This window comes from Gillisia hiemivivida (genome assembly GCF_007997295.1).
GTDB lineage: Bacteria > Bacteroidota > Bacteroidia > Flavobacteriales > Flavobacteriaceae > Gillisia > Gillisia hiemivivida.
On record NZ_VORY01000014.1, the window covers coordinates 1 to 81,855 of the forward strand.

General features: G+C 35.6%; 82 protein-coding genes and 1 pseudogene. 24 read left to right on the forward strand and 59 right to left on the reverse strand.

The genetic code is table 11. The features are described from left to right. Window positions 1–324: 324 nt before the first annotated feature. The 5 genes from secDF to asnB form a co-directional block, all read right to left on the reverse strand. Entirely contained in the window at window positions 325–3,309 is a 2,985-nt protein-coding gene (gene secDF, locus ES724_RS11400) for a protein translocase subunit SecDF (RefSeq protein ID WP_146933102.1), read from the reverse strand. A gap of 170 nt (window positions 3,310–3,479) precedes the next feature. Beyond that, window positions 3,480–4,406: a malate dehydrogenase gene (gene mdh, locus ES724_RS11405; RefSeq protein ID WP_146933104.1), complete on the reverse strand. Its 927-nt coding sequence runs from the start codon at window positions 4,404–4,406 to the stop codon at window positions 3,480–3,482. Between the two features lie 88 nt (window positions 4,407–4,494). Next, window positions 4,495–5,466, reverse strand: coding sequence for a DUF6588 family protein (locus ES724_RS11410; RefSeq protein ID WP_146933106.1), 972 nt, complete (start codon window positions 5,464–5,466; stop codon window positions 4,495–4,497). Window positions 5,467–5,570: 104 nt separating this feature from the next. Beyond that, window positions 5,571–7,511 carry a DNA topoisomerase (ATP-hydrolyzing) subunit B gene (gyrB, locus tag ES724_RS11415; RefSeq protein ID WP_146933108.1) on the reverse strand — a complete coding sequence of 647 codons (1,941 nt, stop codon included), beginning with the start codon at window positions 7,509–7,511 and terminating at the stop codon, window positions 5,571–5,573. Window positions 7,512–7,654: 143 nt separating this feature from the next. Then, on the reverse strand, window positions 7,655–9,265 hold the full coding sequence (asnB, locus tag ES724_RS11420; protein WP_146933110.1) for an asparagine synthase B: 1,611 nt from the start codon (window positions 9,263–9,265) through the stop codon (window positions 7,655–7,657). 246 nt (window positions 9,266–9,511) lie between these two features. Here asnB and ES724_RS11425 point away from each other — a divergent pair, with 246 nt between their 5' ends. Then, window positions 9,512–10,075 carry a DUF2911 domain-containing protein gene (locus ES724_RS11425; protein ID WP_146933112.1) on the forward strand — a complete coding sequence of 188 codons (564 nt, stop codon included), beginning with the start codon at window positions 9,512–9,514 and terminating at the stop codon, window positions 10,073–10,075. 319 nt (window positions 10,076–10,394) lie between these two features. On the opposite strand, the gene ES724_RS11430 is transcribed toward ES724_RS11425, so the two are convergent. After that, entirely contained in the window at window positions 10,395–11,027 is a 633-nt protein-coding gene (locus ES724_RS11430; protein ID WP_026839591.1) for a 7-carboxy-7-deazaguanine synthase QueE, read from the reverse strand. Window positions 11,028–11,359: 332 nt separating this feature from the next. Between ES724_RS11430 and ES724_RS11435 the strand changes: the two genes are divergently transcribed. The 10 genes from ES724_RS11435 (at window position 11,360) to ES724_RS11480 (ending at window position 19,442) form a co-directional block, all read left to right on the forward strand. After that, the gene (locus tag ES724_RS11435) at window positions 11,360–12,670 is read left to right on the forward strand and encodes a D-alanyl-D-alanine carboxypeptidase/D-alanyl-D-alanine-endopeptidase (protein WP_246136863.1); all 1,311 of its coding nucleotides are present in this window, start codon (window positions 11,360–11,362) and stop codon (window positions 12,668–12,670) included. 73 nt (window positions 12,671–12,743) lie between these two features. After that, window positions 12,744–13,805 (forward strand): S66 peptidase family protein, encoded by a 1,062-nt coding sequence (locus tag ES724_RS11440; RefSeq protein WP_146933114.1) that lies wholly within the window; start codon window positions 12,744–12,746, stop codon window positions 13,803–13,805. A gap of 62 nt (window positions 13,806–13,867) precedes the next feature. Then, window positions 13,868–15,394, forward strand: coding sequence for a helicase HerA-like domain-containing protein (locus tag ES724_RS11445; protein ID WP_146933116.1), 1,527 nt, complete (start codon window positions 13,868–13,870; stop codon window positions 15,392–15,394). A gap of 14 nt (window positions 15,395–15,408) precedes the next feature. Further along, window positions 15,409–15,963 (forward strand): hypothetical protein, encoded by a 555-nt coding sequence (locus tag ES724_RS11450; protein WP_026839595.1) that lies wholly within the window; start codon window positions 15,409–15,411, stop codon window positions 15,961–15,963. A gap of 144 nt (window positions 15,964–16,107) precedes the next feature. Further along, on the forward strand, window positions 16,108–16,314 hold the full coding sequence (locus ES724_RS11455) for a hypothetical protein (protein ID WP_026839596.1): 207 nt from the start codon (window positions 16,108–16,110) through the stop codon (window positions 16,312–16,314). Window positions 16,315–16,407: 93 nt separating this feature from the next. Beyond that, window positions 16,408–17,259 carry a 23S rRNA pseudouridine(2604) synthase RluF gene (gene rluF / locus ES724_RS11460; protein WP_146933118.1) on the forward strand — a complete coding sequence of 284 codons (852 nt, stop codon included), beginning with the start codon at window positions 16,408–16,410 and terminating at the stop codon, window positions 17,257–17,259. Between the two features lie 61 nt (window positions 17,260–17,320). After that, window positions 17,321–17,566: a DUF7218 family protein gene (locus ES724_RS11465; RefSeq protein ID WP_146933120.1), complete on the forward strand. Its 246-nt coding sequence runs from the start codon at window positions 17,321–17,323 to the stop codon at window positions 17,564–17,566. A gap of 3 nt (window positions 17,567–17,569) precedes the next feature. Beyond that, window positions 17,570–17,995 carry a VOC family protein gene (locus ES724_RS11470; RefSeq protein ID WP_146933122.1) on the forward strand — a complete coding sequence of 142 codons (426 nt, stop codon included), beginning with the start codon at window positions 17,570–17,572 and terminating at the stop codon, window positions 17,993–17,995. 9 nt (window positions 17,996–18,004) lie between these two features. Beyond that, window positions 18,005–19,024: an AI-2E family transporter gene (locus tag ES724_RS11475; RefSeq protein WP_146933124.1), complete on the forward strand. Its 1,020-nt coding sequence runs from the start codon at window positions 18,005–18,007 to the stop codon at window positions 19,022–19,024. Window positions 19,025–19,034: 10 nt separating this feature from the next. Next, complete coding sequence (locus tag ES724_RS11480) at window positions 19,035–19,442, forward strand: YkvA family protein (protein WP_146933126.1); 408 nt, start codon at window positions 19,035–19,037, stop codon at window positions 19,440–19,442. A gap of 156 nt (window positions 19,443–19,598) precedes the next feature. Here the strand turns inward: ES724_RS11480 and ES724_RS11485 are convergent, their stop codons facing one another. The 4 genes and pseudogenes from ES724_RS11485 to ES724_RS11500 form a co-directional block, all read right to left on the reverse strand. Further along, window positions 19,599–20,480, reverse strand: a complete 882-nt coding sequence (locus tag ES724_RS11485; protein ID WP_026839601.1) for a bifunctional 5,10-methylenetetrahydrofolate dehydrogenase/5,10-methenyltetrahydrofolate cyclohydrolase — start codon at window positions 20,478–20,480, stop codon at window positions 19,599–19,601. 39 nt (window positions 20,481–20,519) lie between these two features. Further along, window positions 20,520–20,894: pseudogene (locus ES724_RS11490) on the reverse strand (four helix bundle protein). A 45-nt stretch (window positions 20,895–20,939) separates the two neighbouring features. Further along, entirely contained in the window at window positions 20,940–22,268 is a 1,329-nt protein-coding gene (gene ffh, locus ES724_RS11495) for a signal recognition particle protein (RefSeq protein ID WP_146933128.1), read from the reverse strand. 273 nt (window positions 22,269–22,541) lie between these two features. Further along, entirely contained in the window at window positions 22,542–23,429 is an 888-nt protein-coding gene (locus ES724_RS11500; RefSeq protein WP_146933130.1) for a Brp/Blh family beta-carotene 15,15'-dioxygenase, read from the reverse strand. A gap of 100 nt (window positions 23,430–23,529) precedes the next feature. On the opposite strand from ES724_RS11500, the gene ES724_RS11505 reads away from it, so the two are divergent. Next, window positions 23,530–24,270, forward strand: a complete 741-nt coding sequence (locus tag ES724_RS11505; protein WP_211362764.1) for a bacteriorhodopsin-like — start codon at window positions 23,530–23,532, stop codon at window positions 24,268–24,270. A gap of 81 nt (window positions 24,271–24,351) precedes the next feature. On the opposite strand, the gene argS is transcribed toward ES724_RS11505, so the two are convergent. Then, complete coding sequence (argS, locus tag ES724_RS11510; protein WP_146933132.1) at window positions 24,352–26,133, reverse strand: arginine--tRNA ligase; 1,782 nt, start codon at window positions 26,131–26,133, stop codon at window positions 24,352–24,354. A 113-nt stretch (window positions 26,134–26,246) separates the two neighbouring features. Between argS and ES724_RS11515 the strand changes: the two genes are divergently transcribed. Beyond that, a complete protein-coding gene (locus ES724_RS11515) occupies window positions 26,247–26,675 on the forward strand; it encodes a hypothetical protein (RefSeq protein WP_146933134.1) in 429 nt (142 codons plus the stop codon). A gap of 106 nt (window positions 26,676–26,781) precedes the next feature. Further along, window positions 26,782–27,411 (forward strand): MarC family protein, encoded by a 630-nt coding sequence (locus ES724_RS11520; protein WP_146933136.1) that lies wholly within the window; start codon window positions 26,782–26,784, stop codon window positions 27,409–27,411. Window positions 27,412–27,414: 3 nt separating this feature from the next. Here the strand turns inward: ES724_RS11520 and ES724_RS11525 are convergent, their stop codons facing one another. Continuing rightward, the gene (locus ES724_RS11525) at window positions 27,415–27,618 is read right to left on the reverse strand and encodes a hypothetical protein (protein ID WP_026839609.1); all 204 of its coding nucleotides are present in this window, start codon (window positions 27,616–27,618) and stop codon (window positions 27,415–27,417) included. Window positions 27,619–27,690: 72 nt separating this feature from the next. Here ES724_RS11525 and ES724_RS11530 point away from each other — a divergent pair, with 72 nt between their 5' ends. Further along, window positions 27,691–29,115: an SDR family oxidoreductase gene (locus tag ES724_RS11530; protein ID WP_146933138.1), complete on the forward strand. Its 1,425-nt coding sequence runs from the start codon at window positions 27,691–27,693 to the stop codon at window positions 29,113–29,115. 20 nt (window positions 29,116–29,135) lie between these two features. Continuing rightward, window positions 29,136–30,626 (forward strand): BCCT family transporter, encoded by a 1,491-nt coding sequence (locus ES724_RS11535; protein ID WP_146933140.1) that lies wholly within the window; start codon window positions 29,136–29,138, stop codon window positions 30,624–30,626. 272 nt (window positions 30,627–30,898) lie between these two features. Here the strand turns inward: ES724_RS11535 and ctlX are convergent, their stop codons facing one another. From ctlX to rpsL, 38 genes are all read right to left on the reverse strand, one after another. Then, window positions 30,899–31,831, reverse strand: a complete 933-nt coding sequence (gene ctlX / locus ES724_RS11540) for a citrulline utilization hydrolase CtlX (RefSeq protein ID WP_146933142.1) — start codon at window positions 31,829–31,831, stop codon at window positions 30,899–30,901. Window positions 31,832–31,838: 7 nt separating this feature from the next. Beyond that, entirely contained in the window at window positions 31,839–32,753 is a 915-nt protein-coding gene (locus ES724_RS11545) for a dimethylarginine dimethylaminohydrolase family protein (protein ID WP_146933144.1), read from the reverse strand. 76 nt (window positions 32,754–32,829) lie between these two features. Next, window positions 32,830–34,113 carry a citrate synthase gene (locus ES724_RS11550; protein ID WP_146933146.1) on the reverse strand — a complete coding sequence of 428 codons (1,284 nt, stop codon included), beginning with the start codon at window positions 34,111–34,113 and terminating at the stop codon, window positions 32,830–32,832. A gap of 188 nt (window positions 34,114–34,301) precedes the next feature. After that, window positions 34,302–35,588: a phosphopyruvate hydratase gene (gene eno / locus ES724_RS11555; protein ID WP_026839615.1), complete on the reverse strand. Its 1,287-nt coding sequence runs from the start codon at window positions 35,586–35,588 to the stop codon at window positions 34,302–34,304. Between the two features lie 247 nt (window positions 35,589–35,835). Further along, the gene (locus tag ES724_RS11560; protein ID WP_146933148.1) at window positions 35,836–36,375 is read right to left on the reverse strand and encodes a hypothetical protein; all 540 of its coding nucleotides are present in this window, start codon (window positions 36,373–36,375) and stop codon (window positions 35,836–35,838) included. A gap of 309 nt (window positions 36,376–36,684) precedes the next feature. Then, window positions 36,685–37,797 (reverse strand): glutamine-hydrolyzing carbamoyl-phosphate synthase small subunit, encoded by a 1,113-nt coding sequence (gene carA / locus ES724_RS11565; protein WP_146933150.1) that lies wholly within the window; start codon window positions 37,795–37,797, stop codon window positions 36,685–36,687. A 159-nt stretch (window positions 37,798–37,956) separates the two neighbouring features. After that, the gene (rplQ, locus tag ES724_RS11570; RefSeq protein WP_026839618.1) at window positions 37,957–38,457 is read right to left on the reverse strand and encodes a 50S ribosomal protein L17; all 501 of its coding nucleotides are present in this window, start codon (window positions 38,455–38,457) and stop codon (window positions 37,957–37,959) included. Between the two features lie 42 nt (window positions 38,458–38,499). Continuing rightward, entirely contained in the window at window positions 38,500–39,492 is a 993-nt protein-coding gene (locus ES724_RS11575) for a DNA-directed RNA polymerase subunit alpha (protein WP_010230049.1), read from the reverse strand. A gap of 20 nt (window positions 39,493–39,512) precedes the next feature. After that, entirely contained in the window at window positions 39,513–40,118 is a 606-nt protein-coding gene (gene rpsD / locus ES724_RS11580; protein ID WP_026839619.1) for a 30S ribosomal protein S4, read from the reverse strand. Window positions 40,119–40,209: 91 nt separating this feature from the next. Continuing rightward, a complete protein-coding gene (rpsK, locus tag ES724_RS11585; protein WP_026839620.1) occupies window positions 40,210–40,602 on the reverse strand; it encodes a 30S ribosomal protein S11 in 393 nt (130 codons plus the stop codon). A gap of 8 nt (window positions 40,603–40,610) precedes the next feature. Continuing rightward, complete coding sequence (rpsM, locus tag ES724_RS11590) at window positions 40,611–40,985, reverse strand: 30S ribosomal protein S13 (RefSeq protein WP_026839621.1); 375 nt, start codon at window positions 40,983–40,985, stop codon at window positions 40,611–40,613. 3 nt (window positions 40,986–40,988) lie between these two features. Beyond that, a complete protein-coding gene (gene ykgO / locus ES724_RS11595; protein WP_009779203.1) occupies window positions 40,989–41,105 on the reverse strand; it encodes a type B 50S ribosomal protein L36 in 117 nt (38 codons plus the stop codon). 5 nt (window positions 41,106–41,110) lie between these two features. Beyond that, on the reverse strand, window positions 41,111–41,326 hold the full coding sequence (infA, locus tag ES724_RS11600) for a translation initiation factor IF-1 (protein ID WP_006988529.1): 216 nt from the start codon (window positions 41,324–41,326) through the stop codon (window positions 41,111–41,113). A gap of 2 nt (window positions 41,327–41,328) precedes the next feature. Then, window positions 41,329–42,666 (reverse strand): preprotein translocase subunit SecY, encoded by a 1,338-nt coding sequence (gene secY, locus ES724_RS11605; RefSeq protein ID WP_026839622.1) that lies wholly within the window; start codon window positions 42,664–42,666, stop codon window positions 41,329–41,331. Window positions 42,667–42,676: 10 nt separating this feature from the next. After that, the gene (gene rplO / locus ES724_RS11610; protein ID WP_034924413.1) at window positions 42,677–43,129 is read right to left on the reverse strand and encodes a 50S ribosomal protein L15; all 453 of its coding nucleotides are present in this window, start codon (window positions 43,127–43,129) and stop codon (window positions 42,677–42,679) included. A gap of 9 nt (window positions 43,130–43,138) precedes the next feature. Beyond that, window positions 43,139–43,321, reverse strand: a complete 183-nt coding sequence (gene rpmD, locus ES724_RS11615; RefSeq protein WP_026839624.1) for a 50S ribosomal protein L30 — start codon at window positions 43,319–43,321, stop codon at window positions 43,139–43,141. A gap of 12 nt (window positions 43,322–43,333) precedes the next feature. Next, complete coding sequence (rpsE, locus tag ES724_RS11620) at window positions 43,334–43,858, reverse strand: 30S ribosomal protein S5 (RefSeq protein ID WP_026839625.1); 525 nt, start codon at window positions 43,856–43,858, stop codon at window positions 43,334–43,336. A 6-nt stretch (window positions 43,859–43,864) separates the two neighbouring features. Continuing rightward, entirely contained in the window at window positions 43,865–44,221 is a 357-nt protein-coding gene (rplR, locus tag ES724_RS11625; RefSeq protein WP_026839626.1) for a 50S ribosomal protein L18, read from the reverse strand. Window positions 44,222–44,233: 12 nt separating this feature from the next. After that, window positions 44,234–44,776, reverse strand: coding sequence for a 50S ribosomal protein L6 (gene rplF, locus ES724_RS11630; RefSeq protein WP_026839627.1), 543 nt, complete (start codon window positions 44,774–44,776; stop codon window positions 44,234–44,236). Between the two features lie 18 nt (window positions 44,777–44,794). Further along, entirely contained in the window at window positions 44,795–45,193 is a 399-nt protein-coding gene (gene rpsH, locus ES724_RS11635) for a 30S ribosomal protein S8 (protein ID WP_026839628.1), read from the reverse strand. 71 nt (window positions 45,194–45,264) lie between these two features. Beyond that, the gene (gene rpsN, locus ES724_RS11640; protein ID WP_026839629.1) at window positions 45,265–45,534 is read right to left on the reverse strand and encodes a 30S ribosomal protein S14; all 270 of its coding nucleotides are present in this window, start codon (window positions 45,532–45,534) and stop codon (window positions 45,265–45,267) included. A gap of 3 nt (window positions 45,535–45,537) precedes the next feature. Then, window positions 45,538–46,089 (reverse strand): 50S ribosomal protein L5, encoded by a 552-nt coding sequence (rplE, locus tag ES724_RS11645; RefSeq protein ID WP_026839630.1) that lies wholly within the window; start codon window positions 46,087–46,089, stop codon window positions 45,538–45,540. Between the two features lie 2 nt (window positions 46,090–46,091). After that, window positions 46,092–46,403, reverse strand: coding sequence for a 50S ribosomal protein L24 (rplX, locus tag ES724_RS11650; RefSeq protein WP_026839631.1), 312 nt, complete (start codon window positions 46,401–46,403; stop codon window positions 46,092–46,094). Between the two features lie 12 nt (window positions 46,404–46,415). After that, on the reverse strand, window positions 46,416–46,784 hold the full coding sequence (gene rplN / locus ES724_RS11655; RefSeq protein ID WP_010230087.1) for a 50S ribosomal protein L14: 369 nt from the start codon (window positions 46,782–46,784) through the stop codon (window positions 46,416–46,418). A 1-nt stretch (window position 46,785) separates the two neighbouring features. Continuing rightward, on the reverse strand, window positions 46,786–47,043 hold the full coding sequence (rpsQ, locus tag ES724_RS11660; RefSeq protein ID WP_010230090.1) for a 30S ribosomal protein S17: 258 nt from the start codon (window positions 47,041–47,043) through the stop codon (window positions 46,786–46,788). A gap of 18 nt (window positions 47,044–47,061) precedes the next feature. Beyond that, window positions 47,062–47,256, reverse strand: a complete 195-nt coding sequence (rpmC, locus tag ES724_RS11665) for a 50S ribosomal protein L29 (protein WP_026839632.1) — start codon at window positions 47,254–47,256, stop codon at window positions 47,062–47,064. 12 nt (window positions 47,257–47,268) lie between these two features. Then, complete coding sequence (rplP, locus tag ES724_RS11670; RefSeq protein WP_026839633.1) at window positions 47,269–47,688, reverse strand: 50S ribosomal protein L16; 420 nt, start codon at window positions 47,686–47,688, stop codon at window positions 47,269–47,271. 18 nt (window positions 47,689–47,706) lie between these two features. After that, window positions 47,707–48,432, reverse strand: coding sequence for a 30S ribosomal protein S3 (gene rpsC / locus ES724_RS11675; protein WP_026839634.1), 726 nt, complete (start codon window positions 48,430–48,432; stop codon window positions 47,707–47,709). A 4-nt stretch (window positions 48,433–48,436) separates the two neighbouring features. Continuing rightward, a complete protein-coding gene (gene rplV, locus ES724_RS11680; RefSeq protein WP_026839635.1) occupies window positions 48,437–48,844 on the reverse strand; it encodes a 50S ribosomal protein L22 in 408 nt (135 codons plus the stop codon). An 8-nt stretch (window positions 48,845–48,852) separates the two neighbouring features. Then, complete coding sequence (rpsS, locus tag ES724_RS11685) at window positions 48,853–49,131, reverse strand: 30S ribosomal protein S19 (protein ID WP_026839636.1); 279 nt, start codon at window positions 49,129–49,131, stop codon at window positions 48,853–48,855. A 6-nt stretch (window positions 49,132–49,137) separates the two neighbouring features. Beyond that, window positions 49,138–49,965, reverse strand: a complete 828-nt coding sequence (gene rplB / locus ES724_RS11690; protein ID WP_026839637.1) for a 50S ribosomal protein L2 — start codon at window positions 49,963–49,965, stop codon at window positions 49,138–49,140. Window positions 49,966–49,974: 9 nt separating this feature from the next. After that, window positions 49,975–50,265, reverse strand: coding sequence for a 50S ribosomal protein L23 (gene rplW, locus ES724_RS11695; RefSeq protein WP_010230108.1), 291 nt, complete (start codon window positions 50,263–50,265; stop codon window positions 49,975–49,977). Between the two features lie 5 nt (window positions 50,266–50,270). Continuing rightward, window positions 50,271–50,900: a 50S ribosomal protein L4 gene (gene rplD / locus ES724_RS11700; RefSeq protein ID WP_026839638.1), complete on the reverse strand. Its 630-nt coding sequence runs from the start codon at window positions 50,898–50,900 to the stop codon at window positions 50,271–50,273. Next, window positions 50,900–51,511, reverse strand: a complete 612-nt coding sequence (gene rplC / locus ES724_RS11705) for a 50S ribosomal protein L3 (protein WP_146933152.1) — start codon at window positions 51,509–51,511, stop codon at window positions 50,900–50,902. The genes rplD and rplC overlap by 1 nt, the downstream gene beginning before the upstream one ends. 208 nt (window positions 51,512–51,719) lie before the next feature. Further along, the gene (rpsJ, locus tag ES724_RS11710) at window positions 51,720–52,025 is read right to left on the reverse strand and encodes a 30S ribosomal protein S10 (protein WP_010230113.1); all 306 of its coding nucleotides are present in this window, start codon (window positions 52,023–52,025) and stop codon (window positions 51,720–51,722) included. 10 nt (window positions 52,026–52,035) lie between these two features. Further along, window positions 52,036–54,144 carry an elongation factor G gene (fusA, locus tag ES724_RS11715; protein ID WP_146933154.1) on the reverse strand — a complete coding sequence of 703 codons (2,109 nt, stop codon included), beginning with the start codon at window positions 54,142–54,144 and terminating at the stop codon, window positions 52,036–52,038. Between the two features lie 4 nt (window positions 54,145–54,148). Beyond that, the gene (gene rpsG, locus ES724_RS11720; RefSeq protein ID WP_026839641.1) at window positions 54,149–54,625 is read right to left on the reverse strand and encodes a 30S ribosomal protein S7; all 477 of its coding nucleotides are present in this window, start codon (window positions 54,623–54,625) and stop codon (window positions 54,149–54,151) included. A gap of 23 nt (window positions 54,626–54,648) precedes the next feature. Next, on the reverse strand, window positions 54,649–55,023 hold the full coding sequence (gene rpsL / locus ES724_RS11725) for a 30S ribosomal protein S12 (RefSeq protein WP_010230128.1): 375 nt from the start codon (window positions 55,021–55,023) through the stop codon (window positions 54,649–54,651). Window positions 55,024–55,644: 621 nt separating this feature from the next. Here rpsL and ES724_RS11730 point away from each other — a divergent pair. From ES724_RS11730 to rlmB, 6 genes are all read left to right on the forward strand, one after another. Beyond that, a complete protein-coding gene (locus tag ES724_RS11730; protein WP_146933156.1) occupies window positions 55,645–58,860 on the forward strand; it encodes a SusC/RagA family TonB-linked outer membrane protein in 3,216 nt (1,071 codons plus the stop codon). A gap of 11 nt (window positions 58,861–58,871) precedes the next feature. Then, complete coding sequence (locus ES724_RS11735; RefSeq protein WP_146933158.1) at window positions 58,872–60,293, forward strand: SusD/RagB family nutrient-binding outer membrane lipoprotein; 1,422 nt, start codon at window positions 58,872–58,874, stop codon at window positions 60,291–60,293. Between the two features lie 37 nt (window positions 60,294–60,330). Next, the gene (locus ES724_RS11740) at window positions 60,331–61,455 is read left to right on the forward strand and encodes a hypothetical protein (RefSeq protein WP_146933160.1); all 1,125 of its coding nucleotides are present in this window, start codon (window positions 60,331–60,333) and stop codon (window positions 61,453–61,455) included. A 330-nt stretch (window positions 61,456–61,785) separates the two neighbouring features. Continuing rightward, entirely contained in the window at window positions 61,786–64,965 is a 3,180-nt protein-coding gene (locus ES724_RS11745; RefSeq protein WP_146933162.1) for a SusC/RagA family TonB-linked outer membrane protein, read from the forward strand. 11 nt (window positions 64,966–64,976) lie between these two features. Beyond that, window positions 64,977–66,353: a SusD/RagB family nutrient-binding outer membrane lipoprotein gene (locus ES724_RS11750; protein ID WP_146933164.1), complete on the forward strand. Its 1,377-nt coding sequence runs from the start codon at window positions 64,977–64,979 to the stop codon at window positions 66,351–66,353. 540 nt (window positions 66,354–66,893) lie between these two features. Beyond that, window positions 66,894–67,655, forward strand: a complete 762-nt coding sequence (gene rlmB, locus ES724_RS11755; RefSeq protein WP_146933166.1) for a 23S rRNA (guanosine(2251)-2'-O)-methyltransferase RlmB — start codon at window positions 66,894–66,896, stop codon at window positions 67,653–67,655. A gap of 273 nt (window positions 67,656–67,928) precedes the next feature. Here rlmB and ES724_RS11760 read toward each other — a convergent pair whose 3' ends face one another. Then, the gene (locus tag ES724_RS11760) at window positions 67,929–68,675 is read right to left on the reverse strand and encodes a rhomboid family intramembrane serine protease (RefSeq protein WP_146933180.1); all 747 of its coding nucleotides are present in this window, start codon (window positions 68,673–68,675) and stop codon (window positions 67,929–67,931) included. A 150-nt stretch (window positions 68,676–68,825) separates the two neighbouring features. Between ES724_RS11760 and ES724_RS11765 the strand changes: the two genes are divergently transcribed. Continuing rightward, the gene (locus ES724_RS11765; protein WP_026839649.1) at window positions 68,826–70,100 is read left to right on the forward strand and encodes a replication-associated recombination protein A; all 1,275 of its coding nucleotides are present in this window, start codon (window positions 68,826–68,828) and stop codon (window positions 70,098–70,100) included. On the opposite strand, the gene ES724_RS11770 is transcribed toward ES724_RS11765, so the two are convergent. The 8 genes from ES724_RS11770 to ES724_RS11805 all read right to left on the reverse strand — a co-directional run bounded on the left by ES724_RS11770 (window position 70,097) and on the right by ES724_RS11805 (window position 78,007). After that, window positions 70,097–70,948, reverse strand: coding sequence for a hypothetical protein (locus tag ES724_RS11770; RefSeq protein ID WP_146933168.1), 852 nt, complete (start codon window positions 70,946–70,948; stop codon window positions 70,097–70,099). The genes ES724_RS11765 and ES724_RS11770 overlap by 4 nt on opposite strands. Then, window positions 70,945–72,354, reverse strand: a complete 1,410-nt coding sequence (locus ES724_RS11775) for a DUF5723 family protein (RefSeq protein WP_246136864.1) — start codon at window positions 72,352–72,354, stop codon at window positions 70,945–70,947. Before ES724_RS11775 ends, ES724_RS11770 begins: the two co-directional genes overlap by 4 nt. Before the next feature lie 3 nt (window positions 72,355–72,357). Further along, window positions 72,358–72,909: a hypothetical protein gene (locus ES724_RS11780; RefSeq protein WP_146933170.1), complete on the reverse strand. Its 552-nt coding sequence runs from the start codon at window positions 72,907–72,909 to the stop codon at window positions 72,358–72,360. 46 nt (window positions 72,910–72,955) lie between these two features. Then, entirely contained in the window at window positions 72,956–73,645 is a 690-nt protein-coding gene (locus tag ES724_RS11785; RefSeq protein ID WP_026839652.1) for a YjjG family noncanonical pyrimidine nucleotidase, read from the reverse strand. Next, entirely contained in the window at window positions 73,632–74,921 is a 1,290-nt protein-coding gene (locus ES724_RS11790) for a polysaccharide deacetylase family protein (RefSeq protein ID WP_146933172.1), read from the reverse strand. The genes ES724_RS11785 and ES724_RS11790 overlap by 14 nt, the downstream gene beginning before the upstream one ends. Before the next feature lie 12 nt (window positions 74,922–74,933). Beyond that, window positions 74,934–75,632, reverse strand: a complete 699-nt coding sequence (radC, locus tag ES724_RS11795; RefSeq protein WP_026839654.1) for a RadC family protein — start codon at window positions 75,630–75,632, stop codon at window positions 74,934–74,936. 76 nt (window positions 75,633–75,708) lie between these two features. After that, window positions 75,709–77,064, reverse strand: coding sequence for a UDP-N-acetylmuramate--L-alanine ligase (locus tag ES724_RS11800; RefSeq protein ID WP_146933174.1), 1,356 nt, complete (start codon window positions 77,062–77,064; stop codon window positions 75,709–75,711). 61 nt (window positions 77,065–77,125) lie between these two features. After that, complete coding sequence (locus ES724_RS11805) at window positions 77,126–78,007, reverse strand: tetratricopeptide repeat protein (protein ID WP_246136865.1); 882 nt, start codon at window positions 78,005–78,007, stop codon at window positions 77,126–77,128. Window positions 78,008–78,217: 210 nt separating this feature from the next. Here ES724_RS11805 and ES724_RS16525 point away from each other — a divergent pair. Further along, on the forward strand, window positions 78,218–81,855 hold a 3,638-nt coding region (locus ES724_RS16525), incomplete at its 3' end, for a hypothetical protein (protein WP_170249889.1).

Genomic DNA, 81,855 nt, shown 5'->3' on the forward strand with positions numbered 1-81,855 from the left:
TATAAAAGGATAAGGTCCTATCTATCGGTCGATATATCTTATGATTATCTAGCCATCGGTTGACTCTTACCCCCTTTCACTTATATCTGTAAAACTAGAAATTTATTCCAAATGCAAACATAGGAGCTATCGGAACAGGGTGACGATACTATTTTAACTGCCGTCATGCTGAACTCGTTTCAGCATCTTTCATCCTCTATCCTACTATCTAATAAGATCTTAAAACGAGTTCTGTTTAAAGCTTTATGAGAAATATTTAAAACACAAAAAAAGCTGTTCATTACTGAACAGCTTTTTTATATTATTGAAATACTTGCGGATTAATTATGCAACTACTTCTTCTTTCTTTTTGTTATCTCTAATTGCCTTTTTATTTGCACTATCAAACATAACAGGCGTAGCAATAAATAGGGATGAATAAGTACCTACAATAATACCTATAATCATTGCAAACATAAATCCTCTAAGGCTTTCTCCACCAAATATAAAGATAGCTAACAACACTAAGATAGTGGTTAAAGAAGTATTCACTGTTCTACCAAGCGTACTATTTAAAGCACTGTTAATTATTTTACTTCTTTGCCAGGTGGTATGTTCATTCGCGTATTCACGAATTCTATCAAACACTACCACAGTATCATTCAAGGAGTAACCTATTACCGTTAAAATTGCTGCAATAAATGCTTGATTTATCTCCATACTAAATGGCATAATATTATATGCTAAAGAGAAGATACCTAATACTATTAATACATCATGGAATACTGCCGCAACAGCACCTAAACTATATTGCCATTTTCTAAATCTCAATAAGATATAAAGGAATACCACGATTAAAGATCCTAATACCGCCCAGAATGAATCATTTTTAATATCATCGGCAATTGTTGGGCCTACTTTCATAGATTTCATAATTCCAATTTCACGTTCGTTGGAACCTACTGTAAAGTCATCGAAAGAGACATCTGTTGGTAAATGCGGTTGTAAAGCATCGTACATCATTCTCTGAATTTCTGTATCTACAGCTTCTCCATCATCTTCAACTTTGTATTTTGTGGTAATCTTTAACTGATTATTTGGACCAAAGGTTTTTGCTTCAGCACTTTCAAATGTAGCGATAAGATCTTTTTCAACTTCCGAAGCATTTACATCATCTGCGAATCTCACAGTATAAGTTCTACCTCCAATAAAATCTACACCTTGATTCAATCCATTCATAAAGAAAGATCCAACACTTATTAAAATGAAAATTCCAGATATAGCATATGCTATTTTTCGTTTACTTAAGAAATCGATATTCATGTTGGTGAATAGATTCTTGGTAATTGAAGTGCTAAATGGCAACGATTTTCCATTTTTACCGTATCCATCAATGAATAATCTTGTGATAAATATTGCAGTAAACAATGAAGTTGCAATACCTATTAATAAAGTAGTGGCAAAACCTTTAATTGGCCCTGTTCCTAAGATCAATAATATTAAACCGGTAAGACCAGTAGTAATGTTAGCATCTAAAATAGAAGAAAGCGCATTGTTAAATCCGTCTTTAATAGCATCTTTTTGCGATTTTCCTTTTGCCAGTTCCTCTTTAATACGTTCAAAGATAAGTACGTTCGCATCTACCGACATACCAATAGTTAAAACGATACCCGCAATTCCAGGTAAAGTAAGCACCGCTCCAAGACCGGCTAAAATTCCGAAGATAAAGATGATGTTCACTACTAGAGCAACATCAGCAAAAAGACCAGCTTTTCCGTAATAGAAGATCATCCACAACAATACAATGGCTAAGGCAATAAGGAATGAATTCAGACCGCTACTTATAGCTTCTTGCCCAAGAGATGGACCTACGATCTCACTCTGAATAATATCTGCAGAAGCAGGTAATTTACCAGCTCTAAGTACATTTGCTAAATCCTGACCTTCAGTGATATCAAAATCTCCTGAAATCTCACTTCTACCTCCACTAATTGGCCCTGTAGAAACTCCTGGTGCAGAATACACTACGTTATCTAAAACTATCGCAATATTACTTTTTTCAGTATATGCCCTTCCAGTCATTTCTTCCCAGATCTTAGCACCTTTACCATCCATTTGCATAGATACTGCTACTCTACCTACCTGATCGAAAGTTTGTGTAGCATCTGTAATAACATCTCCCGTTAATGCAGGAATCATTTCACGATCTCCTTTTAAAGCATAAAGATCTGATACATTATCTTTGGATACTCCCCATACAAATTCTGTAAAACGTAGGTCTGCAGGCAAAAGAGATCTTATCTGAGATTTATTTAAATATTCTCTAACCTGTGCGGTATCTTTTGATGAAAAAGAAGCCAAAATAGGGCTTCCCTGGAAACCTGGAGAAACCATTAGATCCAATAAAGGATTGTTTGCTGTTTGCACTTCAGAAGTGTCCTCTGTGCTAGCAAGTAAAGCTTCAATCTCCTCATCTTCTTCAGAAGCTGAAAGCGTATCTTTTTTCTCTGCAGATTTATCTTCTTTCTTAACCATTTCTGCAAGTGTGTTATTTGCATTGATCAAGAAATTTCCGAAATCTGTATTCTTATGTACATACCAGAATTCTAACTGAGCCGTACTTTGAAGTAATTTTTTAACACGACTGATGTCCTTTGCTCCAGGAAGTTCTACCAATATTCTACCAGAATTCCCTAGACGCTGAATGTTTGGTTGTGCAACCCCAAACTTATCTATACGCTTACGCAATACTTCGAAAGCAGAAGTTATAGATTCGCTAACCTTTTCTCTAATAATAGGTTTAACAACATCATTGGTCATTTCAAAATTCACCTGATCGCTAAGAGTCTTATTGGCGAAAATATCTGGAGAAGCTAATTTAGCTCCTTCATTTTTTTCGAATGCTTCATAGAAAAGGTCTAAATAATTTTCCTGACTATCTTTTTGTGCAGCATCAGCTTCAGCTAAAGCCTTATTAAATGCAGGATCGCTACTATTGTTAGCCAATCCTTTTAAGATATCTTTTACAGAAATTTGAAGAATCACATTGATTCCTCCTTTAAGATCGAGCCCTTTATTAAGCTCCTTATCTTTTGCTGTGTTGTAAGTAATTCCAGCAACAATCTCGTTATTACCAATAGAATCTAAATAACTAGCTTCTTCAACATCTCGCAGTACAGAATATCCCTCTACGTTAGTACCTATTTTTTGCTTAGCAAATGCCTCTGCATCACTCTCTACTCCGCTGGCAATAAATGTAAATGATAGCTGGTAAATACATACCAGACCAAATAAAACCGCAAAAATCTTGATCAGTCCTTTATTCTGCATTATTCTTTATTATTTAATGTCAATTTTTAAAACGGACAAATATAGGATTTCATTATTCAAATGCCAATTATTTTTTTTTGAAAAATTTAACTTTTTGACAATAAAAAAGACCACTTAAAAAGTGGTCTTTTTTCAGATTCAGTTTTCACTGAAATATGATAGAAATACTGCTAAAAAGTCAACAAATCATTCGTTTTCTTTACACCTTCAGCACTTTCTTTAATCTTAGCTTTTTCAGCATCGGTTAATTCTATTTCAACGATTCTTTCCAATCCGCCTTTACCTAAAATTGCAGGTACACCAATACAAAGATCATTTAGTCCGTATTCTCCATCTAAAAGCGCAGAACATGGGAACATTTTTTTCTGATCGCAAGCAATTGCTTGAACCATTGCAGAAACTGCAGCTCCTGGCGCATACCATGCACTGGTTCCTAATAATTTAGTTAAGGTTGCTCCACCTACTTTAGTATCTTCAGAAACTTGATTTAATCTTTCTTCAGAAAGAAAAGCAGTTACAGGAATACTATTTCTTGTTGCCAATCTTGTTAAAGGCACCATTCCAGTATCACTATGCCCACCTATTACCATTCCATCAACATCAGATGGAGGACATTCTAAGGCTTCACTTAATCTAAATTTGAAACGTGCACTATCTAAAGCACCACCCATTCCAATAATTCTATTTTTAGCAAGACCTGTGGTTTTATGCACTAAATAAGTCATTGAATCCATTGGGTTACTCACCACAATTATGATAGCATCTGGAGAATGTTTAATTAGGTTTCCTGAAACTTCTTTTACAATTCCGGCATTGATACCAATTAATTCTTCTCTTGTCATTCCCGGTTTTCTAGGAATACCACTTGTAATAACTACAACATCACTACCAGCAGTTTTAGAATAATCGTTAGTAGAACCTACGATCTTAGAATCAAATCCGTTAAGAGTTGCAGTTTGCATTAGATCCATTGCTTTTCCTTCAGCAACACCCTCTTTAATATCTACTAAAACAATTTCTGAAGCAAAATTCTTTATGGCGATATATTCTGCACAACTTGCTCCAACAGCACCTGCTCCAACGATAGTAACTTTCATTTTATATGATTTAAATATTAATTATTGATTTTATACGAAAATACAAATTATGTAACAGTTAAGTAATAAGGAATGGTTAAATGTCCTTTTAATTCAAGCGGTAATGAAGTCCAACATTTGCATTAAATAATCCGCTGGCAGAAAACACCGTGCTAAATTTAAATTTATCAACGTAGTAATTAAATCCAATATTACCTTTAAATTTTCCTTCGCTATTTCCTAGAGCACCTAATTGATTATTTAGAGTAGGCAATGACCCTCCCGTACCTCCAAATGCATAATCGAATTTAGAATTAGTATAACCAAAACCACCCATTACTTCAAAAGTATCATAAAGCTTAGAACCTATTAGCTGAACATTATACATATTCGCATCTACATCTATTCTATCTAAATTTGCAATTTGTATATCTATAGGAGTGAATTTATAATCTGCTTTGAAATTACTGTAATTAGCTACCAATGCAAATTGAAAATCATCTTCTCTAAGTCTTTTATATATATACTGAGAGAAATTATGTTTCAGCCCAACTCCATAAGTGCTTATTCCCACATCATTTATAAAAATTTCAGGTAAATATCTTACCGCGATCTCTGTCATATATGGCAATCCAACTGTTACTTGTGGAAAAGCATGCAACACCACGCTTTTATCCAAGCCGTCTATAGCATCAAATTCAAAATCCTGTCCGAAAATTGACCCTTCATAAGCAGCATCTGTATCACCACCATAAACCGTTGGCAACAGTGCATTATTTGCCCCGACTATTGTTAAATTATTAAATTGATTATTATTAATTATTTTATCTTGTTGAGAACTTGGGACAAATAAGGCATTTCCATGAACCGAAACTTCCACTTGCCATTTTTCCAGAGTTGAAGCTGAAGAAAACCAGCCTGCACTAGATTGCAAAGTTGCTCCTTCTGCTCCAGGTTCAGCAAAATTTTCAGCTATTAGAAGCATGTCATTAATTAAAAGATTTACATCTTCTTGAGCCTTTGAAAATTGAGTCACTAAGAGTAGTGATAAAAACAAGATAGATTTTGGGAGGTTTCTCACAGTGTTAATTTTTTGTATTGGGGATAAAAATAATAAAATTCAGATTGTAAATTTAAACTTACTAGTAACAAAAAAAGCCCACTTAAAAAGTGGGCTTAAAATCTTTATATATCTACATTCGCATAGACAGCATTCTTTTCAATAAACTCTCTACGTGGCGGCACCTCATCTCCCATTAACATAGAGAAAATTCTATCGGCTTCACTACTGTTATCTATATTAACCTGACGAAGCGTTCTAAACTCAGGATTCATTGTGGTATCCCATAATTGCTCGGCATTCATCTCTCCCAAACCTTTATATCTCTGAATTTGAACACTTCCATTAAAGCTTTCAGCAATAACATCTCGTTCCTTATCACTCCAAGCATATTGCTTCTTCTGCCCTTTTTTAACTAAGTATAAAGGTGGCGTAGCAATATAAATATGTCCATTTTCTATTAGTTCCTTCATATATCTAAAGAAGAAAGTAAGAATTAAAGTTTCAATATGGCTACCATCTACATCGGCATCACACATTATTACTACTTTATGGTATCTCAACTTTGAAAGATTTAAGGCTTTACTATCCTCTTCAGTTCCAATAGTAACTCCTAAAGCTGTGTATATATTTTTGATTTCTTCATTGTCAAAAACACGATGTCTCATCGCTTTTTCCACATTCAATATTTTTCCTCGAAGTGGTAAAATAGCCTGAAAAGCTCTATCTCTTCCTTGTTTTGCAGTTCCACCTGCCGAATCTCCCTCTACAAGATACACTTCACATTTCGCAGGATCTTGCTCAGAACAATCAGATAATTTTCCAGGTAATCCACCTATACTCATTACCGTTTTACGCTGAACCATTTCACGCGCTTTTTTAGCAGCATGTCGGGCTTGAGCAGCAAGAATCACCTTCTCTACAATAATTTTAGCATCACTTGGATTTTCTTCCAAGTAATTCTCTAACATTTCTGAAACCGCTTGAGAAACTGCAGAAGTAACTTCTCTGTTTCCTAGTTTAGTTTTGGTTTGACCTTCGAATTGAGGCTCCCCTACCTTTACAGAAATAATAGCCGTTAATCCTTCACGGAAATCATCTCCTGCGATTTCAAACTTCAGTTTATCTAACATCCCAGAAGCATCTGCATACTTCTTAAGAGTTGTAGTTAAACCTCTTCTAAAACCAGCTAAGTGAGTACCCCCTTCATGAGTATTAATGTTATTCACATAAGAGTGCAAATTTTCATTAAATGAAGTATTGTAGATCATTGCAACCTCAACAGGAATATCATTCTTTTCACCTTCCATTGCGATCACATGAGAAATAATAGGATCTCTGTTTTGATCTAGGAATTTTATAAACTCTTTTAAGCCTTCTTCAGAAAGAAAGGTTTCAGAAAAAAAAGTTCCATCTTCATTTACTTGACGCTCGTCTGTTAATACGATTTTAAGACCTTTATTTAAAAAAGAAAGCTCACGCATTCTACTTGCAAGAGTATCATAATTGTAATCTGTAGTTTGCTGAAAGATGCTTGGATCTGGAGTAAATGTCACCACCGTTCCCCTAAGATCTGTCTCACCAATAGATTTTACAGGATACATTGGCTTACCTTTTTCATACTCCTGACGCCAGATAACGCCCTCTCTGTAAACCGTAGCAGTTAAATGATCAGATAGCGCATTCACACAACTCACACCAACTCCATGCAATCCACCAGATACTTTATAGGAATCTTTATCAAACTTCCCTCCGGCTCCAATTTTTGTCATTACTACCTCTAGGGCAGAAACTCCTTCTTTTTTATGTAAATCTATTGGAATACCACGCCCGTTATCTTCGGTAGTGATAGAGCCTTCCTTTGTAATAATTACTTTTATAGTATCACAATGGCCAGCCATTGCTTCATCTATAGAGTTATCCACAACCTCATACACCAAATGATGCAATCCCCTTACTCCAGTATCACCAATATACATGGAAGGACGCATGCGCACATGCTCCATCCCTTCAAGCGCCTGAATACTATCTGCCGAATAACTGTCTTTCTTAACTTCTTCGCTCATATATGATTCTGTTAAAGTTTGTCTTTTTATGTAACAGACAAATATAACAAAACCCCTACTCCTATTAGCTTGGAGCGCACCTCAATACCCTTAAGTTATTAACAATTTTTGTGAAAAACCCTGCTTTTTAGTTGATAAGGAACTCAAACTTTTGCTGCTTCTATGAAACTGGTTTGCGCAACGTGAGTTGAACTTGCTCTACCGCTTGGGTCTAAATCTTTTTGCCATTTTGGAATCCATTTCTTTACAGATTTCGCTGCAGATTCCTGTGGAAAATAACTGTTAAAGATCTCTCTATAAAAATATGCCTCTTTGGTTGAAGGGGTGTTAACTGGATATTTTGATGCAGCCATTTCCAATTCCAAATCGGTCACTTGGGACTTCGTGAATTCTATAAGACTATCTATCCAACTGTAACCAACCCCATCGCTAAACTGCTCTTTTTGTCTCCACAGTACTTCATCTGGAAGAAAAGCTTGCTCTGGAGTATCAAAAGCTTTTCTAAGAATATACTTTTCCACTCCTCCGTGTGTTGACGGCATTTTATGAATAGGTGCTATTTCAATCGCTGTTTGTAAAAAAGCCTTGTCTAAAAATGGCACTCTGGCTTCTAATCCATGAGCCATGGTAGATTTATCTGCTCGCAAACAATCTGCTGTAGACAATCTTTTAACTCTACTTATTGTTTCTTTCTGAAATTCTTCAGCAGAAGGTGCATTTTTAAAATACAGGTATCCACCAAAAATTTCGTCTGCGCCTTCCCCAGATAGCACCACTTTTATACCTTTTTCAGTAATTGCTTTTGAAAGGAAATACATAGGTGTACTGGCTCTTATAGAAGTTACATCATAAGTCTCTAAATGCCAGATCAATTTTTTGATAATTCCAATCCCTTCTTCAACCGTAAAATGAATTTCATGATGGTCGGTTCCAAGAAAATCTGCTACTTTTCTAGCAGCGATCAAATCTGGCGCATCTTCATTCAATCCAATAGAGAACGAATGTAATTTTTTCCCTTTTTCTTTAAGTATTCGTGCCGCTATAGATGAAGTCAAAGAAGAATCTAATCCTCCACTTAACAACACACCTAAAGGAACATCAGACATTAAACGTTTCTTGGTTGCAGCAATCAAAGAGTCTCTCAATCTTTTTAAGTCTGCTTCTTCCTGACAATCTTCTAAGGAATACCAATCTGGTTTGTAATATTGAACAAAACCAGTTGTTGGTGTGTAATAATATCCAGGAGGAAAAGCTTGAAACTCCACACATTGATCTGCCAAAACTTTCATTTCGCTCGCAAACCAAAGCGCGCCATCTGCATCTTCACCATAATAAAGCGGCTTTACTCCTATTGGATCTCTAGCTGCAATGAAGTCTTTTCCATCTACTACCACAAAAGAAAAATCCCCATCTAACTTGTTTAAGAAACCATACCCGTATTTTTCATATAAATGCACGATCACTTCTGAATCTCCTGTTGTACGAAACTCGTGATCTTTTAATTCATTTTCTTTAAGCGCCTGGTAGTTATATATTTCGCCGTTATGAATCATCCATGCTGAAGAAGTTCCTTGAATTGGTTGTTTTCCGGTTGTAACATCCATTATTGCCAATCTCTCATGACATAATATCGCTCCAGACTCAGTTACATGAACATCACTTTCATCTGGCCCACGGTGACTCATTCTTTTAGAAAGTTGAGAAACTAAGCCTTGATCTTCCTTTTTTCCTATTACAGCTAAAATACCACACATAATTTTAAGTTTTAATTCTAAACAAATTTGCAGTATTCATTTACGAATAAAAACCATTAAACAATAATTGGTTACATTTAATAACTAAAATTATTAAATAAGCATCTATATGAAAATATATGAGATTAAATTTATATCATAAACTGTCAAGTCAAAACTTTGGGGAATTAAAAAATATAAGACTTCATTAACAACCCCCGTTTTGTTGAAACAGTACCTTTATCTTATTAAATCAATTTAAAAATTATGAAAAAAATATTCTTATTAGTAGTAATAGCAATCTTTACGCTTCAAAGCAATCCAATAAATGCCCAAGAGACTACCAAAAAAGCTCCAAGTTTCAATAAAATGGATGTGAGTCCAATGGACTTGGTAGTTTACAAAAATGAAGCTGAGGAAGTATTGGCGAGGGTTATCTACAGTAGACCTCTAAAAAGAGACAGAGAAATCTTTGGTAAATTAGTGCCGTATAATGAAGTATGGAGAACTGGTGCTAACGAAGCTACAGAGCTTACTTTATATAAAGACATGAAAGTAGCCGATGCAGTTGTGGAAGCAGGAACTTATACACTTTACACTATTCCTGGAGAAAAAGAATGGACTGTGATACTTAACAACAGAACAAATACTTGGGGAGCTTATGAATACAGCGACCAAGAAGATAGAGTAAGAATTAAAGTTCCTGTGCGTAATGCACCTTCAACCATAGAATCTTTCTCTATGGCCTTTGTAACCCAAACTGATGGAGCCGATCTTTTAATGGGTTGGGACGATAAATACGTTGAAGTTCCATTTAAAGCAGTTCAATAAGCTTTAAAATCAAGAGCCTCGGGGCAAGCCCACGAGATATGTCCCGATGGTTCGGGAGGAAAATACTTTTAAAAATTCGAGGCATCCCGATAGTTCGGGACGGGGAATTAAACCCTCAATGAGGGATTAAAGTAAAAGCTAAAAATTAAAACGCTTTCTATCCTCACGAGTTGAAAGCGTTTTTTTATTGTAAATCCTTTGGACAAGACCACGAGATAAGTTCCGATATTTCGAAAGTAAAATAAGCTTGAAAACCAAATCCAGCCCATTTGAATGTTTTAGGTAAGCATAAATAATCAAACCCTCAATGAGGAAGGGATTACGGGATATTTAAATATTTATGCGTTTGCAATGAAACTTTCCATTTAGGGTTTTTCATTACATAATCTACAATTACAGGAATTACAGAATCGCGCTTACTCCATTCTGGCTGGAGATATAGAATACAATCCTTATTAACCAATGCAGCTTGCTCTTCTGCAAACTTCAAATCATGAAGATTATAAACAATCACTTTCAATTCGTTAGCAACTTCATAGATCTCTTCTGTAGGTAGCTTTATTTTTTTAGGAGATAAACATATCCAGTCCCATACCCCTGTTAGTTTATAAGCCCCAGAAGTTTCTATATGAATCTTACATCCCTGAGCTTTTAAAGTCTCTGTAAGAATCGTCATATCCCAAGTTAAAGGTTCTCCCCCGGTAATCACAACAGTATCACTATGAGAAACGGCATTTTCCACAATCTTCCCAACATGAGTTGGAGGATGCAAAGAGGCATCCCAACTTTCTTTAACATCACACCAGTGACAGCCAACATCGCAACCACCTATTCTAATGAAATAAGCAGCCGTTCCTTTATAAAATCCTTCACCCTGTATGGTATAAAATTCTTCCATTAACGGAAGCATTATACCCTTGTCCACCAGCACTTTTGTATCTTCTGTAATCATAGCCTGCAAAGATAACTATTCTTTAAGACCTAACATAGCTTAGTTTTAAATTGAATTAATCCTTGTTCTAGGTGATTTTATCAATAAATTCCTCAAGCATTAAGAGCACTTTTAGAAGGAAAAGTTATAATTTAACGGATTATCCGTTTGTCTGCCTGTAATAATTTTTAATCATATGTATTTAGGTTTTTCGTCATCCTAGTAAGACCTAATGAGACACAGAAACTCCCGATGATTCGGGACAGATTGACGAGGAAGGACGGCACCTAGTTTGGCTCCAAAAGAGTTGCCCCTTTTGAGGTTACTATTTTTCACCACCTAAAACACTTTTAGTGAGATCAAAAATTCTACATTCCTTTTCCATACTTCTAATAACTTCAATACTTTTTTCTTGCTCTAGCTCTCGTAAATTAAATAAAGAACTCTCTAGACAGCTTACTTCTGAAGTTTTTGACCAAAGTTTTACTGGCTTCGCTCTTTATGATCTGGACAAAAAGAAATTTGTTATAGAGCATAATTCCAATAAGTACTTTACTCCAGCCTCTAATATTAAGTTGCTTACATTTTATGCCTCACTAAAAGAATTAGGAGATTCTATCTCTGGAATGAGATATTACACCACTCCAGATTCTCTGGTCTTTTGGGGCACTGGCGACCCAAGTTTTTTAAATCCGAATTTACAGGGATCTAAAGTATTCAACTTTTTAAAGAACTCTTCTAAAGACCTATATTTCGCAAGCTCAGCAATCACTAACCGTCCCCTTGGTTCAGGTTGGGCTTGGGACGATTATAATGATGCCTATTCTGCAGAGCGCTCTCAATTCCCTATTTATGGGAATCTGGTGAGTTTTAAATGGAAATTCAACGAGCCGCTTCCATTAAGTTCTCCTTCTTATTTTTCTGATTTTTTAATCAAAGATCAGGAGCTTTCCAATTCTATTAGAAGAGATGTAGATGCTAATATTTTTAGATATAATCTTTCAAAAATTGAAGCCCTAGAAACCAACATCCCTTTTAAAACCTCATCAGAATTGACTGCTAAATTACTTAGTGACACATTAAATAAACCTGTGACGCTTATTTCTAAACCTTGGAAAATTCAGAATAAAAATATACAAACCATATATTCTATTGCAGCAGACAGTCTATATAAAGAAATGCTTCAAGAAAGTGATAATTTTATAGCAGAACAGTTGCTTTTGCTTATTTCTGAAAAGATAAGTGACAGCTTAAGAACAAATATTGCAATAGATCATATACAATCTATTTACTTTAATGATCTACAAGACCAAATTAAATGGGTGGATGGCTCGGGATTATCCCGCTATAACTTAATATCCCCCAGAACTTTGGTAACTATTCTTGATAGGATCTTAGAGGAACTACCAAGAGAGCAACTTTTTAAACTCCTTCCTGCAGGCGGAAAAGAAGGAACTCTAAAAAACTGGTACGCTTCAGACATACCTTATATCTTTGCGAAATCGGGCTCTCTACGAAATAATTATTCCCTAAGTGGTTATTTAAAAACCAAATCTGGCAACCTGATGATCTTCAGTTTTATGAACAACAATTATGTGGCTTCTTCTTCAGAAATTAAAAAAGTAATGGAAAAAATGTTTTTGGAAGTTAGAAATTCTTATTAAACCTCATAATTCTAGAGGAACCTACCGATAATTATTTATTTTAGAGCGAAATTATATCTAGCACAATACCAGAATGGAGAGAAGAAATTTTTTAAGGAATATAGGAACAGGTAGTCTAGCAGTAGGATTATCTTCATTTATTGCCCCTGTTGCATTTTCTTCGGAATTAAATACAACAACACTAAAAGAATTAATCCCGAATCATCTTTCTGAAGGAGATACTATCGGGATTATAAGTCCGGCCTCTAATAAATTTGAGTCTGAACCCTACGAAATTGCAGTTGAGACTTTTCAAGCTATGGGCTTAAAAGTGAAACTTGGTGAGCATGTTGACTCACATTACGGGCATCTTGCAGGTACCGATGAGGAGCGGGCAGCAGATTTAAACAACATGTTTAAAGATCCAGAAGTAGATGCTATTATCGCTTTGCGAGGAGGATCTGGTGCTGCGAGGATCTTGGATAAAATAGATTACGATGCTATAAAGAAAAATCCAAAAATATTTATTGGATATAGTGACATTACCGCTATCCATATGGCAATATATACCAAAACCGGACTAGTCACTTTTCACGGGCCAATGGCGATTTCTACATGGAATAGCTTCAGTTATAATATATTTAAAGAGATCCTTTTTAATAAGAACGCTTTCACTTTTGAAAACACAAAAGATACAGGAAATAATCTGGTTCAAGTAAATAACCGAATTCGAACCATTACTTCAGGAAAAGCGGAAGGGATTTTACTTGGAGGAAATCTATCAGTATTAACTGGGATTATGGGATCTTCTTTCCTGCCAAATTGGGAAAATAAGATCTTGTATCTAGAAGAAGTTGGAGAGAAGATTTATGCGATAGACAGGATGATGTCCCAACTTAAATTAGCTGGAGTTTTAGATAAGATTTCCGGGTTTGTATTTGGACAATGCACCGATTGTGATCCTGGAGGAAGCGGATACGGTTCTTTAACTTTAGAAGAAGTAATAGATCATTATATTAAACCTTTGGGCATTCCTGCCTATTCTGGGGCAATGTTTGGTCATGTAGATAACAATTCTACGATCCCAAATGGAATAAATGCAGCAATTGATGCAGATAAAGGGACAATAAGCATGTTATCTCCTGCCGTGTCGTAGAAATTAAATTTTCAGTATTTCATTAAACAGGAAACTGTTTAATTTTATAATAACTTAGAAGAATGAAAGATCCCAACAAGTTTATAGAGCACATTCAGCAAGGATATGCTCCAAAAGGAGATTTTATATATATGGGTGCTGCCATGTTGGACGGAAAAACTATTCCGGAAGCGCAAATTAAGATCCCCTTAAAAACTATGAATCGGCATGGACTTATTGCCGGAGCAACAGGAACCGGGAAAACCAAAACGCTACAGATTTTAGCAGAAAATCTTTCAGAAAAAGGGGTTCCTGTCCTAATGATGGATATTAAAGGAGATCTTAGCGGAATTGCAAAACCATCTCCCGGTCATGAAAAAATTGATGATCGCCATCAGCTTTTAAATTTTGAGTTTAAACCTCAAGCTTCTCCTGTGGAAATTTTAAGTCTTTCTGAACAACCCGGAGTACGTTTAAAAGCGACCGTAAGTGAATTTGGCCCTATTCTTTTATCGCGTATTTTGGACCTTTCTGATACTCAGACTGGGATTTTAGCCGTTGTTTTTAAATATTGTGACGACAATCAACTACCTCTTCTGGATCTAAAGGATCTTAAAAAGATCATTCACTATGCAACAGATGATGGAAAAGAGGAATTTGAAAAGGATTATGGTAGAATGTCTAAATCTTCAACTGGATCTATTTTAAGAAAGATCGTTGCTTTAGAGCAGCAAGATGCCGACCTCTTTTTCGGGGAGCCTTCTTTTGAGGTAGAGGATCTTATGAGAACAAATATCGACGGTCGCGGGATGATAAATATCATCCGGCTAGATGACATCCAGGATAAACCTAAATTGTTTTCTACGTTTATGCTGAGCTTGCTAGCCGAAATATATTCGACATTACCAGAAAAAGGTGATAGCGATAGACCAGAATTGGTTCTTTTTATAGATGAGGCACATTTAATTTTCAAGGAAGCATCTGATGCATTATTGGATCAAATTGAGAGTATTATAAAACTGATACGATCTAAAGGAGTTGGGATTTATTTTGTAACCCAAAATCCAACAGATGTACCAAAAGAAATATTGAGTCAGTTAGGTTTAAAGATTCAGCATTCCTTACGTGCATTTACTGCTAATGATAGAAAAGCGATCAAATTAACTGCTGAAAATTATCCCATTTCTGAATATTATGATACCAAAGAAGTTTTAACCTCGTTAGGTATTGGAGAAGCATTTATTTCTTCATTAGACGAAAAAGGGAGACCTTCTCCTTTAGCGGCTACAATGATGAGAGCTCCAATGAGCAGGATGGACGTTTTAACTTCAGAAGAATTAAAAGATTTGATAGGTTCTTCTAGGTTGATTTCTAAATATAATAAAGAGATTGACAGGGAAAGTGCCTATGAATTATTGAATCAAAAAATAGCTCGGGCAGATCAAGAAGAGGCAAAAGAGAAGGCAAAAGAAGAAAGAGAGAAAATTTCTCGAACAAGTTCAAGAACATCAAGAAGCTCCAGTAAAACTCAAAGTGCAGTGGTCAAAGTTTTAACAAGTGCTACTTTTATTAGAGGGGTTATGAGTATTTTGAACAAAGCATTTAAATAAAAGTCAAGAAGAATATGAGAAGATTAAGTTTAAGTTTATTAGCATGCATTACAATTAGTTTAATATCATGTGGTACTGATTCCGACCCATTTCTAATAGATACTACTAGAGTAGGCTCACTAACAAAAGAAATTAAGATCAATCAATTAGATTCTGTTTTCAGTGAAGATTCCATTGTTAGAAAAAATTCTGGAAGTGAATTTTTTAATTCTACCAGCGAAATAGAAATATTTGACAAAGAAGGAAAACCACTGCTAATCCTAGAGCCAATTCAGCAATTTGACTCTACAAGTACCGTTGGCTATATCCAGATCATGGATTCCAGATTTCAAACTGCAAAAGGACTTAACAATGCAAGCACTTTTGGAGATGTCGTTAAAAATTATGAGATCTCAAGAATTGAAAACACCTTGAATTCTGCTGTGGTTTTTATAGATGAACTAAATTTATATCTGACAATAGACAAAAAGGACCTTCCATCCAGCCTTCGCTACGATACAGATTCCAGAATTTCTGCCTCGCAAATTCCAGACGATGCCAAAATAAAATATTTAATGGTAAGTTGGTAAAAAACTACACAAAAAATTAAGATAATAGGTCGAATTTTTGAAAAAAATTATCCTTTTATAGGCTTTAAATCTTTAGAATATGTTAATAATATATCATTTTTCAATTCTTTAAGTACCTTTACCGCTTAACCAATATCTATTATTATGATCAAGATTATAGCCGTAATTATGTTAATTGGAGGCGCAATTTCCCTAGTAATGGGAGTTTTGGGAATATTTGGAAGCATTGCCCCACTTATGGATCCTTGGGCACTTGCAATATTAGGATTTGTATTTTTTATTGCAGGTATCTCTATGCTTAAATATCGCAAGGACACCGATGAAGTTGCGGTAGAAAATAGGAAAGCATAATAAATAATTTTAGGGTAGCACAGATTAATATTGAATTGAGCAACTTAATAATTGCTGAATCTTTATCTTTGCTACCCTAATCCTTTTTATACTATGCAACTTACCCGAATCAATAAATATTTAAGTGAAGCCGGGTTTTGTTCCCGCAGAGAAGCAGATAAATTAATTGATCAAGGTAGAGTCACTATTAATGGTGAAGTTCCAGAAATGGGGACAAAGGTAGCTCCGGGCGATATTGTTCGTGTAAACGGGAAAACGATTATCAATCAAGATGAAAAACCCGTTTATATTGCTTTTAATAAACCTGTAGGCATTGTTTGCACCACCGATTCTGGTGTAGAGAAGGACAATATTATAGACTTCATAAAGTATCCTAAACGTATTTTTCCAATTGGCAGGTTAGATAAGGGCAGTGAAGGACTTATTTTTCTGACCAATGACGGGGATATTGTGAATAAAATATTACGAGCCAGTAATAATCACGAAAAAGAATATGTGGTTACGGTTAACAAACCGATCTCCTCAACTTTTATAGATAGAATGGGAATGGGAATTTCCATTTTAGATACTGTTACTAAAAAATGTGAAGTAGAGCGATTAGGAAATTATGATTTTAGAATTGTTCTCACACAAGGTTTGAACAGGCAAATTAGAAGAATGTGTGAAGCATTGGATTACGAAGTTACAAGTCTTAAACGTGTAAGGATCATGAATGTTTTACTTGACATTCCTGTTGGGGAATGGAGAGATATTACTGAAAATGAATTAAATACCATTAATGAAATGGTAACTAATTCTATAAAGACTTATAAGGCGCCAGAACCAAAGAAAAGGAATCCGAAATACGACGAAGAGAAGGCAGAGAAATTTCATTCTAAGGACACTAAACCTAAAGAATCTCCTACATTTTCTGGTAAATCAAAATCTCGCAGGAATAAATCTTAACACATAATTAGCTGAAAGAAGGCTGATCGTTTAAATAGAACTTTCTATTTTTAGGATAAAAATGGGAACTTCAAACAGTCGAATCAAAAATGAGGCTCAATATGAAGCCTTGAGAGCGAAAGGATATAGTGAGGAGATGTCTGCACGAATCGCCAATACCCCTGATGCTGGAGAAAAAGGTGGTAAAGCGAAAGACTATGAAGACCGAACCAAATCTGAATTGTACAGCCAAGCCAAAAAAGTTGGTATTCCTGGGAGATCTAAAATGTCCAAATCTGAATTAATTAACACATTAAGAAATAATTAAACTATGGGAAAAATTCAACCTTTTCATTTAGCAATTCCAGTTACTACTCTAGAAGAAAACAGAGTTTTTTATAGGGAAGTCTTAGGTTGTGAAGAAGGCAGAAGCAGTGACCACTGGGTCGATTTCAACTTTTTTGGCCATCAATTAGTGATACATGTGCAAGAACCCCAACCCAAACCGATAGGAAAAGGTAATCCTGTAGATGGAAAAGATGTGCCAATCCCACATTTTGGTGTGGTACTAGAATGGGATGTTTTCCAAGATTTTTCTGAAAAACTAAAAAGAAATAAGATTCAATTTGTTATTGAACCTTATATTCGATTTGAAGGCAAAACAGGAGAACAAGCAACCATGTTCTTTAAAGATCCTTCAGGAAACGCATTGGAATTTAAAGCCTTTAAAAAAATAGATCAACTTTTTGCTAAATAAAAATTATACATGAAAAACTTAAGTTCCTCGCTAGTAAGACAGATTTTTGTTCTTTTACTTATTGCCTTTCTGGGAATCTTAATTTTCAAAGAGATAATTCCTTATTTATCTGGTGTTCTTGGCGCAGTTACTCTTTATGTGCTTCTGCGTAAATGGATGAAAAAGCTGGTTGATCGTGGCTGGAAAAAAGCTTATGCTGCAGCTTTACTAATGGTAGGATCGTTTATTGGAATCCTAATACCCATTTCACTAATAGTTATCATGCTAACTTCTAAAATTGGCAAAGCTGTTGCAAATTCAGAAAAGGTGGTAATTGCCTTCAAAGAGCAAATAAATAAAATTGAAGAGTCTATTGGCTACAAAATAAGCAGTAATATAGATAGTGATTCCATAACAAGTTGGGTTTCCACAAATCTTCAAAGTTTTGCTGGAGGCACTTTCAATGCATTTATAGCGATAGGGATCATGTATTTTATGCTTTACTACATGCTAATTAGTAGAGAAAAACTGAATGATATTCTTGGATCATATATTCCCTTGGCTTCAGACAATATCCATCTGATAGGAAAGGAAAGCGACCTTTCCGTAAGATCTAATGCTTTAGGAATACCTTTGGTGGCAATTATTCAAGGAATAATAGCATTAATAGGCTTTTTGATATTTGGAGTTCCAGATCCATTTTTCTGGTTTGTGATAACAGCAGTAGGTTCAATGATTCCATTTATAGGGACAGCAATTGGGATTCTCCCAGTTACCATCTTGTTATTCTCGCAAGGAATGGAATGGCAAGCAATTGCGATTCTTATTTATGGAGTAGTTGTAGTGGGATCTACAGATAATTTGGTAAGATTATATATTCTAGAAAAATTATCCAGTGTTCATCCCTTGATTACTTTATTTGGAGTGGTGGTAGGAGTGCCTCTCTTTGGATTTATCGGCCTAATTTTTGGCCCCTTACTTATCTCCTTATTTTTACTTATATTAAAGATATACAAAACCGAATACAGCAATATTAACGACAATTTATAAAAAACTTATTATGAAAAATATATTTAGCAAAAAAGTAGAAGAAATAGACGAAGAATACATGAATGAAGAGATCACAAAGATCGATGGAGATGATGTAGACGTGGTGATGGACAAACAGGAAGATATTTCCAAAAAAATCACTAGCTCTAATATGTTAGAGAAATATACAGAATTGGCTAAAGTGATGTTTGGAATGCTTAAAGATTACAGAAAAGGAATCTATACAAATGTACCATGGTTTACCATTGCCTCTATTGCCTTTGGATTTTTATATGTATTAAATCCGTTGGATATTATTCCAGATTTTATTCCTGGATTAGGATACATAGATGATCTGGCCGTATTGAGTTTTGGTTTAAGATTTATTGAAAGCGATCTTCATAATTATTTGGATTGGAAGTTGGAATCTGAAGAATAAAAAAACCATTTTATACAAAAAAAGAGCAATCCAAGGATTGCTCTTTTTTTATACAAACTAAAATAATTTAGTGATAATCTGCTCTTTTAATAAGCTGATAAAATTTGATATCTTATCAACACACTTCCATATTTGTTTTCGGGAGGCTATGCCTGTCTAACTCAACCTATGGTTTTCTCTTGCCAATAAAGTGTTTTTAAGCAACATAGCAATGGTCATTGGCCCTACACCTCCGGGAACTGGAGTTATAAAAGAGGCTTTTTTACTTACATTTTCAAAATCTACATCTCCTGTAATTCTATAACCTCTTGGTTTAGTTTCGTCAGGTACTCTTGTAATACCAACATCTATTATAACCACATCATCTTTTACCATTTCGGCCTTCAAGAATTCTGGATTACCTAAAGCTGTAATAATAATATCTGCTTGTGAAGTGATCTGGGTAATGTTCTTTGTATAGCTGTGCGTTACCGTAACCGTAGAGTTACCAGGGAATCCTTTTCTTCCCATTAAGATGCTCATTGGTCTACCTACAATATGGCTACGCCCAATCACTACTGTATGCTTTCCTTTAGTCTCTACATTATAGCGCTCAAGTAACTCAATAATTCCAAATGGAGTAGCAGGAATAAAACTACTCATATCCAATGCCATTTTTCCAAAATTTGTTGGATGAAATCCATCTACATCCTTATCTGGATTTACGCTGAGTAATACTTTTTGAGTGTCTATTTGTTCAGGAAGTGGTAATTGGACAATAAACCCATCGATATCTGGATTTTCATTTAGTTCTTTGATTTTCTTTAAAAGCTCGGTTTCACTAATTGTACTGGATAATTTCACTAAAGTAGATTCAAAACCTACTCGCTCACAAGCTTTCACCTTACTATTCACATAAGTTAAACTTGCACCGTCATTCCCTACAATTATTGCTGCAAGATGCGGTACTTTCTCTCCCCGATTCTTCATTTGCTGAACTTCTGCAGCAATTTCATCCTTTATTTCGTTGCTTACTTTTTTACCGTCGAGAATTGTCATATTTTCTAATTGCAGTTATCAGTTTGCAGTAGGCAAACTTTAAATAGTTTTGGAACACCCAAATTTTTCGGGATTATTAATCATATAATTTAGAAGTTTTCCTACCTCTTCACTTTTAGCATGTAATTTAGAATGATCATCATTAGATATATAGTTGCAAGCTAGAGCAAAATCGAACCATAATTGTGTTTCAGAATTTTCACTATCTGCATCCGTTAATTTACTTTTAAAATGCTTTACATAATCCCTCTTTCTATAAGCCTCAGCAATAGCTGAACAAACTCATCTAGAGGATCTTACGATTTGTGAGGTTAAAGCAAATTTCTCATCACTGGGAAACTTTTTTGAAATAGTAAAAACCTCCATTGCCAGATTAAAAGATTTCTGATAAGCTATCAAGGTTTTTAAACTCATACTTATTTATTAATGCCTGCTGCATACTTAAGACTGCAAACTAGACTATTTCATCCCCTTCATCATTTGCATCATTTTTTGGCCTCCGCCTCCTTGCATCATCTTCATCATTTTACCCATTTGGTTGAATTGCTTCAATAACTGATTTACTTGCTGAACAGAAGTTCCAGATCCACCAGCAATTCTTTTCTTTCTAACCGAATTGATAAGAGTTGGCGTACTTCTTTCCGCAGGGGTCATAGAATAGATAATCGCTTCTACATGTTTAAAAGCATCATCATCAATATCGATATCCTTCAACATTTTTCCTGCTCCCGGAATCATTCCCAACAAGTCCTTCATAGAACCCATTTTCTTGATCTGGTGCAATTGCTTTAAAAAATCATCAAATCCAAATTGATCCTTAGCTATCTTTTTCTGAAGTTTTCTAGCTTCTTCTTCATCATATTGCTCCTGAGCTCTTTCCACTAAGGAAACAACATCTCCCATTCCTAAGATCCTATCTGCCATACGAGAAGGATAGAATACATCTATCGCATCCATTTTCTCACCGGTACCAATAAACTTAATAGGCTTATTTACAACAGATTTGATCGAAATTGCCGCACCTCCACGTGTATCACCATCTAACTTGGTAAGGATTACCCCATCAAAATTCAAACGATCGTTAAAGGCTTTTGCTGTATTTACCGCATCCTGACCTGTCATAGAATCTACCACAAATAAGGTCTCTTCTGGTTTAACAGCAGTATGAATATTTTGAATTTCTGTCATCATCGCTTCATCTATAGCAAGACGACCGGCAGTATCTATAATAACAACATTAAACCCATTTTGCTTGGCATGTGCAATTGCAGCCTTAGAAATAGCAACAGGATCTTGATTCCCTACATCACTAAAAACCTCAACTCCTATTTGCTCTCCAACAATCTGCAATTGATTGATCGCTGCAGGACGGTAAATATCACAGGCCACTAAAAGTGGATTCTTATTTTTTTTTGTTTTTAAGAAATTAGCTAGTTTTCCAGAAAAAGTAGTCTTACCACTACCCTGTAAACCAGACATCAAGATTACAGAAGGATTTCCAGAAAGATCTATCTCTTCTACTTCACCACCCATTAATTGGGTAAGTTCATCCTTAACCAATTTCACCATAAGTTGTCCAGGCTTCAATGCAGTTAATACATCTTGTCCTAAAGCTTTTTCTTTTACAGTGCTTGTAAATTCTTTCGCTATCTTATAATTCACATCAGCTTCCACCAAGGCTCTACGTACCTCCTTTAAAGTCTCCGCAACGTTTACTTCTGTAATTTGCCCATGTCCTTTTAAAACATGTAAGGCATTATCTAACTTATCACTTAAATTATCAAACATATATTTTCCTTCAATCGTTATTCAAATAGACACCAAATGGGCTGTGCAAATTTAGCAATTAATGCGGTAATTAGGAAAGATTCTTGCAACCTATAACATTATTTACTTTCAGCAGTATACAGAGAGGCTTTATACATTTAGTCGAGCCACGGTATTATAAAGTTAATTCTGATTTTAATTAAACTTAGGACATGGATTTATACCCGAAATAGAAAGATAATTAATTTAAGTGCAATGATTTGTACTATTCCAACCCTAATGAATCTAGCGCTTCTAAGAGTATTCTTCAAACATTTTAGACATTACCAAAACGTGCGGGATGGTCAAAGCAGCAATAAATGGAAAAAATATACTAATGATCCAAGTTGTGTTTTCTTTGAAAAAGAAAATAGCAATCATAAGCCCCACAATAGATATTAACCAATAGAGAATTGAATGTTTCAAATACGCCAAAACCCCATTTCCTTTTCCTTTACCATATAATACCTTTATTTGAGAATATAAGGAAGGAATTGCATGCCACACAATAAAATAAAAAGCAAAGCTCCATATCAAGGTTGATATCTTAAAAATGACGCCCAGCATTAAAATCAGGAAAAACTCCTTAAAGAACTCGTTAAAATTGGGGAACAAAACAGATCTCAATAAATAAGTTAAAATTAAAAATATCAATGCTGAAATATAGAATACAATATTAAGTAATGAAGAACTTATTTCGATATGCGTAATATCTTTTAAGACCAAAATAGTTTCTGAACTATTGAACTTCAATATCATCGAAATAATTAAAAGTCCATAAGTAAAGGCAAAAAAACGTAAAATTCCGGAATTCTTAACTTGACCTTCTAACCAATGTTGTTCTCCAAAATGATAACAACTGAACAATAAAAAAATTATCAGAGCAGTTACCGGGAACAAATAAAATATGACAAAGGTAGAGAGTGCCATAAATACGTATAAACTAAGCTGCTTTTTTTTACTAAATCTATTGCTGCCATTTAACTTTCCAATTATCCTAAGATCATTCGCACCATGTATAAGTCCTACTGTTAGCACCAATGAAATACCAAGATAGTTTGCTTCAGCATGGTCAATAAAACCAATGAACCAAAAACTGAATAAGGTTATCACTAAAAGCACTCTATGCAGGCCTGACATCATAATAATGCAAAATTTGATAAATAAAATTATTTATTCCACAAAAATTATCCAATTTTTGTTTAATTTTATTTAAATTTACTTAAACAAAACAATAAAAGCTATGAAAACTTTGCTCTTTTTACCTTTGGTTTCTAAAATGGATCCTTCCGATTATGTAGGATTTACATTCTTTGTTGGGTGTATGGCTATGATGGCCGCTTCTGCGTTTTTCTTCTTATCAATTCGATCGGTTGACAAAAAATGGTCAACTTCTATTTTAGTTTCGGGACTAATCACATTTATTGCTGCAGTACATTATTTTTACATGAGAGACTACTGGGCTGAATTTGCAGAATCACCAACATTTTTTCGTTACATAGATTGGACGCTTACCGTTCCCTTAATGTGCGTTGAATTTTTCCTTATTCTGAAGGTAGCAGGTGCCAAAAAATCCCTGATGTGGAAGTTAATACTTTTTTCTGTAGTTATGCTTGTTACCGGATATATCGGGGAAGCAATAGACAGAGAAAATGCATGGTTATGGGGGCTTATTTCAGGGATTGCGTATTTCGCAATTGTATATGAAATATGGCTTGGTAAAGCTAAAAAAATCGCAGAAAATGCTGGAGGTGCGGTTCTATCAGCGCATAAAACACTATGCTGGTTTGTACTTGTTGGATGGGCAATTTATCCTATTGGATATATGGCGGGAACTCCGGGATGGTACGATGGTATCTTTGGTGGTCTAAACCTAGATGTAATTTACAACCTCGGTGATGCCGTTAATAAGATAGGTTTTGGTTTGGTTATATATAATCTAGCAGTAAAGTCTAGTGAAAAAACTCAAGTGCATAACGCCTAATCTTATAGATGAATTACTAAGTTAGATGCTTTATCAAAATAATAATTTATTAAGATCCGTTCTTTCGAACGGATCTTTTTTTTACATTCTTTCAGGAACCTGTATACCCAATAAACCAAATGCCGATTTAATAATATCACCAACAGATTTGGATAACTGTACTCTAAACTTCTTTTCTGCTTCATCTGGCGTTCCTAAAATAGTCACATTCTGATAAAATGAGTTGAATTCCTTTACCAGATCGTATGTGTAATTTGCAATTAAAGCAGGACTATGATTCTCTGCAGCCAATTGAATAGTATCTGGATAAGATTGTAATTGCTTTATTAATTCTTTTTCCTTTTCATGTAATACATAAGATTGTGGAAGTTCCATCCCATCAGTCTCCAGATTTGCCTTTCTCAAGATAGACTGAATCCTTGCATAGGTATATTGAATAAATGGACCTGTATTCCCTTGAAAATCCACAGATTCTTCAGGATTAAATAAGATTCGTTTTCTAGGATCTACCTTTAAAATATAATATTTCAAAGCACCTAACCCGATCATTTTATAAAGCTCCTCTTTTTCTTCTGAAGAATATTCTCCTAACTTCCCTAATTCTTCGGAAATGGATTTAGCGGTTTGAGTCATTTGAGCTATAAGATCATCTGCATCTACAACCGTTCCCTCTCTACTTTTCATTTTTCCCGTAGGAAGATCGACCATTCCATAACTTAAATGATATAAGTTATTTGCCCATTCGTAGCCTAATTTACTTAAGATTAAAAACAAGACTTTAAAATGATAATCCTGTTCGTTCCCAACAGTATAAACCATTCCATCTATAGCAAAATCTTTTACACGCTGGATTGCAGTACCTATATCTTGGGTCATATACACCGCAGTTCCATCACTTCTCAAAACAATCTTTTCATCTAGACCATCTTCAGTAAGATCTATCCACACACTACCATCATCTTTTCTGAAGAAAACTCCTTTTTCAATACCTTCAGCAACCACATCTTTACCTAATAAATAGGTGTTGCTTTCGTAATAATTCTTATCAAAATCTACTCCTAAGGTTTTATAAGTCTTTTCAAAACCATCATAGACCCATTGATTCATCTTTTCCCAAAGTGCTTTCACCTCTTCATCTCCAGCTTCCCATTTAATAAGCATTTCCTTTGCTGCAACTAAGACCGGAGCTTGTGCTTTTGCCTCTACCTCAGTCTTACCTTCAGAAATAAGTGAAGCTATTTCTTTTTTATGTTCTTGGTCGAATTTTACATAGTAGTTCCCTACCAGTTTATCACCCTTTAATCCTGTAGATTCTGGAGTTTCTCCATTACCCCATCGTTCCCAAGCTAACATGGATTTGCAAATATGGATCCCACGATCGTTTATGATCTGGGTTTTGTAGACTCTCCTACCGCTTGCTTTCAAGATTTCAGCAACAGAGAATCCTAATAAATTATTTCTAACATGACCTAAATGCAGTGGTTTATTTGTATTCGGTGAAGAATATTCCACCATAATAGTGTCAGAATATTCATTAACCTCAGCTTTCCCAAAATCGGAATTATTAGCGATAGCTTCAAAAGAGCTTAAATAAAATTTATTGCTCAGCACAATATTCAAAAAGCCTTGAACCACATTAAAGCTTACTATTTCCTCCACATTTTCAACTAAATATTCCCCAATTGCATTTCCAAGCTGAACAGGATTAGTCTTAATTTGGCGAAGCATAGGGAAAGTTACCACGGTAACATCTCCCTCAAAATCTTTACGAGTAGGTTGAAACTCTACTTGTGCCAGATCTACTTGATGCAGATGTGAAATTGCTTCCTTTACTTTTTGCTCAATTTTATTCTGAATATTCATTCTTCGTAAATTTTAATCTTTATGGCTAAAATACAAGCGGCAAAGATAATAGAAAATAGCCGCAAGCTCTAGAGCTTTGAGAGCAAATCACTATCTTTATAAAAAAGCGAAAAATGCTGTTGAATATTAGCTACAATAGGTCAGAGACTAAAGAAAAGATAAACAAAGAAGTTGGGACGCCATTTACACTTCTAGAGCGGATAAAACTAAATGGCTCCGGCTCTCCTAAATTACAGATCACTTCCACCAGTATAGAAATCCACAACTTATTGATATTAGACATCAATACTAATATTTGTAATATAGAACTAAGACCAAAAGGGATTATAGTAATGTTTAGATCTTTACTAGAAACTTATGCTTTGATAATTCCTTATTACAAACTAAATCTTTACAAGGGGAAATCTGAGGAATACTCCGTATATAAAGATCATTATTTTATAAAGATAAAAGCAGACAATCCAGCAATCCATAAATTCATGCTAAAAATATTAGATTATAAGGCAGATAATGCACTTCCGCAGATTGAAGATATCAGGTAACATTAGAGTTACAATTTTAAATATCCTAACATCTAAATTTAATGCAAGCATCATTTAGTGGTAACGCAAAAGCTTCAACTTCGGAGCAATTTTGCTGTAAAAACAAATGGAATTATTTATTTATGTCTTTGCTGCATTATTCTCTGTAATGAACCCTCTGGGAACTGTTCCGATTTTTGTAGGATTAACACTAGAAGACTCTCCTGCCGAGCGTTCTAAAACATCACTTCTTACCTCTATAAATATTCTGGTAATCCTTATAATTTCCTTTTTTACTGGAAAATATATCCTACAGTTTTTTGGGATAAGTATAGATTCATTGAGAATTGCGGGCGGACTTATAATTGTGAGTTCTGGTTTTGCTCTTTTAACTGGTTCATTTTCTAAACACAAGGGAATGGATAAACGAGTTAAGGATGATGCCTATCAAAGGGAAGGGGTCTCATTAACTCCATTAGCTATCCCTATGCTTGCAGGGCCAGGTTCAATTTCTTTATTAATAGGGATGCATCAGGAATATCAATTTTTAGAAGAAAGAGTTATCACTGTAACAGCAATCCTGGCTGCGTGTTTCGCCACTTTTGCTGTTTTAAAAGGCGCACATTATATCGTCAAAATCCTTGGCGCTTCAGGGATTAATGCAATATCAAGGATCATTGGTTTTATAGTGATTGCCATAGGTATAGAATACATAAGTTCCTCGGCGATCAACGTATTAAGACAAATCCTTGACTAATTTTTATCTTTTATTAAAGGCAATTCCGCCAATAAGTGACAAAATCCCTAAACCTATCATTGCATAAGATTGGGTATGATCTCCTTGTGCCTCAACTTTAAGTGGTCCGGCTTCAAAAGCAACTTCTGGAGTTACGAGAGTGTATAAGCCATAACCTACTAATACAACTCCAACAATTAATAGAACAATTTTAAGGGTGTTATTCATTTTATATTATTGTTTGTTTAAAGTGAAAGTAAACAATTAATTCCTAAATTATAACCTAATTCAAATATTGAAATGAGGATATTACTTACGGGCGCCAATGGTTATATAGGACTTAGATTATTACCCCAGCTTTTAGAGCTTGGCCACGAAGTGGTTTGCGCCGTTAGGGATAAAAAAAGGTTTTCCCAAAATAAGGACCTTTTGGATAAAATTGAAGTGGTAGAAATAGATTTTCTGCAACCTGCTAAGATTCCAGAGGCAATCAAAAATATTGATATTGCCTACTATCTTATTCATTCTATGTCTGGTTCTACCACAGACTTCGATAGTCAAGAAGCAAAAGCGGCAACAATTTTTAATGAGATAATGGCCGGCACTAGCGTCAATCAAGTTATTTATCTCAGTGGAATTATAAATACCGAAGAACTATCCAAACACTTAAAGTCTAGAAAAAAAGTTGAAGAAATCCTTTATACGGGAAACTTTAATACTAGCGTATTGAGAGCAGCAATTATAGTTGGTTCAGGGAGTTCATCTTTTGAAATAATTAGAGATCTCTGTGAAAAACTACCCTTGATGGTTACTCCTAGTTGGGTTAAAACGAAATGCCAGCCGATAGCCATTAGAGATGTGCTTCAATTCTTAACCGGGGTAATAGGCATGGAAAAAGCATATAATGAATCTTTTGATATTGGTGGACCAGACATTATTTCCTATAAACAAATGATGCAGCAGTACGCGGAGACACGAGGTCTAAATCTTTTTATATTTGACGTCCCCTTCCTATCACCAAAAATATCCTCTTATTGGCTTTATTTTGTTACTTCAACATCTTATAAACTTGCACAAAATCTTGTGGATAGTATGAAGGTAGAAGTAATAACCAATGATAAACGATTACAAGAAATTTTAAACATTGAGCCTATTTCTTATAAAGAGGCTATCAAGCTTGCTTTTTATAAAATAGAACAAAATCAGGTGATCTCTAGCTGGAAAGATTCTATGAGCAGCGGTAGATTTAAAAAAGATCTCAATAAATATATACAAGTCCCTACGTTTGGATGTTTAAAAGATGCCCAATCTATAAAAGTTGAAAATCCAGAAGAAGTATTACTGCGTATTTGGGCTATTGGTGGTAACACAGGTTGGTATTATGGAAATTGGCTATGGAAATTTCGAGGATATTTCGATAAACTTTTTGGTGGAGTTGGATTAAGACGCGGGAGAACTAACGCTTCTGAAATAGCTTCTGGAGATTCATTAGATTTTTGGCGGGTTTTGTTAGCCGATAAGGAGAAAAGAAGATTGTTATTATTTGCTGAAATGAAAGTGCCTGGAGAAGCCTGGTTAGAATTTGAAATCGATGAAGATAATATACTGCATCAAACTGCCACGTTTAGACCACGAGGAATATGGGGAAGGTTATACTGGTATACTATGTTGCCCTTTCATTACTTTATCTTTGAAGGAATGCTAAATAAAATCGCTAAAGGCTAATCAATATATAAAAACAATTATTGAAATCACTTTTATCACACCTCCGAAATAACCTGCTTCTAAGTGTCTCTGCTTTTCTATTACTTTTTATAGCTATCTATATTTTCTTGTTTACAGAAACATTTTATTTTCTCATAGAAAATGGAAGTTTATGGGTAAGAGAATGGTTTGGTAGCTTTTATCTCTGGCTCGGGTTGTTATGTGTTGTTTTCTTACTCATTTTAGCATTTACTAAAGTTGGCAAACAACGTTTGGGGGATGCCCCACCTGAATTTAATAGATGGTCTTGGATCGCGATGCTCTATAGTGCCGGAATGGGAGCTGGAATTTTATTAAGAGGCGTGCAAGAGCCAGTTTACATGTTCCTTAACCCGCCTATAAAAACTGGGCAATCCAATGAAATAATTGCTTTAGAGTATACTTTTTACCAGTGGGGTTTTACTGCGTGGGCTTTTTATGCCATGTTTGCTATTCTTGTAGGTCATTCCCTCTTTGTGAAAAATAGAAATATAAGGTTAGGCACTAGTTTACATCATTTTAAACGAATTAAATTTCTTCCCTCTGGGATAGACCTTTTAACCATTCTAACCACTGTGGCAGGTTTGGTTGCTGCTATTGGTTTAGGAACAACTCAAATTGAAGGAGGAATAGGTCACTTATTACATCAAGATGCCGGCAATTTGGTGCTCACTTTATTTCTTGTATTATTAATCTGTTCAGTAGCATTTTTATCAGCTTGGGTTGGAATAGACAAAGGGATCAAAAGGTTATCTAATTGGAATATTTATCTTACTATCGTTTTGCTGCTTTTTGTATTTCTTCAAGGCGATATAGTATTAATAGCAGAGAACTTTCTGTTAGCGACCTACCATTATATTATAGACTTTGTTCCCTTAAGTTTGGCTCTTGGAGATTACGATCCGGGAAAAGAATTCTTAACAGACTGGACTTATTACTATTGGGCGTTCTGGCTGGCTTGGGCTCCATTTACAGGAATATTCATTGCGAGAATTTCTAAAGGACGAACCATAAGAGAAATTATTTTAGGGGTATTACTAATTCCTTCTATAGGCACTTTTCTTTGGTTCAGTGTTTTTGGAACATCGGCCTTCAACTTAATAGAGCAATGGGGAACCTATCAAAATGAATTTGGAAATGTATTTACGTCTCTCTTTGTGTTCTTCTCCAATTACCCATTGGCTATTTTCACGAATGTTTTAACGGTTATATTACTTATTAGCTTTCTAGTAACTTCAGTAGATTCTGCCATTTATGTACTTAGCATGTTTACTTCTAAGGGAAGCGAAAATCCAAAAAGAAGATACCGATTGATCTGGGCTATTATAATCCTAATCTTTTCTGAAGCAATCATAGTTTTAGGGAATATTAAGCCAGACAGTAATGTGCTGACAGCGATGCAGAAATTTCTTATTATTGGATCTCTCCCATTTGCTTTCTTTACACTAATTGTAATGATCTTATTAACACGCACCCTTTTCAAAAAATCGTAAAAACTAGGATTATCTCAACTTGGTCCAATAGTTTATTTTCATCTTTTAACTTAGCTCTATTAGCCTCATACTGTTCCGACAATTATCGGAATGATTTCAGTATCAATTTTTTGAAGGAATTAGACCCTAAAACATCCCGATATCTCCGGCCAAGGTGACGAAACTTTTCAGAGGGAAACTAGGCAATTGGAAACAAAACAGGCAGTTAACAAAAATCCCTGAAATTTTTAAAAATTTCAGGGATTTTTCTATTTCGATAATTAATATAATATTTAGGCCTTAGGCAAGAACACTTCAGCCATCATGCAGCGGGCACTTCCCCCACCACAAGTTTCTATAGTATTAAGATCTGCACTTAATATCTCACAATGCTTTTCTATAGCTCTAATTTGAGAAGCTGTTAAGCTTTTATGAGCAGTATTACTCATGACCAAATACTTTTTATCTCCTTCTCCTTTTACCTGTAACATGTTCCCTGCAAACTGATGCATCTGAGCTTCAGTAATAGTAACTACTTCCTTACCATCTTGTTTTAGATGTTTCAAGACACTCTTACGTTCCTTAGCGTCGTCAATACAATCTGCACAAATTACTGCAAATTCTTCAGCAACACACATCATTACATTAGTATGATAAATTGGAAGTCTTTTACCTTCTACATCTTGAAAGGCATGGAATATAATTGGAGAATATTCGAATTCCTCACAAAATTCAATAAGCAATTCTTCATCAGCTCTTACAGAAAGTGCGCAGTATGCTTTCCTATTTATTCTATCCAGGATCAAAACTCCTGTTCCTTCTAAATATACTTTTTCAGCTTCAGCTTCAGTATAATCCACAACATCCGAAATTTTAAAACCTTGAGATTCTAAAACTTCAAAAAATTCCATTCTGCGTTCTCTCCGTCTGTTTTCAGCAAACATTGGATATACAGCAACTTTCCCATCTTGGTGAAAGGAAACCCAATTATTAGGAAAAATAGAATCTGGAGTATCTAATTCTTTTTTATCGTCTACCACAACAACATTTACTCCTACAGCCTTCAACTTATTTACAAAAGCATCAAATTCATTTTGAGCTTTTGTATTGATCTCCTCATTCTTTAACTGAAGTTCTTCTTGAAAATAATTATTAACCGCAGTTTCTTCATTCATTCTAAAGTTCACAGGGCGAACCATTAAAACGGTATTTGTTATTTGTTCCATGGAATTTTTATTCTCTTATTAATGGTAAGGTAGTACATCTTAGTAATCCTTCTTGCTTAGAAATTTCAGCATAAGGAACTTCTTCTACTGTAATTCCCTGTTCTCTCAACCATGCATTTAATCTGGTGAAATTCTTTTCAGAGATCACCACATCTTCAGAAATTGAAAATACATTCGAATTCATATTAAACATCTCATCACGAGTGATTTCAAAAATGTTTTCTTTTCCGAAGAGATTTACCAACCAATTATATTCTTCTTCAATTAAGAAACCATCTTTATATATAATCGCTTTATCCTTCCCAACGGGCTGAAAACAACAATCTAAATGCAATGCATTATCTCTTGCCTCTGTATTGGACTTTCTTAAACTAAAAGAAACTACTTTTCTATTTGGGAAAAGTTCCTGAAGAGCCTTTACACCTTTCATATTTGTTCTTGCTGTAATAAAGTCTTTATAATCTTCACCTTTGTAAGTGCCTACCAATAGGTAATCCTTATAAGGCATTACATCTCCACCTTCCATATGTGCCGATTCTGGCATGGTCAAGATCTTCTCTGGATCTATTTGACTTAGCACATGATTAATGGCTTCAATCTCTTCATCTCTATCTGGTAAGATATTTGCTTTCACAAACTTATCATCTATAACAAACGCAATATCTCTTGTAAAGATCTGGTTGTAATTCTCAATGATCTTCGGCCTAAATACTTTTACGTTATATTTTTCGAATACAGCAGCTACAGCTTCCATCTCCTTAACCATATCTTCTTCTATTGGATATGTACCTGCCTTGATATGTTCAGCCGACTTTGGATCGTAAGCGTCTTTATATTCGGGTGTACCTCCATTGCTTACAGCCGTACCTAATACCACCGCTTTTAAAGGGGAAGTTTCACTCTTAATATTCAGTTTTAGCATTTTGGGTTGTTTTGTGCAAATATAAAAAAAGCTTCATTGTGAAATGAAGCTTTTTAAATTTATGAATTTCAAAATATTATCTATTATCAATTTCCTTGAAACCTCTTAAACCTTCACCAATATAAACTTGACGTGGTCTTCCAATTGGTTCCTTTCCTAATCTCATTTCTCTCCATTGAGCGATCCATCCTGGCAATCTCCCTACAGCAAACATTACTGTAAACATTTCTGTTGGAATTCCCATTGCGCGGTAAATAATTCCTGAATAGAAATCTACGTTAGGATATAATTTACGCTCTACGAAATATTCATCTTCTAAAGCTGCTTTTTCAAGACTTTTAGCGATATCAAGAATTGGATCTTCAACTCCTAATTCTGCAAGCACTTCATCTGCTGCTTTTTTAATGATCTTAGCTCTTGGATCAAAATTCTTATACACTCTATGTCCAAAGCCCATTAATCTAAATGGATCTTCTTTATCTTTTGCTTTCGCTATGAATTTTGAAGTATCTCCACCATCAGCTTTTATCTCTTCTAACATTTCGATAACTGCTTGGTTAGCTCCACCATGAAGTGGTCCCCATAATGCAGAAACTCCTGCGGAAATTGATGCAAACAATCCTGCCTGAGAAGAACCTACTATTCTTACTGTTGAAGTAGAACAATTTTGCTCGTGATCTGCATGCAAGATCAACAACCTATCTAAGGCTGCTACTAATTTATCATTTAGTTTATATTCTTCACCTGGCTTTTGAAACATCATTTTCAATAAGCTCTCTACATAACCTAAGTTATTATCTCTGTTCTCTAGTGGTTGATCGTTTCTTCTTCTTAAAGTCCAAGCAGCAAGTGTTGGAAATTTAGCCAAGATCTTAACCATCGCCTTATACATATCTTCTTCAGAATCTACATTTACAGACTTTGGATTGAAAGCAATAAGAGCACTTGTTAAAGAAGAAAGCATTCCCATTGGATGTGCTGTAGAAGGAAAACCTTTAATCACCTTTTTCATATCAAGGTTCACTTCACTTTGAGCCTTGATGTCATCTTTGAATTTACCTAATTCATCTTTACTTGGTAATTCCCCGAAAATCAATAAAAATACCACTTCCAAAAAGTCAGCTTTTTCTGCTAATTCTTCTATAGAATATCCTCTGTATCTTAAGATTCCTTTTTCTCCATCTAAAAAAGTAATTGCACTTTCACAACTTCCTGTATTCTTAAATCCTGGATCTAAAGTGATCACACCAGCTTTTCCCCTTAAGGTTTTGATATCTATTGCAACCTCATTTTCTGTTCCTATAGTAATTGGGAATTCGTATTTCTTTCCATCTATCTCTAACGTAGCGACTTTCGACATATATTTTAAAACTTTTTCTGATTAATTTTTCGGAATGCTAAAATACAAAATATGCGCATAAAAGAACGTCTATTATAACGGGAATTTCTCACTTAAAAGATAATTTTGGCAGCTTTTTAAGAAAAAAGAGCCATAAAAAAACCCTTTCCATAATAGAAAGGGTTTTTATTAAATAATATATAAATCATTTAGATCTTAAATGCATTCATTTGAGGATAATAAGCTACACTTTCCAGCTCTTCTTCAATCCTTAATAATTGATTGTATTTTGCCATTCTATCACTTCTTGAAGCCGATCCTGTTTTAATCTGACCTGTATTTAATGCTACTGCAAGATCTGCAATAGTATTATCTTCAGTTTCTCCAGATCTATGTGACATCACGCAAGTATACCCAGCATTTTTAGCCATATTTACCGTTGCGATAGTTTCGGTTAAAGTTCCAATTTGGTTTACTTTAATTAAAATAGAATTTGCAATTCCTTCTTTGATCCCTCTTGATAACCGCTCTACGTTAGTCACAAAAAGATCATCTCCTACTAATTGAACTTTATCTCCACATTTCTCTGTTAAAGACTTCCATCCTTCCCAGTCGTTTTCATCCATTCCATCTTCGATAGAGATAATCGGATATTTCTCTGAAAGCTCAGTTAAATAAGACGCTTGTTCTTCACTTGTTCTAATTTTACCTTGCTCCCCTTCAAATTTCGTGTAGTCGTATTTACCATTCACGTAAAATTCGGCTGCAGCACAATCTAAGGCGATCATAACATCTTCTCCTCCTTTATAACCAGCATTTTTAATTGCAAGCAAAATAGTTTCTAAAGCATCTTCAGTTCCATCTAAAGTTGGCGCAAAACCACCTTCGTCCCCTACTGCAGTACTTAAGCCTCTGTCATGCAACACCTTTTTTAGATGATGGAAGATCTCTGATCCCATTTGCATGGCATGAGTAAAACTTTTTGCTTTCACAGGCATTACCATGAATTCCTGAAATGCAATTGGCGCATCACTATGGGAACCACCGTTAATGATATTCATCATAGGAACAGGAAGCGTATTTGCACTTACCCCTCCAATATATCTATATAAAGGCAAACCAAGTTCTTGAGCAGCTGCTTTTGCCACCGCCAATGAAACACCTAAAATTGCATTAGCTCCTAAATTTGATTTATTTGGAGTCCCATCAATTTCTATCATCACCTTATCTATAAGATTCTGATCGAAAATTGAAAATCCCAGAAGTTCTTCAGCAATAATTTTATTCACATTATCCACTGCTTTAGAAACACCTTTTCCCATATATGCTTTTCCTCCATCACGAAGCTCTACTGCTTCATGCTCGCCTGTTGATGCTCCAGATGGAACAGCGGCTCTACCAAGCATACCATTTTCAGTTAATACATCTACTTCTACAGTTGGGTTTCCACGTGAATCAAAAATTTGACGGGCGTGAATGTTTATTATTATACTCATAATTAAAATTTTATTTTTATAGAAATCAGATCACAATATACAAATACAAGACTCATTTTCAGTGGAATTATATCAGATTTAGTAGGATTTTTTACTATATCGTTTTCGGGAATAACTCCAAACGTGAAATTTAAATTTTACTAAATTAAGAAATAAAATATAAAATCTTGAGTAGCTATCCAAAGACGTTTAAAATCAAAATTCTATACTCTTCTCATCAATTATAGAATGCAGTCTGAAATATGCTTTATTTTTCTTTTCCTAGTTTGAAACCAAGTTGAATTCCTATATGGGTAGCAAAATAAGGATCTTCACGATCAGTAAATCCCATTCCAAGGCCAAGATTTAAATTCAGTTTGAAATTGCTATTATAAACACGTTGGAAACCCCAAACAGGTCCCAAAAAACCACTATAATCCTTGTTGAGTTGCATATCACCAATGATAGGTTCTCCACTTGAAATAGTAGCCGAAGCTGCAATATAATTACCACTGTTCTCTGAGATTTTTTTGTCTTTTTGAGCTCGCTTCTTCAAATTATAATAATGGCGATACTGTACCTGAAATTGTGGATAAACCCCATATTCAGGCTTATCGAGATAGGAAGCATCATGATAAACAAATCCTGCTCCAAGCATCAAATCAACCGTAGAGTTGGTAGAAGTGCTTACTTCATATTCTGCGGAAGGAATTAAAAAATTTAAGGAAAATTGGTCAGTTGTTTCTTGAGCTTGAATGTTGAAACTTAAAAATAAGAATGTAAATGTTGAGAGTAATATTTTATTCATAAATAGGTGGATTAATGAATTCATGATTATTTTGAAGAATTCTTAATTTTAATATCAAAAAAAAGGCCGAAAATTATATTTTTGGCCTTTTTTTTGAGCTTTAAAGAAAATTAATTGTATATCCGTTTAGAGTCCAGTGACCAAATTATCCTATCTGAAATGGTCGCGTCACCCAGTCCCGAACCATCGGGAGCTTCAGGGTCTTATACCACATATTTGAGATGCTGAAGCAAGTTCAGCATGACGGTAACAACCTGTAATTAATTAATAAAAAACTATTTACTGGAACAAAAGCGGACATACAGAAAATTAATTTTTAGAAGCTTTTATCCTATCTATAAATTCATCGAATAAATAGTTAGCATCGTGTGGTCCGGGACTAGCTTCGGGATGATATTGAACTGAAAAACAATTCTTATTTGTGATCTCCATTCCTCCGACTGTATTATCATTTATACACACATGTGTGATCTTTACATTTGGATGCGCTTCAGTCTCTGCTCTATCCACAGAAAAACCATGATTTTGTGAAGTGATCTCCCCTTTCCCGGTCTTCAAATTCAGAACCGGATGGTTAATACCCCTATGCCCATGATGCATCTTATAAGTAGAAATACCATTTGCTATGGCTATTACTTGATGTCCCAAACAAATTCCAAATAATGGATGATCCTTCTCTAAAATTGATTTGGTCAAATTGATAGCAGCACTAAGTGGTTGTGGGTCACCAGGACCATTAGAAAGAAAATATCCATCAGGATTCCAAGAACTCATTTCTTCATAAGTAGCATCAAATGGAAATACCTTTACATAAGCATCTCTTTCAGAAAGATTGCGAAGGATATTCTTTTTGATACCAATATCCAATGCTGCAATTTTGTAGGTAGCATTTTCATTTCCAAAAAAATAAGGTTCTTTAGTAGATACCTTTGAAGCCAATTCCAAACCATCCATATCTGGCACCGCTTTCAATTGCTCTTTAAGTCCTTCTAAATTATCTACATCTGTAGAAATAATTGCATTCATAGCTCCGTTTTCACGGATGTAAGCAACCAAAGCTCTGGTGTCTACATCTGAAATAGCAAAAAGGTCACTTCCATCTAAAAAACTAGACAAGGAACCATCTGCCGAGGGACGTGAATAATTATAGCTGAAATTCTTACAGATGAGTCCTGAGATTTTAGCCTTATCAGATTCATTTTCTTCCTCCTTTACTCCATAATTACCTATATGAGCATTGGTAGTAACCATTAACTGTCCGAAATACGAGGGATCTGTAAATATCTCCTGATACCCAGTCATTCCCGTATTAAAACATACTTCTCCTACTGCACTTCCATCTTTATCTCCAACAGATTTCCCATGAAAGATGGTACCGTCTGCCAAGAGAATGATCGCTTTTTTTCTTGTTTGGTATTTCATAATAATATTCCAGGTACTAATTAGTTTTTAACTTCGAGTGGCAAAATTAATTAAATGGTAGCAACCAAAAATATAATTCCCACTTTTATGTTTAAAAAAAAAGGGATAAACCTTAATGGCTTATCCCTTTTTATAATTTTGATTAGAAAAGAATCATTGTTAGTCTTCTTTTTCATCGTCTTTTTTGTCAGCTTTCTTTTCAGAAGTTTTAGTTTCAGCTGTTGCTGTAGTTTCTTCTGTAGCTTTCTTTTTACCTCTACGAGTAGATTTTTTCTTCTCTGGCTTCGTAAGATTGTAGATCTCGTTGTAATCAACTAATTCTATCATTGCCATATCCGCGTTATCACCAAGTCTATTACCTAGTTTGATAATTCTTGTATAACCACCCGGACGGTCACCTATCTTAGGAGCAACATCTCGGAACAATTCTGCTACGAAATCTTTCTGACGAAGTTTAGCGAAAACCAATCTTCTGTTGTGAGTTGTATCTTCCTTAGATTTTGTGATCAAAGGCTCTACAAACTGCTTTAAAGCTTTTGCTTTAGCTACAGTAGTATTTATACGTTTATGCTCAATTAGGGAACACGCCATGTTAGCCAACATAGACTTACGGTGTGCCGTTTTTCTTCCTAAATGATTTATTTTTTTTCCGTGTCTCATTACTATTCTCTTTTAGACTAAGATTTCCTGTGAAGGATCGTACTAGTCTTTATCCAATTTATATTTTGAAAGATCCATTCCAAAGTTTAAACCTTTATTATTCACAAGCTCTTCAAGCTCGGTTAAAGATTTCTTCCCGAAATTACGGAACTTCATCAAGTCATTTTTGTTGTAGGATACTAAATCACCCAAGGTATCAACTTCAGCAGCCTTTAAGCAGTTAAGTGCTCTAACAGAAAGATCCATATCTACCAATTTGGTTTTTAGCAACTGTCTCATGTGAAGGGATTCTTCATCATAAGTTTCAGTTTGTGCTATCTCATCTGCCTCTAGCGTTATACGCTCATCAGAGAACAACATGAAATGGTGGATCAAGGTTTTTGCAGCTTCTGTTAATGCATCCTTAGGATGTATAGAACCATCTGATATAATTTCAAAAACCAATTTTTCATAATCGGTTTTTTGCTCTACACGAAAGTTCTCTATGCTATATTTTACATTTTTGATTGGTGTGTAAACCGAATCTGTAAAGATAGTACCTAGAGGTGCATTTGCTTTTTTGTTTTCTTCTGCAGGAACATACCCACGACCTTTTTCCACCGAAAGTTCCATATTGAAACTCACTTTTTTATCAAGGTTACAAATCACTAAATCTGGATTTAGAATTTGAAAACCTGAAATAAATTTTTGGAAATGGCCAGCTGTAAGTTGTTCTTGTCCAGAAACAGAAATTGTAACGGCTTCATTGTCTATTTCATCAATTTGCCTTTTAAACCTTACTTGTTTTAGGTTTAATATAATTTCTGTAACATCTTCCACTACCCCAGGGATAGTAGAGAATTCGTGGTCAACTCCTTCAATGCGAACTGAAGTGATTGCGAATCCTTCTAAAGATGATAACAGTACTCTCCTTAAAGCGTTACCAACAGTTAATCCATATCCTGGTTCCAAAGGGCGAAACTCAAACTTCCCTTCGAATTCAGTGGAATCAATCATTATAACTTTATCGGGCTTCTGAAAATTTAGTATTGCCATATTACGACTTCTGTGAATTATTATTTCGAATATAATTCGACTATGAATTGTTCATTTATATTTTCTGGAATCTGTACTCTTGCAGGAACAGAAACAAAAGTTCCTTGCTTAGTCTCATTGTTCCAGGTCATCCACTCGTAAGTGGCACTTGAATTTGCTAACGAATTAGTTATCGCTTCTAAAGATTTAGATTTCTCTCTTACCGCAATTACATCTCCTGGCTTCACTTGGTAAGATGGGATGTTTAAAACATCACCGTTTACAGTAATATGTCTGTGAGAAACTAATTGTCTCGCACCACTTCTCGAAGGAGAAACTCCCATTCTGTAAACTACATTATCTAATCTAGATTCACATAATTGCAAAAGAACCTCACCAGTAATTCCTGTTGATCTGGTTGCTTTTTCAAACATGTTTCTGAACTGACGTTCTAATACACCATACGTGTATTTTGCCTTTTGCTTCTCCATTAACTGGATTGCATATTCAGATTTTTTACCTCTTCTACGGTTGTTACCATGTTGTCCCGGAGGGTAATTTCTTTTTTCGAAAGACTTGTCATCTCCGAATATAGCCTCGCCAAATTTACGAGCTATTTTAGTCTTTGGACCAGTATATCTTGCCATTGAAAATTGTTTTTTTTAAGAAAGCGATTATGAATTAAGGTCACTGTCCTTCGATAATCTCATTGCCTTCTCGTTTATACTTAATAATTAATTAAACTCTACGTCTTTTAGGAGGTCTACATCCATTGTGTGGCAAAGGAGTAACGTCGATAATTTCGGTTACTTCAATTCCTGAATTGTGTAAAGAACGCATTGCTGATTCTCTACCATTTCCTGGTCCCTTAACATATACTTTCACTTTTCTTAAACCAGCTTCATGTGCAACTTTCGATGCATCTTCAGCAGCTAATTGAGCAGCGTAAGGAGTGTTTTTCTTAGATCCTCGAAAACCCATTTTACCGGCAGATGACCAAGAGATTAAATCTCCTTTTTTATTTGTTAAAGAAATAATGATATTATTAAAAGAAGCAGTAATATGCGCTTCTCCATTAGACTCAACGATTACTTTACGTTTCTTTTGAGCAGTTTTTTGAGTTTTTGCCATCTTACTTATTATTTAGTTGCTTTCTTCTTATTAGCAACTGTTTTTCTTCTACCTTTTCTGGTTCTTGAATTGTTCTTAGTTCTTTGTCCTCTTAATGGAAGACCAGATCTATGACGCACACCACGGTAACATCCTATATCCATAAGACGCTTAATACTCATTTGTACTTCTGAACGTAATTCACCTTCAATTTTAAAAGTTCCAACAGCTTCACGAATTCTACCAATCTGGTCATCGTCCCAATCTGAAACTTTTATACTCTCATCTACATCAGCTTCCTTCAGGATTCTTTCAGCCCTACTTTTGCCAATTCCGAAGATATAGGTCAATGCTATAACTCCGCGTTTTTGTTTTGGTATATCAACACCTGCAATTCTAGCCATAACTTAACCTTGTCTTTGTTTAAATTTTGGATTCTTTTTGTTAATCACGTAAAGTCTACCTTTTCTGCGCACTATTTTGCAGTCGGCACTTCTTTTTTTAACTGATGCTCTTACTTTCATCTTAATTAGTATCTGTAAGTTATTCGAGCCTTAGATAAATCGTAAGGACTCATTTCTAATTTCACTTTATCACCGGGAAGTAATTTAATATAATGCATACGCATTTTTCCCGAAATATGAGCGGTCACTACGTGTCCGTTCTCAAGTTCCACACGAAACATAGCATTTGATAATGCTTCTATAATTGTTCCGTCTTGTTCTATTGCTGATTGCTTTGCCATAGTTATGCTACTGCTTTTCTATTTTTTCCGGTTTTCATCAAACCATCATAATGTCTATTTAACAAGTACGAATTAACTTGTTGCATAGTATCAATCGCAACCCCCACCATAATTAATAGAGAGGTACCTCCAAAGAACAATGCCCATCCCTGTTGTACACCCAACAGTTGATACACTATAGCAGGGAACACTGCTATAAGAGCGAGGAAAATTGAACCCGGAAGGGTTATCTGAGACATGATCCTATCTAAGTACTCTGCTGTGTCTCCACCTGGACGAATTCCAGGAATAAATCCACCGCTTCGCTTAAGATCATCTGCCATTTTATTAGTAGGTACTGTAATTGCCGTATAAAAGTATGTGAATACTATAATTAATAAGGCAAATACTAAGTTGTACCAAAAACCAAATATATCGCTAAACGCAGCTGCTACTCCTTGCGAAGTCTCTCCATCAGAAAGTCCCGCAACCGCAGCCGGTATAAACATTATTGCTTGAGCAAAGATAATAGGCATTACTCCAGAAGCATTTAATTTAAGTGGAATGTATTGTCTTGATCCAAATACATTCTTCTCATATCCTCCAGATGCCGTTCTTCGCGCATACTGTACCGCTATTTGCCGGACCGCCATCACTAACATGATACAGGCCATTATAATAGCGAACCAGATTACCAATTCTATAAGGATCATAACTAATCCACCATTAGACTCAAACACTCTGGAAGCGAATTCCTGAATAAAAGCCTGAGGCAATGTTGCTATAATACCAACCATAATTAATAAGGAAATACCATTCCCTATTCCTTTATCGGTAATTTTTTCACCCAACCACATTGCAAATATAGTTCCTGTAGTAAGAATTATTACTGAGGATGCAACGAAAGTTACAGTATTACCCAACAAAAAGGCACTTTGAGGTAAGGTAGCAAACAAGTTATAGATATAACCAGGACCTTGAACTAAGGTAATAGCTATAGTTAACCATCTGGTTATTTGGTTAATCCTTCTTCTTCCACTTTCTCCTTCTTTCTGAAGTTTCTGTAAATAAGGAACCGCAATACCCATTAACTGCACCACAATGGAAGCAGAAATGTAAGGCATAATCCCTAATGCAAAAACGGAAGCGTTAGAAAAAGCACCACCTGTAAACGCATTAAGTAGACCCAAAAGTCCACTTTCAGTTTGACTAGCTAGGTTAGATAACTGTGAAGCATCTATCCCAGGAAGTACAACCTGCGCACCAAAACGGTATACCAATAACAAACCAAGGGTCACTAAAATTCTATTTTTTAGCTCCTCAATTTTCCAAATATTTTTTATAGTATTGATAAATTTCATAGTATATCTATTATAAAGTAACTACTTCTCCTCCGGCAGCTTCGATAGCTTCCTTGGCTGAGGCAGTAAATTTATGAACAGATATTTTCAATGTTGCTTTTAATTCCCCTCTACCTAATATCTTTACTAATTCGTTTTTACGAGCCAGTCCGTTTTCTACTAAAACTTGCATATCAACGGTGTCTTTAATACGTCCGTTATCTACAAGTCCCTGAAGTGTATCAAGGTTAATCCCTTGATAATCTTTACGGTTAATGTTGGTAAAACCAAATTTAGGCACTCTTCGTTGGAGTGGCATTTGCCCTCCTTCAAAACCTATCTTTCTAGAGTAACCAGAACGAGATTTAGCCCCCTTATGTCCACGGGTGGCTGTTCCTCCTTTACCAGATCCTTCTCCTCTACCTACACGTTTACTGTTATTTTGAACTGAACCTTTTGCAGGTCTTAAGTTACTTAAATCCATGTGAGTTTATTATTTTGTTTCCGCTACAGAAACTAAGTGTTGAACTTTATTTACCATACCAAGGATGTTTGGTGTGTTCTCGTGCTCTACAACTTGGTTAAGTCTTCTTAAACCAAGTGCTTCTAAAGTACGTTTCTGGTTTGCAGTACGTTTAATCGCACTTTTAACCTGCTTTACATATATCTTTGCCATCTTGTCCTTGTATTATCCTTTAAAAACTTTGTCTAATGTAATACCACGTTGTTTTGCTACAGTTTGAGCACTACGCAATTGCAATAGGGCATCAAAAGTTGCTTTAACAACATTATGCGGGTTTGAAGATCCTTGGTTTTTTGAAAGTACATCATGTACACCAACAGCCTCCAATACGGCACGAATTGCACCACCAGCTATTACTCCGGTACCTGTTGCAGCAGGGATCAATAAAACCCTTGCTCCACCATATTTACCTTTTTGCTCATGAGGAATAGATCCTTTATAAATAGGAATTCTTACCAAATTCTTTTTGGCATCCTCTATAGATTTTGCGATTGCACTAGCAACGTCTTTAGATTTTCCTAAACCCTGACCCACTACTCCATTCTCATCACCTACAACTACAATAGCAGAAAAACCAAATGCTCTACCACCTTTTGTAACTTTTGTAACACGTTGCACACCAACCAAACGATCTTTTAATTCAAGACCTGCTGGTTTTACAAGTTCTACATTTTTATAATCTTGATACATATCTTATTAGAATTTTAGTCCTCCTTCACGAGCACCATCTGCCAATGATTTAACTCTTCCGTGATATAAATAACCACCTCTATCAAAAGAGATCGAATCTATTCCGGCCTTTAACGCTTTTTCTGCTATAGCTTTACCAACTAAGGCTGCTTTATCTAATTTATTACTGTCAGATGCAGTTACGTCTTTATCTCTAGAAGAAGCAGCAACCAAAGTTTTGCCTTTAACATCGTCTACTATTTGAGCATAAATTTCTTTATTACTTCTAAATATAGCCAGTCTTGGGCGACTTTCGGTTCCCGTAATATTTTTACGGATACTCTTCTTAATCTTTGTTCTTCTTGCTTGTTTTGAAAATGCCATATCTACACTTTATTAAGCTGATTTACCAGCTTTTCTTCTTAATTGTTCTCCTACAAACTTAATTCCTTTTCCTTTATACGGCTCTGGAGCACGGAAAGAACGGATTTTAGCTGCTATTTGACCAACCAATTGTTTATCATGAGAAGACAATTTCACGATTGGGTTTTTACCTTTATCTGAAACAGTCTCTACCTTCACCTCTGGTGCTAGTTCAAAAACAATATTATGAGAGAAACCAAGAGCTAGTTCTAATTTTTGTCCTTGGCTGGAAGCACGATAACCTACTCCTACCAATTCCAATTGTTTAGTATACCCTTTAGATACTCCTTCAATCATATTATTTACCAAAGCTCGGTAAAGTCCGTGCTTCGCTTTTTGGTCCTTCTTATCTGAAGAGCGCTCAAAAGTAATCAAATCATCTTCAATTTTCACATCGATGTCTTTAATTTCTTGAGTTAATTCTCCCAATTTTCCTTTTACCGTCACAAACCCTTCATTTAGGCTAACTGTAACGCCTTCTGGGATAGTGATTGGGTTTTTACCTATTCTTGACATTTCTTAAGTCTTTAAGTATTAGTAAACGTAGCATAAAACTTCACCACCAACTTTTTCAGCTTGGGCTTGTCTACCTGTCATTACTCCGTGAGAAGTAGAAACGATAGCAATACCAAGACCGTTTAAGATACGTGGCAATTCATTTGCTCCAGCGTATTTACGTAAACCGGGTTTACTTATTCGTTGAATGTTCTTAATTACCGGATCTTTAGTAAGCTTGTCGTACTTAAGAGCTATCTTGATAGAACCTTGAGCGGTAGTATCTTCAAACTTGTAACTAAGAATATATCCTTGATCGAATAATATTTTAGTGATCTCCTTTTTAAGATTAGATGCTGGTATCTCAACCACTCTGTGGTTTGCTGCTACCGCATTTCTAATTCTTGTTAAATAATCTGCAACTGGATCTGTAGTCATTTTTTCAATTTACGATAACGGTTTTCAGTCCACGATAGCTATCGGGATGAACCTTTCATCAATTTATAATATTACCAACTAGCTTTTCTTACTCCTGGAATTAATCCTTGGTTAGCCATTTCTCTAAACATAACTCGAGAAAGACCAAATTGTCTCATGTATCCTTTAGGTCTTCCTGTTAATTTACAACGGTTGTGTAAACGAACTGGAGAGGCATTTTTTGGAAGTTTTTGTAATCCTTCAAAATCACCAGCTTCTTTCAAAGCTTTGCGTTTTTCAGCATATTTCTTCACAATTGCTTGTCTCTTCACCTCACGGGCTTTCATTGATTCTTTAGCCATATCTTAATTCTTTTTAAAAGGTAAACCTAGTTCCGTTAGCAATGATTTTGCTTCCTTGTCTGTTGGCGCGGAAGTTACAAAAGTGATATCCATTCCTGAAATTTTATTCACTTTATCAATATCGATCTCCGGGAAAATGATTTGTTCAGTAATACCTAAATTGTAATTACCTCTTCCATCAAATCCTGTAGCTTTAATACCGCTAAAATCACGAACTCTTGGAAGAGCAGATGTGATAAAACGATCTAGGAATTCATACATTCTTTCGCCACGTAAGGTAACTTTTGCCCCAATTGGCATTCCTTTACGCAATTTAAAAGAAGCAACATCCTTTTTAGAAATGGTTGATACCGCTTTTTGACCAGTGATCATTGATAATTCATCAATTGCATGGTCAATAAGTTTCTTATCTGCAACAGCTGCTCCAACTCCACGGCTTAAAACTATCTTTTGTAGTTTTGGAACCTGCATGATGTTAGAGTAACTGAATTCTTCTGTAAGAGAAGACACTACTCTGTCTTTATACTCTTGTTTAAGTCTTGGTACGTATGCCATAACTAAATTACTTCATTTGATTTTTTGGAAAATCTAACCTTCTTACCATCTTCCATTCTATAACCAATACGGGTAGAATCTCCCTTTTTATCGATTAAAGATAAGTTGGATAAATGGATAGGTGCTTCCTTCTTAACTATCCCTCCTTGTGGGTTAGATGCACTTGGCTTCTCATGTTTTGAGACCATATTTACACCTTCCACAATTGCTTTATTTTTATCTCGAAGAATTTTCTGAACTTTTCCTTCTTGACCTTTATGGTCTCCGGCAATAAGTCTAACTGTATCTCCAGATTTTATTTTCAGCTTTGTCATTATTTCAATGTATTAAAGCACCTCTGGTGCTAATGATACAATCTTCATGAATTGTTTATCACGAAGTTCACGTGCTACTGGACCAAATACACGAGTACCGCGCATTTCGCCAGTTGGGTTTAGAAGAACACATGCGTTATCATCAAAACGGATATATGATCCATCTGGTCTACGCACTTCTTTCTTGGTACGAACAACTACTGCCGTTGAAACTGCACCCTTCTTAATGTTTCCATTAGGTGTAGCTTCCTTAACGCTGACAACTATTTTGTCTCCAACAGAAGCGTATCTTCTTTTTGTACCTCCTAATACTCTTATGGTCAAAACTTCTTTTGCCCCGGTATTATCTGCTACTCTTAATCTAGACTCTTGTTGTACCATTTTACTTAGCTCTTTCTATAATTTCTATTAATCTCCAACATTTAGATTTACTCAATGGACGAGTCTCCATTATTTTTACTGTATCTCCAATGTTGCAGTCATTTGTTTCGTCGTGAGCCACGTATTTTTTCGTTTTTAAAACGAATTTACCATACATGGGATGTTTTACCTTTTTAACTTCAGCAACCACAATGGATTTCTGCATTTTGTTACTGGTAACTACACCTATACGCTCTTTTCTTAAATTTCTTTTTTCCATCTTTCAGCAGAATAACACTTATTGTTGTTGTTCTCTTTTAGTTAACTCTGTAGCAATTCTCGCTATAGATTTTCTTACAACTCTTAGTTGTATTGGGTTCTCCAATGGCGAAACTGCGTGAGCCATTTTTAAATCTGAATATGCTTTTCTGGACTTACTAAGTTCTTCTTGTAAATCTACTACAGATGATTCTCTTACTTCTGATTGTTTCATAACTTCTCTTAATTAAGCTTGATAATCTCTAGCTACAATAAACTTAGTTTTCACAGGCAATTTCTGTGCTGCAAGACGCAATGCTTCTTTTGCAACATCATAAGGAACTCCTCCTATTTCAAATAAGATTCTTCCCGGTTTTACAACTGCTGCCCAATATTCTACAGCACCCTTACCTTTACCCATACGTACTTCAAGAGGTTTCTTTGTAATAGGCTTGTCTGGAAATATTTTAATCCATAACGAACCTTCTCTTTTCATAAAACGAGTAGCGGCAATACGAGCTGCTTCTATTTGACGTGCAGTAAGGAAACTTGAGTCCAATGATTTGATCCCGAATGTTCCGTTTGAAAGTCTATGCCCTCTTTGAGAGTTTCCTTTCATACGGCCCTTTTGCATCTTACGATATTTTGTTCTTTTAGGCTGTAACATTTTTGTTTCTTTAAAAATTTACTTTCTACGACGTGGCTTGTTGTTACCTCCTCGTGCTGGTCCGGATTTTCCTCCTGGCTTCTTGGTAGTCATACCAACAAGTGGGGAAAGTTCTCTTTTTCCGTAAACCTCACCTTTCATGATCCATACTTTAACACCAAGCCTACCATAAGTAGTATGTGCCTCAACTAAAGCATAATCAATATCGGCTCTAAAAGTCGACAAAGGAATTCTTCCATCTTTGTAATGTTCTGAACGAGCCATCTCTGCTCCGTTCAAACGACCTGAAATTTGAATTTTAATACCTTCAGCATTCATTCTCATAGCGGCTGCAATAGCCATTTTGATAGCACGACGGTAAGAAATACGATTCTCAATTTGTCTAGCAACACTAGAACCTACTAAGTGAGCATCTAATTCTGGTCTCTTGATTTCAAAGATGTTAATTTGAACGTCTTTGTCAGTAATTTTCTTAAGCTCTTCTTTCAACTTGTCTACCTCTTGTCCACCTTTCCCGATAATGATACCAGGTCTTGCAGTAGTGATAGTAACGGTTACAAGTTTAAGAGTACGCTCGATAATTACTCTGGATACACTCGCTTTTGATAAACGAGCATGGATATACTTTCTAATCTTATCGTCTTCGGCTAATTTATCGCCGTAGTCATTTCCTCCGTACCAGTTGGATTCCCATCCTCTAATGATACCAAGGCGATTCCCGATTGGATTTGTTTTCTGTCCCATACTCTTAGCTTTGTGTATTTTTATTGTCACCAATCACAATTGTAACGTGGTTGGAACGTTTTCTAATTCTGTGTGCGCGACCTTGTGGTGCAGGACGAAGTCTCTTCAACATACTCCCACCGTCTACGCGTATCTCTTTTACAAATAAATCTGCTTCCTCAATGTTAGCATCTTCATTTTTGGCTTGCCAGTTAGCAATAGCAGAAAGAAGTAATTTCTCCAATCTACGTGATGCTTCCTTAGAGCTAAATCTCAACACATGAAGCGCTCTTTCTACTTTTTCACCGCGTACTAAATCTGCAACTAATCGCATTTTTCTTGGCGAAGTAGGGCAGTTATTCAGTTTTGCAAAAGCTACTAGCTTTTTAGCCTCTTTTGTCTGATCTGCTTTTTCTCTTTTACGAACTCCCATAGCTTCAGTTATCTTTTACCTTTATTTTTCGCACCTACGTGACCTCTAAAAGATCTAGTTGGTGAAAATTCTCCTAATTTGTGTCCTACCATATTCTCTGTTACATATACAGGGACAAATTGTTTCCCGTTATGTACAGCGATAGTTTGCCCAACGAAATCTGGAGTTATCATTGAGGCTCTAGACCAAGTCTTGATTACCGTCTTTTTTCCAGCTTCTACATTGGTAGCAACTTTCTTTTCTAACTTATAGTGAACGTAAGGTCCTTTTTTTAATGAACGTGCCATATCTTATTATTTCTTTCTACGTTCTACAATATACTTATTACTCGCTTTTGTCTTAGATCGGGTTCTATAACCTTTAGCAGGTATACCTTTTCTAGAACGTGGGTGACCTCCAGAAGATTTTCCTTCACCACCACCCATTGGGTGATCCACAGGATTCATCACTACTGGTCTTGTTCTTGGTCTTCTTCCCAACCATCTGCTTCTACCTGCTTTACCAGATACAATTAACTGATGATCACTATTCGAGATAGCTCCGATAGTAGCCATACAAGTAACTAACACCCTTCTAATTTCTCCTGAAGGAAGTTTGATAGTTGCATACTTACCCTCTTTTGCCACTAACTGAGCAAAAGCACCTGCACTACGAGCCATCACAGCTCCTTGCCCAGGACGTAATTCTATACAAGAAATAACAGTTCCTAACGGCACTGCAGAAAGCGGCATTGCATTTCCAATATTTGGAGCAGCACTATCAGCGTCAGAAACAATGTTCTGATCTACCTGAAGACCATTTTGAGCAATTACATATCTTTTCTCACCATCTTGATAATTCAAAAGAGCGATAAAAGCCGTTCTGTTAGGATCATATTCTATAGACGCAACTGTAGCAGGAACTCCATGCTTGTCACGTTTAAAATCGATAATTCTGTAACGTCTTTTGTGACCACCACCTTTATAGCGCATGGTCATTTTTCCCTGACTGTTTCTACCACCTGACTTTTTAATCGGAGCTATTAAACTCTTCTCCGGCTTATCAGTAGTAATGGCGTCAAAACCATTAACTACTCTAAAACGCTGACCAGGGGTGATTGGTTTTAATTTTCTAACTGACATTCTTTAATCTTAAAGATTACTGTATAAATCAATAGTTTCACCTTCCGCCACCTGTACTAATGCTTTCTTATAAGCACTTGTTTTACCAGTGATCACTCCCGTTTTTGTAAAACGAGATTTACGATCTGGACGGACATTAATTGTGCGAACTTTAGTAACTGAAACTCCATAAGCAGACTCTATTGCGCCTTTAATTTCAATCTTGTTCGCCTTATTATTAACAACGAACGAATAACGGTTATTCAACTCGCTATCTGCTGTCGCTTTTTCTGTAATAATAGGTTTTATTAAGATACTCATATCGTTTATTTACTTAAATTCAACTCAATTCCTTCTAAAGACCCTTCTACAAACACAAGGTTATTTGCGTTTAGTATTTTGTAAGTACTTAATTCTGAACTACTTACAACTTCGGTGCCTTTTAAATTGCGTGACGACAAATATACATTTTTATTCGAGTCACCCAACACTATAAGAGATTTTTTCTTATCTACACCCAAACCTTTTAAAACATCTATGAAGTTTTTAGTTTTTGGAGTGTCAAATTGAAAATCTTCCACTATGATAATTGCTTTATCATTTGCCTTAATAGAAAGAGCAGATTTTCTTGCTAATCTCTTTAAGTTCTTGTTCAATTTAAAACCATAGTTTCTAGGGCGTGGTCCAAACATACGTCCTCCACCTCTAAAAATACCAGATTTTATACTACCAGCACGAGCTGTACCAGTACCTTTTTGTTTTTTAATCTTACGTGTACTTCCTGTAATTTCCGCACGCTCTTTAGCTTTGTGCGTTCCTTGACGTTGATTAGCCAAGTATTGTTTTACATCAAGATATACAGCATGATTGTTAGGCTCTATTCCGAAAACAGAATCTGAAAGGTTCACCTTTCTTCCTGTTTCTTTTCCTTTAATATCTACAACTGCTATTTCCATTACTTCTGAATGATTACATATGAGTTATTATGACCAGGAACACATCCTTTTACCACAAGTAGATTTTTATCTGCAACTACTTTTAAAACTCTTAAGTTTTCTAATTTAACTTTGTCACCACCCATACGGCCAGCCATACGCATTCCCTTAAATACTCTTGCAGGATATGACGCAGCACCAATCGATCCAGGGGCTCTTAAACGGTTATGTTGACCGTGAGTAGCTTGTCCTACTCCGGCAAATCCGTGTCTCTTTACTACACCTTGAAAACCTTTACCTTTGCTTGTTCCTGAAATATCCACGAACTCACCTTCAGTAAAATGTTCTACAGTGATACTATCACCTAATTTGTGATCCCCATCAAAACCTTTAAATTCAACGACTTTACGCATTGCTGCTACACCGGCTTTTTTAGCATGCCCAGTGGCAGCTTTGTTAGCGGTCTTTTTGTCATCGAAACCTAATTGAAGAGCTTCATACCCGTCAACTTCTTTGGTTCTGACTTGGGTAATTACGCAAGGACCAGCTTGTATAACGGTACAAGGAATATTCTTCCCGTTCTCGTCAAAAATGCTAGTCATGCCTATTTTTTTTCCTATTAACCCAGACATAATTAATTATTGATTAAATTAAAATTATTTATTTAAAAATATTCAGGACTGAAAATACTTCCAATCCTGAATGTATTTTTCCGTTTTTCCCTCGACAACTGCTCAGGACATGTAATTGAAAGTATTAACTTTCATAATATCCCGAATAAATTCGGGATGGATATTTCTAGCCTTTTGTTTCACTTAAGCTCACAAAAGCCAAGAATTATCACACTTTAATCTCTACTTCTACTCCGCTTGGTAATTCCAATTTCATTAAAGCATCAATAGTCTTAGATGATGAACTATATATGTCCAACAATCTTTTATAAGAGCTTAACTGAAACTGCTCACGCGCTTTTTTGTTAACGTGTGGAGAACGTAATACTGTAAAGATTTTTTTGTGTGTTGGTAATGGGATTGGTCCCGTTACTACAGCACCCGTAGTTTTTACGGTTTTTACGATTTTCTCTGCAGACTTATCCACTAAGTTATGATCGTAAGATTTAAGTTTTATTCTGATTTTTTGACTCATATCCCTATTATTAATCGTTTGTACCTTTAGCTGCTTTTATAACTGCTTCAGAAATATTTGCTGGAGTTTCAGCATAATGAGCAAATTCCATAGTAGAGGTTGCTCTACCTGAAGACAATGTTCTTAATGTTGTAACGTAACCAAACATTTCAGAAAGAGGCACTTCAGCTTTAATAACTTTTGCACCAGATCTATCTGACATATCGTTTACTTGACCTCTTCTTCTGTTAAGATCACCTACGATATCTCCCATGTTTTCTTCCGGAGTTACAACTTCTACTTTCATTATTGGTTCAAGAATAACAGCACCTGCTTTTTTAGCAGCCACTTTATAACCCATTCTTGCAGCCAATTCGAAAGAAAGTTGATCGGAATCTACAGGGTGAAAGGACCCATCTTTCAATATAACTTTTAAAGAATCCATTTTGAAACCCGCTAAAGGACCAGTCTTCATAGCTTCTCTAAATCCTTTTTCCACAGATGGAATAAATTCTTTAGGAATACGCCCACCTTTTACAGAGTCGATAAATTGTAGACCTGGACCTTTAAAATCCTCATCTGCAGGAGACATCTCAAATACGATATCACCAAATTTACCACGACCACCAGATTGCTTCTTATAAATTTCTCTATGATCTGCACTTTTCGTGATAGTCTCTTTATACTCAACTTGAGGCTGACCTTCGTTAACCTCTACCTTGAATTCTCTTTTTAATCTATCTACTAGAATCTCCAAGTGTAATTCTCCCATTCCTGAGATAATAGTTTGTCCTGAAACTTCATCTGTTTTAACCTGGAAAGTTGGATCTTCTTCAGCTAATTTAGCTAAAGCCATTCCCATCTTATCCACATCAGCCTTTGTCTTTGGCTCTACAGCGATACCAATTACCGGTGCAGGGAAATCCATAGATTCCAATGTAATAGGATTCTTCTCATCTGTAAGCGTATCTCCCGTTTTAATATCTTTAAAACCAACGGCCGCTCCAATATCTCCAGCTTCAATCCTATCTATAGGCTCTTGTTTATTAGAGTGCATCTGGTAAATACGTGAAATACGTTCTTTCTTACCAGAACGGTTATTCAATACGTAAGAACCTGCATCCAAAGCTCCGGAGTATACTCTAAAGAAAGCTAAACGTCCTACAAAAGGATCTGTAGCAATTTTAAATGCTAAAGCAGAGAAAGGCGAATCCACATTTGGTTTACGACTCTCTGGTTCTTCAGTATCAGGATTAACACCTATGATAGCTTCTACATCTACAGGAGAAGGCAAGTAGCGCATTACTCCATCCAACATTGCCTGAACACCTTTATTTTTAAAAGCAGAACCACACATCATTGGGATGATAGACATATCTATAGTTGCAGCTCTTAAAGCAGCGATAATCTCATCTTCAGTAATAGAATTTTCATCTTCAAAGAATTTCTCCATTAAAGCTTCATCGTAATCAGCAACTGCCTCTACTAATAAAGTTCTATACTTATTAACATCCTCCATCAATTCCTCTGGAATATCTATAATCTCATAGGTCATTCCATAATCATCTTGATTCCAAATAATTGCTTTTTTGGAAATCAAATCAACTACACCTCTAAAATCATCTTCTTCACCAATTGGAATCTGCAAAGGCACTGGGTTTCCGCCCAACATTGACCTTACCTGATCGCAAACATTAAAGAAGTCAGATCCCTGACGGTCCATTTTGTTTACAAAACCAATACGAGGAACTTTATATTTATCAGCTTGTCTCCATACAGTCTCAGATTGTGGCTCAACACCATCAACCGCACTGAATAAAGCAACCATACCATCCAATACACGTAAAGAACGCTCTACCTCTACGGTAAAATCTACGTGACCAGGAGTATCTATAATATTTACTGTAAATTCTTGATCTCTGTACATCCACTTACAATGGGTCGCAGCAGAAGTAATTGTAATACCTCTTTCTTGCTCTTGCTCCATCCAGTCCATTGTGGCAGCACCATCGTGCACTTCCCCAATTTTGTGACTTATCCCCGTATAATATAATATACGCTCAGTACAAGTGGTTTTACCAGCATCAATATGCGCAGCAATACCTATGTTTCTTGTGAATTTTAAATCTCTTTGTGCCATTTTTTTAGAATCTAAAGTGAGAGAATGCTTTATTAGCTTCAGCCATCTTATGGGTATCTGTTCTTTTCTTAACAGCAGCACCTTCTTCTTTAGAAGCAGCAATTACCTCTGCAGCTAATCTCTGAGCCATAGATTTCTCATTACGCTTTCTAGAATAAGAGATCAACCATTTCATTGCAGTTGAAACTTTACGATCTGGTCTAATTTGCATAGGGATCTGAAAAGTTGCACCTCCAACACGTCTACTTCTTACCTCCACGTGTGGCATTACATTAGAAAGAGCTTCTTTCCAAACCTCAAGGCCTGTTTTCTCTTCGTCTTGTTTTTTCTCCTCTACGATTGCTATTGCATCATAGAATACTTTGAAAGAAACTGATTTTTTACCATCCCACATCATCATGTTAACAAAACGAGTTACTAACTGATCATTAAATTTTGGATCTGGTAAAAGAGGCCTCTTCTTTGCCTGTCTTTTTCTCATGTCTTTACATTAAAAGTTTTTAATTACTTCTTAGGGCGTTTTGCACCGTACTTAGATCTTCTTTGCGTTCTACCTTCAACACCTGCGGTATCTAAGGCACCACGAACAATGTGATATCTAACTCCTGGTAAATCTTTTACCCTTCCGCCTCTAACCAATACTATCGAGTGCTCTTGTAGATTGTGTCCTTCACCAGGGATGTATGCGTTCACTTCTTTTCCATTAGTTAACCTTACCCTTGCAACTTTACGCATTGCGGAGTTAGGTTTCTTAGGAGTAGTTGTGTAAACACGCGTACAAACACCTCGTCTTTGAGGGCACGAATCTAAAGCAGCCGATTTACTCTTCTTGGTTATTTTGGCTCTTCCTTTTCGTACTAATTGTGAAATTGTTGGCATAATTTCTTTTACACTTATTATTGTTATAAAATTACCTTCCCTACTTTTTAGGGTCTGCAAAGGTATGAATAAAAACTAATTATTCAAATCTTAACTCATTAATTTTCAAGTAGAACTCAATTAAATTATTATTAACACGAAATAGATGATAATAATAATAAAAGAAACTAGCTATCCTTCAATGCAGTATTTAATATAAAAAAGGGAGGAATACAAAATACCTTGCAAGAAGCTCAAAGGAATTTATTCCAACTATTGCCTCAAAATATTCGCAAAAAAAATTTATAACATTAGTGATGTTTGACATTTTATAAGGCACCGGAACTTATCAAACGCAAAAGCTGTCAATTGGCTATTAAATTTATATTAAAAAAGTATAATAGGAAAGAAAAAATAATTTTTAAAAATCTACTTTACTAATTAGAACAAAACAGATCTATTTTTACACCTCAATAAAATTAACAAGATCCTAAGTTCAGTCACCAACCACTAATAGATAGACTATTAAATCATCTGAATATGAATTCCAAGATATATCGACCTATAATTTGGGAATATTTTTTTGGTTAATTAACATATTCTTACCACTTTCGCGGCTGGCTAATTCAAATTAATTAAACAATGAAAGCAAAATTCAGTAGTATTTTAACGCTATTACTAGCGTTCGTTGTGCAGATAACTTTTGCACAACAACAGTCCGTAACGGGTACCGTTACCGACGAAGATGGGTTACCTCTACCCGGGGTAAACATAATTATTAAAGGCACTTCAACAGGTGTTCAATCAGATTTCGATGGAAACTATGCAATTCAAGCATCACAAGGTGATGTGTTGGTGTTTTCATTTATAGGTCTTGAAAGAACTGAAAAAACAGTTGGAACTTCTAACACTGTTAGTGTTGTAATGAAGTCAGATGCGTCACAACTAGATGAAGTTGTAGTAACTGCTTTAGGTATTAAGAGAGAGAAAAAATCTTTAGGTTATGCTACTCAAGAGGTAGACGGAGCAGAAGTTTCTGATGTTCCAACAACTAACTTCATGAATTCACTTTCAGGGAAGGTAGCTGGTTTGAACATTAAATCTTCTGGAACTATTGGTGGATCTTCAAACGTGATTATTCGTGGTAGTGCTTCCTTAACCGGAAACAACCAGGCATTGTTTGTAGTTGATGGCACTCCTATAAGTAATGCTAACACGAATGGTTCAAGTCAGCAATCTGGTAGAGGTGGTTATGACTATGGTAATGCCGCTGCGGACATTAATCCAAACAACATTGCTTCCATAAACGTTTTAAAAGGTGCTGCAGCAACTGCACTTTATGGCTCAAGAGCTTCAAACGGAGTGGTAATTATCACCACTAAAAGAGGAAGTAAAGGAAAAGGACTTGGAGTTTCTGTAAGCTCGAGCTTGATGCTCTCCAATGCAGACTCGGAAACCTTGCCAAAATACCAAAACGAATACGGTGCTGGATATGGTGCTTATTATCAATCTGATGATGGTTACTTTAACTTAGATGACATAGACGGTGATGGGACATTAGATGAAACCACTCCATTTACGGAAGATGCTTCCTTTGGAGCAAGATTTGATCCAAACAGATCGATTTACCAATGGAATTCAATATACCCACAATTGGATACTTACCAACAAGCTACTCCATGGTTGCCGGGAGAACGTACTCCTAACGATCTTTGGGGAACAGGTTATACGGCTATCAACTCAGTTGCTTTAGATGGTGGATCTGAAACAGGATCTTTCAGATTATCGGCAAACAATACTTTGCAAGAAGGGAACCTTCCAAACTCTGAGATAAAAAGAAACACTATTTCCTTAAGTGGTACTCAGGATCTATCTGAAAAATTAACCGCATCCGCAAATGTTACTTTTACCAAAACAGACGGTAAAGGAAGATATGGAACAGGGTACGATTCAGGAAACCCAATGCAACAATTCAGACAATGGTATCAAATGAATGTTGATTTGTACGAACAAAGGGATGCATACTTTGCAACAGGTGAAAACATCACTTGGAACCCAAATGGTCCTAATAACTTAGCTCCTATCTATTCTGACAACCCATACTGGACAAGATATGAAAATTACGAAACAGATACTCGTAACAGGTATTTTGGAAATTTAGCTCTTGACTATAAACTAAACGATATTTTCAGCGTTGTAGGTAGATTCTCTTTTGATACATATGATGAATTACAGGAAGAAAGAATAAATGTTGGTAGTGCTGGTGTTGCAAGCTATTCACGTTTTAACAATCGTGTAGCCGAATATAACTACGACCTGATCCTTAACTTTAATAAGGATATTACCGAAGATCTAAACCTTGACGGTAACATTGGAGCCAACCTTAGAAGAAACTCACAAAACTCCATTCGCGCATCTACCAATGGTGGATTGAACGCTCCTGGTTTTTACGCTTTGAGTAACTCTGCTGGACCATTAAATCCTCCTGGAGAATATGATGCAACTTCTATGATTGATGGGGTTTATGCTAGAGCAGGTTTAGGGTATTTAGCTACTTACTACCTTGAAGGAACTATAAGAAGAGATAGATCTTCTACTTTACCAATAGCAAACAACACCTTCTACTATCCTTCTGTCTCTACAAGTATTATTCTTTCTAATATGATTGATGCACAATGGTTGAATTTCACCAAGTTAAGAGCAAACTATGCAGAAGTTGGTAGTGATACAAATGCTTATAATGTATTTAACACCTATTCTGTAACTGCTCCTTTTGGAAGTGCAGGATATGCCAGTAACAACGCTCAATTAAACAACGCTAACCTAAAACCAGAACGTTCTAAATCTTACGAGTTTGGTATAGAGTCTGATTTCCTTAACAGAAGAATAGGATTTGATGTTTCTTACTACAACACTCAAACTGAAGACCAAATTACTCCGGTACCAGTTTCTAATGCAACAGGTTTTGTTACCAAATTTTTAAATGCCGGTGTTGTTGAAAATAAAGGTTTTGAAGTATTGTTGAGATTAAACCCTATTAAAAGTGATGATTTCAACTGGAATATGACAGTTAACTGGGCTAAAAATGAAAGCACAGTTCTTGAGTTAACAGATGGTATAGACAATTTACAGTTAGCTTCTCTTCAGGGAGGAATATCTATTAATGCTTCCCCGGGTCAACCTTATGGAGCAATAAGAGGTACAGATTATATTTATGATGATGCAGGCAACCGTGTGGTTAATACTTCTGGCTACTACGAAAGAACGGCTACAAGTAACAATATCATCGGAAACGTTCAACCAGACTGGACAGGTGGTGTTCAAAATACCTTGAATTACAAAAACCTAAGTTTGAGCTTCCTTATTGATGTTCAAAAAGGTGGAGATATATTTTCGCTTGATACTTGGTATGGTTTTGCTACCGGTCTTTATGATCGTAGTGTTGGTTTAAATGACCTTGGAAATCCTAAAAGAAATACAATCGCCAATGGTGGTGGTGTTGTACTTCCAGGGGTAACCGCAGATGGCGCACCAAATACTGTTAGAGCAAGAACAGATTATTATGCTAACCCATATGGTTATGCCAGAGATGCAAATAAAGGCCACGTTTACGATGCGTCTTTCGTGAAATTAAGAGAGGCTAGTCTTACTTACAATTTCGGAGACAAAATGATTGACGCCTTGCCTATAAACAGTGCCTCACTTTCTTTGATAGGTAGAAACCTTTGGATTATTCATAAGAATATTCCTTATTCTGATCCTGAAGCTGGTTTGAGTTCTGGTAACGTTCAAGGTTACCAATCTGGTGCTTACCCTGCGATAAGAGAAATTGGAGCAAGTGTGAAAATTAACTTTTAATAAAAAATAAAATGAAAAAATATTTTCTAACAATTATTGCGCTCGCAACTTTATGGTCCTGCCAGACAGATGAGCGATATGAAAACCTGAACAGGGATCCTAAAAACCCAACACAGGTTAAAGCTGAATTTTTATTTACTGCTGCTACGAATAGCTTGTCAGATCAAATGACCAGTGCAAACGTGAACACGAACGTTTTCAGGTTCTTTGCTCAGTATTTAACAACCACTACGTATTTGGATGAACCAAACTATGTATTAAATCAGCGTAACATTCCCCAAAATCATTCTTCTGAACTTTACAGAGACGTGATTTTTGATCTACAGAATGCAAAAGCTGTGGTAGAAGCTGACACTGAAATAACTGAAGCTGAAAGAAGTGCCAGATTAGGGCAAATTGAAGTTTTGGAAGTGTATGCTTGGTCTGTTCAGGTAGATACTTTTGGAGATGTTCCTTATACTCAGGCTATAAACGCTGAAGAATTTCCTTCACCAGTTTATGATGATGCGGCTACAATATATGCAGACCTTATTTCAAGGTTGAATGCTGTTGGAGCAAATATTCAGGCCGGACAAGGATTCACCGGTGCAGACATTCTTTATAACGGAGACATGGAAAAGTGGAATAAATTTGCCAACTCCTTGCAACTGCGTTTAGGAATGAGATTATCTGATGTCAACCCAACATTATCTAAATCTACTGCTGAAGCTGCTATTGCAGCCGGTGTTTTCAAATCTAATGAAGATAATGCTCAACTTGTATATCAAAGCAATCCACCAAGAACGAACCCATTATGGGTAGATTTGGTACAAAGTGGAAGAGCAGATTATTTACCTTCAGCTACTATTGTAGATATAATGAATGATCTAGATGACCCAAGAAGAGCAACCTACTTTTTTAATGAAACTGTAGATGACTATATTGGCGGAGTATATGGAGGAAGTAATAACTATGGGTCATATTCTCATGTAGGGGAGGTTTTCTTAGACCCAACTTTACCAGGAATCCTTTTGGATTATGTTGAAGTAGAGTTTAATCTGACTAAAGCTGCAGATTTAGGCTATACAGGAGCAGGAGTTGCAAGTGCACATTACAATGCAGCAATTACCGCATCTATAGAATATTGGGGTGGTAATGCAGCGGATGCAACGGCATATTTAGCGCAACCATCAGTAGCCTATGATGGTTCTAACGAACAATTTGCTACTCAATTTTGGATAGCCATGTTTAACAATTCTTTCGAGGGATGGTCTGTTTGGAGAAAATATGATGCTCCGGCACTTGTGTTACCTGAAGATTCAGGAAGTCCTGTACCCTTGAGATATACATATCCTGTTAATGAGCAAAACCTGAACTTAGCTAACTATGAAGCTGCATCAGCCGCTATTGGTGGAGATGATCAGCAAACTCCTATTTTCTGGGATGTAAATTAAAAAATTAGCATTATAATTAAATATTAAAACACTGAAAATGAAAAAACATTTTAAATCTATAAGCTTATGTCTTCTTATTGCAGTTGGTTTTTCCTCCTGCACTACAGATGACAATAGTTTAGACCCTACCAATCTAGGCGGTTATGCACATTTGACAGATCGTAAAATAAGCGTTTTCGATACAAATACTGACCTAAATTTGAATTTACTCACCGCTTCAGGGGTTACTGTTGAAGCTGTTGAAATCATGCAGGATGGATCGGTCATAGCAAACGCTGTTGTTTCTGGTGAAACTGCTTCATTTAATACATCTACTTTAGGTGCATTAGAAACTGGTAGTATTTCTTTATTTATTTCATCTAGCCTTTCCAATGGAAAAAAAGCAGGAGATCCTGCTTCCATAAGAGTGGCAGATGCTATCTCTTTCGTTGACACAGATGACCAACCTCTACCTGAATCTGTGAAATTCATGGATACTACAACAACAATTTTAGCCTATAGCACATATACCCGCTCGGCAACAATTGATGATGTAACTTTATTCTGGAAGAAGAATGATGCTGGAACTTACGCAGAGTCGAACATGGTATTGGATGTTGATGGAGATGAAATCAATTTAGGTGACATTGACTATACTGAATACGACGCAAAAGTAAATGACACTCTTTATTATAAGTTTGTTGCTAACAGCGGAGCTTTAAGCCAGGAAATAGAAACAAAAATTGCAATTCTTCCACAAACTTTTGGAGCAGCAACTAATGCTACTTTATCTGCTGATGCAGATATGAAAGAATACAATCTAGGTTCTGGAGCGTATGCAGCTGCAGGCGAAACAGGTGAAATGAGCTTTGTAGACCCATCAGGTTTTGAATTAGTTGTTGACTTCGTAAAAGCAACTGTTCCTGCGGGAATGACCGCTGAGGAGTATTTCAACAATACAGACCTAATGGTAGCTGAAGCTGCATTTAATGCAGGTACTAAAACAACCTCTGTTAGTGATGTTAGTAATGGAGATGTATACATCTATGAAATTACAAGACAAAATGAAGATGAAGAAGACTTAGTTTACTACGGTATCATAAAAATTGGTAACACAATTGTTGTAAATGGAATCAACAGCTTTGAGTTTAAATATGCTGAAGGAACTATCATAAGAAAATAGTATTCTTTATTATCATTTAGTTTTATAATTAAAACCCACCTCTCGCGAGGTGGGTTTTTTTATTGGTTATTTTTTATATTCATATTACGACTTCACACCCTTCTTTTAACATTTTATTCTATTAAGGTAATAGGCCTACTGCACTTTTAGGATATGTCCATCCTTTATAAATTATCTTGTGTTATTAACAAATATTCACGTAATTGTACCTACGTATTAATACGAATGGCCATAAATTGTTGAAAGGCTATCAAATTATATTTAAAAATAATTTGCTTTATAAATAATCTTTTATCAAATTTGGCTTGGCTAATTAAAATAAACCAAAATATGAAATCAAATTTTACTCGATTTTTAACGCTATTCTTAGCGTTAATTGCGCAAATGACATTTGCGCAACAACAAACGGTTACAGGAACCGTTACAGACACGGATGGATTACCGCTTCCCGGCGTTAATGTTCTTGTAAAAGCAGGGACTACAGGTACCCAAACTGATTTTGATGGAAAATATTCTATCCAAGCATTTCAGGAAGATGTATTAGTATTTTCCTTTATAGGCTTGGTTAAAGCAGAATATCCGGTAGGAGATCGACGAACTATCAATGTAACTTTAAGTCCAGATGCCGCTACATTAGAGGAAGTGGTAGTAACGGCACTAGGGGTAAAAAGTACTCCACGCTCCGTTAGTTATGCAGTTGAAAATGTAAGTGCAGAAGACATTGAAAACACTGGAGAAACAAACCTTGTTAATTCCTTGGCCTCTAAGGCGGCAGGAGTTAGTGTGGTGAGTGCTTCAGGATCTGTTGGCGCCTCTGCCAATATTCGAATTAGAGGGAATACCTCTATTGGTAGATCGAATAGTCCTCTATTTATAGTTGATGGTGTTCCAATTGATAACTCTTCAACAGGAAACGCGACTGGAGGAACTGATAATTCCAACAGGGCAATTGATATAAATCAAAATGACATTGCTTCTATTGATGTATTAAAAGGTACTGCAGCACAAACTCTATATGGTTTAAGGGCTGCAAACGGAGTGATAATAATCACCACTAAAAAAGGGCAAACTGGCGCCCCAAGCGTTTCAGTTTCTTCTACATTACAATTTAGTGAAGTTAATCAACTTCCAGACCTACAAAAAGAATACGCTCAGGGAAGACCATTGGGCGGTGTACCTACTCACCGAGGACCTGAAACCTTTGAAGGTTTTAGCTGGGGTCCACGTATCTCTTCTTTAGAATACGATGGGGACACAAGTTATCCTTATAGCCGATTTGGGAGATTGGTACCAGAAGGAGAAGGTAATGGTATGGCTGCAAATGCCTACGATCATTCTGACTTCTTTGTAACAGGTGTTTTAGATGAGCAAAATGTTTCAGTTCGCGGAGGTTCAGAAAAAATAAAGTATTTCCTATCTGGAGGGAAACTGCATCAAACGGGGGTTGCACCTACCGAAGAGTTTGACAGGCGTTCGTTCAGAGCGGATGTTAGCGCTAAGCTGAGAGAAGATTTTGAGGTTTCTGCAAGTGGAACTTATGTTACTTCAGGTGGACGTAGAGTTCAAAGAGGTTCTAATGTTTCGGGAATTATGTTAGGTCTTTTGAGGACTACTCCATCATTCGATAATGGTAACGGCTTAACTGGTCGTTTAGCGGCATCCACTCCAGGTACTTATGAACTGCCAGATGGTAGTCAGAGGAGTTATCGTGCTGGGGTTTATGACAACCCATACTGGACCGTGGCTAAAAACCCTTCAACTGATGATGTTAAACGTTTTATAGGAAGATTATCATTCGATTACAAACCATTGGACTGGGCTACTTTAAGAGGAACCTTGGCTTACGATCAATATTCTGATGTTAGAAAAGCAGGGGTTGATATTAATTCTGCCGGTAATCCTCAAGGTCAGGTGTCAGATCTCACTATTTTCAGTGAAGACATCAATTCACAGCTTCTATTTTTAATAGATAAGAATATTTCAGACAACATTACATTTAATAGTGTAATAGGTTATGACGGTTTCACAACCCAAAGTTTAACCAGAGAGTCAATAGGTAACAGTCTTACTATACCAGGATTTTTCCATGTTTCTAACACTGCAAGCCAAGCTGTATTTGAGGGTGTGGGAAGAAAAAAATTAGATGCGCTTTTGGCTGATGCAAAGTTTGGTTTTAACAACACTTTCTTTTTGAATGGTGCCGTTAGAAATGACTGGTCCTCAACTTTACCAGAAGATAATAATGACTTCCTATCTTACAGTGCTGGAGGTGCAATTGTATTTTCAGAGTTTTTTGATAACTCAGGTTTCTTTAATTATGGTAAATTACGTGGATCCTACGGTAAAACTGGTAACGATGCTCCTATATTTGCTACGACCACTTATTATAATGCAGCCAATGCAGGAGGTGATGGTTTTATAGATGGTAACCAGTTCCCTATATTTTCCACTGTAGCTTTTGAGAGGTCTGCACAACTAGGTAACGCAGAGATTCAACCAGAAGTTACCAAAGAATTTGAAGTAGGTGCAGAACTTAGGTTCTGGGATTCAAGATTTAGAGTAGACGTTACTTATTATGATAAAGAAACCACAGACCAAATTATATCTGTAGATCAACCTGCAGTAACTGGATTCACCTCGCGTGTAATAAATGCCGGAATAATTTCCAATACAGGTTGGGAGGTTGTAGGTTATCTTAATCCAATTAGGACAGATGATTTTAATTGGAACATAGATGTTAACTGGACCACCTTCGAAAATAATGTGGAAGAATTAACAGAAAACGTTGAATCTATCTTCTTAGCAGGATTTACTTCCACTTCTTCCAGAGTAATTGCAGGTGAACCTTATGGTGTACTTTTTGGTTCGAGATTTGACAGAAATGATGAGGGTCAAGTTCTTATTGGAGACAATGGGTTTCCACTTGTAGATCCTGAAGATGGTGTGATTGGAGATCCAAATCCAGATTGGACGATGGGTATAAGAAACACATTTTCTTATAAAAACTTTTCATTATCTGCCTTATTAGATATTAGACAAGGTGGTGATGTATGGTGTGGTACATGTGGTATTATAGATTACTTTGGTACCTCTCAAAAAACTGCTGAACAAAGAGAAATTACTGATTTTGTTTTTGAAGGAGTAAATGCCGGAACTGGAGCTCAGAACACTACTGAAGTTGCTTTAGCTAATCCTGAAAATGGTTTAGGATCTTACAGATGGGTACGATATGGATTTGGTGGAGTTTCCGAAGATTATATTTTCGATTCTTCTTGGGTAAGATTGAGAGAAGCTTCTATTTCTTATAGTTTACCTGGTTCTTTATTGGATGCAACCTTTTTAACTTCAGGTTCAATTACCGCTTCAGGAAGGAACTTATTTTTAATTACCGACTATCCAGGTATAGATCCTGAAACAAATCTTACAGGTTCAAGTAATGGTATTGGTTTGGACTATTTTAACCAACCTAATACTAAGAGTTATGCTTTAACAGTAAAACTTAACTTTTAAAACAAAAAAAAATGAAAAGCAAAAACATATTTAAGATTTTACTCACGGCAATTTTCAGTTTTGCTGTTTTGATCTCCTGTGACTATGATGATGTCAATCAGGATCCTACAAGGCCAGGTGGAGAAAGTGTACCATTAGTTGCAGTTATGCCTGCCATGCAAACCCAAACGCACAGGAATATTGATGCCGTTCTTGGAAGGTATGCAGGTATAATAATGCAGCAATGGCAGGGCTTTGATGCGCAGCAATTACAGTATACTTCATATGTAATTGGAGAGAATGATACAGACAACCCTTGGGATTTTGGTTTGTATACTGGTTCTATGAGAGATGCTGCCGATATAATCGAAAGAGCAACTATCACAGAAGCATTAAATACCAGGGGGGTTGCTAAAATTTATATGGCTATCAATTTAGGTCTTGCTACTAATGTCTGGGGAGATGTTCCTTATTCGGAAGCTTTTTTGGGTAAAGAAAACCTTTCTCCTAAATATGACGATCAGGAAGAACTTTACGGTGTATTGCAGACTTTACTATCTGGTGCAATCGAAGATCTTAATGCAGAAGATCCAGCGGGTATCCAGGGAGACCTTCTTAACGGTTCTAACGACCAGTGGATAGCTGCAGCGCACTCTTTAAAAGCAAGATTTTATATTCAGCAAACAAGTGTGAATTCTAACGCAGCGCAATTAGCCTTAGACGAACTAGATCTGGCTATCTCTAGTAATGCGGAACAATTAAATTTTCAATTCGAAAACACACAAAACGGTGGACATCCTTTAGCTTTGTTTGGTTTCCAAAGACCGAACACTATGATTATTGATGGGTTTTTTGCCGATCTGATGATGGAAGATCCAAGAATGGACAAATACATGTTTGAAGAAGAAGGTAACTTTTTCTTCTTTGATTCAGGTAACCCGAATCTTTTCTGGGCGCAGTTAGACAGCCCTAATCCAGTAATCAGTTATTCAGAAACCAAGTTTATTGAAGCAGAAGCATTAGCACGTACTGGTGGAGATGGCACAGATGCTTTAGAAGAGGCAGTAAGAGCTAACATGTCTTATTTAGGTATTGCTTCTACCGAAATTGAGGATTATATCAGCAGCTTACCAGCTACTAGTATTCAAACCATCATCCTTGAAAAATACAAAGCCATGTATGGACAGTCACCTATGCAGGTATGGAATGATTATAGAAGAACAGGGTTTCCAGATATTACTGCAAACGAAAATGGGGCAAATGGAAACAATCCTTCAGGTATTGTGCCTAGAAGATTGCTTTATCCAATCTCCGAGCGACTATCAAATCCGGATGAATACCAGGCAGCAATTGATGCCCAAGGAGGTCACTTATTAGATGATGATATTTGGGTGTTTCCTTTAAATTAAAAAATCTTTTATATAATAACTTTATTTAAAAAAATGCCCGTGAAATTTCACGGGCATTTTTACATCTACAAAAATTCCTTTTTAATATTAAGAACCTATCTTAAATTCAATAAAAGGTTTTACTCATAATACATGCGTTCACTCAATTTAAATTTAAACCAACTAATCAGAAAGTTGAAAATTAAAGAAGGCTGATAATTCATACTTTTATTTTGAAAAAATAATTTTGATTCAATTTTAGGACGTTCTTAAAAATTCAAACAAGTCATACATTCACCAGATAATTGATTTATGCTGAATGGATCCTTTATAGATATTCCGGCAGACACTAATGAGGTTAAAGGATGGGCTTAATAGAAAGCACTAAAAGGCTACGGGAACAAAACTTGAAGTCTTTTTATCGAAAAAAATATTTAAAGCTATCCGTGGATCGTCCATCGACTTGGATTTCAAATTTGAACTTGCGGAGAAGAGTTTTTGAGAGCCTTTTTTATTTTTCTCTTTTAGTATTTTGTCTTAGCAAAGTATATCTTTGCGCTTATGGAAGATACTACTACAATTTTTGGGATTAGAACGGTGATGGAGGCGATTCAAAGTGAAAAGAATATAGATAAGATTTATATTCAGAAAGGACTTAATAATACGCTATTCCAAGAGCTGTTATCTTTAATTGGTAAAAAAGGATTTAATATTTCTTATGTTCCTGTAGAAAAACTTCAGAAACTTACCCAAGGAAACCACCAAGGGGTTGTAGCCAAAATATCTCCTATAGAATTTCCAGATATGGAGGAAGTTGTGCAACGAATATTAGAAGATACTAATGCAACTCCTCTATTCTTGCTTTTAGATCAGATTACCGATGCTAGAAACTTTGGAGCGATTATTAGAACTGCTGAATGTTGTGGTGTTCACGCGATCATCATCCAAGACAATGGAGGAGCACCTGTAAATGCAGATACGGTAAAGACTTCGGCTGGAGCAGTTTTTAATATCCCAATATGTAAAGTGAATCATATTAAAGATGCTATTTACTATTTACAAGGGTCTGGTGTGAATGTAGTGGCCGCAACAGAGAAAAGCGATCAATCTATTTACGAAACAGAATTAAACAAGCCTACAGCCTTAGTATTGGGTAGTGAAGGAAGAGGAATTAACCCTTCTGTTTTAAAGATCGTTAACGATAAAGCAAAATTGCCTATGTTTGGAACAATCGGTTCTTTAAATGTTTCTGTAGCTTGTGGTGCGTTTTTATATGAAATAGTTAGACAGAGAATCCCCCTAACCCCCAAAGGGGGAATGTAAACTCGAGAGCGCGGATTTGTAATCCGTGCCTGCAACTACTATCAAAACGAATCTATCCAATAGCGCGGATTTACAATCCGTGCTAACAGCAGTGCCTGCAATCACTATCATAACAAATCTAACAAAACAACTTCTAGATCATTCTCTAAATCAGCATAATTTCTTGCAGATTTTTCAATCTGTTTCTCTCTAAGAATTAAAAAAAGCAACTGCCATATTGGGGTTGCATTAAAAAAGTCATGTGCTTTTCAATAAGATGCAAGTATGTAACGCTTACTCCTCCTTAGATTTCTTGAAAAAATATCTATAAACTGTTTTATTTTCAGGTATTTCCTCCTCAGAAATTTCTGGCTCAGGCAAGCTTTCTATGAAATTTCCGTTTTCATCAAAATGGCTCATAAAAAGATCACTTTGAGGATCATAATCTTCTTTCTCCCATTCATATTTCGGCTTTATTGCTATATTTTGCTTGAATACGAAGGCTAAAAGCAATCCTACAACTAATCCAGACAAATGTCCTTCCCACGAGATCTTTGGGTCTACAGGAACTATAAACCATAACATCCCGCCATAAAGAAAAACCACAATTAAAGAAAGTGCGATTAATCTATAGTATTTTGAAAATATTCCTTTAAAGAATAAAAAAGAGGCTAATAAATAGATAACTCCACTTGCTCCTATATGGTTGGCTGGCCTACCTATAAGCCAGGTGAAAAATCCGGTTAAGAACAGTCCTACCAATAACACTTTCCAGCTAATGGTTCTGTAGAAAAAGAACAGTGCCATTGTTAAAATGAAAAGAGGAATGGTATTATGAAAAAGGTGTTTAATATCTGAATGAATAAAGGGTGAAAAAAGAATACCCCTTAGACCCTTTACCGTTCTTGGCTGAATACCGAAATAATTAAAATCGAATCCAAACCGGATCTCAAACCAAAATACTATCCATAAAATTAAAATGAACAAAATTGGATAGGCTATGACTCCTGTCGAAAAAGTAAAAGGCTCTCTTTGTTTCAACATAGGTCTAATTTATAATTTTATTATGAATAGCTAAGCTTTGGAACTCTATTCACAAGCAAAAGCTATGCACAATTATGTGTATTGCCATTTTGTCAACAGTATCTTAAATATGAGAATCAGTCATTCCTGATTTCCTACCTTTGTGAAATGAATGAACCTCTTGCAGAACGATTAAGACCCAAAAAACTTAGCGATTATTTGAGTCAGCAACATTTAATAGGAAAAAATGGAGCGCTTACGCAACAGTTAAAACAAGGAATGATTCCGTCTCTTATATTATGGGGTCCTCCTGGCGTTGGTAAAACCACCTTGGCCAACATAATAGCAACAGAGAGCAATAGACCCTTTTATACCTTAAGCGCAATAAATAGCGGTGTAAAAGACATAAGAGACGTAATAGATCGCGCAAAAAAAGGAGAAGGTCTTTTCACTACCAAAAATCCAATCTTATTTATAGATGAGATCCACAGATTTAGTAAATCTCAGCAAGATTCTTTACTGGGAGCGGTAGAGAAAGGATGGGTTACTTTAATTGGTGCTACTACAGAAAACCCAAGTTTTGAGGTGATCTCTGCCCTGCTTTCTAGATGCCAGGTCTATGTTTTAAAAGCTTTTGAAAAAGACGATCTTATTGCTTTATTGCATCGGGCGATTAAAGAAGATTCTGAAATAAAAAAGAAGAATATAACTCTTACTGAAACTGAAGCTTTACTAAGATTAAGCGGAGGTGACGCAAGAAAATTATTGAACATTTTTGAACTATTGGTGAATTCCGTAGAGGAATCAATAGAGATAACTAACGAGCTAGTTCTTGAGAAGGTTCAGCAAAACACTGTGCTCTATGACAAGACGGGAGAGCAGCATTACGACATTGTTTCAGCATTTATAAAATCTATACGAGGAAGCGATCCAAATGGAGCTGTTTATTGGCTAGCCAGAATGATAGAAGGCGGAGAAGACGTGAAGTTCATTGCAAGACGATTACTTATAGCTGCAAGTGAAGACATTGGAAATGCAAACCCTACAGCATTGATAATGGCAAATAACACTTTTCAAGCAGTCACAACTATTGGGTTTCCAGAATCTCGCATAATATTAAGCCAGTGTGCAATATACCTGGCAACTTCCCCAAAAAGCAATGCGTCTTATGCTGCAATTAATGCTGCACAAGGCATTGTGAAAGAAACAGGAAATTTATCGGTTCCATTGCCCATAAGAAATGCTCCAACCAAATTGATGAAAGATCTAGGTTATGGAGACAATTATAAATATGCTCACAATTATGAAAATAACTTTGCTGAAGAAGAATTTCTTCCAGAGGAGATTAAAAACACTATGTTCTACAAACCTGGAAAAAATCAAAGGGAGGATGCGCAACGAGAATTCTTAAAGAAACGTTGGAAAAATAAGTACGATTACTAATTCTTAATATTATAAGTTTTAATAGAAGTGGAATTATCTAGAGCATTTAAAATCTCCACATTCAAATTTCCATCCTTATCAAAATATGCAATGCCCTGGCCTTGGATCGTGGAATAAATAAAATGATTTTCACTCCCAGTTTTTACCAGTTTAGCAAATGGTTCTTCCATTTGACTTTGAAATAATTGATATCCAAAATCGGTATTCAGAATATAAAATTCAACGTTTCCTGAAACATATACTTTTTCATTCTTATTAGCAGATGCAGATTTCTCTATTGTTGAGGCTTCTTTAGAAACTTGAGGAATAGCAGTTAGTATTACTTCTGGCTTCGGCTTAGTGTTTTCTTGTACAGGTTTCTCGTTCTCTTTTTCCTCTTGCTTACTAGCAACAACCGATTCTCCCGTTACTGAATTCTGATCGTAACTATAATTAACAGTTTCAAATGAAGAAAAAGCATCTCGAAGGGCTTCTTGATAGGCTTTTTTATACTCTTTTTCTCTACTGCTACCTTCTTCGGAAAGGAAAATTTGCTTATTCTTACAGTCTTTTAAAGAAATTTGAAGACTAGTTTTAAACAGACCACTATTATCGATTAAATCTGCATACAGTATATTACAGTCTTGTTTAGAAAAATCCGAAGGCACTTCTTCGTTTTCTAAAATAGCAGTGAACCCATATTTTTCAAACAGGAACTTGGTAAGTTCATTCATTTGATATTCATTCGATTCCTTTAAAAAATCAAACTTTTCGGGCACAGAAACATACTTATAGGAATTTAAATTTTGTCCTACACTCGTAAAACAAAAACCTATTAACAGCGTAAAAATTAAATAAGTATTTCTCATTGTTTTTTAAATATAAATTGCATCCCAATTTGAAGGGAAGCACTTTGTGATTTTGCAAGGTTAAAATATCCCGCTAAATTATCTGCTGCAATATAAAAATTAAATTTCTTGATTTTTGTTGAAACTAGCAAACCAACATTATAATATGAAAAGTCATCTATTGTATAAGAAACTTTTGCTCGAAGATTATTAGAAAACTTCCTGTCATAATACGTAGTTAACGCGTAATTCATAGATCTAGGCCTCTTTACTCCAAATAAATGCATCCCGATAAGGTTATAATTGCGACGTTTATAAGTTTTCCTATAATCACAAACTTCAAACATTTCCTCGAAACCAAATTCTATAGCAGCATTAAATTTTACAGGTCTCCACGTGGTATAATCTTCATTTAGGGTCTCATCCTTTAAGTTCCTATCTACCTCATCTTCAAAAAGATCCCAATAAGGAATCGTGTTATCATTTGGAGCCACGTCTGGGAACAAAGGTTCTATCCCATCTGTTTCATAATCTCCATAGTACAAATAGTTCTCCACATCGTGCTGCTGAAACATAATACCAATATCCAAGATGGAACCTGTTATCCTAAAATTATCGGCTAAATTATAGGTGGCTCCAAGATCTATTCCTGCACCAATATTACCTCCAAAAAAAGAACGTTTTAATAAATCTGCTGTGGATTCCTGTACCGTCATTCCCGTATTATTCAAAGAAGCATACCCAGAGGTATTTACCCGAATATTTATGTTTTCAGCAAAATGTCTATAAAAATTAGGGGTGTCAGGATCATCTCGAGTTATAAATTTACCAGAATTGTTTGTGCTAGCAACATTAAATATTCCCGAATACAGTTTACCGCGGGCTCCAACCGTTAATTTTCTGTTTATTTTTTTATTGATTCCCAGATGATAAACGGTCATTATTTCTCCTGTAAAAGACACATCAGAAAAATCAAAAGGAACGTTTAAATAAGCGTTGTTACCTTCATTCACCAATAGCGCTGGATCTTTAGGGAAATAGGCAAACATATCCATTTCTTGATAAACCCCCGCCGAAAGATATTGCCCATTATCTAGTCTCCATCCAAAAGAAAGTATTTCCAATTGCTGATGGAGCGTAAAATAATCATTTCTGGTTAATCGTCTAATTGCAGCACTTACTTTCTGGTTAACATCTTGATTTGAATCATCAAAAATATCGAACAAATTGACACCTGAAGAACCTGTTGAAATATGGAATTTAGAGAATAGCGGAACTCCAATATGCCCATCGAAGTTTACATTTGCCCCAGGATTATTAAGCAAGGATTGCGGCAAGCCATTTACATTATAGAGTAACTGCTTATTCTGGGCCTGGCAAAAGAAAATTCCAAAAAATAAAATTGTGAAAGAAAGGTAGGGTCTCATGCGCTAAAATTCAAATGAGAAAAGTCCCTTCGACTCAAATTTCAGCTCTCCTTCAAAAATATTTTGATTTGGTAACACCTCGATCTCCACCACCATTTTAATGGAGTTCTTAATAACATCAATACGTTCATTCTCAATAAATTCTACCCAATCTGTTACTACAGGATTATTTTTATCACCTTGCGCTATATCAAATTGCAGAGAATGTTGGACTCTATTATTTTCAGAAAGAAAGGAGATTTTATTTCTAAATTGCTGCGGAAAGAAGTTGGTATATCTAAAGCTAAATTCTACGGTACTTAGATCATCTTGAATATAACTATCATCTAAAAATTCTAAACGTACCGTATCCCGAATTACTGCAGCAAATTCTCCAGTATCTTTTTCCTCAAAATCCGCACTGGTCACATCAAAAACCAATAAACTTACCTGAAGGTCTGGTGTAAGTGCAATTTCTTCTGTTTGATCTAGGTCTATATCTTTTACACAAGAAAGCATAACCACGCTAAAAAGCAATAGCAAAATGGGGGTTTGAAGTAGTTTTACAAAAGACATCTGGGGAACATTCTTTTAGTGAAACGAAGATATAAATTCTTTATTGCTATAAATACTTACGCAACTCATTTAACTTCTGAATTTGAGGCACTTGCCTACTTTCATTTTTACCATAATAATCAAAAAATACAGCTTGTAAGCCTGCATTTTTAGCCCCTTCTATATCAGCTTCATAACTATCACCAATCATAATAGAATTTTCGGGGGTTGCATTGGCTTTTTGAAGTGCTATATTAAATATTTGAAAATGCGGCTTTTTAACTCCAGCTTCTTCAGAAGTGGTAATGGTTTCAAAAAAGTCTGCTATCTTGGAATTTTGCATTTTGTTATGCTGAATTTCTTCAAAACCATTAGTGATAATATGCAGCTTGTATTGGGGCTTCAGGTAGTCTAAAATCTCTATTGTATCCTGGAGCAGATGATTAAAACCTGGTAAAACACTAATATATCTATTTGATAGATTGTCGATTACTTCATCTGAAACCTGAATTTTCATCGCCTTAAAACTATCATGAAGCCTGCCGACGCGCAATACTTCTTTGGAAACCAAGTTATTTCGGTATCGTGCCCAATAGTCTATATTAATAGGAATATAGGTGTCTAAAAAATCCTGAATTTCAAGACCTATATTTTCTTCTTTGAAAATCACATCGAAAGTTAATGCTGAATTTTTATCGAAATCCCACAAGGTGTGGTCCAGATCAAAATAAACGTGTTTTATGTTATTGAATTTCATGTATTTGCTTTAGTAATGAATAATGATAATTAAAATTGGCATATTCTGAGAAATCTCGATTCTTAAAGATAGTAAGCATATTCCCCTTTACTCTTTTAAGATCCTTCATGATCTTGAGAACAATTCCCTGAAGTTCATTAGCATCATAAACACGTGTTGCCTGAGAATGAAAAACATAAGGATGCACCTTTAATGGAGTGGTTATCTCTAAATTGATATCATAAAACAAAAAGGGCAAACTCGTTCCTGCTCTAAATCCAATTGTTTCGGGATAGCCCATAGAATAATCATTAGGGATCTCAAGTTCATTTAAAAAACCATAATGTTCCGGTAAGAGTAAATTATACTTTGTATTTACTACATTTTGTAAAGGCCCGTGAATGATATTTTCAAACCGTTTCTTTTCAACCTTTAAAACCTCAATATCCGGAATTGCAAAATAACCTAATCGCAATCCCACTTCAGAATAATCTGCTACATATTTAATGATCTCTCTATAGTTAAGTCTGTTATGATTTATATTTCTGTCGTACACATTGAAGTTACTTAACTGAAACATGAAATTTAAATTGACCTTGTGTTTTTTAACCAATAATATTAGATCATCAAAAACATTATAGGGATCTTTTTTAAGTCTAAGCAGAACCCTTAATCTATCGGTTATCCTGCTAAACTTTAATTGTGTTAGGTCCGAAATAATTCCAGAGAAACTTCTTAGCAAGCCTTTATTTTTGAAATTAAATACATGGCTCACTGAAATTAAAGAGGAGGATTGATATTTTCTTTTCGAAAAGGAAATTTCCGGAAACCTATTAATAAGTAAATTGGAGAAATTCTGTATCCAAATATCAATAACCGGAGAGTCTAAAAACCCCTCCTTGGATGCCAAACTTTCTAAAGCTGGAAATCTCCCAAAACTATCTTTTACATGAGGTAAATACTCTTCGTATCTGGAAAGTAAATAAAAGGTGGCAGCAAAAATATCGAATGGTAGATCGCTATTTTCTGAAACAGGGAATAAACACTTCGTATTATCCCATTTCTGCACCTTGACCTCTACATCGCTGAAACCTTGTTCTAGTAGTAAATCTACATTCTGAAAAAACATTTCATTTCCAAGTCTCTTTTTACCATAAGAGAACTTCATACTATCATACGCGATGAATTCTTCTATTTTTGAAGTGAATTTAATATCTATCCCTAATACGCGAGTGCAAATATGCTTAAATGCGTAAGTTATTCTGGGAGTTACTTTTTGAGTATAAATTAAAAGCATTGTAAATGGGAGTTACATCAATCCTTCGTCGGCAAAGCTAAAATAGGACTTTTCAGTAACAATAAGGTGATCTAGAATTTTAATATCCATACTTTCCGCAGCCGTTTTAAGCTTTAGAGTTAATTGTTTATCTGCTTCGCTCGGATTTAAATTTCCAGAAGGATGGTTATGGGCAAGTATCAAAGAAACTGCGCCTAATTCTAAAGCTTTGCGCAAGGTAACTCGAACATCTACTAAGGTTCCAGTGATCCCGCCTTTACTTACCTGGAATTGCTCGATGATCTTATTAGCGTTATTAAGATATAGGATCCAAAATTCTTCATGTGCCAATTCTCCAAGTATAGGTTGTAATACTTCGAAAACAGAATTACTGGAAGTAACCTTCACATTTTCCAATGCTTCTTCAGAACGTCTCCTCCTCCCTAGCTCCATGGCAGCAATAATGGAAATAGCTTTTGCCTCTCCAATTCCTTTAAAATGCATAAGTTGAGAAACGGATTGCTTGCCCAAAATATTTAGGTTATTCTGATTGTTTGAAAGAATTTTCTTTGAAAGTTCTACAGCACTCTCATCTCTATTTCCAGAACCAATAAGTATTGCAATCAATTCAGCATCTGTTAAAGAAAGTTTTCCTTTCTGAAGCAATTTTTCTCGGGGTCTATCGTCTATTGCCCAATTTTTTATTGTAAAAGGAATTTTATCGTTACTCATGCAGATTATTTATATAAATATAAACAAATCAAGCAATTATGAGCGAAATTCTAATTAATTTGAAAAAATTAAACTGCTAAGAAATCCAGTTTTTGATCTCATTAAAATCTAATCCGCCATAGTTCCCACTACTCATAAGCAATAACACCTTATTTGCATAATCCATATTTTTTAGATGAAGCTTGAAGTCTTCAGAATTCGTAAAAACATTTAGATCTGTGTTTCCAAAAGCTTCAAAGATTTGCGCTTCGGTTATTGGAGGCAACTTCTTTATCTGAAGTGCTTCCGGAGAGAAAAAAACTATGGCTTCATCGGCACTATTCAAACTAGACTTATATTGTTTTAAAAATTCAGGAGTTAAACTACTATAAGTATGCAGTTCTAAACATGCAACTAGCTTTTTATCAGGATATTGATCTTTTACTGCGGTAGTTGTAGCAGTAACTTTAGATGGACTATGAGCAAAATCTTTAAACACCAACGTGTTATTGGCATCTAATATTTTCTCTAATCTTTTAGAAGCCCCTTTAAAAGTTGAAATAGCTTCATAAAAATCATCTTCATCTACTCCCATATGCTGACAGATCCATTTTGCTCCAGCTAGATTATTGAGGTTATGAGCTCCAAACAATTCTATTGGCAAATCCCCTTCTGCAGTGTTTAAAACTGTAATTCCGTCTTCTATAGAATATTCAGGAGTTTTATATCCATGCTTTCGAATTTGGTTAGTTGTATTCTCTGCAATTCTAACAAGTTCAGGATCTTCCTCATTATAAACCAAGATACCTCCACTAACAATAGAATCTACAAAAATTTCGAATTGCTCTACATAATTCTCATAAGTAGGAAAAACATTGATATGATCCCAGGCAACTCCACTTAATAAAGCAATATTCGGCTTATAAAGATGAAATTTTGGCCTTCTATCTATTGGAGAAGATAAATACTCATCTCCTTCTAATAAGATAAAATCATTTTCTTCAGTTAAATGAACCATATTAGTAAATCCCTCCAATTGAGCACCAACCATAAAGTCTATCTCCTTACCGTTATAATGCAAAACATGCAGAATCATTGAAGTAATTGTGGTTTTCCCATGGGAGCCTCCAATAACTACTCTAGTTTTATTTTTAGATTGTTCAAATAAAAATTCTGGATAAGAATATATTTTGATTCCTAACTCTGTAGCTTTAAGTAATTCGGGGTTATAGCTTTTAGCGTGCATACCCAAAATAATAGCATCTAGTTCATTTGATATTTTTTCAGGGAACCAACCAGTCTCGGCGGGTAATAAGCCTTCTTTTTCTAATTTAGATTTAGATGGTTCAAAGATAGCATCGTCGCTTCCAGTAACTTTATATCCTTTGTGATGTAATGCCAATGCCAAATTGTGCATAGCACTTCCGCCAATAGCAATAAAATGAAGATTCATGTAATAAAATTTGAAGCAAATATAGGTATTATAGCATACTAAAATGCATTGAAATACTCAATTATAGTTCATGAATTCGCTTCTTTTCATCCAAGGCTTCATTAAAATCAGCCTTAAGCGTTAGAGCCTTATCAATATATGCTAATGCAGCTTTTTTATTCCTCATATTTACCAAAATCTGGGCTTTACGCAGATACACCCACTCCATAGAACACCTATCTTTGTAACTGTAGTTTTTCGTATAAGTATCAAGTAATTGCATGCCATATTGAGATTCTAAATTAAGCTCTGCCGCAACTTTTCCAAGCTCATAATTTAGAGAATTTGATTTCATATTGCCATTGGTGTTTCTGTACTTATTAAATGCATTTTTATAATAAACTAAGGCCTCTTTAATATTCTCATTCTCCTTTATTATAAAGCCCTTTGCTAAGTAAGCATTAACGGGACTTAGATCTTTTAGTTGATTGGCATACATCAATGCTTTTTCATCACTTCCTCCTAAGATCCCTGGCAATTTTATATATAATTCTACCAGAGCCCGTCTAGCTACAATTTGAGAGCGATCTTGCTCTGCAGCTAAGGATAAATACTTTTTAATGTCTGGAATATAAACCACCGCTTGCAATCTCGAAACGCTTAATGCTTTCATCCCCAGCGCTCCTCCATATTTTAGATTAAAGTTTGCATTTTCCGGATTAGCAACAACCAATTTTTTATAATAAGAAATAGCTGTATCCCAGTTTTTTTCAAAACTGGCAATATCCCCTAATAATTCGAAGACAATAAGGTCTGCATTATTTTTATTAACTTGTTCATTAAGAAGGGTCTTAGCTTCGGCTACTTTTCCGGATTCTAGATAGGAAATTGCCTTGTCCGAAATCGATTGAGAATAGGACAATGAAGTTAATAATATGATAGATAAAATAAGAATTTTTTTCATAAAACGTAATGTAAGAAATTATTGTCATACATAATTCTTACCAGATAGCAGCCTGAGCATCAGATTAACAAAACATTAACAACAATACTTCATACCGTTAAATTATTGCTCAAAAACAACCATATTGTTGAAAATATTTGCAATATTTGCTTTGCCTTATGCGGCCATTTATTAACTAAATATTTTAATGTTAAACTTAACACCTAGCCTATGCAAAATTTTACTTTAGGAAAGAAGGGATATTCTATGCTCCTTTTTGCCCTAGTTTTATTAATTGGTAGTTCGCCCTCTTACGGGCAAACTAACTGCCCAACAGTTAGCGACGACACGCAGGATTTCTGCTATTTGGCAACTATTGCTGATTTGAACGCAACTGCTAACGGTGATGGAGTAAGATGGTATAGAAATGCCACTTCCAATACTGCCATTCCAGAAAATGAATTACTAGAAACCGGCTCTTATTTCGCAGGTAATAATTCCAATACTTGTAGAAGTGGGAGAACTGAAGTTACCGTTACTGTAGACGATTTTGGTGTTCCTACTGCCGATTTTGGAAATATTTATACTCCTTGTGAATATAGCACAGATGATAATAGCACTGTTGCAGATTTAATTGCAAGTGTTGTTGGTAACGATATAAGAGTATATGAGGAAGAATTTAGCGGAAATGCTTTAAACCCCAATACAGATTTAGTAGAAGGAAGAAGCTATTTCGCAGATCAAAAAAATCCAGATTCAGAGTGCAGAACAAGTCGCCTTGCATTAAGATATGAGCCAGTTCTTGCGGAAGCACCAATCGCAGATGATCAAACTTTTTGTCCGGGAGCAACTGTGGCAGATCTTGTAGCACAAGCAACCAGCCCTAATCAAACAGCATTTAGATGGTATAGCACTCGCACATCTAATCCACAGCTAAGCGACAATACTCCTTTAATAAATGGAGAATCATATTATGCAAGCCAAATTGTTAATAGAGAAAACTCCCCTCTTCCTCCTTGTGAAAGTAGAGATAGAGTTGAAGTTATTGTAACTTTTCAAGATGTTACACCAGAAGAAGAAACTCAAGTGTTTTGTGTAGATTCAGAAGATGATTCTACGAGACCTAGAGTTGCTGATTTAGTTTCACCTTACGGAACACCATTCTTTGCTGATGTAGATTTCACGGTATTATTAGATCCACAAGCTTTTTTAACTGATAGCGATGATAATGGAACATTCTATTTTACTGCTAATGGAAATCCCGATGCTTGTGAAGCAACAAGAGTTACTGTTGATCTAGTAGAAATTCCAAATGCGGGAAGAGATGTCAATGAAACTATATGTTCAACGGCTTTAAGTAATCCTGCAGCATTAATTGTAAGATTTAATGAATTATTGGTAGGCAGAGATCTTGGAGGTGAATTTACAGATGATAATACTTCAGACCTAATTGCCCAATTCAACACTAGTCCTGTTGGAGTTTTTACAACAACATATACAGTAAATAATGGAAGCTGTACAGATTCTGCCGTAATCACATTGACGGTAGAAGCCCCAACTATTGTAGAAGCTGGAAATATTGACGACTTTGCTGTTTGTAGCAATGACGATATAATTGCATTATCAACTTTATTAAGTGATGATGCAACTAAAGGTGGAACTTTCACAAATTCAAATAGCTCCGTAGTTACAAGTTTTGATCCTTCTACTGCAGCACTTGGAGATAATGATTTCACATACACTGTGAATGGAAATCCGGCAAATTGTACAATAGGCACTGCTTTTGAACAATTTAGTATTACGGTAAATCAAGCTCCCAATGCAGGAGAGAATGGTAGTATTCAAGTATCCAGAACTGATGCTTCATTTAACCTATTTACTGTATTGAATGGTAACCCAGACACTAATGGAACTTTTTCTCCAGGAAATTCTAGTGGTACATTCAATCCTGCAACTGGTCAGCAAGGAACATTTACTTATACAGTAACCAATGATAATTGTCAAGCGCAATCAACTGTTAACGTAATAATATTGGATGAAAATCTTTGTCCAGTAGTTCCAAGAGAAGAGCAATTCTTCTGTGAGTTGATAGTAGATCAAATTACTGGCCTTAAAAGAAAGCCACAAATTAGAGATCTTAAGCCTGCTGGTGCAACATGGTATGATTCTAAAGTAGAAACAGACCCGGAACGCCCTAGAGCAACGCTTAAAAAGAATCATGTATATTATGCAGGAAATGCTCAAGGTACTTGTGATAATAGAACTAGAATAATTGTTAGATTATTGGATGAGCCAAGTGCGGGTTCTGATACTACAATTGTAATTTGTGAAGATGAAGAAGCTTTTGATGTAATACCTAGAATAGCTGACAGTTCAGAATTTGGACCTGCAAACGGGGGTGGATCATTTTCGCCTGCATTTGCTAGTGGAACTACCATATTCAATCCTTCTTTAGATTCTGATGGTGTATATACTTATACCTCTAGTAATGCAGTATGTAATCCTGCATCTTCTAAAATAACAATTAAGTTTATCGACAATCCAATCCCTGCAAATGCCGGAACAATAGAAGATGTAACTTACTGTACAGACGACTCTCCTCTAGACTTATATAGTCTAGTGAGTAATGAAGATGGTGTATACCAATTTGGTGAATTTACTGTAGGTGGTGATGTTGTTATGAATCCTTTAGACCTTTCTGGACTAGGAGGAACAACTTTAAATATAACTTATACAGTAAGTGAAGAGCAGTCTTCATGTATTTCTGGAAGTAATAGCGTAACTTTTAAATTAACTGTTAACACACCAGTTGATGCTGAAGTTGGAACTATCGCAAATCAATTAACTTGTGTGGTTGGTGAATCTATAGCACTTGCTACATTATTGAATGCTGATACTACTTCTCTAAATGGAACATTCACTGGAACAGGAGTTAGCAATGGAATATTTGATCCAGCAGTAGCTGGTGCAGGTATGTTCACAATTACTTATAATGTTAATGGTGATAATAATCCTTGTATCGATGGGAATGCTTCAGGAACGTTTACAATTAATGTAACAGAAGAAGCTACTACAGCAATTGTTGGAACTATTCCAAATCAAGAAACTTGCGTAGATGGTGATGCTATATCTCTTGGTGCGTTGTTAAATGCAGATACAACTTCTCTTAACGGAACATTCACTGGAACAGGAGTTAGCAATGGAATATTTGATCCAGCAATAGCTGGTGCAGGTATGTTCACAATTACTTATAATGTTAATGGTGATAATAATCCTTGTATCGATGGGAATGCTTCAGGAACGTTTACAATTAATGTAACAGAAGAAGCTACTACAGCAATGGTTGGAACTATTCCAAATCAAGAAACTTGCGTAGATGGTGATGCTATATCTCTTGGTGCGTTGTTAAATACAGATACAACTTCTCTTAACGGAACATTCACTGGAACAGGAGCTAGCAATGGAATATTTGATCCAGCAGTAGCTGGTGCAGGAACCTTCACTATTACTTATGAAGTGAATGGTGACGATAATCCTTGTATCAATGGTAATGCTTCAGGAACGTTCACAATCAATGTAACAGAAGAAGCTACTACAGCAATGATTGGAACTATTCCAAATCAAGAAACTTGCGTAGATGGTGATGCTATATCTCTTGGTGCATTGTTAAATGCAGATACAACTTCTCTTAATGGGACATTCACTGGAACAGGAGTAAGCAATGGAATATTTGATCCAGCAATAGCTGGTGCAGGTATGTTCACAATTACTTATAATGTTAATGGTGATAATAATCCTTGTATCGATGGGAATGCTTCAGGAACGTTTACAATTAATGTAACAGAAGAAGCTACTACAGCAATTGTTGG

Bases quoted from the DNA above. Each gene is read 5' to 3' on its own strand.
- rpsN (WP_026839629.1), bottom strand. From the start codon at position 45,534: ATGGCTAAAGAATCAATGAAAGCCCGTGAGGTGAAGAGACAAGCAATT.
- ES724_RS11440 (WP_146933114.1), top strand. From the start codon at position 12,744: ATGGAGAGAAGAAATTTTTTAAGGAATATAGGAACAGGTAGTCTAGCA.
- rplC (WP_146933152.1), bottom strand. From the start codon at position 51,511: ATGTCTGGGTTAATAGGAAAAAAAATAGGCATGACTAGCATTTTTGAC.
- rpsH (WP_026839628.1), bottom strand. From the start codon at position 45,193: ATGACTACAGATCCAGTTGCAGATTATTTAACAAGAATTAGAAATGCG.
- ES724_RS11530 (WP_146933138.1), top strand. From the start codon at position 27,691: ATGAGGATATTACTTACGGGCGCCAATGGTTATATAGGACTTAGATTA.
- ES724_RS11500 (WP_146933130.1), bottom strand. From the start codon at position 23,429: ATGATGTCAGGCCTGCATAGAGTGCTTTTAGTGATAACCTTATTCAGT.
- rpsG (WP_026839641.1), bottom strand. From the start codon at position 54,625: ATGAGAAAAAGACAGGCAAAGAAGAGGCCTCTTTTACCAGATCCAAAA.
- secY (WP_026839622.1), bottom strand. From the start codon at position 42,666: ATGAAATTTATCAATACTATAAAAAATATTTGGAAAATTGAGGAGCTA.
- rpsK (WP_026839620.1), bottom strand. From the start codon at position 40,602: ATGGCAAAAACTCAAAAAACTGCTCAAAAGAAACGTAAAGTAATCGTT.
- rplN (WP_010230087.1), bottom strand. From the start codon at position 46,784: ATGGTACAACAAGAGTCTAGATTAAGAGTAGCAGATAATACCGGGGCA.
- rplF (WP_026839627.1), bottom strand. From the start codon at position 44,776: ATGTCAAGAATAGGTAAAAACCCAATCACTATCCCAGAAGGCGTTACA.
- rplR (WP_026839626.1), bottom strand. From the start codon at position 44,221: ATGGCATTTTCAAAACAAGCAAGAAGAACAAAGATTAAGAAGAGTATC.
- asnB (WP_146933110.1), bottom strand. From the start codon at position 9,265: ATGTGTGGTATTTTAGCTGTAATAGGAAAAAAGGAAGATCAAGGCTTA.
- ES724_RS11800 (WP_146933174.1), bottom strand. From the start codon at position 77,064: ATGAATCTTCATTTTATTGCTATTGGCGGAAGTGCTATGCACAATTTG.
- ES724_RS11545 (WP_146933144.1), bottom strand. From the start codon at position 32,753: ATGCTAAAACTGAATATTAAGAGTGAAACTTCCCCTTTAAAAGCGGTG.
- ES724_RS11430 (WP_026839591.1), bottom strand. From the start codon at position 11,027: ATGATTACAGAAGATACAAAAGTGCTGGTGGACAAGGGTATAATGCTT.
- ES724_RS11765 (WP_026839649.1), top strand. From the start codon at position 68,826: ATGAATGAACCTCTTGCAGAACGATTAAGACCCAAAAAACTTAGCGAT.
- rplO (WP_034924413.1), bottom strand. From the start codon at position 43,129: ATGGATTTAAGTAACTTAAGACCTGCAAAAGGTTCAGTTCAAAATAAC.
- ES724_RS11455 (WP_026839596.1), top strand. From the start codon at position 16,108: ATGATCAAGATTATAGCCGTAATTATGTTAATTGGAGGCGCAATTTCC.
- radC (WP_026839654.1), bottom strand. From the start codon at position 75,632: ATGAGTAACGATAAAATTCCTTTTACAATAAAAAATTGGGCAATAGAC.
- ES724_RS11770 (WP_146933168.1), bottom strand. From the start codon at position 70,948: ATGAGAAATACTTATTTAATTTTTACGCTGTTAATAGGTTTTTGTTTT.
- ES724_RS11785 (WP_026839652.1), bottom strand. From the start codon at position 73,645: ATGAAATTCAATAACATAAAACACGTTTATTTTGATCTGGACCACACC.
- mdh (WP_146933104.1), bottom strand. From the start codon at position 4,406: ATGAAAGTTACTATCGTTGGAGCAGGTGCTGTTGGAGCAAGTTGTGCA.
- ES724_RS11450 (WP_026839595.1), top strand. From the start codon at position 15,409: ATGAGAAGATTAAGTTTAAGTTTATTAGCATGCATTACAATTAGTTTA.
- ES724_RS11465 (WP_146933120.1), top strand. From the start codon at position 17,321: ATGGGAACTTCAAACAGTCGAATCAAAAATGAGGCTCAATATGAAGCC.
- ES724_RS11745 (WP_146933162.1), top strand. From the start codon at position 61,786: ATGAAATCAAATTTTACTCGATTTTTAACGCTATTCTTAGCGTTAATT.
- rpmC (WP_026839632.1), bottom strand. From the start codon at position 47,256: ATGAAACAATCAGAAGTAAGAGAATCATCTGTAGTAGATTTACAAGAA.
- argS (WP_146933132.1), bottom strand. From the start codon at position 26,133: ATGAATATTCAGAATAAAATTGAGCAAAAAGTAAAGGAAGCAATTTCA.
- rpsC (WP_026839634.1), bottom strand. From the start codon at position 48,432: ATGGGACAGAAAACAAATCCAATCGGGAATCGCCTTGGTATCATTAGA.
- ES724_RS11525 (WP_026839609.1), bottom strand. From the start codon at position 27,618: ATGAATAACACCCTTAAAATTGTTCTATTAATTGTTGGAGTTGTATTA.
- ES724_RS11550 (WP_146933146.1), bottom strand. From the start codon at position 34,113: ATGTCGAAAGTCGCTACGTTAGAGATAGATGGAAAGAAATACGAATTC.
- rpsS (WP_026839636.1), bottom strand. From the start codon at position 49,131: ATGGCACGTTCATTAAAAAAAGGACCTTACGTTCACTATAAGTTAGAA.
- rplQ (WP_026839618.1), bottom strand. From the start codon at position 38,457: ATGAGACACGGAAAAAAAATAAATCATTTAGGAAGAAAAACGGCACAC.
- rpsL (WP_010230128.1), bottom strand. From the start codon at position 55,023: ATGCCAACAATTTCACAATTAGTACGAAAAGGAAGAGCCAAAATAACC.
- ES724_RS11780 (WP_146933170.1), bottom strand. From the start codon at position 72,909: ATGTCTTTTGTAAAACTACTTCAAACCCCCATTTTGCTATTGCTTTTT.
- rlmB (WP_146933166.1), top strand. From the start codon at position 66,894: ATGGAAGATACTACTACAATTTTTGGGATTAGAACGGTGATGGAGGCG.
- rluF (WP_146933118.1), top strand. From the start codon at position 16,408: ATGCAACTTACCCGAATCAATAAATATTTAAGTGAAGCCGGGTTTTGT.
- rpmD (WP_026839624.1), bottom strand. From the start codon at position 43,321: ATGGCAAAGATATATGTAAAGCAGGTTAAAAGTGCGATTAAACGTACT.
- rpsQ (WP_010230090.1), bottom strand. From the start codon at position 47,043: ATGGAAAAAAGAAATTTAAGAAAAGAGCGTATAGGTGTAGTTACCAGT.
- carA (WP_146933150.1), bottom strand. From the start codon at position 37,797: ATGAAATACCAAACAAGAAAAAAAGCGATCATTCTCTTGGCAGACGGT.
- ES724_RS11805 (WP_246136865.1), bottom strand. From the start codon at position 78,007: ATGAAAAAAATTCTTATTTTATCTATCATATTATTAACTTCATTGTCC.
- ES724_RS11515 (WP_146933134.1), top strand. From the start codon at position 26,247: ATGCTGTTGAATATTAGCTACAATAGGTCAGAGACTAAAGAAAAGATA.
- ES724_RS11575 (WP_010230049.1), bottom strand. From the start codon at position 39,492: ATGGCAATACTAAATTTTCAGAAGCCCGATAAAGTTATAATGATTGAT.
- rpsJ (WP_010230113.1), bottom strand. From the start codon at position 52,025: ATGAGTCAAAAAATCAGAATAAAACTTAAATCTTACGATCATAACTTA.
- infA (WP_006988529.1), bottom strand. From the start codon at position 41,326: ATGGCAAAGCAATCAGCAATAGAACAAGACGGAACAATTATAGAAGCA.
- rplW (WP_010230108.1), bottom strand. From the start codon at position 50,265: ATGAGTATCTTAATAAAACCTATTATTACAGAAAAAGCGACAGCAGAT.
- rpsM (WP_026839621.1), bottom strand. From the start codon at position 40,985: ATGGCTAGAATTGCAGGTGTTGATATACCAAAACAAAAACGCGGAGTT.
- ES724_RS11475 (WP_146933124.1), top strand. From the start codon at position 18,005: ATGAAAAACTTAAGTTCCTCGCTAGTAAGACAGATTTTTGTTCTTTTA.
- gyrB (WP_146933108.1), bottom strand. From the start codon at position 7,511: ATGAGCGAAGAAGTTAAGAAAGACAGTTATTCGGCAGATAGTATTCAG.
- ctlX (WP_146933142.1), bottom strand. From the start codon at position 31,831: ATGGAACAAATAACAAATACCGTTTTAATGGTTCGCCCTGTGAACTTT.
- eno (WP_026839615.1), bottom strand. From the start codon at position 35,588: ATGAGTATAATAATAAACATTCACGCCCGTCAAATTTTTGATTCACGT.
- ES724_RS11790 (WP_146933172.1), bottom strand. From the start codon at position 74,921: ATGCTTTTAATTTATACTCAAAAAGTAACTCCCAGAATAACTTACGCA.
- rplD (WP_026839638.1), bottom strand. From the start codon at position 50,900: ATGGAAATAGCAGTTGTAGATATTAAAGGAAAAGAAACAGGAAGAAAG.
- ES724_RS11445 (WP_146933116.1), top strand. From the start codon at position 13,868: ATGAAAGATCCCAACAAGTTTATAGAGCACATTCAGCAAGGATATGCT.
- ES724_RS11505 (WP_211362764.1), top strand. From the start codon at position 23,530: ATGAAAACTTTGCTCTTTTTACCTTTGGTTTCTAAAATGGATCCTTCC.
- ES724_RS11480 (WP_146933126.1), top strand. From the start codon at position 19,035: ATGAAAAATATATTTAGCAAAAAAGTAGAAGAAATAGACGAAGAATAC.
- rpsD (WP_026839619.1), bottom strand. From the start codon at position 40,118: ATGGCAAGATATACTGGTCCAAAGACTAAAATAGCTCGTAAATTTGGC.
- rplV (WP_026839635.1), bottom strand. From the start codon at position 48,844: ATGGGAGTTCGTAAAAGAGAAAAAGCAGATCAGACAAAAGAGGCTAAA.
- rplP (WP_026839633.1), bottom strand. From the start codon at position 47,688: ATGTTACAGCCTAAAAGAACAAAATATCGTAAGATGCAAAAGGGCCGT.
- ES724_RS11730 (WP_146933156.1), top strand. From the start codon at position 55,645: ATGAAAGCAAAATTCAGTAGTATTTTAACGCTATTACTAGCGTTCGTT.
- fusA (WP_146933154.1), bottom strand. From the start codon at position 54,144: ATGGCACAAAGAGATTTAAAATTCACAAGAAACATAGGTATTGCTGCG.
- ES724_RS11425 (WP_146933112.1), top strand. From the start codon at position 9,512: ATGAAAAAAATATTCTTATTAGTAGTAATAGCAATCTTTACGCTTCAA.
- ES724_RS11775 (WP_246136864.1), bottom strand. From the start codon at position 72,354: ATGAGACCCTACCTTTCTTTCACAATTTTATTTTTTGGAATTTTCTTT.
- rplE (WP_026839630.1), bottom strand. From the start codon at position 46,089: ATGGCATACGTACCAAGACTTAAACAAGAGTATAAAGACAGAGTAGTG.
- ES724_RS11485 (WP_026839601.1), bottom strand. From the start codon at position 20,480: ATGACAATTCTCGACGGTAAAAAAGTAAGCAACGAAATAAAGGATGAA.
- ES724_RS11735 (WP_146933158.1), top strand. From the start codon at position 58,872: ATGAAAAAATATTTTCTAACAATTATTGCGCTCGCAACTTTATGGTCC.
- ffh (WP_146933128.1), bottom strand. From the start codon at position 22,268: ATGTTTGATAATTTAAGTGATAAGTTAGATAATGCCTTACATGTTTTA.
- ES724_RS11470 (WP_146933122.1), top strand. From the start codon at position 17,570: ATGGGAAAAATTCAACCTTTTCATTTAGCAATTCCAGTTACTACTCTA.
- rplB (WP_026839637.1), bottom strand. From the start codon at position 49,965: ATGTCAGTTAGAAAATTAAAACCAATCACCCCTGGTCAGCGTTTTAGA.
- ES724_RS11740 (WP_146933160.1), top strand. From the start codon at position 60,331: ATGAAAAAACATTTTAAATCTATAAGCTTATGTCTTCTTATTGCAGTT.
- rplX (WP_026839631.1), bottom strand. From the start codon at position 46,403: ATGACAAAGCTGAAAATAAAATCTGGAGATACAGTTAGACTTATTGCC.
- ykgO (WP_009779203.1), bottom strand. From the start codon at position 41,105: ATGAAAGTAAGAGCATCAGTTAAAAAAAGAAGTGCCGACTGCAAAATA.
- secDF (WP_146933102.1), bottom strand. From the start codon at position 3,309: ATGCAGAATAAAGGACTGATCAAGATTTTTGCGGTTTTATTTGGTCTG.
- ES724_RS11750 (WP_146933164.1), top strand. From the start codon at position 64,977: ATGAAAAGCAAAAACATATTTAAGATTTTACTCACGGCAATTTTCAGT.
- rpsE (WP_026839625.1), bottom strand. From the start codon at position 43,858: ATGTATCAAGATTATAAAAATGTAGAACTTGTAAAACCAGCAGGTCTT.
- ES724_RS11520 (WP_146933136.1), top strand. From the start codon at position 26,782: ATGGAATTATTTATTTATGTCTTTGCTGCATTATTCTCTGTAATGAAC.
- ES724_RS11560 (WP_146933148.1), bottom strand. From the start codon at position 36,375: ATGAATAAAATATTACTCTCAACATTTACATTCTTATTTTTAAGTTTC.